The following is a 112,228-nucleotide window of genomic DNA, read 5'->3' as shown; positions in this document are numbered from 1 at the left end:
GCTCTACCTGGAGCGGATGCGCGGTCGTACGTCGGTGCCCGTCGTCAGCTCCATCGGCTCGACCCTGCCGATGCACGCCACCGGCGTCGGCAAGGTGCTGCTCGCGCACGCGCCGGACGCCGTACGGGCGCGCGTCCTCGGCTCGCTCACCCGCGTGACCCGCTACACGGTGACCCGGCCCGGCCTGCTCGACGAGCAGCTCGCCCGGATCCGGCGCGACGGGTACGCCACCACGTACGAGGAGATGACGCTCGGCGCGTGCTCGGTCGCGGTCCCCGTACGCCGGGGCGACGAGGTCGTGGCAGCGATCGGCATCGTCGTCGCGAACCTCAAGCGCGACCGCTCCCGCCTCGTCACCGCCCTCGAGGTCGCCGCCCAGGGCATCAGCCGCCAGCTCTGACCCGCTTGGGGTTTGCCACGCCAGCGTGGCAAGTTCCTGTTGGCGCGGCGTGCTTGCCGCGCCAACCACGGTTTCCCACGCTGGCGTGGCAAACCCCGCGCGGGCTCCCACGCTGGCGTGGCAAACCGCGGGCGGGCGGGCGCGGGGGCGGGGGTTCCGCCCAGCGGAAGGGGTGAGTTCGCCGTGTGGCGCCGGACACGGTCCAATGAACGCCATGAGCACCGACACCCTCCGTACCGAGGTCGCCATCATCGGCGCCGGACCCGCCGGCCTCCTCCTCTCCCACCTGCTGGCCGCGCAGGGCGTCGAGTCGGTGGTGCTGGAGACGCGCACCCGCGACTACGTCGCCGCGCGCATCCGCGCGGGGATCCTCGAGCAGAGCAGCGTCGACCTGCTGACCGAGGCCGGGCTCGGAGAGCGGCTGGCGCGCGAGGGCGACCAGCACCGCGGGATCTACCTGCAGTTCCCGCACGAGCGCCACCACCTCGACTTCGTGGACCTGATCGGCCGCAGCGTGTGGGTGTACGGCCAGACGGAGGTGACCGCGGACCTCGTCGCCGCCCGCGACGCCGACGACCAGCAGTTCTTCTACTCGATCTCCGATACCGCGCTGCACGACGTCGACACCGACCGCCCGTACGTCACCTTCACCGACGCCGAGGGCGCACCGCGCCGCGTCGAGGCCGTCGCGGTCGCCGGGTGCGACGGCTCCTTCGGCCCGAGCCGCGGTGCGATCCCGGGCGGAAGCACCTGGGAGAAGACCTACCCGTACGCGTGGTTCGGCATCCTCGCCGACGTCGCGCCGTCGACCGACGAGCTGATCTACGCGTGGCACCCGAACGGGTTCGCGCTGCACTCGATGCGCTCGGAGTCCGTGAGCCGTCTCTACCTCCAGGTCGAGCCCGGCACCGACCCGGCCTCGTGGTCCGACGACCAGATCTGGGACGAGCTGGCGACGCGTCTCGGCCACGGTCAGGACGGCTGGACGCTCACGCCCGGCCCGGTCACGGACAAGAGCGTGCTGCCGATGCGCTCGTACGTGCACGCGCCGATGCAGCACGGCAGGCTGTTCCTCGCCGGCGACGCCGCCCACATCGTCCCGCCGACGGGCGCGAAGGGCCTCAACCTCGCGATCGCCGACGTGGCGCTGCTCGCACCGGCGCTCACCGACCTCGTCCGCAAGAAGGACGCACGCCTCGCCGACGCGTACTCGCAGACCGCGCTGCGGCGGGTCTGGCGGTGCACGCACTTCTCGTGGTGGATGACGACGATGCTGCACCGCAGCGGCGACCCGTTCGACGAGCAGCTCCAGCTGTCGCAGCTGCGCTGGGTGACCTCGTCGGAGGCCGGCGCGACGGGCCTCGCGGAGAACTACGCAGGCATGCCGTTCGCGTAGCCGCGGCCCGGCGTACGGGTCACGCCTGCGCGGCGTCGGCCGGGGTGTCGCCCTCGAGGAAGCGCGGCCCCGGCCCGAGCCGCGACGCCCGGTCGCCGGGGTTGTAGAGCCCGCACCGCTGGAGCGAGAGGCACCCGCAGCCGATGCACGAGTCGAGCTCGTCGCGCAGGCGTTCGAGCTCGGCGATCCGGGCGTCCAGGCGCGGACGCCACGCGCGCGAGAGCCGGCTCCAGTCCTTCTTCGTCGGCGTACGCCCGTCCGGGAGCGTGGCGAGCGCCTCCCGGATCTCGTCGAGCGTGAGCCCGATGCGCGACGCCGTCCGGACGAACGCCACGCGGCGCAGCGTGCTGCGGAGGTAGCGGCGCTGGTTGCCAGCGGTGCGCTCGGACGTGATGAGCCCGAGCGACTCGTAGTAGCGCAGCCCCGAGGCGGCCACCCCGCTACGCTCCGCGAGCTCGCCGATCGTCAGGTGGGTCTCGGGCGTCACCGTGCCTCCTGGACGTGCGGTTCGACACTTGATCTCAAGTCAACTTGAACTTGCACGATACCGGCATGGCCACGACGACCGTCCCTCCACCCGTTCTCGACCTGCTGTCTCGCGTCACCGGTGACGAGAAGCACGACCCCAGCTCCCACTCGACGCTCGACGTCGTCTGGGTGCTGTACGACCGAGTGCTCGACGTCGCCCCCGACCGTGTCGACGACCCCGCCCGCGACCGCTTCCTGCTCTCCAAGGGACACGGCCCGGCCTCCACGTACGCCGTGCTGGCGGCCAAGGGATTCTTCCCCGCCGCGTGGCTCGACGACGTCGCGGCGTGGGACTCGCGCCTCGGCCACCACCCCGACCGCACCCTCGTGCCGGGCATCGAGATCGGCAGCGGGTCGCTCGGCCACGGCCTGCCCCTCGCCGTCGGGAACGCGCTCGGGCTGCGCCTCCAGGACAACCCCGCGCGCGTCGTCGTCCTCGTCGGCGACGCCGAGCTCGACGAGGGCAGCAACGCCGAGGCGATCGCCGTCGCCGGGCGGTTCGGACTGGCGAACCTCACCTGCGTCGTCGTGGACAACCGCTCGGACAACCTCGGCTGGCCCGGTGGGATCGCCGCCCGCTTCGCCGTCGAGGGCTGGGCCACCGCGGACGTCGACGGGCACGACCACGCGGCGCTGCGTACCGCCCTGCGCCGCAGCGACCCCGACCGGCCCTCGGTCGTCGTCGCGCACACGACCGACGAGTTCGGCCGCCCGCACCAGTCAGACCTGGGACACACCACCACCGCGACCGCGAAGGGAACCGCTGCATGACTCGCCAGACGATGCGCGAGCGCTTCTACGCCGACGTCGGGCCGCTGCTCGACGCCGAGCCCCGTACGGCGCTGGTCCTGGCCGTGATCGGCTCCGGAAGCCTCGGCGACGTGTCCGCACGCCACCCGGAGCGCGTCATCGACGTCGGGATCCGCGAACAGGCCATGGTCGGCGTCGCCGGCGGACTCGCCCTCACCGGCCTCCGGCCGATCGTCCACACCTACGCCCCGTTCCTCGTGGAGCGCGCGTACGAGCAGATCAAGCTCGACCTCGGGCACCAGGACGTCGGCGCCGTCCTCGTCAGCACCGGCGCGTCGTACGACGCCAGCACTGCCGGCCGTACGCACCAGGCGCCCGCGGACGTCGCGCTCGTCTCGGCGCTGCCGGGCTGGACGGTGCACGTCCCCGGCCACGCGGACGAGCTCACGCGCATGCTCCGCCGGGCGGCCGGCACCGACGACCGCGTCTACATCCGGATGTCGGCCCTGCAGAACACCCGCGCACACCCTGCGGACGGCCTGCTGCACCTCGTCCGTGGCGGCGCGCACGTACGCCCGCTGGTCCTCGCGGTCGGCCCGCTGCTCGACACCGTCCTCGAAGCGACGCGTGACCTGCCCGTACGCGTGGCGTACACGTCGACCCCGCACCCGCTCGACACCGCCGGCCTGCGGACCCTCGCCGGCCCGGCCCCCGTCCTCGCCGTCGTGGAGCCGTACCTCGAGGGGACGAGCGCGGCCGCCGTGGCCGCCGCGCTCTCCGACCGCGCCAGCCGCGTCGCGTACGTGGGCGTGCCGCGCGACGTCGAACTGCGGCGCTACGGCTCGCCCAAGGACCACGCGGCAGCCCACGGGCTTGACGCCATGGGGATCCGCGCACGAGCCAAGGAGCTGATCGGATGACCGCCGTGGCGAGGGTCGCGCTCGACACTCCTGACGTGCCGTGCCGCGTGCTCGGGCCCGACCTGTGGTTCGCGGAGCACACCGACGAGATCGAGCAAGCGAAGGCGCTGTGCCTGGAGTGCCCGATCCGCGACCTGTGCCTCACGGCGGCGATCGAGCGCCGTGAGCCGTGGGGCGTGTGGGGTGGCGAGGTGTTCGTGAAGGGCACCCCCGTCGCCGCGAAGCGTGGACGCGGACGCCCCCGGGTGCGCAAGGTCGCACCCCGCGAGGACTGCGAGGACTGCGAACCCGAGCCGTGCGTGGCGTGACCGCCGCTGCGCTTTCCGTTGGGCCCACTGGAAAGTGCACGCCCCACCGGAAACGTCCGGTGGGGCCAGCACGCTGCGGTGGGGCCTGCGGCGCGAGACGCGACCCGCAGGCTAGACCGCCCTCAGACCAGGATGGAGGCGGGCGCGAGTCCGGCCTCGACCATCTTGCGGTTCATCGCGTCGCGCATCGCCTCGACCGCCGAGAGAGGGCGGAGCATGACGGTGAGCTCGTCCACGAGACCGTCCTCGCCGAGGTGAAGCATGTCGATGCCGTGCACCGCCTTGCCGTCGACCGTCGCACGGAAGACGAGGATCTCGGCCGGCACGTCGTCGCCCTCGTCGGCACGCGACCCAGCACCGTCGAGCTCGCCCACGTACCGGAAGTCCTCGAAGACGACCATCACGAGCGAGAGCACCTGCTTGACCACGTCGCGACCCTGGAACGGCGAGAACTTCACCGGGCTGTGGAACGTGACGTCGCTCGCGAGCACGGCGTCGAAGGCGTCGACGTCACGCGCCTCGACCGCCAGCCCGGAACCCTTCGGCGGCGTTCGCCATCGCGACCCTCCTGCATAGTCAACAAAGTGAGTATTTAGGACGGTACGCCGCAGGCCGCCGCGTCCGCAAGGGCCCGCGGCGTCAGTCGTCGGTGTTGAAGAACGCGCGGTGCGCCGCCAGCAGGTCGACCTCGGGCCGCGCCGCCACGAACTGCTCCACGCGGTCCAGCACGTCGATGACGTGACCGTTGTCGCCGGCGACGACCGCCACGCCGACGGCAGCGCGCCGGTAGAGGTCCTGCTCCCCGGTCTCGGCGACCGCGACGTCGAACGTACGCCGCAGGTCGGCGACCAGCGGGCGTACGAAGGCGCGCTTCTCCTTCAGGGTGTGGACGTCACCGAGGAGCAGGTCGAACTCGATCGTGCCGACCCACATGCTCAGGCGTCGTCGGACAGGCTCGAGTCCAAGACGTTGCGGGCGTCCGGGGTCTCGTCCTCACCCTCGGGGTTGACCACGATGACGGTCGCCTTCGCGTGCCGGACGACCTGCTCGCTGACCGAGCCGAGCACCAGGCCCTTGAACCCGCCGAGACCGCGACGACCCACCACCACGGTCGACGCCTTCTCGGAGGCCTCGATGAGGCGCGGCGCAGGCTTGCCGTGGACGGCGCACGTGCGCACCTCCACACCGGAGAAGTCGGCGAGGAGCGGAGCGATGTCCTCCTCGAGGCGCTCGACCACGGCCGCCGCGAAGTCCTCGAGGGGCGGCATGTAGCCGGGCTCCCACGTCTTCGGGCGCGGGGCCGTCGTGAGGACCCACGCGCGGACCACGGTCACGGGCTGGCCCGTGAGCTTGCCGTACTCGAGGGCCCAGCGCACCGCCTGGTCGGAGAAGTCGGATCCGTCGTGGCCGACGAGGATCCCGCCGTCGAAGTCGATCTCCTTGGTGGTCATGCCTCAAAATACCTCGCGGCGCTCCAGGTCGGTCAGTCGGACTCCCGGCGCCACCTCGCGCTCTGCGACCCGGACGAACCCGTGACGGGCGTACAGCGCGAGCGCCGGCGCGTTCGCGCTCCCCGTCGAGACGATCGTGCGGGTCGTCGGCTCCCACGCCGCCAACGACTCGAGCAGCAGCGAGGCGACACCGCGGCGGTGTGCAGCGGGGTCGACCACGAGACGGAACACGTCGACGGTGCCGTCCTCGAGCACGTCCCACGACACGACCCCGACCAGCCGCCCGCCCGCGTACGCGCCGAGGAACGACTCCTTGCTCGCCCGCAGCTCGTCGAGCGTCTCGTGGAGCATCGGCAGGTCGGGGAAGCCGATGAGCTCGGCCTCGATCGCGTACGCGGCCCGCTGCACGGTGAGCACCTCTCGCGCTGCGTCCTCGTCGGCCACCTCCACCGGCATGATCTCGAGATCGTCCACGCCGACCACCGTAGAGGCGGCGTCCCACGATCGTCGCCACCTCGTGTCGAAAACCGGCCTCCTCGCCCGACGTACAGGTGAGAGCATCGGGCGATCGAGCCCGGTCCCGACACAGGAGGCACACGTGCGATACCTGATGACCAGCAAGACCGACGCCGCGACGTTCGAGGCCGGCATCCCGCCGGCACCGGAGGTCTTCGAGCGGATGGGCGCGTTCATGGCGGAGGCGGCGCAAGCCGGAGCCCTCCTCCAGGCCGAGGGCCTGCTGCCCACCCGCTTCGCCGCACGCGTGGTCTCGCGCGCGGGTGAGGTCACCGTCACCGACGGCCCGTTCGCGGAGGCGAAGGAGATCGTCGGCGGGTTCGCCCTCATCCAGGCTCGCTCGATGGAGGAAGCCAAGGGCTGGGCGCGCAAGTTCGCCGACGCCGCCGGCGGCGACATCAGCGTCGAGATCCGCCAGATCGCCGACGACGGCGGTGACACCCCCTGAGTCCGAGCCCGGAGGTCGCCGAGGTCGAGGCGGTCTGGAGGCTGGAGGCGGCCAAGCTCGTCGCGTCCGCCGCCCGGATCACCCACGACCTCGGCGTCGCCGAGGACCTCGCCCAGGACGCACTCGTCGCCGCCCTCGAGCAGTGGCCGCTGTCCGGGGTTCCGCGGCGTCCTGGGGCCTGGCTCATGACGGTCGTCCGCCGCCGCGCGATCGACCACGTACGACGAGAGATCACACGGCGCTCGGCGCTCGCCGAGGTCGCGCAGCTCAGCGCGAGCCGGGAAGCCGCCGCCGCGGACCTGGACGACCTCGTGGACGCCCCGATCGAGGACAGCCTGCTGCGTCTCGTCTTCGTGTGCTGCCACCCGGTCCTCGGCCCGGACGCCCGGGTCGCCCTCACGCTCCGCCTGCTCGGCGGACTCACGACGCACGAGATCGCCCGCGCGTTCCTCGTCGCCGACGCGACGATCGGCCAGCGGGTCTCGCGCGCCAAGCGGACGCTGTCGGAGTCGGGCGTGCCGTTCGAGGTCCCCGACGCCGCGCAGCGCGCCGACCGGCTCGCGTCGGTGCTCGAGGTCGTCTACCTGATCTTCAACGAGGGGTACGCGGCGACCGCCGGCGACGACTGGATGCGGCCGGCACTCCTCGAGGAGGCGCTGCGGCTCGGCCGGATGCTCGCGACCCTCGCCCCCGACGAGGCCGAGGTCCACGGCCTGGTCGCGCTGATGGAGATCCAGGCGTCTCGCCAGCGTGCCCGTACCGACGCCGACGGCAACCCCGTGCTGCTGCTCGCCCAGGACCGCCGCCGGTGGGACCGGCTGCTGATCCGGCGCGGACTCGAGGCACTGGAGCGCGCCCAGCGCCTCGGCGGCGGCGTCTTCACGCTGCAGGCCGCCATCGCCGCCTGCCACGCCCGTGCCATGACGCCGGAGGAGACAGACTGGGAGGGGATGGCCCGCCTGTACGCCGAGCTGGCGGCCGTCGCGCCCTCGCCCGTCGTCGAGGTCAACCGTGCCGTCGCGGTCAGCCACGCGTACGGGGCCGAGGCAGGGCTCCGCGTGCTCGAGCCGTTGTGCGCCGACGCGCGCCTGGCGTCGTACCACCTCCTGCCGAGCGTCCGTGGCGAGCTGCTGGCGACTGCCGGACGGTACGAGGAAGCGCGCGCCGAGCTCGAACGTGCCGCCTCGCTCACCGAGAACGCGTCGGACCGCGCCGTGCTCGCAGCCAAGATCCGCGACCTCCCTGCCTGACGGCGCCGCGCCCGACGCTCACCGCCGTGGCACGCCGGCCCGCTCCTGCGCGGCGGCCGCGAGCTCGAGCAGCGCCCGCCGGTCGTGCGCGTTGCCGGCCAGCGCTGCCGCGGCCTCGAACTCCGCAGCCGCCTCGGCGTCGCGCCCCAGGCGCACCAGCAGGTCCGCCCGCACGCTCGGCAGGAGGTGGTACGACGCCAGGCGCGGGTCGCGGCGCAGCGGCTCGAGGACCGTCAGGCCCTCGGCAGCCCCGTACGCCCGGCTGACGGCGACGGCACGGTTGAGCTCGACCACGGGCGAGGGGTTGAGCGCGGCCAGGGCGTCGTACAGGGCGACGATCCGCTCCCAGTCGGTCTCCTGCGGCGTCGTGGCACGGGCGTGGCAGGCCGCGATGGCGGCCTGCAGCGTGTACGGACCGAGGGGACGTCGCAGCGCCACCGCGCGGTTGAGCGCCCCGAGCCCGTGGCGGATCAGGGTGCGGTCCCAGCGCGAGCGGTCCTGGTCGTCGAGGAGGACCGGCGCGCCGTGACGGTCGGTCCGCGCCGCGAAGCGCGACGCCTGGATCTCCATCAGCGCGACCAGCCCGTACGGCTCGGGCTCGCGCGGCAGGAGCGCGGCGAGGACCCGCCCCAGCCGCATCGCCTCTCCGCACAGGTCGTCGCGGATGAGCCGGTCGCCCGAGCTGGCGGAGTAGCCCTCGTTGAAGATCAGGTAGACGACCTCGAGCACCGCGGCGAGACGTGCGGGGAGCTCGTCGGCCGGCGGCACCTCGAACGGGACCTGCGCCTCGGAGAGCGTGCGCTTCGCCCGGGAGATCCGCTGACCGACGGTCGCCGACGACGCCAGGAAGGCGCGCGCGATCTCGTCGGTCGACAACCCGCCGAGCATCCGCAGGGTCAACGCGACCTGCGCGTCACGCGTGAGCACCGGGTGGCAGGCGACGAACAGGAGCCGGAGCACGTCGTCACCGACGGGGTCCTCGACGACGGCCTCCGGGTCCGGCGTGGCGGCGCGGCGCTGTGCCTCGAGCTCCGGTGCGAGGACCGCGTACTTCTCCCGCCCTCGCTTCTCGCGCCGCACCTTGTCGACGGCGAGGTTGCGGGCGACCTTCGTCAGCCAGGCGCCGGGGTTGTCGGGGACGCCGTCGCGCGGCCACTTCTCGAGCGCGACGACCAGCGCGTCCTGAGCGAGGTCCTCGGCGTACCCGACGTCGTGGACGACGCGGACGAGCCCGGCGACCACGCGCGCCGACTCCATCCTCCAGATCGCGTCGATCGTGCGACCGACGTCGCCGGGCATCCGCGTCTCCAGTCGGCGGTGGCTCAGGACCCGCGCTGCTGCTGGAGCTGCTCGCGGATCCGGTCCTCCTGCTCCTTCACCTCGGGCGTGTACTCCGCGCCGAAGTCCTCCGCCTCGAAGATCGGCCGCAGCTCGACCTGACCGGGCTCGCTGGGGTCGTGCGGGATCCGCTTCGCCCACTCGACGGCCTCCTCGAAGGACTTGACCTCCCAGATCCAGTAGCCGGCGAGCAGCTCCTTGCTCTCGGTGAACGGCCCGTCGACGACGCGAGGCTCACCGCCGCCGAACACGATCCGAGCGCCCTCGTTGCTGTTCTTCAGCCCGTCGCCGTCGAGCATGATGCCCGCCTTGACGAGCTCTTCGTTGTACGTGCCCATCGCCGCGAGCATCTCGGTGGTGGGCATCTGACCCAGCGTCTCCCACTCCGGCGTGGACTGCATCAAGACCATGACTCGCATGTCGTTCTCCCTGTTCGGTGTCGACGTCCCGACCCTAGTGTCGAAACGTCTCTCACCCGTACGCCGAACGAGCGCTGCGCTTTTCGACAGCGCGGACGAAACTTTCCGCGTGGGCCTCAGGCGGGTCCGGAGGCGAGCGCCTCCAGCTGGTCGGCGAGCTCGACCGGACGGCTCAGCGCCACCAGGTGACCACCCGGCATCTCGTACGGCGTGAGGCCGAGTCGCTCCTGCGCGACGCGACGCTGGAACGCGATCGGGAAGATCCGGTCGTCGGTCCCGGCGAGCACCACCGTCGGCACGTCCGGCCAGCGCTCCGCCGGCCAGGGCTCGGCGAACGAGCGGTCCGACGGCTCTCGGTCCTCGCCCTCGAGGAGCATCGCGGTCAGGTCGTCGGGGACGTCGTGGAAGAAGTCGCGCTGCACGTCGAACCCCTCCCACCCGGCCTCGCGCCGCGCCGCGGAGCTGCCGGTCGCTCCCCACCACTGGCCGGGAGTCTCACCTGGCGACGGGATCATCGGGTTGAGCAGGACCAGCTGGGCCACGGGGATGCGTGCGCACACGAGCGGGCCGATGAACGCGCCCATGGACTGCGCGACGACGACCGGCGGTTCGGCGGGTGTACCGGGTGCCTTCGCTGCCTGCAGCACGACTTCGACGTGGTCCTCGATGCCCGTCGCCTCGTCGTGCTGCGGGATGTCGACGGGGATGGCCGTGTGGCCTCGGCGCTCGAGCTCAGGCACGAGCCGGGACCAGTAGCCGGGGTGCCCGCCGGCGCCGGGGATGAGCAGAAAGGTCGTCATGGAGCGCGGACCGGTCGCGGCGGCGGAACTCATCGCTCCCGCCCGCGGGGAAGCGGCGTCAGGGGAGCGTGAGCGCCGTCTGGATGCCGCCGGGGTCGCAGTGCTCGCCGTTCGGGTAGGTGACCGCCGGCGTCACGCGGGTGTCGGCGCGGTGGGCCTCGGTGCCGTCGCGCCGGAGGACGACGGCGTTCAGCTCGACCTCCTGGGCCGGGAGCGTCTCGACCGCGACGAAGCCGCGCATCGTGCCGTCCGGCGTCGCGCGGGCGCTGCAGACCGCGTCGGCGTCGTCGCCGTCGCACCCCTCGTCGACCGCCTCCTGCCCGGGCTGCAGCGAGGACTCCGCGACTACGCAGTCCCCGCCCCAGCAGACGTGGAGACGGACGGCGGTCGCCTCGGCTGCCAACGGCGGCTCGACCGTCACCGTGACGCCCGGGGACGAGCCGATCATCGTGCAGGCCCGTGCCGCCCCCTCGTCCACCGCCGAGCCACAGCCGACCAGGAGCGCGAGCGGCGCGGCGGCCCACGCCGTACGGAGTCGCGTCATGGCGGCAGAGTAGCGGTGAGCCACGTCTGCCGGTCGTGAGCGACGGTCGTCGTGGCTCACCTGTGGCGGACGTGGCTCACCGGGTGGTCGTACGTCAGCGCAGCAGCTCGACGATGCCGCGGTCGGCGACGCCGTCGGCGATGCGGGCGAGGTGGTACGCCTGGTTGCCGAGCGTGCGGTCGAGGACCGTCAGCCGTGCGGCGTAGTGGCTGATCGAGTACTCCGCCGTCACGCCGATGCCACCGTGGAGCTGGATCGACTCCTGGCTGATGTGGCGCCCCGTACGACCCAGCTCGGCCTGCAGGCGCGACGCGACCAGCGCGTCAGGCCCCTTCTCGGCCAGCGACATCGTCGCCCACATCGAGATCGAGCGGGCGAGCTCGAGCGAGGTGTACATGTCGGCCGCCCGGAACGTGAGCGCCTGGAACTTCGACAGCGTCACGCCGAACTGCTTGCGTGTCTTGAGGTAGCCGACGGTGGTCTCGACGGAGACCTCCATCGCCCCGATCGCCTCGGCGCCGTACGCGGTCTGCAGCCGGACGAACGCGGACGCCAGCGCGTCCTCGCCGCCCTCGCCCAGCGGGGTCGCCGCAGCGCCGGACAGCACGATGCGGGCCGCGTACGAGTCGTCGGGCGTCGCGTACGTGGTGCGCGTGACGCCTGCGGCGTTCGCGTCGACGACGAACAGCCGCGTCGCGTCGCCGTCCTTGGCGCTCACGATCAGCACGTCCGCGGCGCCACCGTGGCGTACGGGCTCCTTGACGCCGTCGAGCGTCCACGCGTCCCCGGCCGCCGTCGCGGTGACCCCGTACGCAGCGGTGCCGTGCGGCGCACGCGGCTCGGCGTGCGCGACGACGGCGACGAGCTCGCCCGCGGCGATCTTCGGCAAGAGCTCCTGCTTCTGCTGCTCCGTGCCGGCGTCGGCGATCAGCTGCCCGGCACCGACGACGACGTCGATGAACGGCTCCGGCGCCAGCACGCGACCGATCTCCTGCGCGACGATCCCGACCTCGACCGCGCTCGCGCCCGCGCCGTCGTACGCCTCGTCGAACGGGAGGCCCAGCAGCCCCATCTCGGCGAGCTTGCCCCAGACCTCACGGTCCCAGCCGGGCTCGTTGGCGGTGACCTTCTCGCGGTTGCCGGCGGCCTGGCCGAGGATGCCCCGGACCGCGTCGCGCAGCGCGACCTGCTCGGTGTCGTAGGTGAAATCCATGTCAGTCCCTCACAGTCCCAGGATCGTGCCGGCGATGATCTGGCGCTGGACCTCGTTGGACCCGCCGTAGATCGACACCTTGCGGAGGTTCAGGTAGGTCGGCACCGAGTGGCCCGCCCACATCGGCACGTCGGAGTCGTCACCGGCGCCCGCGGCGAGGACGTCCCCGCCCGCGACGTCGACGGCGAGCTCGGAGACCGCCTGCTGCAGCTGCGAGCCGGTCAGCTTGAGAATCGACGAGACCGGGTCCGGCTTGCCGTTCTTCGAGGCTCCGGCAACCCGCAGCGCCGTCAGCTCCAGCGACAGGAGCTGGTTCTCGAGCGACGCGAACCTCGCCGCCACCGCCGGGTCGTCGATCGGGCGGGTGCCGTCGGCCAGCGGCGCCGACGCGTGCTCCTTGAGCACCTGGAGGCGCAGCTTGGTGCTGCCGGTCGCGCCGATGCCGTCGCGCTCGTTGCCGAGGAGGAACTTCGCGTAGTCCCAGCCCCGGTTCTCCTCGCCGACGAGCTGGTCGGCAGGCACGCGGACGTTGTCGAAGAAGACCTCGTTGACCTCGTACCCGCCGTCGATGAGCTTGATCGGGCGGACGGTCACTCCCGGCGTGGACATCTCGAAGAGCAGGAACGAGATGCCCTGCTGCTTCTTCGGCGCCTCCGGGTTGGTCCGGACCAGGCAGAAGATCCAGTCGGCGTGCTGACCGAGGGTCGTCCACGTCTTCTGGCCGTTGACGACCCACTCGTCACCGTCGCGGACCGCCGTCGTGCGCAGGGACGCAAGGTCGGACCCGGCGTCGGGCTCGGAGAAGCCCTGGCACCACCAGATGTCCAGGTTGGCCGTCGCCGGGAGGAACCGCTCCTTCTGCTCCTGCGAGCCGAACGTCGCGATGACCGGCCCGACCATGCCGGCGTTGAACGGCAGCGGCGCGGGGACACCAGCGGTCTGCATCTCGTCGAGCCAGATGTGGCGCTGCAGCGGCGTCCAGCCCTTGCCGCCCCACTCCACGGGCCAGTTCGGGACGGCGTAGCCGCCGGCGTTCAGCGCCTGCTGCGAGGCGACGATCTGCTCCTTCGTGAGCTCCTCGCCGTTGCGGACGGCGTCACGGATCTCCTGAGGGACCTTGGTGGTGAAGAACTCCCGCAGCTCCTGCTGGAGCTGCGCGTCCTCCGCTGACAGCGCGAGCCTCATGTTCGCTCCCTGATGCGTACGACGTGGTGGGCGGTTGCGGGCTCACTCTAGGTAAGCGACCGCTTAGAACCCTACCCGGGGGTAGGACGCTCAGCCTAGGCGAGAGCACGGCGCTGGCGCCGGGCTTGCGAGGCAGTCGCGAGCTCCTCGAGGAGGTCGGCGGTGACGTCCCAGCCGATGCACGCGTCGGTGACGCTCTGCCCGTACGTGAGGCCGCTCGGGGCGGGGGACTGCTTGCCCGGCACGAGGAAGCTCTCCAGCATCACGCCGCCGATCCCGGCATCACCGGCAGCCACGTCGTGGGCGATCTCGCGCACCACGGCAGCCTGACGGACGTGGTCCTTGCCGGAGTTGCCGTGGCTCGCGTCGACGACCAGGCGCTGCGGCATCCCCGCCTTCTCGAGCAGCGCCAGGGCCGCCCGGCGCGAGTCCGCCCCGTAGTTGGGGCCGCTGTGGCCTCCGCGCAGGATCACGTGGCAGTCGGGGTTGCCGCTCGTGGAGACCGCACAGGCACGTCCCTCGTCGTCGATCCCGAAGAACGTCTGCTCCGCCTCGGCCGCGCGGCACCCGTCGATCGCGGCCTGGACCGAGCCGTCCGTCGCGTTCTTGAACCCGACGGGCATCGACAGGCCGGACACCATCTGCCGGTGCACCTGGCTCTCCGGCGTACGGGCTCCGATGGCACCCCACGACACCGCGTCGGCGAGGTACTGCGGGCTCGTGGGCTCCAGCAGCTCCGTCCCCGCAGGCAGGCCTGTCGCGAGGACGTCGAGGAGCACCGTGCGGGCGAGCCGCAGACCGCGGCGTACGTCGTACGTCTCGTCCATGCCGGGGTCGTTGATGAGGCCCTTCCAGCCGATCGTGGTCCGCGGCTTCTCGAAGTAGACCCGCATCACGATCTCGAGCTCGTCGGCGTACGCCTCCCGGAGCGGGGCGAGGCGGTGCGCGTAGTCGAGGGCCGCGCTCGGGTCGTGGATGGAGCAAGGACCGACGAGGACGAGGAGCCGGTCGTCGCGCCCGGCCATGATCGCCGCCGCGGCCTCACGGGCGCGGGTCACCAGGGCCGCAGCGGACGCGCTCAGCGGACGGGACGCGACGACCTCACGCGGCGGCTCGAGCGGCTCGAGCGTGCGCACTCGCAGGTCGCTGGTCGTACGGACGGCGGGGGTGGTGCTCGGAGACATCTGGCGCTTCCTCTCGGCGGCGCCGCTTTCCTTGCCGGCACCGCCACGAATGACGAAAGGCACGGACCGAGTGGTCCGTGCCTGTGCTGGCTAGCTGTGCGGGTGGGTGCTGGGGACTCAGCCGTGGGCACCGACCGCTGGCTTCACCAGCACGTCGTGCCCATAAAATCGCCCGCTCAACATGGGGACGAGGCTAGCACGCAGCCCGCGGCCGCAAGATCTCCGGGGCATCGGGCTCAGCTGCTCGGGGCATTGGGAAACCCCAGCCGCTGCTGACGGGGGATACAGCAACGACCGGGGCCTGACCATGAGCCTAAGCCATCCTGAACAGTCGTACAAGTGGCGACTTCGTGACCTGGGTCACGAGATGCTCACAATGCGGGTTTTCTCCCTCAGCGGACAGTGATCTGGCGGTTTGCGAGACCGTTCCGCGCCCCGCGCTGCTCGGTGGTCAAAGGCGTCGAATCGGCCAGCGCCTCCTTGAGTCGGCCTTCAAACGCTGCGGCCGGACCCTCGAGCTCGACCGCCGGGGTCGGCTCCTCCATGTCCCACACGGGGACGAGGAGGCCGTGCGCACGGAACGAGCCGATGAGCCGGACGTGCTCGCCGAGCCGGTCCTCGCCGGCGGCCCGCAGCCGTGCCAGCGCGGTCAGGAGCGCGTCCTCCTCGTACGGCATCACCCAGCGGAGGAACTGGCGCTCGCCCAGCTGCGTCCAGTACGCCGCGTCGACCTCCTCCAGCCGCACGGTCGGCGAGACGATCTCGTTCGCCTGCTCGATCGCTGCCGCGACGTCACCGGTCGGGTCGTCGATGCCGGCGGTCCAGAAGTCGAACCCCTCCTGGACGTCGACCGCGATCTCGGAGTCGGGGTCGATGACGTCCTGGAGACGCTCGCCCACGCCCGGGTCGGTGAGGACGATCTCGGTGCCCGCCGGGATCTCCAGGCCCTGCTGGATGACGGCGGCCAGGTCACGGCTCACGTCACCGAAGTTGTGCTGGACCTGCAGGCCCACCCAGATCTCACCGTCGGGTCGCACCAGCCCCGCGGACGCGGACGGCAGGAGAGTGACGAAGCGGACGCTCCGGTCGGTGTCGAGCTCCTTGCGAAGCCCGAGGGTCGCGGTCGCCGCCGGGACGAACTCGCGCAGCGCGACGAGGTCGCACTCACCCGGAAGTCCTTCGAACGTCCGGGCGCGGAACGGCATCCGCTCGACCTTCTCCGGCTTCACCCGGCGGCGGGAACGCTTGCCCATGCTTGTACTCCTGAGATCGGTGAGAGTGACCGCGCGGTCACTGACGCTCGGACGGACCCTGCTGCGGGTACGGCGGCTGGCCGGGGTGCCCGTACTGCTGGCCCGGACCCTGCGGCGGCTGCCCGTACGGGGGCTGCTGGCCCGGCTGGCCGTACGGAGGCTGCTGCGGCTGCTGGCCGGGCTGGCCGGGCTGGCCGTACGAAGGCTGCTGCGGGTGGCCGTACGGGGGCTGCTGCGGCTGCTGCCCCGGCTGGCCGTACTGCGGGCGCGGGAACTGCTGCGTCGGCTCCGGCTGGCCGTACTGCTGCGGGCGGGGCTGCTGCTGCGGCTGCTGCGGCGGCTGGCCGTACGCCGGGTTGGGCTCCGGGCGGCGCTGCGCGGACGGTCCCGAGTCGCGGGTCGCGAGCAGCGCGAGCACACCGAGGACGAAGCCGAGGGCGACGACCACCATGCCGATGCCGACCACGAGGTAGCCGAGGACGGCCGTGTCCACGTCGTCGACGTCCTCGACGCCGACCGTGAGGAACGCGCCGACGCCAGCCGCGACGGCGCCGAGCACGGCGAGGCCGAGGCCGGCCCAGCCGAGTCCGGTGCGACCGCGACCCTGCGCGATCGCGAGGATCCACAGGACGAACGCGACCACGAGGACGGCGACGGCGACGCCGGCCAGGATGGTGTTGAGCGAGTCGCTGTTCTCGGCGGCGCTGCGGCTCACCAAGGACGGGTCGTCCGCGAGGTCGGCGAAGATCCCGCGGCGGGACGTGAGGGCGTACACGCCGTACCCGAGCGCCGCCAGGGCGCCGAGCACGAGGCCGACCACGGCGACCTTGCCCCACGGCGAGGGCTGCTCGACGTCACGCCCGCTCGAGGTGGGCGGCGCGTGCGGCGTCGACCAGTGCGGCTGCTGCTGCGTGTACGGGCGGCCGTACGGGTCCTGCGGGCCTTGCGACATGGTGTCCCTCCTCGGACCGGTGAGCCACGTGCGACCGGCCGTGCCAAGCCTAGCCAACACGGGACCCTCCGAGCCCTGGCCCCGGCGCACGCGGCCGCTCGCGTCGCCCCGGCTTGCCGGCCCCTGGGAGGATGTCCCGCATGGACGACATCAGCATCCCGACCGTCGAGGTCTCCGGCGTACCCGATCCCGTGCCCGCAGAGCTGGTCGTGCTCGACGTGCGCGAGGACGACGAGTGGGCCGCCGGCCACATCGACGGAGCGCTGCACATCCCGCTCGGTCAGCTCGCCGAGCGCGCCGACGAGGTGCCGGCGGACGGTCAGGTGCTGGTCTACTGCCACGCCGGGGGCCGCTCCGCGCGCGCGACCGCGTTCCTCCAGCAGCGCGGGGTCGACGCCGTCAACCTCGCCGGCGGTGTCATCTCCTGGCACCAGGCCGGCCGTCCGCTGGTCTGAGCCGACTCAGCGCAGCAGCTTCGACATCCGGCGGTCGGCCAGCGGTTTGCCGCCGGTCTGGCACGTGGGGCAGTACTGCAGCGACGAGTCCGCGAACGAGACCTCGCGGATCGTGTCGCCGCAGACGTCGCACTTCTCGCCGGTACGGGCGTGCACGCGCATGCCCGACTTCTTCTCCTTCTTGAGCTCCGCTGCGGCCAGCCCGTCGGAGCGTGCGATCGCGTCGCGCAGCGTGCTGCCGATCGCCTCGTACAGCGCCGTCAGGTCCTCCTCCGAGGCCGCGACCGTGCTCGCGGGCTTGAACGGCGACATCTTCGCGACGTGGAGGATCTCGTCCGAGTACGCGTTGCCGATGCCGGCGATCTGCGACTGGTCGCGCAGCACGCCCTTGATCTGGGCGCGTCCGGCTGCCGTGAGGATGTCGCGCAGCGCGTCGCGTGTGAACGCCTCGTCGAGCGGTTCCGGACCCAGGCGCGCGATGCCGGGCACCTCGGCGGGGTCGCGTACGAGGTAGACGGCGAGGCCCTTCTTGGTGCCCGCCTCGGTGAGGTCGAAGCCCGAGCCGTCATCGAGCACGATGCGGAACGCGAGCGGGTTCTTGCCGCCCCCGGGGCGCGGGGGCGCCTTCGGCTGCTCGTCCTTCCAGCGCAGCCAGCCGGCCCGGGCGAGGTGGATGATCAGGTGGAGCCCGCCGGCTTCGATGTCGAGGAACTTGCCGCGGCGCGTCACGCCGTCGACCAGAAGTCCCGACAGCGCGCTGACGGGCGGGTCGTACGTCTTGAGGGCGCTGATCGCCGCCGGGTAGGCAGCCGCGATCGCGCGGGGTTCACCCTCGGTGACCCCCAGGCGTCGTGACAGGTCGTCCACCAGCGCGGCGACCTCGGGCAGCTCCGGCACGTGCCCAGTGTGCCGCCTCGTCCCCGATTTGGGCAGTACGCCACCGAATCCGGCCGCAAATCGGGGGAGAACTGCCCAAGTCGGGGACGGGAGGGTACGCGAAGGGGCCCGGTCCGCTGGTCGCGTGGCCGGGCCCCTTCGCGGTGCGTCTTACTTGACGGCGCTCTTGAGCTTGCTGCCCGCGGTGACCTTGACGCCGTAGCCGGCGGGGATCTCCAGGGTCTCGCCGGTCGCGGGGTTGCGGCCGGTGCGCGCGGCGCGCTCGACACGCTCAACGGTCAGCAGGCCCGGGATCTGGACCTTCTCACCCTTGCCCACGGCGTCGATGAGCGTGTCGCCGAAGGCGCTGAGGACCGCATCGGCGTCGGCCTTGGTGGTGCCGGCAGTCTCGGCGACAGCGGCTACGAGTTCAGTACGGTTCACGGGATTCCTCCGACGTGCGTGTGGTCAGTTGTCTTGTGACGCACACCAGCATAGGAAGAAATGCCCGAGATCCCCGGATTTCCAGCGCCCCACGCCGGTGTGGTGCGTGTCGACAGTAGCCCACCGCCATGTCCGTTTCAGCGCCACGTGGCCGGAAGCGGAGTGTCGAGGACCCTCGGGAGGGCGGCGAGATACTCGTCGCGCGGCCACTCCTCGACCCCCAGCGACGCCAGGTGCGGGGTCTGCCACTGGGTGTCGACCAGCCTCTGCGCGCCGTACTCGTCGGACAGCACCCCGACCAGGCCGACCAGGGCCGCCTTCGAGGCGTCGCGTTCCCGGTGAAACATGCTCTCACCTGCGAAGAGTCCGCCGATCGCGACGCCGTACAGACCACCGACGAGGACCCCGTCGGCGTTGCGGGCCTCGACCGAGTGCGCCCAGCCCAGCCGGTGCAGACGGCTGTACGCGAGCCCGATCTGGCTGTCGATCCAGGCCCCGTCCCGAGCCGGGTCGGCGCAGGCCGCGACGACCTCGTCGAAAGCCGTGTCGATCGTGATCGTGAACCTCTTGGCGGACTTGCGCAACGAACGCGTCACACGCAGCCGGTCCAGGCGCAGGACGCCGCGCCGCAGCGGTGACCACCACCCCATCGGGCCTCCCGGCTCGACCGGCATCGGGAAGAGCCCGGTGGCGTAGGCCGCGACGAGCGTCTCCGGGGCGAGGTCGGCGCCGACACCCACGAAGTCGTCGTCAGGCCACGAGTCCTGGTCGAACTCCCAGCGGTTGGGTCCGAGAGGCTTCGGCGTCACGGCTCGACTCTAGTCAGCCTTGTGGGGGTCTCACCTACGATGGGCGCAACGTCGAGGAGGCCCCGTGGGGATCGCAAAGAGCACCGCAAAGTTCGTCGCACCGCGCGTCGCCATGTCGGCGGGCCCGAAGGTGACGGCGGGCTACGTCCGGGTGCTGCTCGACCGGGCGATCGACGGCGTCGGGCCCTTCAAGCCGGTACGAGTCGCGTGCGACGCCCGTCTCGCGCTCGCCGGAGGCCGCGTCGAGGACGCCATCGGAGAGGTCGTCGGCATCCATGTCCGGTACGCGAGCGCGCAGGGGTTCTTGACGAACCTCGGCGGCGTGGCCTCGATGGTGGTGACGATCCCCGCCAACGTGGCCGGGCTCGCGCTGCTCCAGTGCCACCTCGTCGCCGCGATCGCCTACCTGCGCGGGTACGACCTCGACGACCCGCGCGTCCGCAACGCCGTGATGGCCACGCTGCTCGGCAAGGACGAGGTCGCGAAGGCGATCAAGGACGGGCGCCTGCCGACCACGCCGATGGGCCTGGCGACTTCCCCGGTCCACGACCCGGCGCTCGACGAGCGGATCGCGCGGGAGGTCACGAGCGCGCTGTTCGGGCGGGTCAGCGGCAAGCAGGGGGCGAGCGTTTTCCTGCGCAAGGTGCCGATCCTCGGTGGAGGCGTCGGCGCGGTCGCCGACGCCCGTCACACGGCGCAGCTCGCCGCGTACGCCCGCAAGGAGCTGCGCGACCGGCGCCTTCCGCCCCAGCGCTGAACCCACCAGCGCTGAACCCACCGGCGCTGACGACCCGCTGAACGTACGAGAAGGGCGCCCCGACCATCCGGTCGGGGCGCCCTCGTCGTTCAGGTGGCTGCCAGATCTCAGGCGAGATCGAAGCGGTCGGCCTCCATGACCTTGACCCACGCGGCGACGAAGTCGCTCACGAACTTGCCCTTGGCGTCGTCGCTGGCGTAGACCTCGGCGAGGGCGCGCAGCTCCGAGTTCGAGCCGAAGACCAAGTCGACACGGCTGCCGGTCCAGGTCTGGCCGTTCGCGGTCGTGCCGGTGAACGTCTGGCCCGCCTCGTCAGGCGTCCACGTGGTGCCGAGCTCGAGCAGGTTGACGAAGAAGTCGTTCGTCAGCGTGCCCGGGTTGGCCGTGAGGATGCCGAGCGACGACCCGTCGTAGTTGGCCCCGATCGTCCGCAGACCACCGACGAGGACGGTCATCTCCGGCGCGCTGAGGCCGAGGAGGTTCGCCTTGTCGATGAGCAGGTACTCGGCGGGGAGGCGGGTGGCCTTGCCGAGGTAGTTGCGGAACCCGTCGGCCTTCGGCTCGAGGTAGGCGAACGACTCGACGTCCGTGTCCTCCTCCGAGGCGTCGACGCGACCCGGCGTGAACGGCACCGTCACGTCGTGCCCGGCGGCCTGCGCCGCCAGCTCGACACCGACACCGCCGGCGAGCACGATGACGTCGGCCAGCGAGACCTGCTTGCCGCCGGTCTGCGCCTCGTTGAACGCCGACTGGACGCCCTCGAGCGTACGGAGCACGCCCGCGAGCTCGTCGGGGTTGTTGACCTCCCAGCCGGCCTGCGGCTGGAGACGGATGCGCGCGCCGTTGGCGCCACCGCGCTTGTCGCTGGAGCGGAACGACGACGCGGACGCCCACGCGGTCGTGACCAGCTGCGAGACCGTCAGGCCGGTGGCCTTGATCTGCTCCTTGAGCGCCGCGACGTCGGCCTCGTCGATCTGCTCGTACGTGGCCTCGGGCAGCGGGTCTTGCCAGAGCAGCTTCTCGCTCGGGACCTCAGGACCGAGGTAGCGCACGACCGGACCCATGTCGCGGTGCGTGAGCTTGAACCACGCGCGGGCGAACGCGTCGGCGAAGGCCGCCTGGTCGTCCTTGAAGCGGCGCGAGATCTTCTCGTAGATCGGGTCGAAGCGCAGCGCCAGGTCGGACGTCAGCATGCGCGGCTCGCGACGCTTCGACGGGTCGTGGGCCAGCGGCACCATGTCGGCGCCGGCACCGTCCTTGGGACGCCACTGCTTCGCACCGGCCGGGGACTCCATGAGCTCCCAGTCGTAGGCGAAGAGGATGTGGAAGAACTCGTTGTCCCAGCGGACCGGGTGGTAGGTCCAGGTGACCTCCAGGCCGGAGCTGATGACGTCGTCGCCCTTGCCGGTGCCGTAGCCCTGCTTCCAGCCGAAGCCCTGCTCCTCGAGGGGGGCGGCCTCGGGCTCGGGGCCGACGAGGTCCGCCGAGGCGGCACCGTGCGTCTTGCCGAACGTGTGACCGCCGGCGATGAGCGCCACGGTCTCCTCGTCGTTCATCGCCATCCGGCCGAACGTCTCGCGGATGTCGCGCGCGGACGCCAGCGGGTCGGGGTTGCCCTCCGGGCCTTCGGGGTTGACGTAGATGAGACCCATCTGGACCGCGGCGAGCGGGTCCTCGAGGTCGCGGTCACCGGTGTAGCGCGGCGCGCCACCCTCGTCACCACCGAGCCACTCGGTCTCGGGGCCCCAGTAGACGTCCTCGTCGGGCTCCCACACGTCCTCGCGACCACCGGCGAAGCCGAAGGTCTTGAAGCCCATCGTCTCCAGCGCCACGTTGCCAGCGAGGATCATGAGGTCGGCCCACGAGATGCTCTGGCCGTACTTCTTCTTGACCGGCCACAGCAGACGACGGGCCTTGTCGAGGTTGACGTTGTCCGGCCAGCTGTTGAGCGGGGCGAAGCGCTGCTGCCCTGCACCGGCGCCGCCGCGGCCGTCGCTGACGCGGTACGTGCCCGCGCTGTGCCACGCCATGCGGATGATGAACGGGCCGTAGTTGCCGAAGTCGGCCGGCCACCAGTCCTGCGAGGTCGTCAGGACCTGGGCGATGTCCTGCTTGACGGCCGCGAGGTCGAGCGACTTGAAGGCCTCGGCGTAGTCGAACTCCTCGCCGAGCGGGTTGGCGACGGCGGGGTTCTTCGCGAGGATCTTGAGGTTGAGCTGGTTCGGCCACCAGGCGCGGTTACCGCTGCCACCCTGGGTGGGGTGCGTGGTCTTGCCGTGAGCCACGGGGCAGCCGCCGGCGGGCGACTCCTCGTTGACCTCACCGATCACGGCGTCATGGTTGTCAGACATGTGTTCCTTTCCAGGGTGGTACGGGCTGGGAGGGCTGATCAGGGGTCTAGGCCGGGGTGCAGGCCGGGCAGGTCCCCCAGTAGAGGACTTCGGCCTCGTCGATGACGAAGCCGTTGTCGTCGGAGGCGTGGAGGCAGGGCGCCTCGCCGACGGCGCAGTCCACGTCGGCGATGGCTCCGCAGGAGCGGCAGACGACGTGGTGGTGGTTGTCACCGACACGCGCCTCGTACCGGGCCACCGAGCCGGTCGGCTGGATGCGGCGGACGAGCCCGTGGTCGGTGAGCGTGTGCAGCGAGTCGTAGACCGCCTGGTGGGAGACCGACGGCAGCTCGTCGCGCACGGCAGCGATCACGGTGTCGGTGTCGGCGTGCGGGTGGGTGTGCACCGCCTCGAGGACGGCGATCCGGGGGCGGGTCACGCGCAGCGAGGACGCACGCAGCATCTGCTCGGCATCGGGCGTGGGTTCCATGTCTCCAGTGTGACGGCGTTTCTTGAATGAGTCAAGAAAAGGGCTCGGTGACGAACGACTCGGGGTGACCCCCGGCCTGTGCTGCCATGGACGAGGCCGAGAACTGACGAACAAGGGGGTACGTCATGACGAGACGACTCGTACGCATCGGCGCGGTGACCGCAGGCGCGGTCCTCGCGGTCGGCATGGTCCCGGGCACGGCGCACGCCGCCTCGGCGGTCGTGAAGGACCCGCGGGGCGACGCTCCGCGCGTCGCCGACATCACCCAGCTGAAGGTGAAGAACGGGACCGCACGCGTGTCCGGGGTGCTCACGATCCCGCACGGCGACAAGAAGAGGCTCGCGTCCACGGACCTCATTATCAAGACGCGGGACAGCGGCCGGTGGAAGTACATCGTGGCCGTCAAGCGCAACAGCGCGGGCAAGGTCACCGACAAGATCCTCGGGTGGCAGCGCGGTGACGACCCGAGCTCGTTCACGGTGCTGCCGTGCACGGGCATCAAGACCTCGTGGAAGGGGAAGAAGACCACGATCTCCGTCCCTGTCCGCTGCCTGACGAAGACCACAGGCAAGCGGGTCAAGGCGAAGGCCGCGATCCTCGCTCGGGTCGGGCCGGGTCACGACTTCTACGACGAGGTCACGCGCTTCAGCCGCTACGTCAAGCGCGGCTGAGCGACGCGCGCAGATCGGCGACCGCCGCCTCGATCTCGGGCTCGAGGGGGCGGTCGCTGAGCGCGTCCAGCGTGACAGCGGCGGCTGCGCCGTCGCCCGTCCGCAGCTGGAGCTCCGCCAGGTACGCGAGCGCCTGGTCACGGTCACCGCTCGGACCCGCGTCGTCACGGGCGAGCGCGCCGGCGAGGATCTTCGCCGCCTGCGCCGGGTCGCCGTGCGAGTCGGCGAGGACGACCGCGTTCGCGTACGCCGTGGCGAGGCGGCTCTCGTCAGCGGGGGCGGGATCCGGCTCGGCCTTCGCGACACGCATGAACCTGACCCAGTTGCCGCCGGGGTCGATCAGGCTGAAGCCGGAGAGGCCGCCAGCGTTCTTGCGGCGGCGCGGCCGGGTGATGCGCGGGATGCCGGTCAGCGGCAGCCTGCCGTGACGCGCGCGCAGGCCGACGGCGAGCGCCTCGAACCACGGCTCTGTGTCCTCCACGAGCACGACGCACGAGCCGTACGAGTCCGCCGGGTCGAACCCGGGCATGCCGAAGTAGTGGAGCTCCAGCCCGTCACGCTCGACCGCGACGTACGGGTTGGGTCGGGTCTGGCGGTAGGTCGTCGTGAAGCCGAGCGCTTCGTAGAAGTCCGTGATGTCGTCGATCGAGGAGCAGGGCAGCAGCGGGAGCGTGCGGACGGCCATCCCGGCAGCGTAGGCGCTCAGCCGGCCGTGAGCGCCCGTACGACCGCAGACGGCGACGGACATCCCAGCTGCTCGGCCATCCACACGCTGGTCTGCGCCAACGCGGGCAGGTCGACACCGTGCGCGATGCCGAGCCCGTCGAGCATCCACACGAGGTCCTCGGTCGCGAGGTTGCCGGTCGCGGACTTCGCGTACGGGCAGCCGCCGAGGCCGCCGGCGGACGCGTCGAAGGTCGTGACCCCGTGCCGCAGCGCCGCGTACGTGTTGGCGAGCGCCTGCCCGTACGTGTCGTGGAAGTGCATCGCGAGGCGGTCGACACCCACGCCGGCCTCCCCGAAGGCGTCGAGCAGTGCCTCGACGTGGTGCGCGGTGCCGACGCCGATCGTGTCCCCGAGCGACAGCTCGTACGCGCCCATGCCGAGCAGCCGCTCTCCGGCCGTGACGACGCGGTCGAGCGCGACCTCGCCCTCCCAGGGGTCTCCGAAGCACATCGAGAGGTACGCCCGCACCTTCACACCGGCGTCGAGCGCGCGGCGTACGACCGGCTCGAACATCGCGAACTGGTCCTCGTACGTGCTGTTGAGGTTCTTGCTCGCGAACGTCTCGGTGGCGCTGCCGAAGATCGCGACGTGGGTGACGCCCGCTTCGAGCGCGCGGTCGAGGCCGCGTTCGTTGGGGACGAGGACGGGGTACGGCGTGGGGCCGTGCAGGTCGAGCGCGGCCACGAGATCGGCGGCGTCGGCCAGCTGCGGGACCCACTTCGGATGCACGAAGCTGGTCGCCTCGACCACCGGGAGACCCGCCACGGTGAGCCGCTGCACGAACTCCCGCTTGGTCGCGAGCGGGATCACGCCCGACTCGTTTTGGAGACCGTCGCGCGCGCCGACCTCGTAGATCGTCACCCGCTCCGGAAGGCTAGGGTCGTGGTGGACGGCAGGCAGGCTCATGCGTCGACCTCCATCGAGAACAGCAGCGCGCCCAGGGCGACCTGGTCACCGGCGCGGACGCCGACGTGGGCGACGGCACCCGCGTACGGGGCCTTGAGCGCGATCTCCATCTTCATCGCCTCCACGACGCCGAGGACCTGACCTTCCTCCACCGTCTCACCTTCCTTCACGGAGACGGAGAGGACCGTGCCCGGCATGGGAGAGACGACGTCCGCGTCACCGGCACCTTCTGCCACGCGGTCGCGTGCCGGGTCGGGGTGGCGGAACCGCCACGCCTGTCCCTCGTGCGCCACGGTCACGCCGGTGTGGTCGACCGACGCGAGGTCGGCCAGGGGCGCCTCGTACGACCCCGCGGGCAGCGCCCGCTCGACCGCGACGCCGTCGGCATCCACCAGCGACACCAGCACCGGCGCCGCGTCGCCCGCCGAGCGCCAGCCGTCGGCAGCGCCGAACGGGTCATCGCCCGGGGCGACGCGAGCGCGCGCCCACGCGCGGGCCGCGGTGTCGACGGCGGCGCCGGGGACCTCCGGACGCGTCGTCAGCTCGCCGGCCGCGGGCGAGTCGAGCCACGCGGTGTGGATCGCCGCGTCCCCGAACGCGTCGGATGCGACGAGGCGCCGCAGGAAGCCGGTGTTCGTCGTGATGCCGAAGACGGCGGTGCGGTCCAGCGCGTCGACGAGCGCGGCGCGGGCCGTGTCCCGGTCGGGCGCGTGCGCGATCACCTTGCCGAGCATCGGGTCGTACGAGGTGGTCACCTCCGCGCCGGACTCGAGCGCCGCGTCGACGCGGACGTGGTCGGGCCACACGACCTGAGTGGCACGACCCGCTTGCGGCAGGAACCCCGCGTACGGGTCCTCGGCGTAGACGCGGGCCTCGATGGCGTGACCGGTCGCCGTCACGTCGGCCTGAGCCAGGGGCAGCGGCAACCCCTGTGCGATCTGGAGCTGGAGCGCGACGAGGTCGAGCCCGGTGATCGCCTCGGTGACGGGGTGCTCGACCTGAAGGCGCGTGTTCATCTCGAGGAACGCGACCTCGGTGTCGTCCGCGCCGTGCACGAGGAACTCGACCGTGCCCGCGTTGACGTAGCCGACCTCGCTCGCGAGCGCGACGGCCGCGCCGGTCAGACGGGCGCGGGTGGCGTCGGAGATCGTCGGCGCCGGCGCCTCCTCGAGGACCTTCTGGTGGCGACGCTGCGCCGAGCAGTCGCGTTCGAACAGGTGCAAGACGGTGCCGTGCTCGTCGCCGATCACCTGCACCTCGACGTGACGCCCGCGCTCGACGTACTCCTCGACGAGGAGGGTGTCGTCGCCGAACGCGCTCGCCGCCTCGCGTCGGGCCGCCGCGAGCGCGTCGGTCAGGTCGGCTGCGTCACGCACGACGCGCATGCCCTTGCCACCGCCGCCGGCGGCGGCCTTGACGAGGACCGGGTACGCGTCGGCGGGCACCGCGTCCGGCTCGTACCGACGCGTGACGGGCACCCCGGCACGCTCGGCGACCTCGCGGGCACGGTCCTTGCGGCCCATCAGGTCGATGACGTCGGGGCTCGGCCCGATCCAGACGAGCCCGGCGTCGACGACCGCGCGGGCGGCGTCGGCGCGCTCGGACAGGAACCCGTACCCCGGGTGGACCGCCTGGGCGCCGCTGCGTCGCGCCGCGTCGATGACGGCGTCCACGTCGAGGTACGACGAGATGCGCTCGGCGTGGTCGGCGAGGCGCACGTGCGGCGCGGTGGCGTCGAGGTCGGAATGGACCGCGACAGCGCGCAGGCCGGCGGCCTGCACCGCACGGACGACACGGACCGCGATCTCGCCGCGGTTGGCGACGAGGACGGACGTGAATCGGGAAGCGCCCACCTGGCTGGTCGAGTAGCCCGAAGCACCCACCTGGCTGGTCGAGTAGCCCGAAGCACCCACCTGGCTGGTCGAGTAGCCCGGAGCGCTAGCGGAGGGCGTATCGAGACCCGGGTCTCGATACGCCTCGCCTAGCGGCTCGGCTACTCGACCAGCGGAGGAGCGCGGCTCGGCTACTCGACCAGCGGAGGAGCGCGGCTCGGCTACTCGACCAGCGGGGGGATTCGGATCAGTCATCGCGCTCACATCCGGAAGACGCCGTAGTGGGGTTCGGGGATCGGCGCGTGCGACGACGCCTGCAGCGCCATGCCGAGCACACGCCGGGTGTCGGCGGGGTCGATGATGCCGTCGTCCCACAGCCGCGCGGTCGAGTAGTACGCCGAGCCCTGCTCTTCGTACTGGGCCCGGATCGGCGCCTTGAACGCCTCTTCCTCCTCGGCCGAGTCGAATCCGCGCACGGTCGCGAGCACCGACGCCGCCTGCTCGCCGCCCATCACCGAGATCTTGGCGTTGGGCCACATCCACAGGAAGCGAGGGTCGTACGCGCGCCCGGACATGCCGTAGTTGCCCGCACCGAACGACCCGCCGATGACGACGGTGAACCGCGGCACGACCGACGATGCGACCGCGGTGACGAGCTTGGCGCCGTCCTTGGCGATACCGCCGTTCTCGTACTCGCGTCCGACCATGAAGCCGGTGATGTTCTGCAGGAACACCAAGGGGATGCCGCGCTGGTTGGCGAGCTCGATGAAGTGCGCGCCCTTGAGCGACGACTCCGAGAAGAGGATGCCGTTGTTGGCCACGATCGCGACCGGGTAGCCCCAGATGCGGGCGAACGCGCACACGAGCGTCTCGCCGTACAGCGGCTTGAACTCGTGGAACGACGAGCCGTCCACCACCCGGCGGATCACCTCGCGGACGTCGTACGGGGTGCGCGAGTCGGTCGGGACGACGTCGTACAGGCTCTGCGGGTCCTCCAGCGGCTCCACGACCTCGGCGCGCTCGAGGCTCGGCGGGGTGCGGCGCTCGAAGGTCGCGACGATGCTGCGCAGGATCGCCAGCGCGTGCGCGTCGTCGTCGGCGAGGTGGTCGACGACGCCGGACCTTCGCGCGTGGACCTCGCCGCCGCCGAGCTCCTCGGCGGTGACGACCTCACCCGTGGCCGCCTTCACGAGCGGAGGACCACCGAGGAAGATCGTGCCCTGGTCGCGGACGATGACGGTTTCGTCGCTCATCGCCGGCACGTAGGCGCCGCCGGCCGTGCACGATCCCATCACGGCCGCGATCTGCGGGATGCCCTGCGCCGACATCTGCGCCTGGTTGTAGAAGATGCGGCCGAAGTGCTCGCGGTCGGGGAACACCTCGTCCTGCATCGGCAGGAACGCGCCGCCGGAGTCCACGAGGTAGAGGCACGGAAGGCGGTTCTCCTGCGCGATGGTCTGGGCGCGCAGGTGCTTCTTGACCGTCAGCGGGTAGTACGTGCCGCCCTTGACGGTCGCGTCGTTCGCCACGACCACGCACTCGCGTCCCGATACGCGCCCGATGCCGGCGACCACGCCGGCGCTCGGGACCGCGTACGGGTCACCGTCGGCCCCGTACATCCCGTACGCCGCGAGCGGCGCGATCTCGAGGAACGGCGAGCCGGGGTCGAGGAGCCGGTCGACGCGGTCGCGGACGAAGAGCTTGCCGCGCTTCTCGTGCTTCTCGCGAGCGCGCGCGGACCCGCCGGTCCGCACGACGGCGAGGCGCTCGCGGAGCTCGGCGACGAGTTCACGCATGCCGGTGGGGTGCATGGGGAGATGTTAACGGTTGTTAACCCCCGCCACCAAGAGCGTCAGTCGTGCGCGTCGAACTGCACCGAGACCCAGTGGTCCGACGACGGCCACGCCGGGACGGTCAGCGCGTGCGTCCGCGTGCCGTCTCGCGGCTCCACGCGCAGCCGCAGCCCTCGCGCGCTCGGCGTCGAACCGCCCGCCTTCATGACGTAGTCGACGCCGGTGATGAAGGGCACCGCCGCGAACTCGGCGATCGGCTGGCCGAGCACGCTCACGCCGTCAGCGCCCTTGTCGCCCACGGCGAGGCCGATCGCCCGCTTCGTGCGTGGGGCGATGCCGTCGAGCACCGAGACGCCGTCGATGGTAAGGGTGTCGTTGCGCCCCGCCTGGTCGCTCCACCACTCCTTGTTGCGGCTGATCGTGAGGTTGGTGTGCCGTGGCGAGGACGTCATGATGCTCCGGACGATCCCGCCCGGCTGGTCGGTGAGAAGACGGACGAACCGGTCGGACCGCGTGAACGGCTCGGTGTAGAAGTGGTGCGTGATCTCGCCGCGCGTGAGCTCGAGCTCGTAGCGGGTCTGGGGCGTCGCACGGAACGGGCCGAAGGCTCCGTCGGTCACCGCGAACGTGGCGACGGGCCGCCCGAGACGGGCGCCGGTGGCCGGGTTCAGCCGAAAGACGCGCAGCGTGCCGTCGACGACCGGCAGGTTGCTCACGAAGAAGTGCACGCGTCCGGACACCTCACGCGGGCCGCGCTCCGGCTCGACCTCGACGGTCGTGGGCTCGCGACCGTTGAAGAACCGGAACATCGCACGGAAGCTCTCCACGGAGGTGACCGCCTCGGTGTGTCCCTGCTCGCCGAGGTCGACGTTCGTGGCACCGGTGATCTCGCGGGTGACTCCGGGGTAGCGCCACGGCTCGGCCCACAACGCCAGGGTGTCGACGCCTCCCGGCGGGGACGACGCCGTCACGCCGTCGACGTTGACGTAGTGCGCCACCCGAGCCGCACGAGCCGGGGAGCTGACGAGGTACTGCTGCGAGACGTACGTGCCGAGGGAGTGGCCGACGAGGTCGACCCTGTCGGCGCCGGTCCGCTCCAGGAGCGCCGCGACCGCAGTGTCGATCCGCTCGTGCACCTGGACGAGCGAGTTGCTCTGGAACTGCGTGTCGTACTCGACCGCCTCGATGTCAGCGACGTCGTACCCGTTGCTCGCGAACCGCAGCGCCGGCGTCTGGAACTGGCTGGCCGACCCCGCTGACCCGTGCACGAAGACGATCGGTCGAGGATCGGGTTGCCGCCCACCTGAGCCCCGATCGGCGGCGGCCGGCGCCGTGAGCGTGCCGAGGACGAGGAAGAGGGCGGCGACAACGACGCTGAGTGCTCGCTTCACGAGGGCTCCTGACTCGTACGGTCGAGAGTGCGATGTGATCCACGACGCTAAGCGAGCGCTTACTCAGCGGTCAAGGACGCACGTCGATCAGCGTCTTCGCCACCGCGGTCCTCTCCTCGAGGCCGCGGTGGGCGTCGGCCAACCGCTCGAGCGGGTACCGCTGCCGGATCACCGGCGACCAGAACCCCTCGCGCAGCAGCTCCAGGGCATGGCCCATCAATGCGCGCACCTGGTTGTCCGGGAGCTGGACGCCGGTGATGCCGTCGACCTCCAGCCCCCGTCGGCGGACCTCATCCGGGTCGGGCTGCAAGAACCCGCCCGCCGCCCCGTACGCGACGAGCCGCCCGCCGTCGGCGAGCACCGTGAACGCCTCCTGTCCTGGCGTCCCACCGGCACCCTCCAGCAGCACGGTCGGCCGCCGCCCCCCGAACGCGGCGAGGGCTTTCTCCGTCCATCCCGGCTCCGAGTAGTCGACGGCCTCGGCTCCGAGCTCACGGACGAGCGCGAGCTTGCGCTCCCCGCGAGCCGCCCCCACCACCGACGCCCCGCGCGCGAGCGCCGCCTGCACGAGCAGCGCCCCCGCACCACCCGCAGCGGCGTTGATGAGCACGCGGTCGCCTCGATCCACCCGGGTGACGTCGAGCAGACGGATCGACGTGACGCCGTCACGTGACAGCGCGGCCGCCTCGCCGTCGTCGAGGTCCGCGTCGAGCGGTACGACGAGCGCGACCGACGCCACCGCGTGCTCGGCGGACGCGCCCGCGGTCCCCGTACGGGCCAGCACACGCTGCCCGATCCACGCCTCGGCCACGCCGTCGCCGACCGCGCGCACCGTCCCGACGACGGCACCGCCGGGGACGTACGGCACCGACATCCCCCACTGCTGACCTCCGCCTCCGCGCAGCAGCGTGTCGAGGAAGATCACGTCCGCCACCGCCACCTCGATCCCGACCTCACCGGGACCAGGCGAGGGAACCGGGAGGTCGACGACCTCCAGCACCTCGGGGCCGCCGTACCCGCTGACCTGCACTGCGCGCATCGGATCTCCTTCGTCGGACGGAATGCTGCGAGTCTCGACGCTCAAGTCGACTTGAGGTCAAGCGCGATCCGCGGAGTCTCCTCGACGCGTGTACGGTCGTCGCCGTGGCAGAGCATCCTGCCCCCGAAGTCCTGGCACGAGACCGCGCAGTCGCGGCGCTCGCCGTCCTCAGCGGCGCCACGGACGCGATCAGCTTCCTCGCTCTCGGCAGCGCGTTCACCTCGGTGATGACCGGCAACCTCGTGCTCGTCGGCGTAGCGGCCGGCTCACGCGACGCCACCGCGCTCGGCGTGGTGGCGACCGCCCTGGTGGCGTACGTCGTGGGCGTCGCCGTCGGCGCCAGGGTGGCCGGTCGCCCTCACCCGGGGGACAACGTCTGGCCGGCGCGCATCAACGTGGCACTCGGGCTCGAGCTCGTCCTCCTCGCCGTGTACGCCGTCGGCTGGTGGGCGCTGGACAGCGAGCCCCGGCAGGTGTGGGTCCTGCCGCTGCTGGCGCTCAGCGCAACGGCCCTGGGGATCCAGGCGAGCGCGATCCTGCGGTTCGGCGTCAGCGGCATGTCCTCGACGTACCTCACAGGAACGCTCACGACCTTGGTCGCCAAGGTCGCCGCCGACCTGCACCCTCGGGGCATCTCGCGGTCCGCCCGCATCCTCGCCGCCCTCGTCGTCGGCGCCACCGCAGGTGCGGCGCTCGTCAGCTTCGCGCGGCCGGTGGTGCCCGCGTTCCAGCTGGTCCTCCTGCTCGCCGTCCTCGTGACCGGCCGACACCTCAGCCACAGACCGAGAGGTGGACGACGCTAGAGCCAGCCGCGCTGCTTCGCCGCCACCCCGAGCTGCAGCCGGGTCTCGACCCCGGCGCGCTCCATGAGGCGGCTCATCCGACGCTGGACCGTCCGCGCCGACAGCCCGAGCTGGTTGGAGACCTTGTGATCCGTCAGGCCGGCGTTGAGCAGACGGAGGATGCGCGCGTCGGTCTCCTCGAGGTCGTCCGGGGACGACGGCGAGCTCTGGAGGAGCGGGGTGCCGTGGGACCAGAGCCCTTCGAAGAGAGCGATGAGGCTGTCGAGGATGCCGCTGCGGTGGACGATCAGCGCACCGCCGGAGAGGTCGTCAGGCGACGCCATGACCGGGACCATCGCCACCTCGGAGTCCACGACGAGCAGCCGCGACGGGAGCGACGGCGCCAGGCGGACGTCGATGCCCTGGCCGTCGTGGAACTCCGTGAGCATGTTGGGCCGGTCGAGGACCCCGCGCTCGGCGAGGACCCGGAAGCGGACCCCGCGCTCGACGCCGCGGCGCTCCTCGGCGAAGTCGTACTCCGCCGTCGTGAGCTTGGTCGTACGCACGGTGAGCCTGACCTCGCGCCGGGCGGCTCGCAGGAGCTGGGCCACGCGCTGCATCCCCGCCTGGCGGCCGGGGACGAGGTCGACGAGGTCGGAGGCCGTACGTTCGTCGCCCGCCTTGCGGTAGAGCTCGTTGAGGCGTTCGAGCTCGATCTCGGCGCGGCGCAGCCAGCGCTGGCGCTCCACGATGAGGGAGCCGATCGCGACGCTCGGGGGCGAGGCGGTGAAGTGCTCGTGGTCGCCGCTGACGTGCCGGCCGACGAGTCCTCGCTGCTCGAGCGACTCGAGGTAGGCAGTCACGTCGTCGACGTCCACGTCGAGGGTCGAGGCGAGCTCCGACGGGGTCGCGCTCGCCGACTCGACGAGGACCCGGTACAGGTCGTACTCGTCGGGGGCAAGGCCGAGGATCTCGAGCACGCGTCCCCTCCTTGTCTGTCCGGGCGCTTGGCGGATCTTTCCACGCCGCACGCGGGGGCAGGGAGTGGTTTGCGCGAATTCCTCCTGTTCCGCGCTCTCCGCGGCCCGAAGGGTGTCGTATTGGCGACACGGCAGCATTATGCCATTCCCATCTCGGTGAATTCGTGGCAGATTTCTTCCTGTAGCACCCCGATCTCCTCCGCGCGGCCCCCGTGACGCGGAGGAGAACCGTTCGTGAGCGGACCCGAGACCGCTCACGGGCACCAGCGGCCGGCGGCACCCCCGCCGGCCGCTTTTTCTCTGCCCCCGGACTTCGCCGTCGCCCCTCCCGTCCTGCGCGCCTGCGGCGACCTAGCATGACTGCGTGGTCACGACTCGCCAGGAGCAGATCCTCCGCACCGCCGCCTCGCTCTTCGCCGAGCGCGGCTTCCACGGAGTCTCGGTCCACGACATCGGTGCCGCGTGCGGGATCTCGGGTCCGGCGCTCTACCGCCACTTCGCCGGCAAGGACGCGATCCTGTCCGACATGCTGGTCGGGATCAGCCAGACCCTGCAGAGCGGAGGCCGCGCACGGCTGGCCTCGGCAGGCGACCCCAAGGCCGCCCTCGACTCGCTCGTCGCGTTCCACATCGACTTCGCGCTCACCAACCCGGCGCTGATCGTGGTGCAGGAGCGGGAGTGGACCAACCTCGACACCGCCAGCCGTGCGACGGTGCGCGCGCTGCAGCTCGACTACGTCGACGCCTGGGTCGAGGTCCTGCGCGCCCTGCGACCCGAGCTGGACCAGCGCACGGCCCGCGCCGCTGTCCAGGCCACCTTCGGGCTCCTCAACTCCACGCCGCACAGTGCGCGCATCTCCGAGGACGCGATGGCCGAGCTCCTCACGCAGATGGCCCGGCGCGCACTCCTCGGATGAGCGACGTGTGAGCCGTGGCACGATCGGCTCCATGACCGACGCACCTCTGCTCCGCACCATCGCCGGGACCAGCCCCGACCTCGACCCCACCTCGTACGTCGCTCCCACCGCCGTGCTGACCGGCGCCGTGACCCTCGGTCCGCAGGCGAGCGTCTGGTACGGCGCGGTGCTGCGCGCCGACAACGCCCCGATCACCATCGGCGAGCGCAGCAACGTCCAAGACGGCTGCGTGTTCCACGTCGACACCGACAAGCCGCTGACGCTGGGCAGCGGTGTCTCCGTCGGCCACCGCGCAGTGCTCCACGGGTGCACCGTCGAGGACGACGCCCTCATCGGGATGGGCGCCGTCGTGCTCAACGGCGCGCGGATCGGCGCGGGTTCGATGGTCGCCGCAGGGGCGGTCGTGCTCGAGGGTGCCGACATCCCGCCGGGCTCGCTGGTCGCCGGGGTCCCCGGCAAGGTCCGCCGCGAGCTCAGCGCCGAGGAGCGCGAAGGTCTCACCCGCAACGCCCGCAACTACCTCGCACTCTCCGACCTCCACCGCGACGCGCAGTAACGCACCCGTCCCCGATTCGGGCAGTTCGCCACGCTTTCGGCAACGCGAAAGGTGGACAAGTGCCCGAATCGGGGACGGGGCGGGTGGCGCGCTACGGCAGCAGGGTGCCGTTCGGTGCGAAGGCGGGCTTCAGCTTCTTGAGCTGGGTCTTGTTCACCTCCGCCGCAGGTCCGCCGTACACCGCGTTGTAGAGCAGGTTGAACGACGAGCGCGGCAGCGAGCGGAACGTGATCTCCGACCCGTACGTCACCACCTTGCCCTTGCCGATGTCGAACGAGACCACGTTCGCCTCGCCCGCGACGTGCTCCTCACCCTTGAGGTAGCCGCTGGCCAGCACGTCCGACTCCGGGTACGTCGACACGACGTCGGCCTTCTTGCCGGTCGGCGTCCAGGCCTGCGTGTTGTAGAGCCACACCGGCCACTCGTCCGGCATGCCCCACGCGACCATGTCGGAGCTGTCGAACTCGTGGTTGAGCAGGCTGCCGCCGGTGGCGAACACGTTCCGGTCGGTCGGCAGCGCCGGCTCGATCGGCAGGTCGAGCAGGTCCTTCGCCGTGGCGACCGAGCTGCCGATCGCCAGCAGCGTGCCGCCCTGCCGGACGAACTGGCGGAGCTTCTTCCAGCCCTTCTCACCCACGCCGTACGCCCATGCGAACTCCTCGTCGTACCGGTTCTGGTCGAGCCCGTCGACGATCCGCGCCGTCGAGATGCCCTGCGGCAGCACGATCGTGTCGTAGACGTCGATGAGCCGGCCGCTCTGGAAGTCCTGCGCCCCGACGACCTCGTAGTTGACCTTGTACTGGTCCATCAGCCACATGTCCCAACCGCCGGGCATGTTGTTCGCCCCGCGCAGCAGGCCGACCCGCGTACGCGGCTTGAGCTGGATGCCCTCGACCTTCGGCGCGGACGCCGTCGCGGCGACCGGGATGCCGACCTTCTTCGTCGCCGTCGCGAGCACCGAGCGCGCCTGCGGCGTCGCCGGGATCACGTACGTGCCCGCCGGGTAGGTCGTGCCGCCGTCCTTGAACTCCTTGCCGGCGCGGAACGTGGTGATGTTCGACTTCTGCAGCGCGGCGACGACCTGGATCGTGCCGTACGACTCCGGCCGCACCAGGTACGCCCCTGCGGCACCCGGCGCTGCCGGCATCGTCACCGATGGCACCTCGACCGACTCGACGCGCTCGAGCGAGGCGTCGAACTCCTCCTTGACCTCGTCGACCGCGACGCCCATCTGGAGCGGCAGACTCGTGGTCGCCTCGGCGTACGGGAGGTCGTCGGTGGGGTAGGAGTCCTTGCCGAGCACCTGGTCGACCCAGTTGCCGCGCGGCTGCTTGGTCTTGATCACGTACGACCCCGCGGCGTACTGCTTGCCTGCCGCGGTGAACGGCGCGGCTGCCCGGTCGATCTCGACCTGCGTCCACTCCAGCCGCTCGAGCATCTCGTACGTCGCGTACGGGTCGCGCTGGTCGGCCTCGACGACGTACGCCTCGACGCCCGACTTCACGCCGTCCTCCATGTACTCCGCGGGGACGGACCACAGGTTGTCGTACAGCAGCTTCTCGCCGTTCTGTGCGACGTACTCCATGCCCGCGTACGTGGCCGTGTTGGCGTACTCGACGATGTCCTTGAGCGTCCAGGTGTCCTTCTCGTACGGCTCGATCAGTGCCTGGGTCGGCACCTGCGGGCCGAGCGGCTTACCGTCGCTCGACTTCTGCGGGTACGCGAGGTCGACGACCGACGCGATCTCGGTGAGGAACGCACCGGTGCCGGTGAACGGGAAGAACCCGACGGGCTGCTCCAGGGTCCAGAAGATGTGGTAGTCCTGCGTGCCCACGCCGGACTTGCCCTCGGCGGCGAGCTGACGCATCGCGTGCTGCCCGATCGCCGAGCTGGAGGCGTTCATGTTCGGCGGCACGTTCGCGCTGGTCACGCCTCCGTACGGCGGGACGAAGAGACGCTCACCGGAGTTGCCCTGCTGGTGCATGATGTGCGTCATCACCGGGCGGAACTTCTTCTCCAGCTCGAGCCGGTACTGCGCCTCGACCTGCGTGAACATCGTCCAGTCACGGTTGTCGTCGTGCCCGGTGTACTTGTGGTAGAGGTCCGGGTACGTCCGCGCGAGGTTCGTGCCCGCCGTGCGGTTGAAGTGGTCGACGACGAGGTGCTGGCCGTCGGGGTTCTGCGACGGGACGAGCATGATCACCGCGTTGTTGAGGACCTCGTCGGTGAAGGCGGAGTCCTCGGTCGCGAGGCGGTGGACGATGTCGTTGATCGCCTGGCCGTTGCCGACCTCGGTGGAATGGATCGTCGCCTCGAGGTGGTAGATCGGGACGCTCTCGCGCGCGAGCGCCTTCGCCTCGGCCTGCGAGGTGTTGCGCGGGTCGGAGAGCTTCTGGTTCATCTCGACGATCTCGTCGAGGCGCTCGAGGTTCTTCGGCGCGCTGATGAAGACCGTCGCGTACTCGTTGCCCATCGTCGTCTCGCCGACCGTCTCGTAGTCGACGCGGTCGGACTTCTTGGCGATGTCCTTCATGTAGTCGAGGACGTCGGGGTAGGCGGCGAGCTTCCCCTCCGTCCCCATCTCGAACCCGAAGAACTCCTCCGGGGTGGGGATGCCGTCGACAGCGGCCGGCAGGTTGACCCGGTACGGCGCCTCCGCGGTGGCGGAGGAGGCGACCAGGCTTGTCCCGAGCAAGGCGACCGACGCCGTGACCACGGCGGCGGACAGCATTCGTCTGTGTGCCATGTGATGCCCTTCCACGAGGTCCCGCCGCGGGTGCGCGGCGAGGTTGCCTCACGTTAAGGACCATTCACGGGCGTCGGACCGTCTCGCTTGTTCCGGATTGTGCGGACTTGCCGGTAGCCGTGGCCGCATCCGGACAGTGGGGTGGCGGCGCGTCTGCGGCGCCGCTAAGAATTCGTCATGGGGGGAGAGCCCGGTCGCACCAGCACGTCGATGCCTGCCGCGCGGCTCGCCGCCGGCGTGGCCGAACCGTCCGCCCGAGGGATCGCCGACCACGTCGCCCGCCTCATCCGGCAGGGGACGCTCCGTGACGGCACCCGGCTCCCCACGGTCCGCGCCACGGCCGCCGCGCTGCACGTCGGCGCCACCACCGTCGCCACCGCGTGGGCCCTGCTGCGCCACGAGCGGCTCGTCCGCTCCGACGGCCGCAACGGCACCTTCGTCCACGACCTCAGCCTTCCCTCGAACGAGCGGCCTGACCCGTACGACGTTCACGACCGTCCGGTGCGGATCGACCTCGCGACCTCGGCGTACGACGTCGACCTCGTCCCGGACCCTGGCCCTCACCTGGCGGCAGCAGCCGAGCGTCTGGCCTGGCGGCACTCGGAGAGCAGCGACGTCGACGACGACCTCGCGCGGGTCGCGTACGGCTCGTGGCCGTTCGTGCCGGACGGGCTGGCGGTCGCGTGGGGCTTCGCCGACGCGTTGGCCCAGCTCGCCGCGCTCGTCGTGCACCCCGGCGACCGCGTCGTCGTGGAGGAGGCGTGCTCGCCCGAGACGCGCGCCGTCCTCTCCGCAGTGCGCGCCCAGGTGCTGCACGTCGCCTGCGACAGCGCCGGGATGGTGCCGGACGCGCTCGCCTCAGCCCTCGCCGCGCGGCCGGTCATGGTCGTGCTGCAGCCCCGGCTGGCCGACCCGCTGGCGCATCGCGTGACCGAGGACCGCGCCCACGCGCTCGCCTCCGTGCTCGCCGAACGGGAGGTGCTCGTGGTCGAGGAGGACAGCGCGGCCGGGCTCGCCACCGAGACGGCCGCGTCGGTCGGTAGGTGGCTGCCGGAGCAGACCGTGCTGGTCCGCGGGTACCAGCGCTCGCACGGCCCGACGGTGCGGATGGCCCTCGTCGGGGGCGCCTCGGCGGTCGTCGAGCGGCTCCGAGCCCGGCAGAACATCACCGGCTCGTTCCCGCCTGCGATGGCGCAGCGGACGCTGGCGCTGATGCTGGGCGACCCGGTCGTGCAGGCGATGGTCGCGCAGGCGCGCTGGCGGTACGCGCGCCGTTGGCACACGCTCGCCCGCGCGCTGCGGCGCCGCGGCCTCGCCGTTCCAGGCGTCGACGGGCTGGCGATGTGGGTGCGGGTGCCCGATGCGCACGTGACCGTACGACGCCTCGCGCGCGCCGGCATCCGGGCGAGGACCGGGACCGACGTCGCCGGACCGACCGTGGGGCCCCGTCATGTCCGGCTCGCGACCGCCGGCCTCCGCGCGGACCACGCGAGCGTCGCCTGGCTCGTCGCCGCGGACGTCACGCACGCCGTGGGGTGAGCGATCGTGTGGATTCGGTGTCACCTGGTGGCACGGAATTCACACGCTGCGTCGAACGGGACCGGGTCGCGACCGGTGAGCGTGCGGACCTCGGCCGACACCGCGTCCCAGCGACGCTCGCGGATGGACGCGAACATCGACGCGTAAGCATAGGTCCACCACGGCGACTCGCCGCTGCGTGCCGTCTGCGCGACGAACGTCGGCTCGTCCACGTCGGCGTAGGAGACCGGGGTGTCCCACGCCCGTCCGGCGACCGCGGCGACGTCGTGCATCGAGAGCGCGGCCGGTCCGGTGACCTCGTGGGCGCGTCCCGTCGGCTCCGCGCGCGCCAGTACGGCGAGGCACCGGGCGACGTCCGCACGCGACACCAGCGAGACGCGTGCGTCGCTGGCCGGCAACCGCAGCTCGCCGGTCGCTCGTGCGGCATCGAGGAACCCGGCGAAGAACTCCGCGAAGAGCGACGCGCGGACGACCGACACGGCGCACCCCGTACGGGAGAGCTGTGCTTCGAGGACCCCGTTGGTGTAGGCGTAGCAGAACGGCGACGCGAGGTCGGTGTCCAGACCGGACAGGGCGACCACGTGGCCGACACCCGTCTGCTCGACAGCGCTCACGAGGTGCGCGTGATGCGTCAGGACCCGCGCCGCCTCGCCGTCGCTCGTGACGAGGACGAGCGTGTCGATCCCCGTCAGCGCGGCGCGCAACGAGGCCGGGTCGTCGTAGTCCGCGGGCACCGGCCCACGCCGTGACAGCCCCACCACCTCGTCCCCGCCGGCTGCGGTGAGCAGCGAGACGACCTGGCCGCCGACGTTCCCGGACGCACCCGTGACCGCGATCCTCATCGTGCGCGGACGGACCGCTCCGCCTCCTGGCGGGCGACCTGGCGGCGTCCGGTGAGCAGGTAGCCGAGGAAGCCGATCACGAGGGCAGCGACGACGCCGAGGTTCGCGAGGGCCCACTCGCCCTTGCGGCCGCCGAGACCGAGCGGCTCGAGGAGGTAGCCCAGCCAGCCGAGCCAGTCGGGTGCGTTCCACGCCTTCGTCACCATGCCCCACCCGACGAACACCGCGAGCGCGAACCACGCCACCGTCGCCACGTTCCACGCGCCGTAGCGCCCGCGCGGGTCGTACAGGTCGAGCGCCGCATAGTCGCGACGGCGCAGCGCGAGGTCGGCGACGAAGATGCCGGCCCACGCGGCGATGGGCACCGCGAGCGTGATGAGGAACGCCTGGAACGGGCCGAAGAAGTCGTCGGCGAACCACAGGAAGTAGATCGCGCCGACCACCATGATCACGCCGTCGATCGCGGCGGCCACCCAGCGCGGCGTCTTCAGGCCGAGCGTGAGCAGCGCCAGACCCGAGGAGTAGATGTCGAGCACCGCCCCGCCCACGAGACCGGCGAGCGCCACCAGGAAGAACGGGACGAGGTACCACGTCGGCAGCAGCGTCACGAGCGTGCCGATCGGGTCGGCGTTGAGCGCGGCGAACAGCGCCGGGTCCGACCCGGCGAGCAGCAGGCCGTACAGGACGAGGAAGACCGGCGCGATGGCGCCGCCGACCGTGGTCCAGAAGACGACGCCGCCCGCCGGCGCCGTACGGGGGAGGTAGCGCGAGTAGTCCGCGCCGGAGTTGACCCAGCTGATGCCGAAGCCCGCCGTCGCGAACACGGCGAGGCCGATGACCGCGGCCGCACCGCCCGACGGCAGCGACGTCACCGCGTCCCAGTCGACGTGGTCGATCGTGAGCGCGACATAACCGACGGTGAGCACCGCCGTGGCGATCGTGATCCACCGCTGCAGCCGCATGATCGTGTCGAACCCGAGGATGCCCGCGACGATCACCACCACCGCCGTCAGCGCGAACCCGAGGATGCGCGCCCCGTCGCCACCGCCCCCTCCGAGCTCGGTGATCACCGTCGCGCTCGCCAGCGCCGCGAGCGCGACGAGGACCGTCTCCCACCCGACGAGCAGCACGTACGACACCGCGGCCGGCAGCGCGTTGCCGCGGATCCCGAAAGCGGCCCGCGACAGCACCATCGTCGGCGCGGAGCCCCGCTTGCCGGCGATCGAGACGATGCCGACCAGCAGGAACGAGAGCACCGTGCCGAGGAGCCCGGCGACCAGCGCCTGCCAGAACGAGACGCCGAAGTCGAGGAAGTACGCGCCGTACGCGACGCCGAAGACCGAGATGTTGGACGCGCACCACGGCCAGAAGAGCGACCGGGGCGTGCCCTTGCGCTCGGACTCGTCGATCACGTTGATCCCGTTCGCCTCGATGGCGCTCGTGGGGGCGCTGACCGGACCGGCGCCCGGGAGCGGCTCGCGGCGGGGCGGGGGTGGCTGCATCGTCATCGGACTTCCTCCGGGAGGGCTGGCTCGGGCGCGAGAAGGGTTGCCGCGAGAACGCCGTGGATCGTGCTCCCGAGCCCGGTCGCGGCCTGTGCGGCGGCAGCAACGACGCTCTCGGGGTCGGTGACGGCGAGGCGGTTCCCGTCGTCGTCGAGCTCGTTGGTCGTCACCACGGAGAGGCCGAGCACCTCCATCCCGGCCGAGCGCGCCGCGATCGCCTCCAAGACGGACGACATGCCGACGACGTGGGCGCCGAGTGCGCGCAGCGCCCTCAGCTCCGCGGTGGTCTGGTACTCCGGGCCGCGCAGCATCGCGTACGTGCCCTCGACGAGCGCGATGTCCCTGCTGCGCGCGACCGCCCGCAACCGTGCGGACCAGCAGTCGGTGAGGTCGACGAAGGTGCCACCGGTCACCGGCGACGCCGCCGCGAGGTCGAGGTGGTCGGCGACGAGGACCCCGGTCCCGGTCGGCCACTGGGGCCAGAGGGAACCGTTGGCGTTGGTGAGGACGCAGGTGCGGGCGCCCGCCGCGGCAGCCGTACGGACACCGTGGACGACCGCGCGGGCACCGTGCCCCTCGTACAGGTGGGTCCTGCCGCTGATCACCAGGACGCGGGCCGTCGCACCGTGGTCGGTGCGCAACGGGACGGAGGCGATCCGGCCGGCGTGGCCGGGCGCGACGGGGTCGAGGAAGCCAGGGACGTCCGCACTCGGGACGACCCACGTCGGCTCGCCGATCGCCGGCTGCGCACCAGCCCATCCGGACCCGAGGACGACGACCGCGTGGTGCACGGGCACATCGCTGGCCGTGGCGATCCAGCGCGCGGCCGTCCGTGCCGCATCCTCGTGCATGAAGGCATCCTGGCACGCCGAGGGTCCGTCTGGGGAGGGCAAAAGACCGACCACGGTACCCACGAAGATCTTCTTCAAAACCCTCCGAGATCAACAGCACTTTCGGTCTAGACGCACCCCCTCAAGCCTTCTATGTTGAGGGTTCGGTGCGCCTCGTTCCTCGCCGCAACTACATCTGCGCCTCTGGGGGCGATGCGGACCCGCCGGGCCGATCGGCCCGGGTCCCATCCGTTGCAGAAGGGGAGAAGTCTTGAGACGTCTCAGCACGGCACTCATCACCTTGGGTGTCGCGGCCTCGTTCGGGGCCGTCTACGCCGCACCAGGGTCCGCACAACCCGCACCACCCGTCACCACCGCCGACCGTGCCGCCAAGGCCCACGAGCTCCCCAACCCGCTCGAGGACAAGCGACGCGCACTTCGCGAGGAGGCCCTCACCTCCGTCGTCAACGGCGAGGCGAAGCCCGTCACGAGGAACGGCTCCGAGGTCGTCAAGGTCGGCTCGTCGTACGCGCCGGCCGACGCCGCTGCCCAGGCCACCAAGCGCGGACGCAAGGCGTTCGAGGCACGCGGCGGCAAGAAGGCGCAGAAGCAGGACCAGTACGTCGAGCTCGCGCAGGAGCGCGCCGACAAGGTCTTCGTGATCCTCGCCGAGTTCGGCGACCAGCGTCACCCGGACTACCCCGACGACGGCTGGGACGACTTCGATCCGAACGCGGTCGAGCCCCAGCGCTTCGACGGCCCGCAGGTCAACCAGATCCCCGAGCCCGACCGTACGAAGGACAACTCGACGGTCTGGCAGGCGGACTACAACCGCGAGCACTACGAGGACATCTACTTCGGCACCGGCAAGGGCGTCGAGTCCGTCAAGACGTACTACGAGGCGCAGTCGTCAGGCCGCTACACCATCGACGGCACCGTCTCGGACTGGGTGAAGGTGCCCTACAACCAGGCCCGCTACGGCCGTGAGGACGCCACCACCTGGGACCTCATCCGCGACGCGCTCACCGCCTGGGTGGCCGACCAGAAGGAAGCCGGCCAGACCGACGAGCAGATCGCCAAGACGCTGCAGACGTACGACGAGTACGACCGCTACGACTACGACGGCGACGGCAACTTCAACGAGCCGGACGGCTACATCGACCACTTCCAGATCGTGCACGCCGGCGGTGACGAGGCCGACGGCGATCCGCTGTACGGCAGCGACGCCATCTGGTCGCACCGCTGGTACGCCTTCATCACCGACGCCGGGCTCACCGGCCCCCAGCAGAACCCGCTCGGCGGCACCGAGATCGGCGACTCCGGGGTGTGGGTCGGCGACTACACGATCCAGCCGGAGAACGGCGGGCTCTCGGTGTTCGTCCACGAGTACGGCCACGACCTCGGCCTGCCGGACGCGTACGACACGACCAGCAAGGGCGACAACTCCAACGAGTACTGGACCCTGATGGCGCAGAGCCGCCTCAACGGCAAGGGCGAGCCGCTCGGTACGCGACCGGGTGACCTCGGCGCGTGGGAGAAGCTGCAGCTGGGCTGGCTCGACTACGAGGCCGTCTCGTACAAGCAGTCCAAGAAGTTGGAGCTCGGTCCGCAGGAGTGGAACTCCGACAAGGCCCAGGGCGCGGTCGTCGTGCTGCCGAAGAAGCCGGTCGAGCACGACAACGGAGCACCGGCGTCGGGTGACTACCAGTTCTACTCCGGCTCCGGCGACGACCTGGCCAACGCGATGACGACCGAGCTCGACCTCACGGGCAAGACGTCGGCTTCGCTGACCGCGCAGGCGCGCTACTCGATCGAGGAGGGGTACGACTACGCGTACTTCCAGGTCTCGACCGACGGCGGCGCGACCTGGAAGGCGCTGGCCGGCACGATCGACGGCGAGGACTACGGTCAGGACACCTCGGGCACGCCGGCGATCGACGGCGACCACCCGGAGTGGGGCGACCTCGCGATCCCGCTCGACGCGTACGCGGGCCAGAAGATCCTCTTCCGTGCGTACTACAAGACCGATGGCGGGCTCGCGATGCCCGGCCTGTTCCTCGACGACGTCACGGTGACCGCCGACGGCGCCACCGTCCTGTCCGACGGCGCCGAGGACGGCGGCGCGGCGTGGACGTTCAACGGGTTCAGCATCGTCGCGGCGACCACGGCCAGGGACTACGACAACTATTACGTCATGGGCCACCGGTCGTACGTCGGCTACGACAAGTACCTCCAGACCGGGCCGTACAACTTCGGGTTCATGAACACGAAGCCGGACTGGGTGGAGCACTACCGTTACGGCCAGGGCCTGCTCATCTCGTACTGGGACACGTCGGTGCGTGACAACAACACCACCGACCACCCCGGTCAGGGACGCAACCTGCCGATCGACGCCCACCCGGAGCCGATCATCAACATCGCGACCGGGGCGCCGTGGCGTGCACGCATCCAGGTGTACGACGCGCCGTTCGGGCTCATCAAGGCCGACTCGATGACGCTGCACACGAACGGCAAGCCCAGCTACATCCGGGCGCAGCCGGCGCAGCCGACCTTCAACGACACCAAGAAATACTGGTACGAGGAGCTGCCGAACCACGGTGTCAAGCTCCCGGCCGTCGGCGTGAAGGTCAAGGTGCTGCAGCAGAAGGGCACCTCGATGAAGATCAAGATCAACTGATCTGATCGCGTACGAGGCGGGTCCCCGGGTTTCGTACCCGGGGACCCGCTCTCGTTCCCGCCCCCTCCGCTGCGGTTTGCCACGCCAGCGTGGGCAGCTCCGGTTGGCGGGGCATGCTTGCCGCGCCAACCACGGTTTCCCACGCTGGCGTGGCAAACCGCAAGGGAGGCGGGCGCCGCGGGGGTCAGCGGTCGGCGTCGCGGAGGGTGAACCAGGAGACGACGGCGGCGCCGAGGGCGATGACGATCGCCACGGACGTCGTGGTCTGGATGGCGTGGTCGAACGCGAGGTGCGCCGACGACACGAGCCAGTGGGCGACCTGCTCCGGGATCTGCCCCGCGAGGTCCATCGCGCCACCGAGGGTCTGGCCGGCGGCCTCGCGCTGCGCCTCGGTCCCTGCCAGCGGCGGCACGGCGACCTGGGCGCGGTACGTCGCGGTGAGGATGCCGCCCAGCACGGCGGTGCCGAGCACGGCACCGATCTCGTACGCCGTCTCCGACAGCGCGGACGCGGCGCCCGCTTTCTCGGCCGGCACGCTCGAGACCACGACGTCGTTGGTCAACGTCTCGGCGAAGCCGATGCCGATCCCGAGGACGAGGAACGCGACCGCGATCGACCACGCCGTCGGGACCTCCCCGACGAATGCGGCGATCGCATAGCCCGCCGCCGAGAGCGCGAAGCTCGCGCTCACCACAGCCCGCACGCCGAAGATCGGCACGAGCCGGACCGCCGTGAGCCCGGCGACGATCGTGCCGAGCAGGCCTGGGATGAGGACGAGCGCGGCGTCGAGCGGGTCGAGGCCGACGACGAGCTGCAGGAACTGCGCACCGAAGTAGAGGAAACCCGTCAGGCCCATCAGGCTCAGCAGGTTCGCGACGAGTGCTCCGGAGAACACGCGGTTCGAGAAGAGCCGGACGTCGACCAGCGGGGTCGGACGCCGCAGCTGACGGCGCACGAACGCCACGAGGCTGACGACGCCGATCACGACGGCCGACGTCACGGCACTCGTGAGTCCGTGCTCGGCGTACGACTTGATGGCGTACACGATCGGCAGCATCGTCGTCATCGACAAGACGATGCTGACGACGTCGATCGGACCCGGGTTCGGGTCGCGCGACTCGGGCACGAGCCACAGCGCGAGCGGGACGAGGAGCGCCACGACCGGCAGGTTGATCAAGAAGACCGACCCCCAGGTGAAGTGCTCGAGGAGCCAGCCGCCGATGATCGGGCCGAAGGCGGCACCTGCCGAGAACCCGGCAGCCCAGACCGCGATCGCGAGCCGACGCTGCTGGCGGTCGACGAAGATGTTGCGCAGCAGCGAGAGCGTGGACGGCATCAGCGTCGCTCCGAAGACGCCGAGCAGGGCGCGCGCGACGATCAGGTGGGAGATGTCGGTCGACTGTGCGGCCGCGTACGAGACGGCCGCGAAACCGACGGCGCCGATGACGAGCAGGCGTCGCCGACCGAGCCGGTCACCCAGCGATCCCATCGCCACGAGCAGGCCGGCGAGCATGAGCGCGTAGATGTCGACGACCCACAGCAGCGCGGTGCCGGACGGGTGCAGCGACGAGCTGATGTCGGGCAGCGCGAAGCTGAGCACCGTGTTGTCCATGCTGACCATGAGGACGGGGAGCATGAGGACACCCAGCGCCGCCCACTGACGCCAGCCGGCGCGTGCAGGGGTCGGTGCCACCTGGAGTGGCGTGGTGCGGGTGCTCATCTCTGTTCCCTCGAGGTCTCGATGCGTACGTCGGGTTAACCGTCCAGCCGGTACAGAGTATTCCCGTCCGGACGGTGCAGACAAACGAATTCGGGGTGTTCTGCGCCACCCGTGCGGCCGGGCCACGACGTCATACGTTCTGCGGGTGCCGACCCGCGGAACGCATGACGTCACGACGGCTAGGGTGTGACGCATGTCCGTACGCTCCGATGGCGCTGCGACGCGCGACCGCATCCTCGACGCCTTCGAGATGCTCCTGGTGGAGGGGGGCGGCAAGATCGCGACGCTCGATGCCGTCGCCGCGCGGGCCGAGGTGTCGAAGGGCGGGCTGCTCTACCACTTCCCCAGCAAGGACGCGATGGTCGACGCCATGCTCGACCGCCTCAAGGAGCAGGGCCGCGACGACGTCGTCAAGATGAAGGACGCGCCGCAGGGACCGGTCCGCTACTACCTCGAGACCTCGGTCGACACCGGCTCGGCCTTCGACCGCGGTCTCATCGCCACCTCACGCGTCGCGCAGGACGACGTACGGGCCCGCGAGACGCTCGCGGAGCTGCGCAACGGCTGGTTCGCGGTGCTCGCCGAGCACTACGGCGACGACGCGCTCGCCCGTACGGTGCAGCTGATCGGCGACGGGCTCTACTTCGACGACACCACCGGGCTGGCCCATCCGCGGTCCCTCGACCACGTACGCGACGTGCTGGACCGCCTCGACGCGCTGTGACCCGCCGGACCTCGGTTCAGCGGCGACCGAGGAGGAAGTAGGCGATCGGGCCGACGGGCTGGACGAAGCAGCCGGCGACCCAGGCGGCCTTCGACCCCCGCACCCGCTCGGCGGGCCGGCGCGCCAGGCTCACGAGCGCGGCCGTCGTGAGGACGACCTCGGCCGCTCCGAGCGCGACGACGGCACGCTGCTGAGTGGAGGACAGGTCGGACCACTGCTTCTTCGCCATGCCCTGACCGTACCCACTCACGGCATCCAGACCGACTCGCCCACCCGCAGATCCCCAGCGCCCCGGGTGAGGACCGCGACCTGCTCGCGCAAGGAGTCGACCGCGTCCGGCCACGCCGCGACGTCGAGGCGTACGGTCTGCGCCCCGTACGCGACGCCGGTCACCTCCACCCCACGCGAACGCAGCTCGTTCTCGACCTTGCCCGCGTCGGTGTGGCCGACTTCGACGGAGACCAGGACGCGACGCTCGCGGCGGACCACCCCCGCGGCATCGAGGGCGGCCGCCGTCGTCTCGGAGTAGGCGCGGACGAGGCCGCCGGCGCCCAGCAGCGTGCCGCCGAACCAGCGCGTGACCACGGCGACCACGTCGCGGACCTCGCGGCGGACGAGCACCTCGAGCATCGGTGCACCGGCCGTTCCGCTCGGCTCTCCGTCGTCGTTGCTGCGCTGGAGCGCCCCGTCGGCGCCGATCACGAACGCTGAGCAGTGGTGGCGCGCGTCGAAGAAGTCCCGCCGCGCCTGCGCCACGTACGCCCGCGCCTCCTCTTCGGAGTCGACCCTGCGGACCCAGCCGAGAAAGCGCGACCCTTTGATCTCGATCGTCGCGTCACCGTCGCCCGCCGGCACGAGGTAGTGGTCGCGCCCCACACGTACCCCCTTCGACGCTGTCCGAATTGTCAATTGTCGCCATGTGCTGGTTGCTGAAACGTCACCCTTTGGGGCAGCGTTCGACATTGCCGGTCGCTAGGGTCGGCGAATCACGACACTCCCGAGGAGACCCCTCATGCGCCCCAGTCACCGTACTCTCTTGCGGCGATCCACCCTTTTCGCCGCCACCGCCGCGCTCGTCTCGGCGCCGCTGTCCGTCGCCCCCACCGCCTCGGCGGCGCCCGAGGACGAGGTGAAGCTGACCTTCCTCGGCATCAACGACTTCCACGGCCGGATCGACGCCAACACCGTGAAGTTCGCCGGCACGGTCGAGCAGCTGCGCGCCGCGGGCGGGGAGGACAGCACCGTCTTCGTCGCTGCGGGCGACAACATCGGCGGCTCGCTCTTCGCCTCCGCCGTCGACGACGACAACCCCACGATCGACGTCCTCAAGGCGCTGCAGCTCGACAACTCCGCCGTCGGCAACCACGAGTTCGACCAGGGCTTCGCCGACCTCACCGACCGCGTGATCCCGCGGATGGGCGAGAACCGCTTCGGCCAGCCGGTCTTCCTGGGCGCGAACGTGTACGACAAGGGCACCGAGGATCCCGTCCTCCCCGAGTACGCCGAGTACACCGTCAAGGGTGTCGACGTGGCCATCATCGGCGTCGTGACAGAGGAGACCCGGGCGCTCGTCAGCGCCGCCGGGATCGCCGACATCGACTTCGGCGACCCGGTCGAGGCCGTTAACCGGGTGGCGGGCGAGCTCAAGGACGGCAATGAGGCCAACGGTGAGGCCGACCTCGTGATCGCGAGCTACCACGAGGGCGCCCCGCTCTCCGACACCGCCGCCACGCTCCAGCAGCAGGTCGCGGCCAGCCCGGTCTTCGCGCACATGGTCAACGACACCGCCGCAGCGGTCGACGCGATCTTCACCGGCCACACCCACCAGCGCTACGCGTACGACGCGCCGATCCCCGGCGAGACGGGCACCCGTCCGCTGGTGCAGTCCGGCAACTACGGCGAGGGCGTCGCGAAGGTCGAGATCACGTACGACACCGCGACCGACGAGGTCGTCGCCACCACGCGTGCGGTCGTCGCGCGTACGACGGCCAGCGACACCGACCTGGTCAACACGTACCCGCGGGTCGCCGAGGTGAAGACGATCGTCGACGCTGCGCTCGAGAACGCCGCTGAGGTCGGCAACCAGCCCGTCGCGACGATCGCCGACGACATCACGACCGCGCTCGTCGGCGGCACGTACGAGAACGGCGTCTACACGCACCCGACGCCGGCGGCGACCGGCGTACGCGACGACCGCGGCTCTGAGTCCACCCTCGGCAACCTCGTTGCCAACGCGCTGCGCGAGAGCCTCGACGACGCCCAGGGCGGCAACGCCGAGATCGGCGTGGCCAACCCCGGCGGTCTGCGCGCCGAGCTCCTCTACGCCGGTGACACCAGCACCAACCCGGCGAACACCGACGGCGTCGTGACGTTCGCCGAGGCCAACAGCGTGCTCCCGTTCGCCAACAACCTCTCGTCCGTCACGCTGACGGGCGCGCAGTTCGTCACACTGCTCGAGCAGCAGTGGCAGCGCGACGCCGACGGCGGGGTCCCGTCGCGGGCGTACCTCCAGCTCGGCCTGTCGGACAACGTCTCGTACACCTACCACGAGGTCGACGACCCGTCCGTCCCCGCCGACCCGCAGGGCAACCCGCGCAAGAAGGGCGTCATCGACTCGGTGACGATCAACGGCGAGCCGATCGACCTCGACAAGGACTACCGGATCGGGACGTTCAGCTTCCTCGTCACCGGCCAGGACAACTTCCACGTCCTCGCGGACGGGACGGCGCCGAAGGACTCCGGGCTCCTCGACCGTGACGCCTGGATCTCGTACCTGGAGGAGAAGTCGCCCGTCGAGCCGTCGTTCGCGCGCCGCTCGGTCCGGCTCGCGGGCGCCGCTCCCTCCGGCCTCGTCCCGGGCGCGGCCGGCAGCGTCACGCTGCAGAAGCTCGACCTCACGTCGCTCGACAGCCCGCAGAACACCAAGGTGACGGCCACGCTGGACGGCTCGCCGCTCGGTGACTTCGACGTCACGAACGGGACGACGACGGTCACCTTCAAGGCGCCCGGCGCCCCCGGGACGTACGACCTCGTCGTGACCGCGGAGCCCACGAACACCGTCGTCCACATCCCGGTCACGGTGGTCAAGGCGTCGTCGTCGGTCAAGGCCGTCGTGCGCGGCGCCGACTACGGCAAGGCCGCAGCGGTGCAGGTCACCGTCACCCCGCCGACGGCCACCGGCACGGTGACCGTCAAGGCGGGGACCAAGGTGCTCGGCACCGGGACGGTCCGGAACGGGAAGGTCACCGTCCCGATCAAGAAGAAGGCGCTCGCCCCGGGACGGCACACGCTGAGCGTCGCGTACTCCGGTGACGCGAAGGTCGCCGCCTCGAGCACGACCGTCGCGCTCACCGTGGCCAAGTCGGCGTCCGCGGTGAAGGCGAAGAAGAAGACGCAGACGATCCGGGCCAAGAAGACCAAGGCCAAGATCGCCGTCACGGTGAACACCCCGGCCGGAGTCCCGGCGAACGGCAAGGTCACCGTGACGTACAAGGGCAAGAAGGTCGGCACCGCCACGGCCCGCAACGGCAAGGCCACCGTCACGCTGAAGAAGTTCACGAGCAAGGGCAAGAAGAAGCTGCGCGTCACGTACGCGGGCTCGTCCACCGTGAAGGGCGGCAGCACCTCGCTGACCGTCACCGTCAAGAAGCGCCGCTGAGCCGCTTCGGCCCGGGCACACGCTCCCTCGTGTGCCCGGGCCGTTCTCTTCCACCCACCGATCCAGGAGGATCAAGGTGTCTCTCTCCGTACGACGCGGCTCACGCGTCACGTCGCTCCTCGCGGCAGGCGCCCTCGCGGCCGGCGGCCTGGCTGCCTTCGCCGCACCCGCCAGCGCCGCACCCGCCGACCACCTCGTGATCAACGAGGCGTACCTCAACGGCGGCAGCGCCGGCGCGACCTACCTCAACAAGTTCGTCGAGCTCCACAACCCGACCGACGAGGAGATCGACGTCGACGGGTGGACGGTGCAGTACCGCTCGTACTCGTCCACCAGCGGCTTCACCGGCAAGATCGCCCTCTCGGGGACCATCCCGCCCGGCGGCCACTACCTGGTGAGCGGCAACGCGAACGCGACCAACGGCGCGCCGCTGCCGACCCCCGACGTGGCGTCCACGATCGCCTTCTCCGGCAACGCCAACGGCGGCACGCTCGCGCTCTCGTCGTCCGACGCCACCCTCACCGGCGACGGTGCCACGGTGCTCGCGAACCCGGCCGTCGTCGACGTGCTCGGGTACGGCGTGTCCAACACGTACGAGACCGCGCCCAAGGCCAGCGGCTACTCGGTCACCTCGTCGCTCAACCGTACGGACGGTGAGGACACCGACGACAACAGCGCCGACTTCACGGCGGCCGCGCCAACTCCGACGGCGTGCGGCGAAGCCTGTGTGCCCGCCCCGAACCCGGTCGTCGAGCGGACGATCGCCGAGATCCAGGGGACCGGTGCCGCCAGTCCGTACGAGGGGGACACCGTCATCACGCAGGGCGTCGTCACCGCGGCGTACCCGACCGGTGGCTTCAACGGTTTCTACCTCCAGACCGCGGGCAGCGGCGGTGCGAACGACGCCACACCCGGCGCCTCGGACGGACTCTTCGTCTTCGGCAGCGCCGCCGTCGCCAAGGTCGCTCAGGGCGACCACGTGAAGATCACCGGCCCCGTCGTCGAGTTCAACGGGCTCACGCAGATCACGCCGTCGGCTGCTGACGTCGAGGTGCTCGCCGAGCCTGCCGAGGCCGTCAAGTCGTCGGCGTTGGCGCTGCCGCTCGGGGACGCTGACCGCGAGGCGCTGGAGGGCATGCTCGTCACGCCGACCGGCTCTTTCACGGTGACGAACAACTACACGACGAACACCTTCGCCGAGATCGGCCTCGCCGCCGGCGACTCGCCGCTGTACGTCCCGACCGAGGTCGCCGCACCCGGCGCGGAGTCGCAGGCGGTGAAGGCGGCGAACGCGACCAAGCGGATCACCCTGGACGACGGCTCCTCGACCAACTACACGGGCGGCGGTCGGTTCACCCCGATGCCGTGGATCGACGCCGACACCACGATCCGGGTCGGAGCGAAGGCGACCTTCACGAAGGACGTCGTGCTCGACTACCGCAACAACGCCTGGAAGCTCCAGCCGACGGCACAGCTGACGGCGGACGACGCCAACGACGTTCTCCCCGCCACGTTCAGCGGAGCCGAGCGTCCCGCCTCGCCACCGCAGGTCGGCGGTGACGTGAAGCTGGCGGCGTTCAACGTCCTCAACTACTTCACGACGACGGGCGAGGACTACAAGGCGGCCACCGGCATCGAGTGCGTCTACTTCCTCGACCGCGACGGCCTGCCGACGACGGTCGACGAGTGCCCCGGGAACGCCGGCCCGCGGGGTGCGGCCGACGACGCGAGCTTCGCCCGGCAGCAGGCCAAGATCGTCACCGCCATCAACACCCTCGACGCCGACGTCGTGTCGCTGGAGGAGATCGAGAACTCCGCGAAGTACTACGGCCAGGAGCGCGACACCGCGCTCGCCGCGCTGACCGAGGCGCTCAACGCCGACGCCGGTGCAGGGACCTGGGCGTACGTCCCGTCGCCGGCCACGCTGCCGCCGCTGGACGAGCAGGACTTCATCCGTACGGCGTTCATCTACAAGCCGTCGGTCGTCGAGACCGTCGGTGAGTCGACGGTGCTCGTGGGCGATCCTGCGTTCGCCGACGCCCGTGAGCCGCTCGCGCAGGCCTTCCAGCCGGTGGCCGGCACGGAGGCCGACCGCTTCGTCGCGATCGTCAACCACTTCAAGTCGAAGCGCTCCGGCACACCCGATCCCGACCAGGGTGCCGGCAACGCCGAGCGGGTCCAGCAGGCCCAGTCGCTCGTCGCCTTCGCCGACGAGGTCAAGGCTGCGGCCGGGACCGAGAAGGTCTACCTCACGGGCGACCTCAACGCGTACTCGAAGGAGGACCCGATCACGGTCCTGCGCGAGGCCGGCTACGTCGATCTCGAGGAGGAGTACAAGACGGCGGAGACGTACCAGTTCGAGGGTGAGATCGGCTCGCTCGACCACGTGTTCGCGTCGCCGGCCGCGGCGCCGGACATCACGGGCATGGGCGTCTGGTCGATCAACGCGATGGAGCCGATCGCGTACGAGTACAGCCGCTACCACGCCAACGCGACGGACTTCTACGACGAGAGCCCGTTCCGCTCGAGCGACCACGACCCGGCACTCGTCGGGATCGCGCTGGAGGAGCAGCTCACGCCGACAACGGTCAGCGCGGTCGCGACGCCAGGTGTGTCGCCGCTGTTCGGTCCGCTCGTCGCAGCCCAGGTCAAGCCGCGCGCCACGGGGACGGTCGACGTCCTCAGGGGTGACACCGTTCTCGCGAGCCAGCGCCTCGTCCTCGGGGTGACGCTCGTCGCGCTGCCGGTGAAGGCGCTCCCGCCGGGGACGCACGAGCTGACGGTCCGCTACTCCGGCGACGCCACCCACGCGGCGTCGCAGGCCACCGTGACGGTGCGCGTCTTCGGACGCTGACCCCCGCCGCGCCCGCCCCGTGCCCCGCCCCGTACCTCGTGCGGTTTGCCACGCCAGCGTGGGAAACCCTGGTTGGCGCGGCAACCACGGCCCGTCCCCGAGGGTTTGCCGCGCCAGCGTGGCAAACCCTCGGGGGCGGGACACGGGGCGGGACACGGGGCGGGCGCAGCGGCTGGGCGAGCATCGGGAGCGGTCCCGTGGCTGACTAGGGGCATGGGACCGCTCCGGATCCAGGGCAAGCGCGCGTACGACCCGCCGTCGGACGACGACGGCGTACGGGTCCTTGTCGACCGCCTGTGGCCACGCGGGGTCCGCAAGGACGCGCTCGCCCTGGACTCGTGGGACAAGGACGTCGCTCCGAGCACCGACCTCCGCAACGCACTGCACCACGAGGGCCTGCCGTACGAGGAGTTCGTCCGCCGCTACCGGTCAGAGCTCGAGACACCGTCCGGACGGGACGCGCTCGCCGCCCTTCGCGCACGCGGCGACGGCGCTGTCCTGACCCTCGTCACGGCCACGAAGCCGATCGAGCGCAGCGCCGTACCGGTCCTGGTCGAGATGCTCCCTGAAAGTCCTCAGGGTCATCCCTGAGATCGGCTCAAGCGGCGGCAGGATCGGCCTGCGCTGACGTTAACCTTGTCGGACTATGCGCAAGATGACGACAGACCTGCTCACGTGGGTCGCGCAGCGGACGGTCCTGCGGTCGCAGAAGGACGGCATCGATCTCTCGAAGCTGACCTTCGTCCCGAACCGCTGGCTGATGCCCCTGCGACGCGAGGGGCTGGACCCCGTCCCCGCCTTGGCGAGGGCCCGTGCGGAGGCCCCCGTGAAGCGCCTCGCGAGCCTGTTCGGCATGAACATCTGGCTCGTCACAGGCTACGCCGAGGCGCAGGCGGTGCTGGCCGACCGCACGTCGTACAGCAACGACATCCGCCCGCTCGTCGGCGAGGTCGGCGCCGCCGACGGCGACATCGGTGGTCTCGGCTTCACCGACCCGCCCGAGCACACGCGCCTGCGCAAGCTCCTCACGCCCGAGTTCACGATGCGGCGGCTCGCCCGCCTCACGCCGAAGATCGACGAGATCATCGAGCGCCAGCTCGAGGTGATGGAGGCGAAGGGCCCCGAGGTCGACCTGATGGCCGACTTCGCGTTCGCGGTGCCGTTCCTCGTCATCTGCGAGCTGCTCGGCCTGCCCGACGAATCTCGCGAGGAGTTCTTCGCCCTCGGCTCGGCCCGCTTCGACGTCTCCGGCGGGGGTGCCGCCAGCTTCGGCGCGATCTCGGAGTCGCGCACCTTCCTCATGAACGCCACCAAGGCGCAGCGCGACGCCCCCGGTGACGGCCTGATCGGCAAGATCATCGAGGAGGTCGGCGACGAGATCTCCGACTACGACCTCGGCGGCCTCGCCGACGGCGCATTCACCGGCGGCCACGAGACGACCGCGAGCACGATCGCCCTCGGGGCGATGGTGCTGATGAACGATCATGAGACGCGTCGCCGCCTCATCACCGACGACACGTTCGTCGACCCGGTCGTGGAGGAGATGCTGCGCTACCTCACGGTCGTGCAGGTCGCGTTCCCGCGGTTCGCCAAGGTCGACCACCAGCTGTTCGGTCAGCAGATCGCGAAGGGCGACGTCGTCGTCTGCTCCCTGTCGGGCGCCAACCGCGACCACCGCACCAGCGGCCCCGACCTCGAGCACTTCAACCCGCACCGCGACTGGCCCGTCTCCCACATCACCTTCGGCTACGGCTTCCACCGCTGCGTCGGCGCCGAGCTGGCGCGCATGGAGCTGCGCGCCGCGTACCCGCGCCTCTTCCGCCGCTTCCCCGACATGACGCTCGCCGTCGACCCGAGCGAGCTCGCGTTCCGCCAGCGCTCGATCGTGTACGGGGTCGACGCCATGCCGGTACGCCTGTACGGCTGAGCGCACCGAAACCAGCAGCACAACGCCCCACGGCCCTGGTCGCAGCGTGGGGCGTTGGCGCCTGTGGCCCTTAGGCGAGCTGGTTGACCGCCTTGCGGAACAGGAACGCGCTGATCAGCCAGAAGACGCCGATCACGAGCGCGTAGATCCCGATGAGGACGAGAAGGGTCGCGGCACCGATGCCCGGGTTGGCGATCAGCAGGATGCCGAAGAGCAGCGACGCGATGCCGGCGGCGAGAAGCCATCCCCATCCGCTGCCGGGCACCTGGCGCAGCTGGAGGGACCCCGACACCTCGAGCACGCCGATCATCAGCGACCAGAACGCGATCACGAGGACGAGGGCGAACACGGTGATCTCCGGCTCGCGGAAGGCGATGACGCCGGCGGCGATGCCGAGGACACCTTCGAGCAGCAACCATCCCCACGCCCGCCCGCCACCGGTGACGATGCTGACCAGCGCCATGACGCCGTCGGCGAGCGCCCAGATGCCGAAGACGATGACGATCGCCTTGGCCGTGGTCTCGGGATAGACGAGAGCGAGGATGCCGAACGCGATCGCGATGACACCGCGGAGGACCACGATCCACCAGGCAGACCTCGTGGCTGACGTGATGGTCCCGGCAAGATCGGTCATGGCGCCCCCTCGTTCGTCCTGTTCCGCACACTAAGGGTGCTTGTGCGCCCGGTGTGCGAGGACACGCGGGCGCGCGTCAAGGCAGGCGTACGCGGATGAACGCCGGACGGTAGAGGAACGGGTTGGCCTCGACCTTGCCGACGTCGGTGTTGTTGCGGCTGTACGAGACGACGACCGTTCCCGCCTTGGGGAGGATCGCGGGATGGGCGAGCGGCATGTAGCGGAGCTGGCCCGTGACCGCGTTGGACGGGATCCGCGCGACCGTGGACGCCCGCGTGAACGGGCCCGTCGGCGCGGGCGCCTTCCAGATCACGAGGTCCTGCCCGAGGAACTCGTCCTGCTTGCTCACCGCGTACCAGGACCCGTCCTGCTCGAACACGCTGAGCGTCTGGGACACGCCGCCCTGGGCGGGGATCAGCTCGACCGCCCGGTCGGCGCTGCGGCTCCACTCCGACCCGTCCCAGTAGCGCCACATGGACTGGTCTCGCAGGTGGTCGATGTGCACGCGCGCCACCCGCAGCGAGTAGCCGAAGACGCCCTCGACCTCGGGGTTGGCGGTGCCGTACAGATAGACCCACTCGTCCGAGACCGCCACGGCCGCGCCCCACGTGGGCCGCTTGCGGCTCGGGTCGTCGCGGCCGAGGTCCTTCACCTCGACGAGCTGCGGGACACCGCCCGGCTCGACGTGGAACACGGCGATCGCGGGACCGAGGTTCTCGAAGTCCGTGCTCGCGACGCCGCCGCTGCTGCGCACCCGTTGCACCCCGACACCGACCACGTCGACGCCGTTGCGGTGGACGCGCCCGATCGACATGGGCCAGTAGCCGACCCCGTCCGAGCGGTCCGGGATCAGCGCGCCGCGGTCCTCCGGGAGGACCGTCTGCGCACAGCCGTCGGAGATGAGCAGCATCGAGTTGCGGACAAAGCGTTGACCCTCGAAGTCGGGCGCGCGCAGCGTGTCACCCATCACCCAGATCCGGCGTCCGTCCTCGAGCTCGAGGTCGGCGCCCACGTCGGCGCCCTGGAGCGCCGGTCCTCCGCGGGTCGTGTCGACGATGCTCTGCAGGTCGGCGAGCGTACGGAGCCGGGGGATCGTCACGCAGGGCGACGCGGTCGACGTCATCGGCTCCTGGGTCGCGGGGGACGCGTCGCCGCGCGGGTCGTCCTCGTCGGCGCCGGCGAGCGGCCCACGGACCAGGAAGACGGCGACCACCGCGACGCACACCCCGACGACACCGACGGCCGCGGCGATCCACCACCGCCGACGGCGCAGGGGCGGCTCCGCCGTCTCGCCGCGGTCGGGCACGTCGCTCTCGTCCATGTCGACCCCGAGACTAGTGCGGCACCTCCACGGACCCCAGACCTTGCACCGAGTCGTGACTGCCTCTCGTCGTCTGTGAGAGCCTGAGGCCATGGTGACCGGCTCGACGGGAGGTACGGCGCGGCGCGGCCGCCCCGGGTACGACCAGGAGACGGTGCTCCGCCGTGCGGTCGACCTGTTCAACCGTCAGGGCTACGACGCGACCAGCGTCGGCGACCTCGCCCGTGAGCTCGGCCTGACCAAGTCGGCGATCTACCACCACGTCCCCAGCAAGGAGCACCTCCTGGCCCTCGCGCTGGACGAGGCGCTCGACGGACTCGAAGCTGTGATCGGTGAGGCCGTTCAGGAACGTCCCGGCACGAGCGCGTACGACCGCCTGCGGGCGGCGGTACAGCAGAGCGTCGAGGTGCTCGTCGCTCACCTGCCGTCGGTGACGCTGCTGCTGCGCGTGCACGGCAACAGCGAGGTGGAGCAGCGCGCGCTGGCGCGGCGGCGCGCGATCGACGAGCGGCTCAGCGGACTCGTCGAGGACGCCGTGGCCGAAGGCGCCCTGCGTGCCGACATCGACCCGGACCTCATCAGCCGCCTGCTCTTCGGCATGGTCAACTCGCTGGTCGAGTGGTACCGCCCCGGCGGCCCCGTCGACACCGCCGTGCTCGCCGACGCCGTGGCGACGCTGGCCTTCGACGGGCTGGCGCTCAGGGAGCGCTGAGCGACCCGACGCTGCGGCTGCGACCACGGAACTCCGCGATCGTCGTCGCGTCGGACCGGCGGCGTACGGTCACGTCGTACACGCCCGAGCGCCCGCTCCGTGCTCGCTCGACCGCCTCCGCGACGAGGGTGTCGCCTCGGTGTGCCGGCGCCAGGAAGGTGATGTCGAACCCGGCGGCGACGGTCACCTCCCCGTAGCCGTTGCAGGCGAGCGCGAACGTGCTGTCGGCGAGCGCGGCCACCAGGCCGCCGTGACAGAGCCCGTGCCCGTTCACCATGTCGTCACGCACGACCATCGACACCCTGGCCTCGCCGGGCGCGACGTGCTCGCAGTCCATCCCGAGCGCCTTGCTGGCCGCGTCGGCCGCCCACATGGCGGCGGGTCCGTCAGCGCTCATGCGTCGAAGTCCACGGTGAGGCGCTCGCTGACGGGGTACGACTGGCACGTGAGGACGAACCCGCGGGCGAGCTCGTCCTCGGTCAACGCGTAGTTGCGTCGCAGGTCCACCTCGCCCTCGCTCACGTGTGCGCGGCAGGTCCCGCAGACGCCGCCCTTGCAGGCGAACGGCAGGTCCGCGCGGCCGCGCTGCGCAGAGTCGAGGATCGGCTCGTCCCGCAGCATCGGCGTGGTCGTGCTCCGTCCGTCGAGGACGACGGTCACGTCGCTCGTCACCCCGTCGAGCGCGGGATCGACGTGGCGGACCTCCGGCGGCGGTTCGTCGACGTAGAACAGCTCGACGTGGACCCGCTCGTCAGGCACGCCGAGCTCGGAGAGGACCGTGCGCGCCTCGCTGAGCATCCCGAAGGGCCCGCACAGCCAGACGTGGTCGACGTCGGCGACCGGGACGAGGACGGTGAGCAGCCGGCGGAGCCGGTCGGCGTCGAGGCGTCCGGAGAAGAGCTCGACGTCGCGCGGCTCGCGCGACAGCACGTGCACGAGGTCGAAGCGCGGGCCGTAGCGGTTCTTCAGGTCGGCGAGCTCCTCGGCGAACATCACGCTCGCGGCCGTCCGGTTGCCGTACAGGAGCGTGACCTCGGCGGCCGGGTGGGTGAGGACCGTGCTCGCGATCGACAGCATCGGTGTGATGCCGGAGCCGGCGGCGATGCAGAGATGGCGGCCGCCCTCGTCGGGGTCGGCACGGAAGCTTCCGGTCGGAGGCAGCACCTCGACGCGCGTCCCCGGCACCACCTCGTCGGCGAGCCACCGGGAGAACAGCCCGTCGGGGATCGTGCGCACCCCGATGCGCAGCGGGGAACCGACCGGTGCGCAGATCGAGTACGACCGACGATGCTCCTGCCCGTCGACGACCCGCCGCAGGGTCACGGACTGACCCGCGGCGAACGCGTACTCCTCGCGCAGGTCGTCGGGGACGTCGAAGGTCACCGCCACGGCGTCGTCGGTCAGCCGCTCGACCGCGGCGACGGTCAGCGCGTGGAACGACGCCGACCGGCGCGTGCGGGACTCGGGCGAGGCGAGCGTCATCAGATCTCCTTGACGTGCTCGAACGGCTCGAGGCAGGTCGCGCACCGGTAGAGCGCCGTGCACGGCGTCGGCCCGAACTCCGACGTCACCGCCACCTCGGACGAGTGGCACCGCGGGCACCGCACGTCGCGGCGGGTGGGCGTGAGTGCCAGGGTCACGGGCCCGTCCCGTCGCGGGGCCGGCCCGGGCGCCGACAGGCCGTGCGCGGCGAGCGCCCGTCGACCGCGCGCAGAGATCCAGTCGCTCGACCACGCGGGAGCCAGCACCACCTCGACCCGGACGTCGTCGAACCCTTCCTCGTCGAGCACGCGGACGAGGTCGTCGCGCATCGCCGCCACCGCCGGGCAACCGGAGTACGTGGGGGTGATCGTCACGACCACGCTGTCCCCGTCGTCCGCGACGTCGCGGAGCACCCCGAGGTCGTCGAGGGTGAGCATCGGCATCTCCGGGTCGGTGACCGCGGCCGCCACCTCGTACGGGGTTCGCACCGTCACCACCTCCCCAGAGGATGGGCGCGCGCGACGCTCTGCATCTCCTCGAGAAGGTCCGTCAGCGCGTCGGTGTGGTGCCCGTCGCGACCACGGGGGGCCGGTACGGCCTCGCGCGGCGGGACGTCGAGGTCGCCGGCGTCCCACACCTGGCGGAGCACCGCATCGACCTCGTCGTCCACGGCTGCCGGGTCGACACCAGCCCCCGCCTGCGCGACCCGTTCCTCGACCGGGTGGGTCGCGCCGAGCTCGGCACGCCACCGCCACACGCGCTCGCGCGCCGCCTGGACGCGTCGTCGTGACTCCTCGGTGCCGCGCGCGAGCGTGACGACCCAACGACCGGCGTAGTCGCGGTGGTAGGCGAGCTCCTTGACCGCCTTCGCCGCGACCGCCGCCAGCACGGGGTCGGAGCCGGCGCGCAGGCGCTCCATGACGGCAAGCCGCCACGACGCCACCAGGAGGAGCCGGACGACGGCGTCGGCGAAGTCCTCGTCGCAACGCTCGACCAGGCCGACGTTGCGGAACTCACCGGCGTCGCGGAAGAACGCGTACGCGTCCTCGGCCGGCACCGGCGACCCGTCCGGGACGCCAGGGACGCTCTCGGGGTCGATGGTCGCCGCCCGCGCGTAGAGCAGGCGCGCCTGGCCGAGCAGGTCCAGCGCCACGTTCGCGAGCGCCACGTCCTCCTCGAGGTCGGGCGCGTTGCTGCACCACTCGGAGAGGCGGTGGGACAGCACGAGCGCGTCGTCGGCGAGCATCACGGCGTACGCCGCCAGGTCGCGCGGGTCGACGCCCTCCGGCACGCGCGTGTCGCCGAGCGTCGCGAGCGGGTCCTCGAACCCGGTCCCGAACGCCCAGTGCGAGGCGTCGCCGCCGTAGAGGCCCTCGTACGGGTTGTCGGTCGTGTCGGTCACGTCGCGGTCCTCACATGTGCGGGACGTCGTCGGGGATCTCGTAGAACGTCGGGTGCCGGTAGACCTTGTCCCCGCTGGGCGCGAAGAGCGGGTCCTTCTCGTCCGGGCTCGAAGCGGTGATCGCGTCGGACCGGACGACCCAGATGCTCACGCCCTCGTTCCGGCGCGTGTAGACGTCGCGGGCGTGCCGCAACGCCATCGCGTCGTCGGCCGCGTGCAGCGAGCCGACGTGGACGTGGTTGAGCCCGCGCTTGCCGCGGACGAACACCTCGTAGAGCGGCCACTCGGCCTTCACGTCGGTCATCGGTCACCGCCGCCCGCCGCGTACGCGGTCGCTGCCTCGCGGACCCACGCACCGTCGTCGTGCGCGCGGCGGCGATGCGCCATCCGCTGGGCGTTGCACGGGCCGTCGCCGCTGATGACGGCGGTCAGCTCGTCCCAGTCGGGCTCGCCGAAGTCGTAGTGCCCGCGCTCCTCGTTCCACGCGAGCGCGGGGTCGGGCAGCGTGACACCGAGCGCGTCGGCCTGAGGGACGGTCATGTCGACGAACTTCTGCCGCAGCTCGTCGTTGGTGTCGCGCTTGATGCCCCACGCCATCGACTGCGCGGTGTTCGGCGACTGCGCGTCCGGCGGCCCGAACATCATCAGCGACGGCCACCAGAACCGGTCGACGGACTCCTGGACCATCGCACGCTGCTCGTCGGTGCCGCCCATCATCGTCATCAGCAGCTCGTAGCCCTGGCGCTGGTGGAACGACTCCTCTTTGCAGATCCGGATCATCGCCCGCCCGTACGGCCCGTACGAGGTGCGGCACAGCGGCACCTGGTTGCAGATCGCCGCGCCGTCGACGAGCCAGCCGATGGTGCCGACGTCGGCGTACGAGGGGGTGGGGTAGTTGAAGATCGAGGAGTACTTCTGCTTGCCCGCGAGCAGCAGCTCGGTCAGCTGCTGGCGCGAGACGCCCAGGGTCTCGCAGGCGGAGTAGAGGTAGAGCCCGTGGCCGGCCTCGTCCTGCACCTTCGCGAGCAGGATCGCCTTGCGCCGCAGTGACGGCGCCCGCGTGATCCACGCGCCCTCGGGCTGCATCCCGATGATCTCGGAGTGGGCGTGCTGGGCGATCTGGCGGACGAGCGTCTTGCGGTAGCGCTCGGGCATCCAGTCACGCGGCTCGATGCGGTCGTGGCGCGCGAGCGTCTGCTCGAAGTCCGCGAGGAGCTCGGTCTCCTGCGCCGTCGCAGTCATGGCGTCCTCCAGGGATTTACTGACCGATCGTTCTGTAATACTGTGACACGGGTCATCGCCCACGCGCAACGACACCTGGGGGCCCCGTGAGCACACTGCTGGAGAGCTACGTCGCCGGACGCTGGCACGCCGCCCCGGACGAGGGGAGGCCGCTCCTCGACGCGACCACAGGAGACGAGGTGGCCCGCGTCTCGAGCAACGGGCTGGACGTCCCCGCGATGGTCGCGTACGCACGCGAGGTCGGTGGTCCGGCGCTCCGCTCGCTGACCTTCCACGAGCGCGCCGGCCTCCTCAAGGCGCTGGCCAAGCACCTCGGCGCCGAGAAGGACCTGCTGTACGACCTGTCGGCGCGGGCGGGGGCGACCCGGCGTGACGCCGCGATCGACGTCGACGGCGGCATCGGCACGCTCTTCTCCTACGCGAGCAAGGGCACCCGCGAGCTGCCGAACGACACGATCGTCCTCGACGGCCCGCCCGAGCCGCTCGGCAAGGGCGGGACCTTCGTCGGGCAGCACCTCTTCACGTCCCGCCCGGGTGTCGCGGTGCAGATCAACGCCTTCAACTTCCCGGCGTGGGGGATGCTCGAGAAGCTCGCCCCGGCGTTCCTCGCCGGGCTCCCGACGGTCGTGAAGCCCGCCAGCCCGACCGCGTACGTGGCCGAGGCGCTCGTACGGCAGATCATCGAGTCGGGGCTCCTCCCCGAGGGCGCGCTCCAGCTCGTCTGCGGCGACGCCGGCACCCTTCTGTACGAGCTCGGGCCGCAGGACTCGGTCGCGTTCACCGGCTCGGCCCACACCGCGAACGTGCTGCGCGACCATCCGTCGATCGCGACCGGCGGCGTCCGGCTCAACGTCGAGGCCGACTCGCTGAACTGCTCGATCCTCGGTCCGGACGTCACCGAGGACGCCCCCGAGCTCGACCTCTTCGTCAAGGGCGTCGTGACCGAGATGACGGCGAAGGCCGGCCAGAAGTGCACCGCCATCCGGCGGGTCCTCGTCCCGGAGCCGATGGCCGCGACCGTCGTCGAGGCCCTGCGGGAGCGCCTCTCTCGCGTGAGCGTCGGCGACCCCACCGACCCCGACGTACGGATGGGACCGCTGGTGAGCCTCGCCCAGCGCGACGAGGTCCGCAAGGCGGTGGAGGCGCTGCGCAGCACCGCGGACGTCGTCTTCGGCGACCCGGACCACCCCGAGGTCACCGGTGCGGACGCCGAGCGCGGCGCCTTCCTGGGGCCGGTGCTCCTGCACGCCCGTCGCGGCGCGACCGAGCCGCACGACGTCGAGCCGTTCGGGCCGGTCAGCACGGTCCTCACCTACGACGACCTCGACGACGCCGTCGCGCTGGCCGCCCGTGGACGCGGCAGCCTCGCGGGCTCGATCGTCACGCACGACCCCGACGTCGCCCGTACGCTCACGCTCGGGCTCGCGCCGTGGCACGGACGCCTGCTCGTGCTCGACCGGGACGACGCCGGCGAGTCCACCGGCCACGGCTCGCCGCTGCCCGTCCTCGTCCACGGCGGCCCCGGCCGCGCCGGCGGCGGCGAGGAGCTCGGCGGCGTCCGCGCCGTGCTGCACCACATGCAGCGCACGGCGGTGCAGGCGTCGCCGGACATGCTCACCGCGATCACCGGGCGGTGGACGACAGGGGCCGCCCGACGCGACGACGGCACCCACCCCTTCCGCAAGAGCCTCGCGGACCTGCACATCGGCGACACGATCGCCTCCGAGCCCCGAACGGTCACCCGCGAGGACATCGACCGCTTCGCCGCGCTGACCGGCGACACCTTCTACGCCCACACCGACGAGGAGGCGGCAGCCGCGAACCCGCTCTTCGGCGGCATCGTCGCGCACGGCTACCTGGTGGTCTCGCTCGCCGCAGGGCTCTTCGTCGATCCGGACCCCGGACCGGTCCTCGCGAACTTCGGTGTCGACAACCTGCGGTTCCTCACGCCGGTCAAGGCCGACGACGCCATCGCCGTGACGCTGACGGTCAAGCAGGTCACGCCGCGCGCGAACGCCGACTACGGCGAGGTCCGTTGGGACGCCGTCGTCACGAACGCGGAGGGCGCACCGGTCGCCACGTACGACGTCCTCACGCTCGTCGCGAAGTCCTGGGACGCCTGACGGAATCTGCCCGACCCTCGACGCGGCACCCATGCGTGTGCGAGAGTGCTCCGACTTGTGAAACACCGTTCCGTTTCGGAACGCCGTGCTCAAAGGAGCAGCGTCATGCGTACCCCCGCTCGCACGACCGTGACTGCGCTGGCGTTCGCCACCGCCGCCGCCGTCACCACCGCCGCCGGCCCCGCCTCTGCGGACGTCGGCGACTTCACCCGGACCGTCATCGCCGAGGACGCCGTCGGCCCCGCCTTCACCGCGGTGGGCGACCTCGTCGGCGACGCGCGCCCCGAGCTGGTCTCGACCCGCTACGGCAAGCTCACGATGCAGGGCCCCTCGGCCCTGCCCGAGCCGGGCAGCGTGACGCTGTACGAGAACGCGGGCCGCAAGCGCGGCGGAGGGGTCGACCGCTGGACCACGACGCCCGTCGTCGAGCCGTCGGACGGCATCATCTTCCCGAGCGAGCCGACGCTGGCCGACGTGGACCGGGACGGCGACACCGACATCATCCAGCCGGCCGGCTACTTCTGGGACTCGGGGATGGGCTTCAGCCGGGGCTCGCTGACCTGGTGGGAGAACCGCGACAACCCCCGCAGCGTGCGCGAGCTGCTCGCGCTCACGACGTGCCCACGGACCTCTCGCGGCGTCGCCCAGCTCAAGAAGTGTCTCGCCGAGCTGCGTGAGTGGAAGCGCCACGACGTCATCACCGACAGCCCGTTCTCCTACCACGACCTCCAGTTCGTCGACTTCGACGGCGACGGCCGCAAGGACATCGTCACCGTGGGCGAGCAGGGCTTCAACCCGTCGGACACCACCGACGACGTCGTCGAGCTCCAGTTCCTCAAGGGCGACGGGAAGGGTGGGTTCGCGCCCCCGGTCGCACTCGCGGACGGTGGCGGCAGCAGCCCGGTCGTGACCGACGTGGACGGTGACGGCGACCTCGACATCGCCTCGGCTCAGTACTTCGGGGTCAGCCCGGTCGTGGTCGGACCGCCCACCGGCGAGGCCTCGTTCGTGTGGTTCGAGCGCGTCGGCACCGCCGCAGACGGCGTGACGGCCTCCGACTTCGAGAAGCACGAGATCAGCCGCGGCCAGGGCCCGTCGTTCAGCCTCCACCGTGTCGACAACCTCTTCGGTGACGGCGAGGACCGCTGGGTCGGCGTCAACCACACCAACACCACCGCAGGCAACCCGGGTCCGCCGGTGTTCCTGCGCGCCGAGCCCGACGTGTTCCTCCTGACCCCGGGCGCCGACCCGCGCGCGCCGTGGTCGGTCGCCCCCCTCGCCTCGACGGTCGACCCCGGTGCCGAGTTCACCGCGAGCCCGCGCCCCGGACAGGCGGCTCCCGGCAAGACCGGCTTCGGTGACATCGACGGCGACGGCGATCTCGACCTCGCCGTCTCCGGCGACGGCGCCTTCCGCCTCTACTGGATCGAGCAGACCGCCCCCGGAGTCTTCGCCCAGCACGTGCTGCCGGAGTCGGAGGGCTGGGGACAGGCCGGCGGCGCGAAGATCGCCGACCTCGACCACGACGGGAACAGCGACCTCGTGTTCTCCAGCTTCGAGATCAACAAGGTCGGGATCTGGAGCCACACCCGCTGATCCGACGCGGCCACACCTGCGGGCCGGGGCACCGATGAGTTCGGTGTCCCGGCCCGGTCGATCCAGGGACCCCGAGGAGACCCATGGATCTGCAGCACCACGTCGCCCGAGCCGTCACCCCGTACGCCGAGGCCTCAGCGCCGCCGGGCCTCGCCTGGGTGGTCGCCCGAGGTGGCGAGGTCGCCGTCGGCGCCCACGGGACGTACGGACCCGACGACCCCACACCCGTACGGCCCGACACCCCGTTCCGGCTCTCGTCGGTGACCAAGCCGGTCGTCGCCGCAGCCGCGCTGTCGCTCCTCGACGACGGGACACTCACGCTGGACGCCCCCGTCGAGCGCTGGCTCCCCGAGCTCGCCCACCGGCGCGTCCTGCGCGACCCGGCGGGCCCGCTCGACGACACCGTCCCCGCGGCGCGCCCGCTTACGGTCGCCGACGTCCTCGAGCTGCGGCTGGGGATCGGGCTCGACTTCACCGGCCCCTTCCCCGGACCGGTGCTCTCGGCGCTCGCCGAGGCGGGGCTGCAGGCCGGACCGCCCGCCCCGCAGGTCAACCCCGACCCCGACACCTGGATGCGTGCCGTCGGCGCCGTCCCGCTCTCGTACCAGCCCGGCGAGCGCTGGCTCTACCACACGGGCAGCGAGGTCCTCGGCGTCCTGATCGCCCGGGCCGCCGGCGCACCGCTGCCGCAGGTGCTCGCGGACCGCGTGCTCGAACCGCTGGGTATGGCGAGCACCGGGTTCGGCGCTCCCGCCGACGTGGCAGGACGGCTCGGCCCGCACTGGCTCCCGTACGACGGCGGTCCGCTGCGCCCGTACGACCCGGCGGACGGCCAGTGGTCGCGGCCCCCCGCCTTCCCCAACGCCGGCGACGGCCTGGTCTCGACCGTCGAGGACCTCGCCGCGTTCGGTCGGATGCTCCGCGCAGGTGGCCTCGCCGCCGACGGGACCCGTGTGCTGTCGCGGGAGGTCCTCGCCGAGGCGACCCGCCCCCGCGTCGCTCGGATCGATGAGGACGGCCGGTCGGGCTGGGGGCTCGGGTTCGGGGTGGCGACGGCCGACCACTCTGACGGTCGACGGGCGGGCTCGTACGGGTGGGACGGCGGGACGGGCTCAACCCTGTGGATCGACCCCGTCACCGACGTCGTCGCCGTGATGCTCACCAACCAGATGTGGGCCTCGCCCGAGCCGACGGCGGTGTTCGAGGCGTTCTGGCGCGCAGCGTGGGCGTGATCAGCCCTCACGCACCGCGATGACCACCTTGCCGAGGACGTCGCCGTCCACGAGCCTGCGCATGGCGTCCGGGAAGGCGTCGAGCGGGTAGGTCGCGTCGAGCACGGGCCGGATGTCGCCCCGGGCGGCGAGGTCGGCCACCGTGGCGAGGTCGTCGGTCTTCGTCGTCGAGACGAGCGACGTCAGCCGCTGGCCGACGAACGGCGACCACAGGAGCGCCTGGAGCTGTCGCTCCATCCCACCGAGCCAGCGACCGCCACCCTCACCGCCGGCGAGGACCAGCGTCCCGCGCGGGGTCAGCAGCCGCCGCAGCTGGGCGAGCGGACGCAGCCCGCCGATGTCGACCACGACGTCGAACCGACCCTCGAGCCCCGACAGGTCGTCACGCGTGTAGTCGAGGACGGGGTCGGCGCCCAGCGCGCGGACGCCCGCGACCTTCTCCGTCCGGCAGACACCGGCCACCTCGGCGCCGAACGCCCGCGCCACCTGGACCACGTACGTCCCGACACCGCCGGACGCCCCGATCACGAGGACGCGGTCTCCCTGCGCCACGCGGCCCTTGTCACGCACCGCCTGGAGCGCCGTCACTGCCGAGACCGGTAGCGCGGCCGCCTCGACGAACGACAGCGCCTCGGGCTTGGGCACGAGGTTCTTCACCTTCGCGCGGGCCCGCTCGGCGTACGTCGCGACGCCCGACCCGAGCACGGCGTCTCCGACGGCGAAGCGGGTCACGCCCTCGCCGACCGCGGTCACGACGCCCGCCACCTCGATCCCGAGGGGCCACCGAGGCCGACGAACACCGAAGGCGACCCGCCCGACGAGGGGCCGGCCCGTCATGAGGTGCCACGCCCCTCGCTCCAGACCTGAGGCGTGGACGTCGAGCACGACCTCGCCCTTGCCCGGCACCGGGTCGGGGACGTCGCGCAGCTGCAGCCGGTCGGCGTCGCCGTACTCGTCGTGGACGATTGCCTTCACATGACTCACAACCTTACGTCGTAAGGGGGACGTGAGGACGATAGCCTTACGCAGTAAGGTCATGCAAGCCCCGTTGCAGGGAGATCCCGTGGCGCGACGTCCGCCCCTGACACGCGAGGTCGTCCTCAGGACGGCCGTCGCCCTCGCCGACGAGTCCGGCGCGACCTCGCTCACGATGCGCGCGCTGGCCCGCGAGCTCGGCATCGAGGCGATGTCGCTGTACCACCACGTCGCGAACAAGGACGCCCTCCTCGACGGGATGGTCGACCTGGTCTTCGCCGAGATCGACCTTCCCGTCGCCGGCCGGGACTGGCGTACGGAGATCCGTCGACGCTGCCTCTCGGCCCGCGAGGTGCTCCTTCGCCACCCTTGGGCGGTCGGGTTCGTCGAGTCGCGTTCGTCGCCGGGCCCCGCGACGCTGCGCCACCACGAGGCGGTCCTCGCCTGCCTGCGCGAGGGAGGGCTCTCGGTCGTCCTCGCCGCGCACGCGTTCGCGCTGCTCGACGCGCAGCTCTTCGGACAGGTCCTCCAGGAGACCAGCCTGCCCTTCACCGAGTCCGAGGGTGCGGCCGAGGTCGCGGAGAGCGTCCTCCGAGAGACCGCCCCGACCGAGCTCCCGTACCTCACCGAGATCGCCGTCGAGCACGTGATGAAGCCCGGGTACGACTTCGGCGACGAGTACGCGTACGGTCTCGACCTCATCCTCGACGGGCTCGAGCAGCGGCGTCGCGCCGAGGAGGCGTGAGCCGAACGGTGGATACGGTCGCCAGATGGCCTCCCGCATCTCGCACACGACCTTCGACGCCCACGACGCCTACGCCCAGTCCGAGTGGTGGAAGAAGGTGCTGGTCGGCTACACCGACGTCGAGGGTGACCCGAACGAGCCCGGGCACGAGGAGTGCATGATCGTCCCCCCGGCCGACGGCACCGCCGGCGCCGCGGGCCCGTTGCTGTTCATCGAGGTGCCTGAGGGCAAGACCCTCAAGAACCGCATCCACCTCGACCTCCGCCCCACCGACCGCTCGCGCGAAGAGGAGGTGGAGCGCGTCATCGAGCTCGGCGCCACCGTGCTCGACGACCGGCGGACGCCTGACGGGCGCGGCTGGGTCGTGCTCGCCGACCCGGAGGGCAACGAGTTCTGCATCCTGCGCAGCGACGCCGAGCTCGCCGCTCAGGACGGCTGAGTCAGACCGGCGACCACTTCACGGTCGCCTGGAGCACCGCCTCGTCGAGCGCCTCGGTCCGGAGGTGGGTCACCTCCTGGTACGCAGGATCGGAGACCATCGTCAGGAACGCCTCGCGCGACGGGTAGCGGACCAGCACCACGGCGTCCCACGCCTGGCCGTCCTCGGCCACGAGCGCCGTCGACCCGTTGCCGGCGAAGACCACCTCTGCGCCGTACTTCGGGAGGAAGGTCTGCTCCAGCGCGGCCGCGTACTCCGCGTAGCGCTCGCGGCCTCCCTCGGCGAACCGGAGAAGGTTGAGCATGACGACGGGACCACCTGGGTCCTCGGCGAGGTAGCGCTTCAGATCGGCACCGCGGGGGTCAACAGCCATGCGCGGCAGCATGGCAGGTCAGCGCGGCGCGCGGAACCCCGCTGCCTTCGCGGCCGCGGCCGACGCGAAGCACTCCTCGGGGACGGTCACGGCGTACGAGCGGCTGCCCGGCTCGTGGAAGATGCGGTCGCCGCCGTCCTCGGGGACGTTGCCCTTGACCGGCGCGTCCGCCGGGCAGTCCTTGCCCGTCGGCTTCGCCGACTTGCCCGACCCCCCGGTCGCGGGCGCGGCGCCCTTGGCGAACCCGGCCGCGTACGCCCAGGTCGACTCAGGGAGGGGCTTCAGGTCGGCCGGTGCCCCGAGGACACGCGTGCACCCGTCGAGGATGCGCGCGATCGCGGACTTCATCGGAGCCGTGACGCGCAGCGCGTATGCGTGGGCGACGCGGGTGAACCGGATGACGTACGTGCAGCGGTACGGCTTGCTCGGCGGAAGCCACCCGTCCGGACCCGAGTCGGACTTGCTGGAGTTGGTCGGCCCGTCGACGGCGAGCAGGTTGAGCGGGTCGTTGGCGAAGGCGACCCGCTTACCGACCGGCCACTGCTGGGCACCGAGCTGCCAGCTCAGCGACAGCGGCACGACATGGTCGATCTGCACGGCTGCCGCGTCCTCCTTGCGGAAGGTGAGCGACCTGCCGGTGTACGGGTCGTCGAGGGTCCCGGCGACGACCACGCACTTGTTGCGCTTCTCGACGTCACGCAGGTCGCGCGCGAGGACGTTGTCGCGCGTGCCGCACCCCGAGCGCGTCACGTCGGCCCACGCCTGGCCGTACTGGCCCACCCGGTCGTACCCGGTCTTCGGGGCGCGTCCGGCGACCTTGAGACCGTCGAGCATCGACCGCGCCTTGGCGACCTGGTCCTTGACGGCGGCGGGCGGCGCAGGCGTCTCGCCCGCCGCCTGCGCGGGCTGCTCGCCCTCGAGCGGGCCGCACGCCGACACGGCGAGGAGCGAGGCGGACACGGCTAGGACGAGTCGTCGTGCGCGGAGAGTCACCCGACGGTTCTACCGGTCGCCACCGACACCGCCCACCCCGGGTCGGGCAGCGCTACCGTCGACACCATGAGCAGCGACTGGCACGATCCCGACGCGGTCTCCTTGATGCTCGACGACCTGCAGACGTGGGCCGTCGTCGGGCTCTCCGGCGACACCTCGCGCACCGCGTACCGGATCGCCGAGGCCCTCCAGGCGCGCGGCAAGAAGATCGTCCCCATCCACCCCGACGCACCCGTCGTGCTCGGTGAGCAGGGGTACGCCACGCTGTCCGAGGTGCCGTTCCCGATCGACGTCGTCGACGTGTTCCGGCGCTCGGAGGCGGCCGGTCCGTTCGCGGACGAGGCCGTCGCGATCGGGGCGAAGGCCGTGTGGTTCCAGCTCGGCGTGATCGACGAGGACGCGTTCGCGCGCACGCGTGCGGCGGGAGTCGCGATGGTGATGGACACGTGCCCGATGATCGAGTGGGCGAAGCGGGCGTCGTGACGCCCAAGGCCACCGGCCCGCTCGTCGTGCCTGCGGGCCCGGGGATCCCCGGCGGCCTGGTGGTGCCCGAGAGCGAGCTCGAGGAGCGGTTCTCGCGCTCGCCCGGGCCTGGTGGTCAGTCGGTGAACACCACCGACAGCCGCGTCGAGCTCGTGTTCGACCTCGAGGCGTCGGAGGTCCTCACGGCACGCCAGCGCGAGCGGGTCGTCGCGGCCCTCGGCACGACCCGGTTGAGCGTGACGGCGTCCGAGCACCGCTCCCAGCTGCGCAACCGTGCGGCTGCTCGCGAGCGCCTCGCCGACCGTCTCCGGACAGCGCTCGCCCCTCCGCCGCGTCCACGGGTGGCGACGAAGCCGACCCGCGGGTCGCAGCGCCGCCGGGTCGAGGCCAAACGACGGCGTTCGGAGACGAAGGCCGGTCGAGGGCGGGTCCGCGACACCGATTGAGTCCGTTGCGGGCCTAGGCTCGTGGCATGACCGAGGACACCACCGATCCCGACCGCTGGTCCGACGAGGCCAAGGACGCCTTCGTCCGCGCCGCCGACGCCCTGAGCTCCGCGCTCCGCACCCACGCCGTCGCGGTCGCCGCCGCGGGTTCCGACGCCGACGTCGCGACCATCGAGGCCGCCAAGCATGCGCTCACCGACGCGCTCGAGGCGTACGACGAGGCGCAGTACGACTACAGCGGCACGTTCCCGCCGTTCGCCATCATCGAGGAGGACGACGACGAGGACGGCGGCCACGACCACGACCACGACCACGGCGCCGACGCGATCGCCGACCAGGACGTGTCGGGCGTGACGATCCTCCAGCGCATGGACTACCGGGTCACCGACCCGCACGCCGTGGTCGCCGCCGGCAAGGTCGCCCAGCAGCTGTCCGACGGCGAGATCGAGGGACCGATCACCGGCCTCGGCGAGGCCCTCTACGCGCTCGCGCACAGCAACGGCCTCGGCGGCTGGAACCGCCTCGCCGAGACCAGCGGCATCGAGCCCGTCGCGCACGTGGCGCTGGCGGTGGCCAACGAGGGCCTGCTGCCCAGCGACCCCGACGCGTGGCCGGACGACTCGCTCAGCGTTGAGGAGGGTGAGCTCCTCTTCCAGGAGGGCGCCACCTGGGTCGACGACTGACCTCCCTCCCCTCCGCGTCGGGCAGGGATTGAAAGTTAATGGCCTTAGCCGTAAGGTTAGGGATATGAGCATTCAGTTCCTGACCCGTCCCGAGGGCCGCATCGCCTACACCGACACCGGCACCGGCCCGCTCGTCGTCCTCGTTCCGGGAATGGGCGACCTCCGCGCGACGTACGACCGGCTCGCACCGTCCCTCGCCGAGGCCGGCTACCGCGTGGTCGTCACCGACCTGCGCGGCCACGGCGACTCCGACACGGGCTTCACGTCGTACGGCGACGCGGCGACGGCCTCGGACCTCGTCGCTCTGGTCGAACACCTCGACGCCGGCCCTGCCGTCGTCGTCGGGAGCTCGATGGGCGGGTCCGCCGCCGTGATCGCGTCCGCCGACCGGCCTGACCTCGTGCGCGGCACCGCACTCCTCGCCGGGTTCCTTCGCGACCCGCTCTCCCCGGCGATGGGGGCGGTCGCCCGCACCGCGTACCGGGTCCTCTTCGCCCGCCCGTGGGGCGCAGCGGTGTGGGCCTGGTACGTCCGCACCCAGCTGAGCAAGGGGCGTCCGACACCCGGCCTCGACGCCCGCATCGCGCCGCTGCGCGGCGCGCTCTCCGACCCCGCGCACCTGCGCGCGTTCCGTCGGCTGACCCTCGCGCTCGACCACCGCGAGGTCGACCAGCGTCTCGCCGACGTCCGTACGCCCGTGCTCGCGCTCTACGGAGACAAGGACCCCGACTTCTCCGACGCGCACGACGAGCTCGCGTTCGCCCGCGATGCCGTCAGCGCGGAGGGTGAGGTCCTCACCGACGTCGGGCACTACCCGCACCTCCAGGCGCACGACGAGGTGCTCGCCGCGCTCCTGCCGTTCCTCGCGGCGACGACGGCCCCGCTGGGCGACGACGTTGCCTAGGGTCGGGCTCAACCGCGAGCGGGTCGTGGACGTCGCGCTCGACGTGGTCGACGTCGGCGGCCGCACGGGCTTCGGCGACCTCACTCTCGCCGCGGTCGCCTCGGCCGCGGGGGTCTCGACCCCCAGCCTCTACAAGCACGTGGCCTCGCTCGCGTCGCTGCGCCGCGACATCGCCGTACGCGCGGTGGAGGAGCTCGTCCGCGCGACGGCGCGCGCGACCGTCGGCCGCTCCGGACCTGACGCGATCCGCGCGCTCGGTCACGCGATCCGCGACTACGCCCGTGCGCACCCGGGACGCTACGCGGCGACGCAGGTGGCGGCCGACCCCGACGATCCCGAGGACGCCCCGCTGGCGGCCGCCGGTGCCGACGCCGTCGCGGTCCTCGGGGCGGTGGTCGCCGGCGCAGGCGTGCCGCAGGACAGGCTCGTCGACGCCGTCCGCATCCTGCGCTCGGCAGTCCACGGGTTCGTCACCCTGGAGCTCGACCTCGGGTTCCGGCTCCCCGACGACCTCGACACGAGCTTCGACGCCCTGCTCGACGTGGTCGTCGCCGGGCTCGTCACCCTCGAGCCGGGCGACTAGGGTCCGCCAGCAGCTCGGCCATGTGCACGGAGGGACGGTCGCGCAGGTCGGCGACCTGCGTCCGGCACGAGAACCCGTCCGCGAGCACGATCGCGTCGGGCGCCGCGTCCAACGCCGGGAGCAGGTTCTGCTCGGCGACCGCGACCGACACCTCGTAGTGCCCGCGCTCCACGCCGAAGTTGCCGGCCAGCCCGCAGCACCCCGCGAGCGTCGTCACCGTCGCGCCGGTCCGGGCGAGGAGCGCCTTGTCCGCCTCCCAGCCGAGCACGGCGTGGTGGTGGCAGTGCGGCTGCGCGACGACCGTGGTGCCGGACAGGTCCGGCGGGGTCCACCCCTCGGCGGTCGCGAGCAGCTCAGCGACGGTCTTCGTGGCACCCGCGACCAGACGGGCGTCGTCGTTGTCGAGGAGCTCGACGGCGTCGCTGCGCAGGACCGCGGTGCACGACGGCTCGATCCCCACCACCGGCACGCCCGCGCGTACGGCCTCGGCCAGGTCGGCGACCGTACGGCCGAGGATGCGGCGCGCCGCGTCGAGCTGCCCGGTCGTGATCCAGGTCAGCCCGCAGCACAGCTGCGACGAGGGCAGCGTGGGCTCGAAGCCGGCGTCGCGCAGGAGGCGGACGGTCGCCTGCGCCACCTCGGGGGAGAAGGAGTTGGAGAAGCTGTCGACGAAGAGCATCACCGGCCGGCCGCCGGAGGGTTCCTCGACGACCTCCGACGACCACCAGCGGCGGAAGGTGGTCCGCGCGAAGGCGGGGACGGAGCGCCGCCCGTCGACGCCGGCGAGGAAGAGCGCGAGACGACCGACGCCGGGCAGGCGCATCATCAGGTTCGCCAGGCGCGGCATCCGCCCCGCCAGCCGGCTCCACATCGGCAGCCGTCCGAGCGTGTAGTGCGAGCGCGGACGCAGCCGCCGCCGGAACCGCTGGTGCAGCGCCTCCGCCTTGTACGTCGCCATGTCGATGCCCGTCGGGCAGTCCGACGCGCACCCCTTGCACGCCAGGCACAGGTCGAGCGAGTCCGCGACCGCCGGCGCCCGCCAGTCGAGCGCACCCCGTACGACGTCCTGCAGCACCCGCGCGCGACCGCGCGTGCTGTCCTTCTCCTCCCGCGTCGCGAGGTACGACGGGCACATCACGCCCCCGGCCGCGGAGTTGTCGGCACGGCACTTGCCGACGCCGGTGCAGCGGTGCACCGCCTGCGCGAGGTCGCCGTGGTCGGTCTCGTACGCGAAGGCGAGCTGCTTGCGGTACGGAGCGACGCCGGCCACGCGGACGTCGGCGTCGAACGGGTCGGGGTCGACGAGGACCCCAGGGTTGAGCACGTTGTCCGGGTCGAAGGCGTGCTTGATCTCGGCGAAGAATGCGATGGCGTCGGGGGAGTACATCGTCGGCAGCAGCTCGCTGCGTGCGCGACCGTCCCCGTGCTCGCCGGAGAGCGACCCGCCGTACTCCGCGACGAGCCCCGCGGCAGCCGTCAGGAACCCGCGCAGACGCACCAGCCCGTCCGCCTCGTCGAGCGGGTAGTCGAGCCGCACGTGCATGCAGCCGTCGGCGAAGTGCCCGTACGGGGCGGACGTCAGACCGTGCTCGGCGACGAGCTCCTCAAAGCGCGCGAGGTAGGAGCCGAGCATCTCCGGCGGGACCGCCGCGTCCTCCCAGCCGGGCCACGCGGGCTTGCCCGAGGGCGCACGACCGGCCAGACCCGCACCGTCCTCACGGATGCGCCAGAGTCGGCCGGCGGTCGCGGGGTCGTCGACCAGCAGGGACTCGAGCCCGAGGCCGGCAGCGGCGAGCGCGCGGGCGCGGTCGAGCACCTCCGTACGGTCGTCGCCGGCGATCTCCACGAACAACCACGCGGCGCCGCGCGGGAGCGGCGGGATCGCGGCGTCGCCACGGCGGGCGCGCAGCACGTCGACGAGACGCTGGTCCATGCCCTCGCAGGCGGTCGGGCCGAACGTCTTGACCGTCGGCGCCGCCTCGCCGGCCTTCACGATGTCGTCGAACCCGATCGCGACGAGCACCCGGTGCGCGGGGTCGGTCACGAGGTGGACCGTCGCCTCGGTGAGGAGGCCGAGCGTCCCCTCCGAGCCCACGAGCATCTGCGTGAGGTCGAACCGCTCGGGCAGCAGGTGCTGGACGGCGTAGCCGCTGACCTGGCGTCCGAACCGGTCGAACTCGGTCCGCGCGGTCGAGAGGTGGCGTCCCGCGGCGGCGCGCAGGTCGGTCAGCAAGCGCTCGGGGCCGCGGGCGAACGCCGCGCCCGCCTCGTCGTACCCGGTCACGAGCGTCTCGCCGGAGGCCAGGAGGTGGGTCGTGCCACGGACGTTGTCCGACGTACGGCCGTAGCCGAGCGCGCGGTTGCCGCACGCGTTGTTGCCGATCATCCCGCCGATGGTGCAGCGCGGGTGCGTCGAGGGATCGGGGCCGAAGCGCAGACCGTGCGGCAGCACCGCCTTCTGGAGGACGGCGTGGACGGTGCCCGGCTCGACCACCGCGGTGCGCGCGTCGGGGTCGACGGCGAGGACGCGGTTCATGTGGCGGCTGAAGTCGAGGACGACACCGCGCCCGATGGCGTTGCCGGCGATCGACGTCCCGGCTCCGCGCGCGGTCAGCGGGACACCCAGTCCCCGCGCGACCTCCAGCGTCGTCGCGACGTCGGCCGCGTCACGCGGGCGTACGACCGCCAGCGGTGGGATGCGGTAGAGCGAGGCGTCGGAAGAGTACATCGCCTTCGTGCCGTCGTCGTCGTGCACCTCGAGGCCGGCCCGGCGGAGGGCGGCCGTGGTGTCCCGCGTGTCAGTCACCGTCACGAGTAACATGTTACGCGTGACCTCCTTGACCGACACCGTGGTGGCGCACGTCCGCGACGGGATCCGGCGCCGGCAGTACGTGCCGGGGGAGATCTACTCCGTCTACCGCCTCTCGGACGCCCTCGGTGTCTCGCGCAGCCCCGTGCGCGAGGCGATGCTGCGCCTGTCGGAGGCGGGCCTGGTCGAGATCGCCCGCAACCGGGGGTTCCGGGTGGTGCTGCCACAGGCGCGCGACGTCGCCGAGATCTTCGCCGTCCGGCTCGCTCTCGAGCCCGCCGCCGCCAGGCGCTGCGGCGAGAGGGGCGTCGACCTCGCCGAGCCGTACGCCGTGCTGGTCGCGGCCGAGGACCGTGCCGACGAACCGGCGTTCTGGGAGGCCGACCAGGCGCTTCACGACGCGATCCTGCGCGGCGCCGGCAACGCGCGGGCCGCGAGCATCGTGGCCTCGCTGCGCGCCACCACCGCCCTCCTCGGCCCCCCGACCTCGCACGCCGGGCGGTCGCTGCGCGAGATCCGCCTCGAGCACGCGCCGATCGTCGAGGCGCTCGCGCGTCACGACGGCCCCGCCGCCGAGGAGGCCATGCGCACCCACCTCGTACGGACCGGACGCCTGCTGGTCGCCCAGGTCGCCGGGCCCGAGACCGCACCGGCCGACGTCGACACCCTCTGGGACGACGTGGTCGGCTCGCGTTCCCTCTAGCGAAACGCCGTCACTATCATATATGTTCGCTAGCCATGAAGACCGCGGTCATCACCGGCAGCAGCAGGGGTATCGGGTTCGGCCTGGCGAAGGAGCTGCGGTCTCGCGGCTTCGACGTCGTGGTCAGCGGGCGGGGCGAGTCGTCGGTCACCGACGCCGCCAAACGCCTCGAGGAGTCGACGGACTCCGGGAAGGTCGTCCCGGTCGCCTGTGACGTCGCCGACCCCGCCGCCGTGCAGCGCCTGTGGGACGTCGCCGCCACCGAGCTCGGGTCGGTCGACCTCTGGATCAACAACGCCGGCGTCGCGCGCACGGTGCACCCCGTCGTCGACCTCCGTCCCGAGTGGATCGTCGAGATGGTCACCTCGAACATGGTCGGCACCATCCTCGGCAGCCGCGTGGCCGTCCGCGGGATGACGAGCCAGGGTCACGGCCAGCTCGTGAACATCCTCGGCGGCGGGTCCGACGGCAAGATCCGTCCCGGCATGACGGTCTACGGCTCCACCAAGCGCGGCCTGCGGGCGTTCACCGACGCGCTGGTCCGCGAGACCTCCGGCGGCCCCGTCCGCATCGCGTCGGTCAGCCCTGGCGTCGTCGTCACCGACGGCATGATCCGCGAGGCGCACGAGCTGGGGCCCGAGGGCTTCGCACGGGTCCGCAAGGCGATGAACATCCTCGCCGACCCCGTCGACGACGCCGTGCCGCCGATCGTCGACATGATCCTCGCCAACCCCAAGCACGGCGCCACGCTCAAGCGCGTCGGGAGCTTCGAGCTCGGGATGCGGTTCGCCAAGGGCGGCAAGGGCCGCGACGTCTTCGCCGGCACCGGGGTCTGAGCACGTCCCGAAGCGGCCGATCTGGTCAAGAATCGACGCAGGTCATTACTATTGACCGTATGGATTCTTTGACCGAAAGGATCGTGGACGTCCTCCGCGACGTCGACCTCGTCGTCGACCTCCCCGACGGAACCGACGCCGACCACCCCGATCTTGTCGTCCGAATTCCCACCTCCCACGGTGAGTCCGAGCTCTGGATCGACGTCAAGGACCGCTCGACCCCCATCGGGCTGGCGGAGATTCACAGCTGGGAGACGGAGGTTCCACGTCCCTACGTCCTCGCCGTTCCCTATGTATCGCCCGAGCAGGGCCGGCGATATCGGGCCGCAGGAATCCAGTACGTGGACAGCGGAGGAAACGCGTATCTCTCGCAACCCGGCTACTACCTGCACGTGGAGGGTCGACGGCCGACCGTCCACGGACGCCCCCGCCGCCGGGGCAAACGGCCGTCAACCAACGCCGCTGGGCTGCGGGTCGTCTTCGTGCTGCTCGTGTCGCCCCGGACCGCGGCGATGCCGTACGAGCGGATCGCGACGCTGGCTCAGGTCTCCAAGGGTTCGGCGACGAACGCGATGGACGATCTCCGCGATCTCGGGTTCCTCGTCGGCGACCGCTCGGATCGTCGCATCGTGGATGTCGCCCGACTGCGGCGATCGTGGGTCGACAACTTCGCCCGTGACCTCCTGCCCCGACTTGAGCAGACTGAGGTCGCCGGCCCAGACCCGTCGTGGTGGGCGACCTCGCCCTTGGCGCCACGCGACGGTGTGGTCGGAGGGGGCACGGCACTCGCGCATCTCGGTGCCCCACTGCGTCCGGAACGCACGGTGGTCTACGGCGAGCCGCCGTGGCGTGAGGCGCGGAGAGTCGGGCGACTGAGCCGGGACGGGGCACCCAACGTCATCCTTCGAGAGCGGTTCTGGTCACCTGAGCTCCGGCCGGACGACCGGTTCGTGCCCTCGCTCCTCGCCTATGCCGACGGGCTCGCAAGCGACGACCCACGCGAGGTCGAGGTGGCACGAGCCGCCTTCTCCCAGGACGTGAACGACGATGTCCACCATGGATGACCCAGCGGACGTCCTCCCGGTCTCCATCCTCGACGAGCTGTGTGCGCACGTGACCGGGTTCGCATTGATCGGCTCTTTCGCTCGCGACTACTGGGTGCACGGGGTGGCCGGACTAGCCCCCGGTGCTCTGACGTTGGACGTCGACATCACGATCCTCGTCGGCTCGATGGAGGAGTACAGGAGCGGGTGAGAACCCTTGACGGGCCCCGGGGGACGGGTCTGGCGTTCTCGGTCCACGGACATACGGTCGACGTGCTCCCGTACGGCGACGTCGCCGTGGACGGCATCATCGAGCCCGCTCCTGGCGTCACCCTGGACGTCACCGGGGTGGCAGAGTCCGTCGAGAACGCAGTGAAAGTACCGATCGGCACGGGCAACATTCTCATCCCCACCCTCGCCTCGATGATCGGGCTCAAGGTCATCGCGTGGGCGTACCGACGCGCGACCACCCTGAAGGACGCGCGCGATCTCGGGCCCCTCCTGGACGCCACCCACCACGGCCCCTTCGCCGACGCACTGTGGGGGGACGACGAATCATGCGAGAGATGGGAGTACGACGACGTTCTCGTCGGCCCGTACCGCGCCGGTCGTGAGCTCCGCAGCACGTGGCGCGAGGACTCTCTCCGCTCTCTCCTCGAGACACTGGATTTCGACACGCTGGACGAGCTTGCCGCACGAATCGCGCGAGAGTCGCGCAGTCGGACCGAGGTTCGGCGCGAGCAGCTCGCCGCGCTGCTGCACGGCGTGCGGGGCACCTGACGTGCGCACCCCGTCCAGCAAGAAGGCTCCCGGTCGGAGATCCGACCGGGAGCCTTCGCTTGTGCGCGAGGGGGGATTTGAACCCCCACGTCCTTGCGGACACTGGCACCTGAAGCCAGCGCGTCTGCCATTCCGCCACTCGCGCGATTGCGTGGTGAGTCTAACAGCCACCCCCAGCCGGCCAGGCGAGCGGGTGGCCCACCGACGCGCGTACGCCGTGAGGGACGCGGGGTGTTCGCCGGGCCCGATACGATCAAGTGGACGCGCGGGGCTCTTCTCCGAGAGAGTACGCGTGTCTGTCACGAGGCCCCGAACGACCGGACAGGAGGAGGTCGCAGCGATGGGAGTGCTCCAGCGCTTCGAGCAGCGTCTCGAAGACGCCGTCTCCGGTGCGTTCGCGCGCGTGTTCCAGAGCGCCGTCCAGCCGGTCGAGATCGCCGCCGCCCTGCAGCGCGAGCTCGACAACGGAGCGCAGATCTTGTCCCGTGACCGCGTCCTCGTCCCCAACGACTTCACGGTCGAGCTGGCCCAGACCGACTTCGAGCGGCTCGCGCCGTACGGGGGCACGCTCTCGGGCGAGCTGTCGGAGCTGGTCCACGAGCACGTCGCGGAGCAGCACTACACGCTCGCGGGCCCGCTCAAGCTCGAGTTCGTCCACCAGCCCGACCTCACGACCGGCCGCTTCCGCATCCGCTCACGCGCCTCCGCGGCGGTGACCCCGGCCGCCGGCGTCCGCATGACCGACACAGCTGTCGCCAAGGCGCCCGTCGTGCTCGAGGTCAACGGCGTCCGCCACCCCGTCGAGCCCCCGGGCGTCGTCATCGGACGCGGCACCGACGCCCAGCTGCGCATCAACGACCCCGGCGTCTCGCGCAAGCACGCGCAGGTCCGGGTCTTCCTGGAGGGCAACAGCGTCCGCGTCGCGATCGAGGACCTCGGCTCCACCAACGGCATCGTCGTCGACGGCCGCCGCGTGACCCACGCGGTGCTCTCCGACGGGTCGCGGGTGCAGCTCGGCAACACGCTCGTCGTCGTCCGCAACCCTCACGCACGTCCCGGACCGCCGGTCGGCCCGACCGGGCCCGTCCCGCCGTCCGCGGGGCCGCCTGCCGGCCCCCCGCCTGGGTCCGCCTCACCGCCGCCGGGCCAGGGCCGCCCCGGCGCGTACGGTGGCCCCTCGCAGTCCCCGCCCGCCCCTCACGCCGGCCCGCAAGGTGGTCGCTGGTGACCGAGCTGACCCTCACCCTCATCAAGCTCGGCTTCCTCGCGGTGCTCTGGCTGTTCGTGCTCTCGGCGGTGTCCGTGATCCGTTCGGACATCTTCGGCGCCAAGGTCGAGTCGCCGCGCGCCCCGAAGGCGCCCAAGCAGCGCGCGCCCAAGCCACCGAAGGGTCGCAAGCCCAAGCGGGGCATGCCGTCGACCTTGGTCGTCACCGACGGTCCCAACGCGGGCCAGCTGGTGCCCGTGACGGGAGCCGACATCCTCCTCGGGCGTGGGACGGATGCCGCCATCCGGCTCGACGACGACTACGTGTCCACCCGGCACGCCCGCTTCTCCACCAACGGCGAGCAGTGGTACGTCGAGGACCTCGGATCCACCAACGGCACCTATCTCGGCAGCCAGCGCGTGACCACCCCCGTCCCGGTCGACCTCGGGGTGCCCGTCCGTCTGGGCAAGACCGTGGTCGAGCTCCGGAAGTAGGCGACGCCTGTGTCCTCGCACCAGCACCGTCTCGGCTACACGTACGTCGCGCTCTCCGACGTCGGCCGCCGTCGTTCCTCCAACCAGGACTCGGGCTACGCGAGCCCTCACCTCCTGGTCATCGCCGACGGCATGGGCGGTGCGGCCGCGGGCGACCTCGCGTCGTCCGAGGTCATGCACGTGGTGCGCAGGCTCGACGGGCCGCCGCCGGGGGACGTGATCGAGGCGCTCGCGGGAGCCGTGCACCGCGCCAACGACCGCCTCGCCGAGGTGATCGAGGACGACCCCAGCGTCGAGGGCATGGGCACGACCCTCACCGCCCTTCTGTGGAACGGCACGACCTTCGGGCTCGCACACATCGGTGACTCCCGCGCGTACCTCATGCGCGACGGCCAGCTCCACCAGATCACCAAGGACCACACGCTCGTCCAGAGCCTCGTCGACGAGGGCCGCCTCACCCGCGAGGGCGCCCGCACCCACCCGAACCGGTCCCTGATCCTGCGCGTGCTCCTCGGTCGCGACGAGTCCGAGCCGGACCTCACGCTCATCGAGCCGCGGATCGGAGACCGCTTCCTGCTGTGCAGCGACGGTCTGTCCGACATGGTCGACGACGCCGCGATCGGGGAGGTCCTCCGTACGGCACCGAACGTCGACGTCGCGGCGGTCGACCTCGTGCAGCGCGCGCTCGCCGGCGGTGGCGCGGACAACGTGACCGTGATCCTCTGCGAGATGGTCGACGTCGACGCGCCCGCCGACCCGACGCTCGCCAGCGCCGACCGGCAGCCGATGCTCGTCGGTGCGGCCTCGGAGCAGGCTCGCCCCGGGGGCGGGACGACCACGACCTCCACGAGCCTCGACGCGATCCCGCTCGCGACGGACGACGGGTCGGACAACGGCGAGCGCGGCGCGGTCACGCGCGACGTCGACCCCGAGGCCCTGCGCTACGCCCCGCGTGCCCCCCGTCGCCACATCTGGCTGCGGCGACTCGTCGTCGTCGCCCTCGTGGTCGGCCTCCTCGCCGTCGCCGCCAAGCTCGCCTGGGACTGGACCCAGCGCCAGTACTACGTCGGCACCGAGGACGGCGTCGTCGTGATCTACCGCGGCATCCAGGCGGACCTCCCGCTCATCGATGTGGACAGCGTCGAGGAGGTCACCGATGTCCGCGTCGACGCGCTCCCGACCTTCCGCGCCAACCAGGTCAAGAAGGGCATCGCCTCCACCTCGCTGACCGACGCGCGCGACACCGTCACCACGCTGCGCGAGATCGCCGCGCTGTGCGCGGACCCCGCGCAGGCCAACCTGCCCGGCAACGAGTGCGGTGGTGCCGAGTGAGCAGCCCTGCCACCACACCTGCGGTCGTCCACCGCAAGCGCCGAGGCGCCGAGGCGCTCCTCATCGCGCTCGCGCTCGCGATCGTCATCTTCGCCTTCTGCGCCGTCGGTCTCGGGGCGCGCGGCGAGGTCCCGGGGTTCGTCGCCGGTCTCGCGGTGCTGCTCGTCGTGATCGCCGTCGCCACGCACCTCGTCGTCCGCTTCGTGGCGCCGTACGCCGACCCGGTCCTCGTGCCGCTGGTCGTGGCCCTCAACGGGCTCGGCATCGCGATGATCTACCGCCTGGACCTCGCACGCCTGGACAGCCTCGGCGAGGAGGCGAAGCAGTTCGCCGGCCGCCAGGTCATGTGGACGGCCCTCGGCCTCCTCCTGTTCGTGGCGGTGCTGCTGGTCGTCCGCGACCACCGCAAGCTGCAGGCGTACACGTACACGTTCGGGCTCGCCGCACTCGTGCTCCTGATCCTGCCGCTGCTGCCGGTGGTCGGTCGCCAGATCAACGGCGCACGCATCTGGATCAACATCGGCGGCATGAGCCTCCAGCCGGGCGAGTTCGCAAAGATCTGCCTGGCGATCTTCTTCGCCGGCTACCTCGTCGTGAAGCGTGACGCCCTCGCCCTCGCCGGCCGCCGCTTCATGGGCATCGACTTCCCGCGCGGCCGCGACCTCGGCCCGATCCTGGCGGCCTGGCTGGTGAGCCTCGGCGTCTTGATCTTCCAGCGCGACCTCGGCTCGTCGCTGCTGTTCTTCGGCCTGTTCGTCGTGATGCTCTACGTCGCCACCGAGCGTCCCGGGTGGCTCGTCGTCGGCACCTCGCTCTTCCTCGGCGGCGCGCTCTTCGCCGCGACCACGTTCAGCCACGTCCAGAGCCGTGTCGACGCCTGGCTCAGCCCGTTCCCCGTCACCGACGGCACGTTCCAGCTCACCCAAGGCCTGTACGGCATGGCGTGGGGCGGCCTGCTCGGGCGCGGGCTCGGCGAGGGCAATCCGTACCTGACGCCGTTCGCCTACTCCGACTTCATCTTCGCCTCGTTCGCCGAAGAACTCGGTCTCGCCGGCTCCATGGCGATCCTGCTCATGTACGGGCTCATCGTCGAGCGCGGGCTGCGCATCGCCCTGCTCTGCCGAGACGCCTTCGGCAAGCTCCTCGCGACCGGCCTCGCCGTGTCGTTCGCGCTCCAGGTCTTCGTCGTCGTCGGGGGCATCACCCGGATCATCCCGCTGACGGGCCTCACGACGCCGTTCATGTCGTACGGCGGCTCGTCGATCCTCGCCAACTGGGCGATCATCGCGCTCCTGCTGCGCATCAGCGACCAGAGCCGGCGCCCGCCGCCGGAGGCCGCGCCGATGCAGATGGACGACGCGACGCAGGTGGTGAAGCTGTGAACCGCCCCATCCGCGTGATGTCCATCGTCTGCCTGGTGCTGTTCACCGCCCTGCTCATCGGCGTGAACTACATCCAGTTCGTCGACGCCGACACGCTGAACGCCAAGAACGGCAACCGCCGCGTCATCGACGAGGAGTTCGCGCGCGAGCGCGGCCCGATCCTCGTCGGCGACCGTCCGATCGCCGAGAGCGTGCCCGTCGACGACCAGTGGAAGTTCCAGCGGCGCTACCCCGAGGCCAAGCTGTACGCCGACATCACCGGCTACTTCAGCTACACGTACGGCCGCAGCGGCCTCGAGCAGTCGCAGAACGACATCCTGTCGGGCAGCGACAACCGCCTGTTCGTCAACCGCGTCGTCGACCTCATCGGGTCCAACCAGCCCCGTGGCGGCAGCGTCTCGGTGACGATCAACCGCCGCGCCCAGCGCGCGGCCGCCGAGGGGATCGACAACCTCCCCGGCGACGCCAAGGGCGCCGTGGTCGCGCTGGACCCCAGCACGGGCGCGATCCTGGCGATGACCGGCAGCCCCACGTACAACCCCAACCTCCTCGCGAGCCACAACCTCGACGAGGTCGCGAAGGCCTGGAAGCGGCTCAACGCCGACAAGGACAAGCCGATGCTCAACCGGAGCACGCAGCAGATCCTCCCGCCGGGGTCGACGTTCAAGATCATCACGGCCGCCGCGGCGATGGAGAAGCTCAACCTCGGCCCGGACAGCCAGGTCAAGGGTGGCCGTGGCCTGACCGCCCCCGGGTTCGGGTCGTACGTGCTGCGCAACCAGGGCGGTGGCAACTGCGGCGGCAACCGCATCACGCTGACGCAGGCGCTCGAGGTCTCCTGCAACGTCACCTTCGGCGACCTCGCCATGAAGGTCGGCCAGGAAGACATGGCACGCCAGGCGGACGCGTTCGGCTTCGGCGCCCGCGACCTCGACCAGCTCCCCATGAACCCGAGCCAGTTCACCTCCGACCCCGATGTGGAGCTGGAGGCGCCGCAGCTCGCCCAGAGCGGCATCGGCCAGTACGAGGTGGCCGCGACGCCGCTCCAGATGGCGATGGCCACCGGGGCGATCGCCAACGGCGGCGCCCTCATGAAGCCCTACCTCGTCTCGACCGTCCGCTCGCCGGACCTCAAGACGATCGAGACCGCGAAGCCGGAGAAGATCCGCGACGCGATCTCGGGAAGCACCGCGGCAGGCCTGTCCCAGATGCTCGTCGACGTCGTCGAGAACGGCACCGGCGGCTCTGCCGCGATCCCCGGGGTCGAGGTCGGAGGCAAGACCGGCACCGCCCAGTCGACCGCCGACCGGCCCCCGTACGCGTGGTTCGTGTCGTTCGCGCCCGCCGACGACCCCAAGGTTGCGGTCGCCGTCGTCGTCGAGTCCTCCAGCACCGGCCGCGACGACATCTCGGGTGGCCGCCTGGCAGGTCCGATCGCCCGGTCCGTGATGCAGGCGGTGCTCGACAGATGAGCGCCGATGCTCGGGACTTCACCGCCGGGCCGCTATTTTTGAGCAGTTGCCTTGAAGGAAGCAGGAGACGATGACCGAAACGCCCACCGGCCCAGGTCAGGGCTACGCAGGGCCGCCGGGTGCGTACGGCCGCCTCGGCGACCGCTACGAGATCGGCGGCGTGCTGGGCAGTGGTGGCATGGCCGAGGTCCGCATCGGACGTGACCTCCGCCTGGGCCGCACGGTCGCCATCAAGCGGCTGCGCACCGACCTGGCCAGCGACCCCACGTTCCTCGCCCGCTTCCGTCGCGAGGCGCAGTCCGCGGCCGCCCTCAACCACCCCTCGATCGTCGCCGTCTACGACACCGGCGAGGCCACCGGGCCCGACGGCCACACGGTGCCGTTCATCGTCATGGAGTACGTCGAGGGCCGCACGCTGCGCGACCTGCTGCGCGAGATGGAGCGTGAGGGTCGCAAGATCCTCCCCGAGCGGACGCTCGAGATCACCGCGGACATCCTCGCGGCACTCGACTACAGCCACCGCGCCGGGATCATCCACCGTGACATCAAGCCCGCCAACGTCATGCTGACGCCGTCGGGCCAGGTCAAGGTGATGGACTTCGGCATCGCACGAGCCGTCGCCGACTCGTCGTCAGCCATGACGCAGACCGCGGCCGTCGTCGGCACCGCGCAGTACCTCTCGCCCGAGCAGGCTCGCGGCGAGACCGTCGACGCGCGCAGCGACATCTACTCCACCGGCTGCCTGCTGTACGAGCTGCTCACGGGGCGTCCGCCGTTCCAGGGCGACAGCCCGGTCTCGGTGGCCTACCAGCACGTCCGTGAGGTCGCCCCGCCGCCGTCCACGTTCAACCCCGAGGTCAGCCCGGCCGTCGACCGCGTCGTCGCGACCGCGCTGGCCAAGCGCACCGACGAGCGTTACCAGAGCGCCGCCGCGATGCGAGCCGACATCGAGCGCGTCCTTGCGGGTCAGCCGACCGCCGCCGCGGCCGCGCCGACCGCCCAGTACGCCCCGGTCCCGCCGGCGCCTGCCACCGAGGCGCTGCCGCCGGCCAACCTCCCGCCCGCGAGGGACGAGGAGGAGGGCCGGAGCAAGCGCTGGATCTGGGTCGTCTCCGCCCTCGCCGCCCTCCTCGTCATCGGTCTGGCCGCGTGGGGCATCCCGAAGCTGATGGGGGAGGACGAGCCGCCGGTCGACCTGGTGACTGTCCCCGACGTCTCCGGTAAGACCCAGGAGGCCGCCGAGCGCGAGCTCACGGGCGAGGCGTACGGGTTCAAGACCACCGTCAGCACGCAGCCCAGCTCCGACGTGGACGAAGGTGACGTCATCGCGACCAACCCTGCCGCGGAGCAGGAGGTCGAGAAGGGCAGCGAGGTCGAGATCATCGTCAGCGCGGGTCCTGAGCGGGTCGAGGTGCCGTACCTCGTCGGCAAGCGCCTCAAGGAGGCTCGAGCGGAGCTCGAGGCGCTGGGCCTGAAGTCCGAGGTGGTCCAGCAGGAGAGCGACTCGCCCAAGAACGAGGTCCTCAAGACCGACCCCGTCCCGGGTCAGGAGGTCGATCCCGGCACGTCGGTCACGCTGACCGTCTCCAAGGGCAAGACCGAGGTCCCGAACGTCGTCGGCAAGATGCGCGACGAGGCCGAGAAGCTGTTGCGCGACGCCGGGTTCGAGGTCCGGGTCTTCGAGACCGACTCCGACCAGCCGGCCGGCACCGTCCTCGAGCAGATCCCAGGCTCGGGCGACCAGGCGGACCCCGGGACGCAGATCGTCCTGACCGTCTCGCGTGGTCCCCAGACTCCCGACCCGGGCGGCCCCGGCGGCCCGGGCAGCCCGCCGACCGACGGTGACCCTGACGATCCGATGTTCCCCAACGGTGAGGACGGCTAGCGCTTCCTCCCGCTCATGAGGCCCCGAGTCCTTCTGGACTCGGGGCCTCGTGCGTTTCCGGCAGCCCTCTCGGGATCTCCACGCCTGTGGACGAAGGTGGGGACAGCTGTGTGGATCACGCAGGTCAGCGCACACAAGCCCGTTTTCCCCAGCATGTAGACGACGGATTCCTCCCGATACCTCCTCGTTTGACTACCCGCTCGGGACACGAAAAACCCCGGGTTCCGACGAACCCGGGGTTTCTTCCTCCACAGGGGTTTTCCCCAGTGTGGAGAACTACATCCGTGTAGTTAGCGCGCGGCGACGCTCACTCCCACTTCATCGCGAAGCCGAACGCGGCCACGATGAAGCCCATGCCGACGACGAGGTTCCAGCTGCCGAAGTCCTTCATCAGGGGGATCTCGTTGCCGGCGGTGTAGAACGCGACGATCCAGATCAGGCCGATCACGGCGCAGACGATCATCGCCGGTGCGGCCCAGCGGTTGCCGATCTTCACCGGCTTGACGGGCGTACGACGATCCGGTGCGGCGGCCTCCGCCGCGGCCTCACGCTTGGCAGGATTGCCCGACCGTGCAGCGGACTTGTTGGACTCGGCTTCGGACACGAGGACACCTCAGAGAGACAGGCGCCCCGGGGTCGGGGCGGCATCGGGCAGTTGGTTCTGTCGGCTAGCGTAGTCGGCGCACCGCGACGGAGAGAAGGAGAGCGTCGTGACCGACCAGGACGAGGGGCCCGCCAAGGCGCGGACACCGCTCTCGTGGCGTGTCGCCGTTCCCGTGACGACGGCGCTCGCGGGCGTCCTCTTCGTGACGAGCGCGATCAGCTCCGAGGGCGACGACCTGCGTCAGGAGACGACCGACCTGCCCACCCTCGTGGAGCAGCGTCGCGAGAAGGTCGCCGCGCAGCAGCAGGTCGTCGACGACCTCAGTGCGCAGATCGCCTCCCTCACCGACGAGGTCGACAACGCCGAGGTGGCGAAGGCCCGCAAGGAGACCCGCGCACTGCGGGCACCCGCCGGGTTCACCGAGGTGAGCGGGCCCGGCCTGCGGATCGTCCTCGAGGACGCACCCCGCGAGGTCGACGAGCCGGGTCTGGACCCCAACCTGCTGGTCGTGCACCAGCAGGACATCCAGGCGTTCGTCAACGCCCTCTGGGAGGGCGGCGCCACCGCGGTCACTCTCCAGGGCCAGCGGCTCATCTCGACGACGGGCATCAAGTGCGTCGGCAACACCGTGATCCTCAACGGCGTGCCGTACTCACCGCCGTACGTCATCGAGGGCGTGGGACCCGTCGACGACCTGTACGCGGGGCTTGCCCGCTCAGGGGCGGTGCAGACCTACCGCGACTACGCGGAGCGCTACCAGCTCGGGCTCGCGATCACGGCGAAGGACGAGGTCGTCGCGCCGGCGTTCTCCGGGTCGGTCGACCTGCAGCACGCTGAGGTGCTCGGTTGACCCTCAGCTGAGCTGCATCGTCCGGAGCACCGTCCCCGCGATGATGGCGGCCCAGAGCGCGCCGAACGTCGCGTACTGGATCAGCGTGCGGTGCGCACGAGGGGCGTAGGCGAAGACCATGCCGAGCACCAGACCGGTGAGGAAGCCGCCCAGGTGGCCCTGCCAGCTGATGTTGGGGAAGACGAACGTGATCGCCACGTTGATCGCGACCAGCGCGAGGAGCCCGCGCACGTCCTGACCCTGCTTGAACATCACCGCCAGCGCCATAGCGAAGAGCCCGAAGACCGCTCCGGAGGCCCCCAGCGTCAGCGAGTACGGACCGCTGAGGAAGTAGACGAAGACCGAGGCCCCGACGGCGGAGGTCAGGTAGGCGGCCAGGAAGCGCCACGTGCCGAGGTAGCGCTCGAGGACGGGACCGAAGAGGTAGAGCGCGTACATGTTGAACGCGATGTGCCAGATGCCGTCGTGCAGGAAGGCGCTGGTGATCATCCGCCAGTACGCGCCGTCGGCGACGCCGGTGTAGACGGTGCCGCCCAGCTCGAGCGGGGCCGAGGAGGGGAGGAGCGCACCCCACAGGACGAGCTCGCTGCGGCCGGTCCCCCCGGTGGCGTACGTGAGAAGGAAGGCGACGACGTTGAGGCCGATCAGGCTCAACGTCACGACGCCGGGCCTGCCCGGGACCAGGCCACCCCCGGCCGTACGGGCCTGACGCACCTGGGACTGCCCCTCGCGCAGGCACTGCGGGCACTGGTAGCCGACCGCGGCGTCGCGCATGCAGTCAGGGCAGATCGGCCGACCGCACCGCTGGCACGAGATGTAGGTCTCGCGCTCGGGGTGGAGGTAGCAGCGGGGCGGCACCGGCTGAGGTGCCGCCCCGGCGTCGTACGGGGAGTGGGTCATCGACGGCGGGTCAGGCCTCGTCGAAGACGACCGACTCGATGACGACGGGCTCCGAAGGACGGTCGAGCCGACCCGTCGGCGTGCTGCCGATGGCGTCCACGACCGCCTTGCTCGCATCGTCGACGACCTCACCGAAGATCGTGTGCCGACGGTTGAGGTGCGGCGTGGGCACGGTCGTGATGAAGAACTGCGAGCCGTTGGTGTTGGCGCCGGCGTTCGCCATCGCGAGGAGGTACGGGCGGTCGAACTGCAGCTCGGGGTGGAACTCGTCCTCGAACTCGTAGCCCGGGCCACCGGTGCCGTTGCCCTTGGGGTCACCGCCCTGGATCATGAACTGGTCGATGACGCGGTGGAAGATCGTCCCGTCGTAGAGGGGATCGTTGCGCTCGGCCCCGGTCTCGGGGTCCTTCCAGGTCTTGGTGCCCTTCGCCAGCCCGACGAAGTTCTCCACGGTCTTGGGAGCGTGGTTCGGGAAGAGCCGGAGGGTGATGTCGCCACGGTTGGTCTTGAGCGTGACGGTCGACTGGTCAGCCACGGTTGCCTCTCGTTCGGGTGTCTCTGCGTTCCATCCTCCCACGCAGCACCACACCGCGACGCGCAGTGGTGCACGCCTCACGTGTGAGCGCCGCGGTCGCGGGCACCGGCACAGTGACCACAGCGTCGGTACGGTGTGGACAAAGAGAACGCTGACCATGGGAAAGGGCTCACCATGTTGCTGCGCAAGAAGAAGTCAAAGAGCGAGGTGCTCGCCGAGCGCGCGAGTGAGATCTGGGAGAGCGCGTCCCAGTCGGTCGCCGATGCCGCTGGTTCGGTCGCGGGCACGGTCGGACCTCGCCTCGACGACGCGCGTGTGGCGGCGGCCCCCGTCCTTGCCGATGCTCAGGAGCGTGCCGTCGTGGCGACGGAGCTGTCGCGGCGGAAGGCGAAGAAGGCCAAGAAGCGTGCTGCTGCGCTCGCGGCCGTCGCGGCGACCGCCGCAGCGGCAAAGGCCGAGGAGCACGCCCACGACGACGAGCAGCCGAAGAAGAAGAAGAAGACGCACCGTCTGCGCAAGCTCGTCCTCGTCGCCGCCATCGGTGGTGCGATCGCGTTCGCGGTCAAGAAGCTGACGTCGGCCCCGTCAGGAGGCAGCTACACCCCGCCGCCTCCGCCGCCGGAGCCGGTGCGGCCCACGGGCCCGGCCACGGTGCCTGCTTCGCCCGCGGCGGCCCAGCCGCCAGAGGGTCAGGACGCGGACGCGCTCGCAGGTGCTGACGTCGACCCGCGCGACGACCAGCGTCCGGGGTCGGACAAGATCTGAGGGTGACCGTCACCCTCACGTACGAGCCGAGCGGCGCCGCGATCCTCACGTTCGCGGCGCCGCCGCTCAATCTCTACTCCCTCGAGCTGCACGACGCCTTCGAGGAGGCGCTCGACACGCTGGCGTCAGAACCACCCCGAGCGCTGCTGATCCGGGCCGAGGGCAAGGTCGTCTCCGGCGGTGTCGATGTCGCGCTCTTCGACGCGCAGACCTCCGCTGCCGACGGCAAGGCATTGTTCGACCGCATGCTCGCCCTCCCGCTGCGCATCGCCGCCCTCGACTACCCGGTCGTGTTCGCCGCGCACGCCCTCTGCCTGACGTGGGCGCTGGAGGTCGCGCTCGCGTGCGACATCATCGTGGCGTCGGACCGCGCGAAGTTCGGTCTCGTGGAGAAGGTCGTCGGCCTGACGCCGACCATGGGCGGCACGCAGCGCCTCGCGGCACGTGCCGGGATCGGCCGCGCGAAGGAGTTCGTGATGACCGGCGAGCTGTACGACGCCCCGACCCTCGAGCGGTGGGGTGTCGTCAACCGTGTGCACCCTGCCGACGCGCTGGATGCGGCGGTGACGGCGCTGGTGGACTCGCTCGCCTCCGGACCGACGCGTGCGCACGCGGCCACGAAGGAGGTGCTCCGCGCGGTGGAGCGCGGCGGCGTCGCCGCGGCGGACGCCGAGATCACCGCGATCGCGGCAGCGCTCTACGAGACCGAGGACATGCGGACGGCGATCCGGTCGTTCCTGACCGACGGTCCCGGCAAGGCGTCGTACGTCGGTCGCTGAGGACCTCGCCGCCCAGCCACGCCTACTTGGCGGCGGCCGCCTCGGCCTCGGCCTCGTACGTGGCCCACAGCTCACGGGTGTGCTGGGTGGCGCGGTGCTCGGCCCAGAACGACACGAACGGGATCGTCGCGAGCACCATCGTCGCGACGGTGAAGCCGACCGTCCAGCCGGCCTGCCGCGAGAGCACGGCCGTGATCACCAGCAGCACCATGTAGAAGACGCCGTGGATCGGCGAGATCGAGGCCGTGAACTCGCCGATGTCGTGCCACGTCGTGCCCTCGGGGACGACCATCTTGATGATCCAGCCGCCGACGACGGCGATCACGAAGAAGCTGACGACGAGGGCGAGGACGCGGTAGGCGGCGAGTGTCTTGGGCACGTCTTCGAGGGTACCTTCGGCGGTCAACGCCCCGAGCGGGACGTGTCGTCCACCGGCTGACGCTCGCGCTCGCGCCTGCGGGCCCGCACGGCCTCCTCTGCGGCGCGCTTGGCGGCGGGCACCCGTGGGGTCCTCGTCCCGGCGGACTCGCGGCGGATGTCCTGGCACATCCGCCACCACATGAAGAGGGCGAACGCGCCGAAGATCCACCACTCGATCGCGTAGAAGAGGTTGCGGATGCCGGCGGTCGAGTCGCTCGTCGGCTCGGGCACCGTCGCGGGCTCCAGGCCGGCGGCGTCGGCGGGCTCCTGGGCCGTCACCACGCCGTAGCCGCCGTACAGGTCGTACGGCATCTCGTTGACCAGCCGCGGGATGCGGATGCCGTCGAGGGTCCGGGTCTCGGGGTCGAAGCCGGACCCGCGCGGGTCACCGGCCTGCAGGACGGCCTCGACCGTCACCTCGCCCTCCGGCGTCGGGGGGAGCTCGCCAGCGTCGGGCGACCACCCGCGGACCACGAGCAGCGCCGGCGGACGCGCACCGGACCCGCCCTCGGCGCCGTCGACGACGACCGGGGCGACCAGCCAGTAGCCGGTCCGACCGTCGTGCTCCCGACCCTCGATCCAGACCTGCTCGCCGGTCTCGCCGTAGGTCCCGCGTACGGAGACGCGCTGGTAGTCGGCCGTCGTCGTGTACGGGTCGTCGGGGCCGAGCACGTCCTGCAGCGGGACGGCCTCGGCGGACGTGTGGTTGGCCGTCGCCTCGTCGCGCCGGTCGTCGTAGACCCCGATCTGCCACATCCCCATGAACGTCGTGAAGGCGACGGCCACCACGACGAGGACGTGGAGTCCCCAGAGGCGTGGTGACAGCCACCCCACGGCGGGGCGGGTGGCAGCGGACCCGGAGGTCATGCCAACGGTGCCAGCGACGGGTAGAGCGGGAAGCGGTCGGTGAGCACGGCGACGCGCTTGCGCAGCGCCTCGATGTCGGCGACCTCGGGCTTCAGCGCCTCGGCCAGGATGTCGGCGACCTCGCGGAACTCCTCCGCACCGAACCCGCGCGTGGCGAGCGCGGGCGTGCCGAGGCGGACGCCGGAGGTCACCATCGGCGGGCGGGGGTCGAACGGGACGGCGTTGCGGTTCACCGTGATGCCGACCTCGTGGAGACGGTCCTCCGCCTGCTGGCCGTCGAGCGTGGAGTGGCGCAGGTCGACGAGGACGAGGTGTACGTCGGTGCCGCCGGTCAGCACGCTGACCCCGGCTTCACGCATGTCGTCGGCGTTGAGGCGCTCGGCCACGATCTGCGCGCCCTCGATGGTGCGCTCCTGGCGCTCCTTGAACTCCGGCTGCGCGGCCATCTTGAACGCGACGGCCTTGGCGGCGATCACGTGCTCGAGCGGGCCACCCTGCTGACCGGGGAAGACGGCCGAGCGGATCTTCTTGCCGACCTCCTCGTCGTTGGTGAGGATGACGCCGCCGCGCGGCCCGCCCAGCGTCTTATGGGTCGTCGAGGTGACGACGTGGGCGTGCGGCACCGGGCTCGGGTGGAGGCCCGCGGCGACCAGGCCGGCGAAGTGGGCCATGTCGACCATGAGCTTGGCACCGACCTCGTCGGCGATCGCGCGGAACTCGGCGAAGTCGAGCTGGCGCGGGTAGGCCGACCAGCCGGCGATGATGAGCTGCGGACGGTGCTCCTGCGCGAGGCGGCGCACCTCGTCCATGTCGACCCGGTGCGACGTCTCGTCCACGTGGTACGCGACAACGTTGTAGAGCTTGCCGGAGAAGTTGAGCCGCATGCCGTGCGTGAGGTGGCCGCCGTGCGCGAGGTCGAGGCCGAGGATCGTGTCACCGGGCTTGATGAGCGCGTGCATCGCGGCCGCGTTGGCCTGGGCGCCGGAGTGCGGCTGGACGTTGACGTACTGCGCGTCGAAGAGCGCCTTCAGCCGGTCGATGGCGAGGTTCTCGGTGATGTCGACGAACTCGCAACCGCCGTAGTAGCGCTTGCCCGGGTAGCCCTCGGCGTACTTGTTGGTCATGACGCTGCCCTGTGCCTGGAGCGCAGCGAGGGGAGCGAAGTTCTCCGAGGCGATCATCTCGAGGGTGTCGCGCTGGCGCCCGAGCTCGGCGTCGATCGCCGCGGCGACCTCGGGATCGAACTCGGCGAGAGTCTGGTTCAGCGGAGAGTTCGGGGTGGTGGTCATCGAGCGGACTCCTCGGCGCGGCGACGGGCTGGGGGCGGTCGTCGCCCCGGTCAAGCGTAACCGGCGGGGCCAGACCGAGATCGTGCGCGTGGCCACGCCCGGGGGACGAAGCGGTTGGTAACAGTCGCATGAAGGTTGCGGAGCGCGCCTAGGTGCTGACCGGGACCCAGGAGTAGCGTGCCCAGCGGCTGTCCGCCATCCGGACAACCTCCCTGACGAGGCCGTGGACGACGGAGATCCTCCGGTGCGGCCGCTGCGAAACGAGGAGAACGACGTGAAGAAGCTGAGAGCAGCAGCCGCTCTCGCGGGCGCCACGGCTCTTGCCCTGGGTGCATCGGCATGCGGCGCCGGCAACAACAGCGACGACGAGGGCTCCGGCTCGGGAGACAGCCTGGTCGTCGGGACCACCGACAAGGTCGTCTCGATCGACCCCGCCGCGTCGTACGACAACGGCTCGCTGATGGTCCAGACGCAGGTCTACCAGTACCTGCTGAACTTCCCCGAGGGCGAGACCGAGCCCCAGCCCGACGCGGCGGAGAAGTGCGAGTTCGACACGCCGACGACCTACACCTGCACCATGAAGGAGGGGCTGAAGTTCGCCAACGGCAACCCGCTCACGGCGCAGTCGGTCGCGCACTCCTTCCAGCGCATCGTCGACATCGAGGACCCGAACGGCCCGGCCTCGCTCCTGGTCAACATGGCCAGCGTCGAGGCGAAGGACGACAAGACGGTCGTCTTCACCCTCAAGACGCCGAACGACCAGACGTTCCCGCAGGTCCTCGTGACCTCGGCCGGCCCGATCGTCGACGAGAAGACGTACCCGGCCGACAAGGCGCTGACCGATGAGGAGGCCGTCGAGGCGCAGGGCTTCTCCGGCCCGTTCACGATCGGCAAGTACCAGAAGGGCCAGCTCGCGGAGTTCAAGGCGAACGACGACTACGACGGCGCGTACGACGACGCCAAGGTCGGCTCGGTCACGCTGAAGACCTACACCGACAGCAACAACCTCAAGCTCGACATCGAGAAGAAGAACATCGACGTCGCGTGGCGCTCGCTCACCCCGACCGACATCGAGAGCCTCGAGGGCACCGACGGCGTCACCGTCCACAAGGGCGCCGGCGGCGAGCTGCGCTACATCGTGTTCAACCTCAAGACGATGCCGGGCGACAACGACGCGCAGAAGCTGGCGATCCGCAAGGCCGTGGCCTCGTCGATCGACCGCGACGCGATCTCGGAGCAGGTCTACAAGGGCACGTACGTCCCGGCGTACTCGCCGATCCCCGAGGGTCTCCCCGGCGCCACCGAGGCGTTCAAGGAGGTCTACGGCGACAAGCCGGACAAGGCCGCCGCGCAGAAGTTCCTCAGCGACGCGGGCGTGAAGACGCCGGTCACGATCAACCTCCAGTACAACCCTGACCACTACGGCGGCAGCTCGGACCAGGAGTACAACGAGGTCAAGCGCCAGCTCGAGGACACGGGTCTCTTCAAGGTCGACCTCCAGTCGGCCGAGTGGACGACCTACAACGAGGAGCGGGTGAACGACGCGTACCCCGTCTACCAGCTCGGCTGGTTCCCGGACTTCCCGGACGCGGACAACTACGTGACGCCGTTCTTCGACAAGGGCAACTTCATCGGGAACCACTACGAGAACCCGGAGATGACCGCCCTTCTCGCGGCCGAGCGCACCGAGCCCGACAAGGCCAAGCGTGAGGAGCTCCTCGGCCAGGTCCAGCAGCTCGCCGCCGAGGAGATCTCGACGCTGCCGCTGCTGACCGGAGCGCAGGTCGCCGTCGCGACCGACGACGTGAAGGGCGTGGAGAACACCCTCGACGCGGCGTTCAAGTTCCGGCTGACGTCGCTGTCGAAGTGACCGGACCCGCGGTCTGAGCACCACCGACTGAGCAGGGGGCGGGTCCCGGTCGTGACCGGGTCTCGCCCCCGCTCGTCTCTCTCGCACCACCACAGACACTCTTGGAAGGTTGAGCCTGATGGCGACGACCGAGCTCCTCACCGGGTCCGAGCAGCCGGAGGCGCCCAGCGCCCCGCGCCGGTCCGGAGGCATGAGCCCGCTGACCCGCTACCTCCTCGTCCGGGTCGCCCTGGTGATCCCGATGATGTGGATCCTCGTGACGTTCGTGTTCTTCTTGATGCGGGTGATCGGTGATCCGATCAGTGCCGCGCAGGGCGGACGGCTGACGCCCGAGCAGATCGCGGAGCGCAAGGCGGCCGCGGGTCTCGACGCCCCGCTCCTCCAGCAGTACTGGGACTACCTCACCGGCATCCTGCGCGGAGACTTCGGCACGGCGATGACCGACGGGCGCCCGATCTCCGACGTCCTCGTCGTCAACGGCGCCGCCACTCTCGAGCTGGCGTTCTGGGCGCTGCTCGTGGCGTTCTCGCTCGGCATCCCGCTCGGCCGCCTCGCAGCGCGGCACCGCGACGCCTGGCCGGACGCCGTCCTGCGCATCTTCTCGATCCTCGTCTACGCGGCCCCGGTGTTCTTCGTGGGCCTGCTGCTCAAGCTGGCGTTCGTGCCGCTGGGGCTGCCCGTCGCCGGGCGCGCGAGCACGTCCGTCGAGCTGGCGCTGCAAGACGTCGAGCCGCAGACGCACATCATGATCATCGACGCGATCCTGTGGGGCGACCCCGCGTACGTGTGGGACGTGCTCAAGCACGCGATCCTCCCTGCGATCGCGCTCGGACTCCTCACCGGCGGTGTCTTCCTGCGGCTGGTCCGGGTCAACCTGATCCAGACGCTGCGCACCGACTACGTCACGGCGACCCGGGCCCGCGGCATCGCCGAGCGGCGCGTGGTCCGCAAGCACGCGTACCGCAACGCTCTCGTGCCGGTCGTCACCGTCATGGGCCTTCAGGTGGCGCTGCTGCTCGGTGGCGCCGTCCTCACCGAGACCACGTTCGAGTGGCAGGGTCTCGGCTACACCCTCGCCGACTACCTGGTGAAGCGGGACTTCATCGCCGTCCAGGGCATCGTCACCGTCATCGCGCTCGTCGTCGCGGTCTCCAGCCTGCTGATCGACGTCATCGTCGCGTTCGTCGACCCCCGTGTGCGGTTCTGAGGAGGCCCTGATGTTCTCTCTGCTCAAGTCCACCCGCGGTCTCCAGCGCGGCATGCTCGTCGCCGGCATGGTGCTGGTCGCGGTCTTCCTGATCCTCGCCGTCTTCGCCCCGTGGCTCGCGCCGTACGGGTTCAACGAGACCCGCGTCGACGGCGTGCCGTTCGGCACGCAGCAGCCCCCGTCGGCCGAGCACTGGTGGGGGACCACGGTCGGCGGCCAGGACGTGCTGTCCCGCGTGATCTACGGTGCGCGCACGGCCGTCGTGGTGATCGTGCTCGCCGTGCTCTTCTCGCTCGTGATCGGCGTCCCGCTCGGCCTGCTGTCCGGCTTCCTCGCCGGTCCGGTCGACCGGATGCTCGTCCTCGTGATGGACGCGCTGTACGCCTTCCCGTCGCTGCTGCTCGCGATCGTCGTCGCGATCGTGGTGGGCGGCGGTTCGTCCGGGGTCGTCGGCGGCGTCCTCGCGGCGGCGATCGCGCTCACGGTCGTGTTCATCCCGCAGTACTTCCGCGTCGTCCGCAACGCCACGCTCGCCGTCAAGGTCGAGCCGTACGTCGACGCCGCGCGCGTCGTCGGGACGCGGACGCCGCGCATCCTGTTCCGCCACATCCTCGCCAACGTCCGCCAGTCGGTGCCGGTCATCGCGACGCTCAACGCCTCCGAGGCGATCCTGACGCTCGCCGCGCTCGGGTTCCTCGGGTTCGGGATCGAGCCGTCGTCGGCGGCCGAGTGGGGTTACGACCTCAACAAGGCGATGTCCGACGCGACCAACGGCATCTGGTGGACCGGCGTCTTCCCCGGCATGGCGATCGTGCTCATGGTGATGGGCGTGACGCTGGTGGGCGAGAGCCTCAACGACGTCCTCAACCCGCTCCTCAAGGCGCGCGGCGCAGACACCACCACCTCCGACGAGGAGGAGATCAGCGCCGAGTACGCCGAGGCCGTCGCCTCCGAGGGTCTCGACGAGGACGTCGCCGAGGAGGCCGCCGCCGTCGACGCCGACGTACGCCGCGTGGCGACGCTCAGTCTCACCGACCTGGCCGTCACGTTCCAGACCAGCGGCTCTTCGGTCCGAGCCGTCAAGGGCGTCAGCTTCGACGTGGCGCCGGGCGAGGTCGTCGCGGTCGTCGGTGAGTCCGGCTCCGGGAAGTCCGTGACGTCGCGGGCGGTGATGGGCCTGCTGCCCGACACCGCGAACGTGTCGGGGTCGGCGCTGCTGCGCACGGGCGGCGACGAGTCGCGCGAGCTGATCGGGATGCCCGAGCGCCGCCTGCGCTTCGTCCGCGGTGACGAGGTGTCGATGATCTTCCAGGAGCCGGGGACGGCGCTGGACCCCGTCTACACCGTGGGGTGGCAGATCGTGGAGATGCTGCGCACGCACCGAGACATCTCGAAGAAGGACGCGCGCCGCCGTGCCGTGGAGCTCCTCGAGCTGGTCGGGCTGCCGGATCCGGAGCGGCGCGTCGACTTCTACCCGCACCAGCTGTCGGGCGGGCAGAAGCAGCGCGTGATGATCGCGATGGCGATCGCGCTGGAGCCCGACGTCATCGTCGCCGACGAGCCGACGACCGCCCTCGACGTGACGGTCCAGGCGGCGATCATCGAGCTGCTGCTGGACCTGCGCGACCGGCTCGGCACGGCGATCGTGCTCATCACCCACAACATGGGCGTCGTCGCGGACGTGGCGGACCGCGCCGTCGTGATGTACCGCGGCGAGATCGTGGAGCAGGCGCCGGTGGAGCGGTTGTTCCGTGCGCCTCGGCATCCGTACACCCGACGGCTCCTCGAGGCCGTCCCCCACCTCGGCCAGGGCGCGGGAGCGCCGGCGGTGGCAGACGACGCACCTCCGGTGCTCACGCTGCAGGGGGTCACCGTCGAGTTCGCCGGCCGTCTCGGTCAGCCGTCGTTCCGGGCGGTCGACGATGTGGACCTCCTGATCCGGCGGGGCGAGGTTCTCGGCCTGGTGGGGGAGTCCGGCAGCGGCAAGTCGACCCTCGGTCGTGTCGCCGTCGGCCTCCAGAAGACGACCGAGGGCACCGTCCTCATCGGTGACCAGGACATCACCACCCTGTCGGACCGCCGCCTCCGGTCGCACCGGGGTCGGTTCGGCTTCGTCTTCCAGGACCCGGCTGCCTCACTGAACCCGCACATGACGATCAGCGAGTGCGTCGCCGAGCCCCTGAAGGTCCAGAGCGACCTGTCGGCGGCCGACCAGCGCGCCAAGGTCGCGACGCTCCTGGACCGTGTGCAGCTGCCCTCGGCGTACGCGGGACGCTACCCGCACGAGCTGTCGGGCGGACAGCGCCAGCGGGTCAGTCTCGCCCGGGCGCTCGCGCTCGACCCCGACCTGCTCATCGCGGACGAGCCCACGTCCGCGCTCGACGTGTCGGTGCAGGCCAAGGTCCTCGAGCTCTTCGCCGAGCTCCAGCGGGAGCTGCAGTTCGCGTGCCTGTTCATCACGCACGACCTCGCCGTCGTCGACGCCCTGGCGAACCGGGTCGCGGTGATGCGGCACGGGCGGATCGTCGAGGAGGGCACCCGCGACGAGGTGCTGCGCGCCCCGCAGGCGGAGTACACCCGCCAGCTCATCGCCGCGGTCCCGGTCCCGGACCCTGCCGAGCAGCGCCGTCGGCGCGAGGCACGAGGAGCGCTCCTCGCCGACGCGGAGTAGAGCCGGGAGGTCGACCCGCAGGGGGACGGGTCGGCCTCCCTCTACGCTCGGGTGATGAGCACGTACCAGCGCTTCGTCGCCCTTGGCGACAGCACGACCGAGGGGATCGGCGACACCCCGTACGCCGACGGCAGCCCGCGCGGGTGGGCCGACCGGTTCGCCGCGCTTCTCGCCGAGCGCTCGCCGGACGCCACGTACGCGAACCTGGCCGTGCGCGGCAAGGTCACGCATGAGGTCCACGAGGAGCAGCTGGCGCCCGCGCTCGCGCTCGAGCCGGACTTGGTCAGCATCCTCGTCGCGATGAACGACCTGATCCGGCCGCGCTTCAGCGCCGACGCCGTCGTCGGTCACGTCGACGCCATGGTGGGAGCGCTGCGCCGGCAGGGCGCGACCGTGCTCCTGATGACGTTCCCCGACCTCTCCGGCGTCTCGCCGGTCGGCCACCTCGTACGCGGGCGGGTGAGCGCGCTCAACCGTGGCTTCCGGGCGGTCGGGGCCCGTCACGGGGCGCGTGTGCTCGACATCGCGACGGTGCCGTCCGCCGGCGATCCCCGGGTGTGGGCCGACGACCGGTTGCACCTCAACCCTGAGGGGCATGCGCTCCTCGCCCGCGCGATGGCGGCGACGGCGGGGCTCGCAGGCGTCGACGAGTCGTGGCGCGACGCGCTGCCTCCGCGTCCTCTCCGCGGGCGTCGCGAACGCTTGGCGACGGAGGCCGCGTGGTACGGCACCCACGTCGGACCGTGGCTCGGACGACGGATCACCGGCCGCTCGTCGGGCGACGGGCGTGGGGCCAAGCGACCCGAGCTGGGCCCCTTCGCGCGAGAGGACTAGCCCGCGGCGAGGATGCCGCGCGCCAGCTCGCTCGCGCGCGCGAAGGCGTCGTCGACGACGTGCATGCCGACCGTCACGAGGGCGCCTTCGTGCACGAGCATCAGGCTCCGCGCGGTGTCGAGCGGCGAGGCGGCGCCCGCGTCGGCGGCGATCTGGGTGAACAGGTCGAGCATCCACTGCTTCTGGCCGCGGATCACCGCGTACGCCGGGTGGTCGGGATCGCTGATCTCGGCGTGCGCGTTGATCACGGAGCAGCCCTTGCCGCCTCGCTCGTCGGCCCATCGGGCGGAGGCGTCGAACACCGCCTGCAGGCGGTCGGCGGGCGCGGGGCCGGCGGCGTCGAGCATCGGCGCGAGGAAGCCGCGCCACCGGCGGTCCCGGTCGGTGAGGTACGCGGCGACCAGCCGGTCCTTCGACCCGAAGCGGTCGTAGAGCGTCTTCTTGGTCACGCCCGCGCTCCGGGCGATCGTGTCGACCCCGACGGCGTGGATCCCGTGCGCGTAGAACAGCGCGTCGGCGGCGTCCAGCACCGCGCGCGCCTTGGGCGTCCACTCGACCGTCTCGTCCACCCCTCGACTATACAGTTCGGTATAGTCGGGTCGGATGGCTATACCGATCGGTCTACCTCGACGTTCGACCGTCGTCACCGTCGTGTGGGGAGCGGTGTTCGTGGTCTGCTGGTCGTCCGGCTTCATCGGCGCGAAGCTTGGCGCCTCGGACGCCCCTGCGACCACCGTGCTCCTGTGGCGCTTCCTCCCGCTGGCCGTGCTGCTCGCCCCGCTGCTCCTGCGGCAAGGCCGGCGCGATGCGCACCCGGTGGGGTGGGGCCGCCAGGTGCTGATCGGTGCGCTGTCGCAGTCCGGCTACCTGCTGGCGGTGTACGCCGCCGTGGCGCTCGGGGTGAGCACGGGGACGACCGCACTGATCGACGGCATGCAGCCCTTGGTGATCGCTGCGCTCGTCGGCCCGCTCCTCGGGATGGTCGTGACCACGCGGCAGTGGCTGGGGATGGGCGTCGGCCTCGTAGGCGTCCTCGTCGTCATCCTCGCCGACGCCTCCGCCCCGATCACCGACGCGCCGGCCTGGGCGTACGCCGTGCCGTTCGCGGGGATGCTGTCGCTCGTCGCGGCGACCGTCCTCGACCGCCGTACGACCGACCGACCCACTCCGCTGACCGCGCTGGCCGTCCACTGCGTCACCAGCGCCGCCGTCTTCGCCGCGCTCGCGGTGGGCACCGGGACGGCGGCTCCGCCGGCGTCTGCGCAGTTCTGGCTGGCGACCGCCTGGCTCGTCGTCCTGCCGACCTTCGGCGGGTACGGCCTCTACTGGTACCTGCTCGCGCGTACCGACGTCACCGCCGGCAACGCGCTCCTCTTCCTGGTCCCCCCGGTCACCACGGTGTGGGGAGCGGTCATGTTCGGCGAACCGTTCACGGTCCTGACCGGCCTCGGCCTCGGTCTGGCGCTCGCCGCTACCTGGGTGGTGACCCGCGAACGGGACCGGTAACGGAAAGAACCTTGCATCGTCATGTGGTGGAGCTGAGGGGACTCGAACCCCTAACCCCCTGCTTGCAAAGCAGGTGCGCTACCAATTGCGCCACAGCCCCGCAGACCGCGGGCGTGGGACGCCCGGGAGCTGGTCAGACCTTGTCCGTGGCCTCGGCCCAGAGCTGCTGCTCGTTGCGGCCGGCCTTCTTCTTCTTGTTGACCACCGCGAAGAGACCTGCTGCGGCGATGGCTGCGATCACGAGCTTCTTCATCCGACTCTCCTCAGGGTGGGGTACGTGGGCCTAACAGGACTTGAACCTGTGACCTCTTCCTTATCAGGGAAGCGCTCTAACCAAGCTGAGCTATAGGCCCCTTCTCACCGAACCGGTGAGCCGACGGAGACTTTACCTGGTGCCTGGCGGCCATCCCAAACCGGGGTAGGCCACCAGGCCCTGCAGGCTCAGTCGTCCTCGGCGAGCGTGACCTCGAACCCGCCGAGCAGCTGCGCGGCGAGGTTGTAGAGGAACGCGCCCACGGTCGCGAGCGCGGTGATCAGGATGACGTCGATCGCCGCGATCACGATGGTCAGGCCGATGATCCGGCCGAACCCGACGTACTCGCTGATGTCGAAAGCGTTCGCGTTGTCGTTCAGCACGGTCGCGACGCTCTGGTTGATCGCGTCCCAGACGCCGGCTGCGCCGAGCACCGCCCACACCAGGACGACGGCCACGACCGAGACGATGCCGATGGCGATCGCCAGGGCGAACGACATCTTCATGACCGACCACGGATCGACCCGGTAGACGCGCAGGCGGGCCCGCCGCGTGGCCGACGTGGCCGGCTTCTTGGCCTCGTCCTTGGGCGCCTCCTCGTACGGCTTCGGACGACGCTTGCGCGGGCGCGCCTCGGTGTCGACCGGGGCGACGGCGGGCTGGCGCTTCGTCTCGGACGCACGCGCCTCGGCCTCGGCGATCGCACCGGCCGTCGGCACCGGGGCCTTCGGACTGGGCGACCCGCTCGGGGCCGGCTTGGTGGCCGGCTTCGTGACGGGCGGCGGCGTCGTCTTCGCTGCCGGTCGGGTCGTCGCGTCGCTCGTCGGCGAGGCCGTCGGCTTCGTGACGGGCGCAGCCGACTTGCCGGCGGCCGACGTCGGGGCGGAGGTCGAGTCCTTCGCCGCAGGCGTCACCGCAGGCTTGGCCGACGGACTGGTCGGCGTTGTGGTCGGCGTCGAGGGCTTTGCCGCAGGGGCGTCCTTCGCCGGTGCGGTCGGCTGCTGCCGCCCCGCTCCCATCGGAGGTGCCGCAGGTGCCGCGGGCGGCGCAGGGGACTGTGCAGGTCCGGCCGGCCTGCTCTGCGGGTTCGGCGCAGCGGGCTGACCGTTGGCGGCCTGCCGGTCACGTGGGGCCGGCGCGCCGGGACGGCTGGGCGGCGTCGCGGCAGGACGCTGCGAGCCGCCGAGCGGCTGCTGCCCCGAGCGTGCAGGCGGCTCACCGGAAGGCGTCGACTGCGCCCCGGACTGGGGGCGGGGGGAGGTCTCCGACGGCTTCGCGCTCGTCTGCCCCCCGTTCAGGCTCCCCGGAGTCGGCTGGGCAGGTCGCCGCGTGCCGCCGTTGACGGCACTTGTGTCGGGCGCACTCTGCCTCGGCCGCTGCGGAGCCGCGGGGTTCGGCTTGCGGTCCGTCATTCTTCCTCCTGGGCGTCGGGGGGTGTGGTCTCAGGCGCCGTTGCCTCGACCGTCTCCTCGGCGTCGGACTCGTCGACTGTATCCAACAGTGTGGAGTTCTCCTCGTTGCGCGCAAGGGCGACCACTTCGTCGTCCCCCCTCACACCGACGAACTTCACGCCCATGGTGTCACGTCCGGTCTGAGTCACGTCAGCGACTCGGGACCGGGTGACCTGGCCGCTGGCCTTGATCGCGATGATCTCGTCGTCGTCGTCGACCACGAGCGCCCCGACCAGCGTCCCGCGCTCGTCCTGGAGCTTCATCGCCTTGATGCCGAGGCCCCCGCGACCCTGCACACGGTACTGAGCGACCGCGGTCTTCTTGGCGTAGCCACCGTTGGTGGCGGTGAAGACGAACTGGTCTTCCTCGTCGGCGTCGCTGCGGATCACCGACATCGAGAGGAGCTCGTCGGCGTCGCGGAACTTCATGCCGGTGACGCCCGAGGTCGCCCGCCCCATCGGCCGCAGGGTCTCGTCGTCCGCGGTGAAGCGGATCGACTGCGCACGGCGGGAGAACAGCACGAGGTCGTCGTCGGGGCTGACCAGCTCCGCGCCCACGAGCTCGTCGTCGGGATCGCGGAAGTTGATCGCGATGACACCCGCCTGCCGAGGGCTGTTGTAGTCGGCGAGCCGCGTCTTCTTGACCAGGCCGTGCTTCGTCGCCAGCACGAGGTAGGGCGACTGGTAGTAGTCGCGGATCGCCAGCACCTGCGCGATCTGCTCGTCGGGCTGGAACTGCAGCAGTCCGGCCACGTGCCCGCCCTTCGCGTCACGCCCCGCCTCGGGAAGGTTGTAGGCCTTCTCGCGGTAGACCCGGCCGGCGGTGGTGAAGAAGAGGATCCACTGGTGGGTCGTCGTGGAGAAGAGGTGGTCCACCACGTCGTCCCCGCGCAGGGTGGCCCCTCGCACGCCCTTGCCGCCTCGACGCTGGACGCGGTAGAGGTCGGTCTTGGTGCGCTTGACGTACCCGCCGCGGGTGATCGTCACGACCACGTCCTCGTCGGGGATCAGGTCCTCCATCGACAGGTCGCCGTCGGCGGGGATGATGCGCGTACGACGGTCGTCACCGAACTTGTCGACGATCGCAGTGAGCTCCTCGGCGACGATCCTGCGCTGGCGCGTGACGTTGGCGAGGATGTCCTTGTAGTCGGCGATCTCGGCCTCGATCTCGGCGAGCTCGTCGATGATCTTCTGGCGCTCGAGGGCCGCCAGGCGCCGCAGCTGCATCTCGAGGATGGCGCGGGCCTGGATCTCGTCGATCTCGAGCAGCCCGATCAGGCCGTCGCGGGCCTCCTCGACGGTCTGGCTCCTTCGGATGAGGGCGATGACCTCGTCCAGCATGTCCAGCGCCTTGACGAGCCCGCGCAGGATGTGCGCGCGCTCCTCGGCCTTGCGGAGCCGGTACTCGGTCCGGCGCCTGATGACCTCGACCTGGTGCTCGACCCAGTTGCTCACGAACTGGTCGAGCGTGAGGGTGCGCGGCACCTCGTCGACGAGGGCGAGCATGTTGGCCGAGAAGTTGGTCTGGAGCTCGGTGTGCTTGTAGAGGTTGTTGAGGACGACCCGTGCGATGGCGTCGCGCTTGAGCTCGACCACGAGGCGACGTCCCACGCGCGAGCTGGACTCGTCGCGCACGTCGGAGATGCCCTGGACGCGGCCGGAGTTGACCAGATCGGCGATCTTCTGGAGAAGGTTGTCCGGGTTGACCTGGTACGGGAGCTCCTTGACGACGAGCTGGATCCGCCCCTTGCTGTCTTCCTCGATCTCGACGACCGCGCGCATCGTGACCGAGCCGCGGCCGGTGCGGTAGACGTCCTCGATCCCCTTCGTCCCCACGATCAGCCCGTGGGTGGGGAAGTCGGGACCCTTGATCCGCTCCATGAGCGCCTCGAGCAGCTCCTCGCGGGAGGCGTCAGGGTGCTCCAGCGACCAGATGGCGCCGTCGGCGACCTCGCGGAGGTTGTGCGGCGGGATGTTCGTCGCCATCCCGACCGCGATGCCGGCCGAGCCGTTGACGAGGAGGTTCGGGATGCGCGCCGGCAGCACCGTCGGCTCGAGCGAACGACCGTCGTAGTTCGGCGTGAAGTCGACGGTCTCCTCTTCGATGTCGCGGACCATCTCCATCGCGATCGGCGCCATCCGGCACTCGGTGTACCGCATCGCGGCGGCGTCGTCGTTGCCGGGCGAGCCGAAGTTGCCCTGGCCGTCGACCATCGGGTAGCGCAGCACCCAGGTCTGGGCGAGACGTACGAGGGTGTCGTAGATCGCCGTGTCACCGTGCGGGTGGTACTGACCCATCACGTCACCGACGACGCGGGAGCACTTGCTGTAGCCGCGGTCGGGCCGGTAGCCACCGTCGTACATCGCGTACAGGACGCGGCGGTGGACCGGCTTGAGGCCGTCGCGCACATCGGGCAGGGCGCGCGCGACGATGACGCTCATCGCGTAGTCGATGTACGACCGCTGCATCTCGGTCTGCAGCTCGACGCGCTCGATCCGCTCCGGTGGAGTGGGGGTCTCGGTCACGAAAGGATTCCTTCGTACGGGTCAGTCGGTGGATTCACGTGAAACAACGGGTGCCGTCCGTCAGATGTCCAGGAAACGGACGTCCTTGGCGTTGCGCTGGATGAACGCGCGCCGCTGCTCGACGTCCTCGCCCATCAGCACGGTGAAGATCTCGTCAGCGTTGGCCGCGTCGTCGAGGGTGACCTGGCGCAGGATGCGCTGCGCCGGATCCATCGTGGTCTCCCACAGCTCGTGGTCGTTCATCTCACCGAGACCCTTGTAGCGCTGCACCGGCGCCTCCTTGGGCAGGCGTCGACCGGCCTCCTTGCCGGCCTCGAGCAGCACGTCGCGCTCACGGTCGGAGTACGCGAGCTCGGCCGGCGCGTTGCTCCACTTGATCTTGAACAGCGGCGGCTGCGCGAGATAGACGTAGCCACCGTCGATGAGCGGCTTCATGAAGCGGAAGAGCAGGGTGAGGAGGAGCGTCGAGATGTGCTGACCGTCGACGTCGGCGTCGGCCATCAGGACGATCTTGTGGTAGCGCAGCTTGTCGATGTCGAAGTCGTCGGTGACACCGGTGCCGAGGGCGGAGATGATCGCCTGGACCTCGGCGTTCTGGAGGATCTTGTCGATCCGCGCCTTCTCGACGTTGAGGATCTTGCCGCGCAGCGGGAGGATCGCCTGGATCCGCGGGTCGCGACCGCCCTTGGCGGAGCCACCGGCGGAGTTGCCCTCGACGATGAAGAGCTCGCACTCCTCCGGGTTGCGCGAAGAGCAGTCGGCGAGCTTGCCCGGCAGGCCCGCGCCGCCCAGGAGGCTCTTGCGGTTGCGGGCGAGGTCGCGCGCCTTGCGCGCTGCCATCCGTGCGGCGGCGGCGTCGATGCTCTTGCGGACGATCAGCTTGCCCTCGGCAGGGTTCTGCTCGAACCACGCACCGAGGTGGTCGTTGGTGACGGTCTGGACGTACGACCGCGCCTCGGTGTTGCCGAGCTTCGTCTTGGTCTGGCCCTCGAACTGCGGCTCGGAGAGCTTCACCGAGATGATCGCGGTGAGCCCCTCACGGATGTCGTCGCCGGAGAGCCGGTCTTCCTTCTTCTTGATGAGGCCCTGGTCCTCGGCGAACTTGTTGACCGTGTACGTCAGCGCCGACCGGAACCCCTCCTCGTGCGTGCCGCCCTCGTGGGTGTTGATGGTGTTGGCGAACGTGTGGACCGACTCGGAGAAGGACACGTTCCACTGCATCGCCAGCTCGAGGCTGAGACCGGCGTCCGGGTTCTCGGACTCGAACGCGATGACCTCGCGGTTGAGCGGGGCCCGGTTGCCCGTGTTGATGTGGTGGACGTAGTCGATGAGGCCGTTCTCGTACTTGAAGCGGCGCTCCATCGCCCCCTCGTCCTTGCCGCCGGTCGCACTGTCGGCAGCCGAGATGTCGTGGGCCGCCTCCGCGCTCTGGAGGGCCTCGGCGACGTCACCGGCCGACTCGCGCTCGTCGCGCACGTTGATCTGGAGGCCCTTGTTCAGGAACGCCATCTCGCGGAAGCGCGTCGCCAGCGTCTCGAACGAGTAGGTCGTCGTCTCGAAGATCTCGTCGCTGGCGTAGAACGTGATCGTCGTCCCGGTCTCGTCGGTCTCCTCACCCTGCTCGAGCGGGCCGTCGGGCACACCGTACGTGAACGACTGCCGCCAGACGAAGCCCTCGCGGCGGACCTCGGCGTACAGCTTGGTCGAGAGCGCGTTGACCACCGAGACGCCGACGCCGTGCAGACCGCCGGACACCTTGTAGCCACCGCCGCCGAACTTGCCGCCCGCGTGGAGAGAGGTGAGGACCAGCGTCAACGTCGGGATCTTCTCGACGGGGTGGTCCTTGACCGGGATGCCTCGACCGTTGTCGACGACCTTGATGCCACCGTCGGCGAGGAGCGTGACCTCGATGGTGTCGCAGAAGCCGGCGAGCGCCTCGTCGACGGAGTTGTCGACGACCTCGTAGACCAGGTGGTGGAGTCCGCGCTCCCCGGTGGAGCCGATGTACATGCCGGGGCGCTTGCGGACGGCATCGAGGCCTTCGAGAACCTGGATGTCTCCGGCGTCGTACGACGCCGAGGAGTCTGTCGGGCGGGTCTGTGGAGTGGGGATCGACTCGCTCACAGGTGGGTGGCCTCCATCGTCTCGAGAACTCAGGTCGCGAACTCGCAGGCGTCCCGACCTGCGTGGTCGCCGGGTGGCGAGAACAGACGGGACACAACCGGTCCAGTGTACCCGGCAGAGCGCGTCAGACGAGCCAGAGCGCGTCCGCGAGCGGGCCGCGGGGACGCTGCGACCCCTCTGAGAGGCCTCAGGTGCCCTCTGTGAGGGATCGGGACCCCATCGATGATGCCCCGTATGGGCGGCGACCCCCCTCGAACGCCTGTACGGGGCCTGCGTGCGCCCGACCTCCGGAGACGGTGTCGAACCTCGTTGCGCGATGAGGCAAGGTTGGGGGCATGGCATCTCCGACGGTCGCTCGCGCACCGTCCGCGGGACAGAAGCACTACCGCGGACGGACCCTCGCGTCCGCCTTCGGCCTCTTCGTGGTCTCCTTCGGCGCGCTGGTGCTCATGGTGTCGTACCTCCTCGACAACCCGCGCGGGCAACGGCTCGACCAGCAGGCGATGGAGGCGGTGTACGCGCGGCGGGACACGCTCGACCAGCTCCTGTCCGCCCTCGGCTACCTCTCGATCGGGACGATGGGCCTGACCATGATCGTGCTGCTGGCGATGGCGGCGCTCCGGCAGCGGTTCGCCGCCGCCGTTGCCGCGGTGATCGTGGTCCTGGGCGCGAACGTCACCACCCAGCTGCTCAAGCGGGTCATCCTCGACCGTCCGGACCACGGGTACGGCTGGCACGTCAACAGCCTCCCCAGCGGTCACACCACCGCCGCGATCTCGCTGGTGATCGCCGCCCTCCTCGTCGCTCCTGCCGCGCTGCGAGGGCTCGGCTGCCTGCTGGGCTCGGCCGCGGTCGTCCTCACCGGCGTCTCCACTGTCGTGGCTGGCTGGCACCGCCCGTCAGACGTGGTCGCTGCGCTCGCCGTGGGGCTGCTCTGGGGCGCAGGTGCGGTGTTCGTCCTCGCGCTGCGTCGCGCGGGCCCGCCGACCGGGAGCTTCATGGGCTCCCTGGGCTGGTCCCTGCTCGGCGGCGCGGCGGGCGGCGTCTTCCTCGTCCTCGTCGGCGTCCGCCCGTACGGCGGGTGGGACGGCGTCGGCCCGGCCGCGGTCGTCATGGTCATCATCGGCCTCGCCGTCGCGCTCGTCGTGACGGTCTTCGACCGGATCTCGTCGGTCTTCGCGCGCTGAGGCGCCCTCACCCGTACGTGTCGCGGGGTCCGCGGCCCTTGACGCGCAGCGAGCCCTTCGCCCAGCTCGGGCCCTGCGGGCCGCGCACGTTGATCCGCGTGACCGTCCCGTCGCCGAGGCGCTCGTTGAGCTTGCCGACGACGTTGGGGGCGAGCATCCGCAGCTGTGTCGCCCACGCCGTGGAGTCGGCCCGCACCCAGAGCTGGCCGTCGGCGTAACGGTCAGGTCGGCAGTGCTCAGCGATCTCCGCGCCGACGATCTCGGCCCACCGCCCGAACAGCCCGTGCACGGCCACCTCGGTGTCCCACCCGTGCTCGGTGACCAGACGGTCGAGCGTCGCCTCGAGGGTCTGGGGGTCACGGTCGTCCGGGTGCGCACCGCTCGCCCCGGGAACGGTCGGGCGGCGACGGCGCGGGCGCGACTTCTTCGACCGGGGAGCGGCGGCGGGCCCGACCGAGCGGTACGCACGCGCGATGCTCCGGGCGAGCTCGAGCCCGTCGCTCTGGTGCTCCTGCTCGGGCGTGGGCGGGTCGGCCGGCTGTTCGGGGTCGTCAGCCATCGGCACTCTCCTTCTCCCACACGACCTCGCCTGCCGCCACGTCGTAGCGCCGCCCCCGGAGTCCTTCGGGGACGTCCTCGGCGACCGCAGCGGTCACCAAGACCTGCTCCGCGTCGGCGACCCGCTCGGCCAGGTGCGTGCGACGGTCGCGGTCGAGCTCGGCGAAGACGTCGTCGAGGATCAGGATCGGGTCGTCGCCGTCGGCGCGCAAGAGGTCGTACGACGCGAGGCGCAACGCGAGCGCGAAGGACCACGACTCGCCGTGGCTCGCGTACCCTTTGGCCGGCATCGCCCCGAGCGACAGGACGACGTCGTCGCGGTGCGGACCGACGAGGCTGATCCCTCGCTCGAGCTCGTCGCGTCGCCGGCGGCTCATCTCTTCGACCATCGCCTCCCGCAGCACCTCACGGTCGCGGCTGTCGGGGAGCGTGAAGGACGGCTTGTACGTGGCCGCGGCCTCCGTGCGCTCGGCGGCCGCGGACGCCGCGACCGCGCGGTACGCCTCGGCGAGGTACGGGCCGAGCGCGTCGAGGAGCGCCAGCCGGGCCGCGAGCAGCTCGCCGCCGAACGCCGCGAGCTGGCCGTCCCACACCCCGAGCGTGTCGAGGTTCGCTCCGCGTCCGGCGTGCCGTGCCGTCTTGAGCAACGAGTTGCGCTGCCGCAACGCCCGCTCGTAGTCCGCACGGACCCCGGCGAACCGCGGCGACCGCAGGACGAGGAGAGCGTCGAGGAAGTGACGGCGGTCGCTCGGATCGCCCTTGACCAGCGTGAGGTCCTCGGGCGAGAACACCACCGACCGGAGCCATCCGAGGAGGTCGCGGGGCCGGGGGAGGGGACCGCGGTTCACCCGTGCGCGGTTGGAGCGCCCCGGCGTGATCTCGATCTCGAGCAGCGCGGAGCGGTCGTCGCGTACGACGTTGGCGCGCACGACGGCCCGCTCGGCGCCGATCCTGACCAGCGGTGCGTCGCTGGCGACGCGGTGCGAGCCGAGGGTAGCGAGGTAGTCGATCGCCTCGACGAGGTTGGTCTTGCCCTGCCCGTTGGCCCCGATGAACGCGGACGCGCCGGGCTCGAGGTCGAGCTCGAGCTCA

Annotated in this window: 110 protein-coding genes and 3 tRNA genes (2 of these 113 cut by a window edge); 52 read left to right on the top strand and 61 right to left on the bottom strand. The window is 71.2% G+C overall.

Annotation, left to right across the window (positions count from 1 at the left end; all coding sequences use genetic code 11):
• Together NYZ95_RS11790 and NYZ95_RS11785 are read left to right on the top strand one after the other, a co-directional pair.
• On the top strand, window positions 1-400 hold the 3' portion of the coding sequence (locus NYZ95_RS11790; RefSeq protein WP_262851466.1) for an IclR family transcriptional regulator. 344 nt of this gene lie to the left of the window's left edge; only the last 400 of its 744 coding nucleotides appear in the window; the start codon falls outside the window, past its left edge; it ends in the stop codon at window positions 398-400.
• A gap of 214 nt (window positions 401-614) precedes the next feature.
• On the top strand, window positions 615-1,796 hold the full coding sequence (locus tag NYZ95_RS11785; protein ID WP_262851465.1) for a 4-hydroxybenzoate 3-monooxygenase: 1,182 nt from the start codon (window positions 615-617) through the stop codon (window positions 1,794-1,796).
• 19 nt (window positions 1,797-1,815) lie between these two features.
• Here NYZ95_RS11785 and soxR read toward each other — a convergent pair whose 3' ends face one another.
• Window positions 1,816-2,283, bottom strand: a complete 468-nt coding sequence (gene soxR / locus NYZ95_RS11780; RefSeq protein WP_262851464.1) for a redox-sensitive transcriptional activator SoxR — start codon at window positions 2,281-2,283, stop codon at window positions 1,816-1,818.
• A gap of 65 nt (window positions 2,284-2,348) precedes the next feature.
• Here soxR and NYZ95_RS11775 point away from each other — a divergent pair, with 65 nt between their 5' ends.
• The 3 genes from NYZ95_RS11775 to NYZ95_RS11765 are packed head-to-tail and all read left to right on the top strand — an operon-like array spanning window position 2,349 to window position 4,302.
• The gene (locus NYZ95_RS11775) at window positions 2,349-3,095 is read left to right on the top strand and encodes a thiamine pyrophosphate-binding protein (protein ID WP_262851463.1); all 747 of its coding nucleotides are present in this window, start codon (window positions 2,349-2,351) and stop codon (window positions 3,093-3,095) included.
• A complete protein-coding gene (locus tag NYZ95_RS11770; protein WP_262851462.1) occupies window positions 3,092-3,994 on the top strand; it encodes a transketolase family protein in 903 nt (300 codons plus the stop codon). Before NYZ95_RS11775 ends, NYZ95_RS11770 begins: the two co-directional genes overlap by 4 nt.
• Window positions 3,991-4,302, top strand: a complete 312-nt coding sequence (locus NYZ95_RS11765; RefSeq protein WP_262851460.1) for a WhiB family transcriptional regulator — start codon at window positions 3,991-3,993, stop codon at window positions 4,300-4,302. The genes NYZ95_RS11770 and NYZ95_RS11765 overlap by 4 nt, the downstream gene beginning before the upstream one ends.
• Before the next feature lie 122 nt (window positions 4,303-4,424).
• Here the strand turns inward: NYZ95_RS11765 and NYZ95_RS11760 are convergent, their stop codons facing one another.
• The 4 genes from NYZ95_RS11760 to NYZ95_RS11745 form a co-directional block, all read right to left on the bottom strand.
• Entirely contained in the window at window positions 4,425-4,832 is a 408-nt protein-coding gene (locus tag NYZ95_RS11760) for a nuclear transport factor 2 family protein (RefSeq protein WP_262851559.1), read from the bottom strand.
• A 109-nt stretch (window positions 4,833-4,941) separates the two neighbouring features.
• Window positions 4,942-5,235: a DUF503 domain-containing protein gene (locus tag NYZ95_RS11755; RefSeq protein WP_262851459.1), complete on the bottom strand. Its 294-nt coding sequence runs from the start codon at window positions 5,233-5,235 to the stop codon at window positions 4,942-4,944.
• A 2-nt stretch (window positions 5,236-5,237) separates the two neighbouring features.
• Entirely contained in the window at window positions 5,238-5,753 is a 516-nt protein-coding gene (locus NYZ95_RS11750) for a universal stress protein (protein WP_262851458.1), read from the bottom strand.
• A 3-nt stretch (window positions 5,754-5,756) separates the two neighbouring features.
• Window positions 5,757-6,227 carry a GNAT family N-acetyltransferase gene (locus tag NYZ95_RS11745; protein ID WP_262851457.1) on the bottom strand — a complete coding sequence of 157 codons (471 nt, stop codon included), beginning with the start codon at window positions 6,225-6,227 and terminating at the stop codon, window positions 5,757-5,759.
• 124 nt (window positions 6,228-6,351) lie between these two features.
• Here NYZ95_RS11745 and NYZ95_RS11740 point away from each other — a divergent pair, with 124 nt between their 5' ends.
• Together NYZ95_RS11740 and NYZ95_RS11735 are read left to right on the top strand one after the other, a co-directional pair.
• Window positions 6,352-6,717: a YciI family protein gene (locus NYZ95_RS11740; RefSeq protein ID WP_262851456.1), complete on the top strand. Its 366-nt coding sequence runs from the start codon at window positions 6,352-6,354 to the stop codon at window positions 6,715-6,717.
• Window positions 6,714-7,967: an RNA polymerase sigma factor gene (locus NYZ95_RS11735; protein WP_262851557.1), complete on the top strand. Its 1,254-nt coding sequence runs from the start codon at window positions 6,714-6,716 to the stop codon at window positions 7,965-7,967. Before NYZ95_RS11740 ends, NYZ95_RS11735 begins: the two co-directional genes overlap by 4 nt.
• A gap of 18 nt (window positions 7,968-7,985) precedes the next feature.
• Here the strand turns inward: NYZ95_RS11735 and NYZ95_RS11730 are convergent, their stop codons facing one another.
• The 9 genes from NYZ95_RS11730 to NYZ95_RS11690 all read right to left on the bottom strand — a co-directional run bounded on the left by NYZ95_RS11730 (window position 7,986) and on the right by NYZ95_RS11690 (window position 16,855).
• Window positions 7,986-9,266, bottom strand: a complete 1,281-nt coding sequence (locus NYZ95_RS11730; RefSeq protein WP_262851455.1) for an RNA polymerase sigma factor — start codon at window positions 9,264-9,266, stop codon at window positions 7,986-7,988.
• Window positions 9,267-9,289: 23 nt separating this feature from the next.
• Window positions 9,290-9,724 carry a YciI family protein gene (locus NYZ95_RS11725; protein WP_262851454.1) on the bottom strand — a complete coding sequence of 145 codons (435 nt, stop codon included), beginning with the start codon at window positions 9,722-9,724 and terminating at the stop codon, window positions 9,290-9,292.
• 116 nt (window positions 9,725-9,840) lie between these two features.
• Window positions 9,841-10,524, bottom strand: a complete 684-nt coding sequence (locus NYZ95_RS11720; protein ID WP_262851453.1) for an alpha/beta fold hydrolase — start codon at window positions 10,522-10,524, stop codon at window positions 9,841-9,843.
• A 58-nt stretch (window positions 10,525-10,582) separates the two neighbouring features.
• Window positions 10,583-11,068, bottom strand: a complete 486-nt coding sequence (locus tag NYZ95_RS11715) for a hypothetical protein (protein WP_262851452.1) — start codon at window positions 11,066-11,068, stop codon at window positions 10,583-10,585.
• Window positions 11,069-11,162: 94 nt separating this feature from the next.
• Complete coding sequence (locus tag NYZ95_RS11710; RefSeq protein ID WP_262851451.1) at window positions 11,163-12,281, bottom strand: acyl-CoA dehydrogenase family protein; 1,119 nt, start codon at window positions 12,279-12,281, stop codon at window positions 11,163-11,165.
• A 9-nt stretch (window positions 12,282-12,290) separates the two neighbouring features.
• Window positions 12,291-13,466 (bottom strand): acyl-CoA dehydrogenase family protein, encoded by a 1,176-nt coding sequence (locus tag NYZ95_RS11705; protein ID WP_262851450.1) that lies wholly within the window; start codon window positions 13,464-13,466, stop codon window positions 12,291-12,293.
• Window positions 13,467-13,561: 95 nt separating this feature from the next.
• The gene (locus tag NYZ95_RS11700) at window positions 13,562-14,650 is read right to left on the bottom strand and encodes a 3-deoxy-7-phosphoheptulonate synthase (protein ID WP_262851449.1); all 1,089 of its coding nucleotides are present in this window, start codon (window positions 14,648-14,650) and stop codon (window positions 13,562-13,564) included.
• A 392-nt stretch (window positions 14,651-15,042) separates the two neighbouring features.
• Window positions 15,043-15,903, bottom strand: a complete 861-nt coding sequence (locus tag NYZ95_RS11695; RefSeq protein WP_262851448.1) for a DUF5926 family protein — start codon at window positions 15,901-15,903, stop codon at window positions 15,043-15,045.
• Window positions 15,904-15,940: 37 nt separating this feature from the next.
• Complete coding sequence (locus tag NYZ95_RS11690) at window positions 15,941-16,855, bottom strand: hypothetical protein (protein ID WP_262851447.1); 915 nt, start codon at window positions 16,853-16,855, stop codon at window positions 15,941-15,943.
• A gap of 140 nt (window positions 16,856-16,995) precedes the next feature.
• On the opposite strand from NYZ95_RS11690, the gene NYZ95_RS11685 reads away from it, so the two are divergent.
• Window positions 16,996-17,310, top strand: a complete 315-nt coding sequence (locus NYZ95_RS11685; RefSeq protein ID WP_262851446.1) for a rhodanese-like domain-containing protein — start codon at window positions 16,996-16,998, stop codon at window positions 17,308-17,310.
• A 6-nt stretch (window positions 17,311-17,316) separates the two neighbouring features.
• On the opposite strand, the gene NYZ95_RS11680 is transcribed toward NYZ95_RS11685, so the two are convergent.
• The 3 genes from NYZ95_RS11680 to aat form a co-directional block, all read right to left on the bottom strand.
• Window positions 17,317-18,207, bottom strand: coding sequence for a DNA-formamidopyrimidine glycosylase family protein (locus NYZ95_RS11680; RefSeq protein WP_262851444.1), 891 nt, complete (start codon window positions 18,205-18,207; stop codon window positions 17,317-17,319).
• 150 nt (window positions 18,208-18,357) lie between these two features.
• A complete protein-coding gene (locus NYZ95_RS11675; protein ID WP_262851443.1) occupies window positions 18,358-18,630 on the bottom strand; it encodes an HU family DNA-binding protein in 273 nt (90 codons plus the stop codon).
• Window positions 18,631-18,767: 137 nt separating this feature from the next.
• Complete coding sequence (gene aat, locus NYZ95_RS11670; RefSeq protein ID WP_262851442.1) at window positions 18,768-19,439, bottom strand: leucyl/phenylalanyl-tRNA--protein transferase; 672 nt, start codon at window positions 19,437-19,439, stop codon at window positions 18,768-18,770.
• Between the two features lie 64 nt (window positions 19,440-19,503).
• Here aat and NYZ95_RS11665 point away from each other — a divergent pair, with 64 nt between their 5' ends.
• Entirely contained in the window at window positions 19,504-20,196 is a 693-nt protein-coding gene (locus NYZ95_RS11665; RefSeq protein WP_262851441.1) for an EcsC family protein, read from the top strand.
• Between the two features lie 107 nt (window positions 20,197-20,303).
• Here the strand turns inward: NYZ95_RS11665 and katG are convergent, their stop codons facing one another.
• Together katG and NYZ95_RS11655 are read right to left on the bottom strand one after the other, a co-directional pair.
• The gene (gene katG / locus NYZ95_RS11660) at window positions 20,304-22,547 is read right to left on the bottom strand and encodes a catalase/peroxidase HPI (protein ID WP_262851440.1); all 2,244 of its coding nucleotides are present in this window, start codon (window positions 22,545-22,547) and stop codon (window positions 20,304-20,306) included.
• Window positions 22,548-22,593: 46 nt separating this feature from the next.
• Window positions 22,594-23,016: a Fur family transcriptional regulator gene (locus tag NYZ95_RS11655; RefSeq protein ID WP_262851439.1), complete on the bottom strand. Its 423-nt coding sequence runs from the start codon at window positions 23,014-23,016 to the stop codon at window positions 22,594-22,596.
• 125 nt (window positions 23,017-23,141) lie between these two features.
• Here NYZ95_RS11655 and NYZ95_RS11650 point away from each other — a divergent pair, with 125 nt between their 5' ends.
• Complete coding sequence (locus tag NYZ95_RS11650; RefSeq protein WP_262851438.1) at window positions 23,142-23,687, top strand: hypothetical protein; 546 nt, start codon at window positions 23,142-23,144, stop codon at window positions 23,685-23,687.
• On the opposite strand, the gene NYZ95_RS11645 is transcribed toward NYZ95_RS11650, so the two are convergent.
• From NYZ95_RS11645 to NYZ95_RS11620, 6 genes are all read right to left on the bottom strand, one after another.
• Window positions 23,674-24,372: a DUF8817 family protein gene (locus tag NYZ95_RS11645; RefSeq protein ID WP_262851437.1), complete on the bottom strand. Its 699-nt coding sequence runs from the start codon at window positions 24,370-24,372 to the stop codon at window positions 23,674-23,676. The genes NYZ95_RS11650 and NYZ95_RS11645 overlap by 14 nt on opposite strands.
• A gap of 17 nt (window positions 24,373-24,389) precedes the next feature.
• Complete coding sequence (locus NYZ95_RS11640) at window positions 24,390-25,319, bottom strand: hydroxymethylglutaryl-CoA lyase (protein ID WP_262851436.1); 930 nt, start codon at window positions 25,317-25,319, stop codon at window positions 24,390-24,392.
• The gene (locus NYZ95_RS11635) at window positions 25,316-27,172 is read right to left on the bottom strand and encodes an ATP-binding protein (protein ID WP_262851435.1); all 1,857 of its coding nucleotides are present in this window, start codon (window positions 27,170-27,172) and stop codon (window positions 25,316-25,318) included. The genes NYZ95_RS11640 and NYZ95_RS11635 overlap by 4 nt, the downstream gene beginning before the upstream one ends.
• A 239-nt stretch (window positions 27,173-27,411) precedes the next feature.
• Window positions 27,412-28,962 (bottom strand): acyl-CoA carboxylase subunit beta, encoded by a 1,551-nt coding sequence (locus tag NYZ95_RS11630; protein WP_279307593.1) that lies wholly within the window; start codon window positions 28,960-28,962, stop codon window positions 27,412-27,414.
• A gap of 41 nt (window positions 28,963-29,003) precedes the next feature.
• Window positions 29,004-30,335: an alpha/beta fold hydrolase gene (locus NYZ95_RS20435; RefSeq protein WP_262851434.1), complete on the bottom strand. Its 1,332-nt coding sequence runs from the start codon at window positions 30,333-30,335 to the stop codon at window positions 29,004-29,006.
• 70 nt (window positions 30,336-30,405) lie between these two features.
• Window positions 30,406-31,374 carry a zinc-binding dehydrogenase gene (locus NYZ95_RS11620; RefSeq protein ID WP_262851433.1) on the bottom strand — a complete coding sequence of 323 codons (969 nt, stop codon included), beginning with the start codon at window positions 31,372-31,374 and terminating at the stop codon, window positions 30,406-30,408.
• A 104-nt stretch (window positions 31,375-31,478) separates the two neighbouring features.
• On the opposite strand from NYZ95_RS11620, the gene NYZ95_RS11615 reads away from it, so the two are divergent.
• A complete protein-coding gene (locus tag NYZ95_RS11615; protein ID WP_262851432.1) occupies window positions 31,479-32,177 on the top strand; it encodes a DUF1275 family protein in 699 nt (232 codons plus the stop codon).
• Here the strand turns inward: NYZ95_RS11615 and NYZ95_RS11610 are convergent.
• Window positions 32,174-33,136 (bottom strand): helix-turn-helix transcriptional regulator, encoded by a 963-nt coding sequence (locus NYZ95_RS11610; protein WP_262851431.1) that lies wholly within the window; start codon window positions 33,134-33,136, stop codon window positions 32,174-32,176. The genes NYZ95_RS11615 and NYZ95_RS11610 overlap by 4 nt on opposite strands.
• 364 nt (window positions 33,137-33,500) lie before the next feature.
• On the opposite strand from NYZ95_RS11610, the gene NYZ95_RS11605 reads away from it, so the two are divergent.
• Both NYZ95_RS11605 and NYZ95_RS11600 read left to right on the top strand, forming a co-directional pair.
• Window positions 33,501-34,052 (top strand): SACE_7040 family transcriptional regulator, encoded by a 552-nt coding sequence (locus tag NYZ95_RS11605; RefSeq protein ID WP_262851430.1) that lies wholly within the window; start codon window positions 33,501-33,503, stop codon window positions 34,050-34,052.
• Window positions 34,053-34,083: 31 nt separating this feature from the next.
• The gene (locus NYZ95_RS11600) at window positions 34,084-34,608 is read left to right on the top strand and encodes a gamma carbonic anhydrase family protein (RefSeq protein ID WP_262851429.1); all 525 of its coding nucleotides are present in this window, start codon (window positions 34,084-34,086) and stop codon (window positions 34,606-34,608) included.
• Window positions 34,609-34,699: 91 nt separating this feature from the next.
• Here the strand turns inward: NYZ95_RS11600 and NYZ95_RS11595 are convergent, their stop codons facing one another.
• Complete coding sequence (locus tag NYZ95_RS11595) at window positions 34,700-37,354, bottom strand: M14 family zinc carboxypeptidase (protein ID WP_262851428.1); 2,655 nt, start codon at window positions 37,352-37,354, stop codon at window positions 34,700-34,702.
• A gap of 177 nt (window positions 37,355-37,531) precedes the next feature.
• Between NYZ95_RS11595 and NYZ95_RS11590 the strand changes: the two genes are divergently transcribed.
• A complete protein-coding gene (locus NYZ95_RS11590; RefSeq protein ID WP_262851427.1) occupies window positions 37,532-38,893 on the top strand; it encodes a GntR family transcriptional regulator in 1,362 nt (453 codons plus the stop codon).
• A gap of 20 nt (window positions 38,894-38,913) precedes the next feature.
• Here NYZ95_RS11590 and NYZ95_RS11585 read toward each other — a convergent pair whose 3' ends face one another.
• Genes NYZ95_RS11585 through NYZ95_RS11575 form a run of 3 tightly spaced genes read right to left on the bottom strand, consistent with a single transcriptional unit; the run spans window position 38,914 to window position 42,091 of the window.
• The gene (locus tag NYZ95_RS11585; protein WP_262851426.1) at window positions 38,914-39,735 is read right to left on the bottom strand and encodes an NmrA family NAD(P)-binding protein; all 822 of its coding nucleotides are present in this window, start codon (window positions 39,733-39,735) and stop codon (window positions 38,914-38,916) included.
• Window positions 39,732-41,243, bottom strand: coding sequence for a purine-cytosine permease family protein (locus NYZ95_RS11580; protein WP_262851425.1), 1,512 nt, complete (start codon window positions 41,241-41,243; stop codon window positions 39,732-39,734). Before NYZ95_RS11580 ends, NYZ95_RS11585 begins: the two co-directional genes overlap by 4 nt.
• On the bottom strand, window positions 41,240-42,091 hold the full coding sequence (locus tag NYZ95_RS11575) for a purine-nucleoside phosphorylase (RefSeq protein ID WP_262851424.1): 852 nt from the start codon (window positions 42,089-42,091) through the stop codon (window positions 41,240-41,242). The genes NYZ95_RS11580 and NYZ95_RS11575 overlap by 4 nt, the downstream gene beginning before the upstream one ends.
• Before the next feature lie 250 nt (window positions 42,092-42,341).
• On the opposite strand from NYZ95_RS11575, the gene NYZ95_RS11570 reads away from it, so the two are divergent.
• Window positions 42,342-44,747 (top strand): immune inhibitor A domain-containing protein, encoded by a 2,406-nt coding sequence (locus tag NYZ95_RS11570; protein WP_262851423.1) that lies wholly within the window; start codon window positions 42,342-42,344, stop codon window positions 44,745-44,747.
• A 184-nt stretch (window positions 44,748-44,931) separates the two neighbouring features.
• Here NYZ95_RS11570 and NYZ95_RS11565 read toward each other — a convergent pair whose 3' ends face one another.
• A complete protein-coding gene (locus NYZ95_RS11565) occupies window positions 44,932-46,467 on the bottom strand; it encodes an MFS transporter (protein ID WP_262851422.1) in 1,536 nt (511 codons plus the stop codon).
• Between the two features lie 193 nt (window positions 46,468-46,660).
• Here NYZ95_RS11565 and NYZ95_RS11560 point away from each other — a divergent pair, with 193 nt between their 5' ends.
• Window positions 46,661-47,191, top strand: a complete 531-nt coding sequence (locus NYZ95_RS11560) for a TetR/AcrR family transcriptional regulator (RefSeq protein ID WP_262851421.1) — start codon at window positions 46,661-46,663, stop codon at window positions 47,189-47,191.
• Window positions 47,192-47,207: 16 nt separating this feature from the next.
• On the opposite strand, the gene NYZ95_RS11555 is transcribed toward NYZ95_RS11560, so the two are convergent.
• Both NYZ95_RS11555 and NYZ95_RS11550 read right to left on the bottom strand, forming a co-directional pair.
• Window positions 47,208-47,420, bottom strand: coding sequence for a PLD nuclease N-terminal domain-containing protein (locus tag NYZ95_RS11555; RefSeq protein ID WP_262851420.1), 213 nt, complete (start codon window positions 47,418-47,420; stop codon window positions 47,208-47,210).
• A gap of 17 nt (window positions 47,421-47,437) precedes the next feature.
• A complete protein-coding gene (locus tag NYZ95_RS11550) occupies window positions 47,438-48,067 on the bottom strand; it encodes a YigZ family protein (RefSeq protein WP_262851419.1) in 630 nt (209 codons plus the stop codon).
• A gap of 160 nt (window positions 48,068-48,227) precedes the next feature.
• Here NYZ95_RS11550 and NYZ95_RS11545 point away from each other — a divergent pair, with 160 nt between their 5' ends.
• From NYZ95_RS11545 to NYZ95_RS11530, 4 genes are all read left to right on the top strand, one after another.
• Entirely contained in the window at window positions 48,228-50,849 is a 2,622-nt protein-coding gene (locus tag NYZ95_RS11545) for a 5'-nucleotidase C-terminal domain-containing protein (RefSeq protein WP_262851418.1), read from the top strand.
• 76 nt (window positions 50,850-50,925) lie between these two features.
• Window positions 50,926-53,703 (top strand): ExeM/NucH family extracellular endonuclease, encoded by a 2,778-nt coding sequence (locus NYZ95_RS11540; RefSeq protein ID WP_262851417.1) that lies wholly within the window; start codon window positions 50,926-50,928, stop codon window positions 53,701-53,703.
• Between the two features lie 213 nt (window positions 53,704-53,916).
• Window positions 53,917-54,294 carry a DUF488 domain-containing protein gene (locus NYZ95_RS11535; protein ID WP_262851416.1) on the top strand — a complete coding sequence of 126 codons (378 nt, stop codon included), beginning with the start codon at window positions 53,917-53,919 and terminating at the stop codon, window positions 54,292-54,294.
• A 64-nt stretch (window positions 54,295-54,358) separates the two neighbouring features.
• Window positions 54,359-55,630 (top strand): cytochrome P450, encoded by a 1,272-nt coding sequence (locus tag NYZ95_RS11530; RefSeq protein WP_262851415.1) that lies wholly within the window; start codon window positions 54,359-54,361, stop codon window positions 55,628-55,630.
• Between the two features lie 70 nt (window positions 55,631-55,700).
• On the opposite strand, the gene NYZ95_RS11525 is transcribed toward NYZ95_RS11530, so the two are convergent.
• A complete protein-coding gene (locus NYZ95_RS11525) occupies window positions 55,701-56,264 on the bottom strand; it encodes an HdeD family acid-resistance protein (RefSeq protein ID WP_262851414.1) in 564 nt (187 codons plus the stop codon).
• A 76-nt stretch (window positions 56,265-56,340) separates the two neighbouring features.
• The gene (locus NYZ95_RS11520; protein ID WP_262851413.1) at window positions 56,341-57,585 is read right to left on the bottom strand and encodes a DUF5005 domain-containing protein; all 1,245 of its coding nucleotides are present in this window, start codon (window positions 57,583-57,585) and stop codon (window positions 56,341-56,343) included.
• Window positions 57,586-57,676: 91 nt separating this feature from the next.
• Between NYZ95_RS11520 and NYZ95_RS11515 the strand changes: the two genes are divergently transcribed.
• Complete coding sequence (locus NYZ95_RS11515) at window positions 57,677-58,297, top strand: TetR/AcrR family transcriptional regulator (protein ID WP_262851412.1); 621 nt, start codon at window positions 57,677-57,679, stop codon at window positions 58,295-58,297.
• Here NYZ95_RS11515 and paaI read toward each other — a convergent pair.
• The 6 genes from paaI to paaA are packed head-to-tail and all read right to left on the bottom strand — an operon-like array spanning window position 58,284 to window position 62,423.
• Window positions 58,284-58,694, bottom strand: a complete 411-nt coding sequence (gene paaI / locus NYZ95_RS11510; RefSeq protein WP_262851411.1) for a hydroxyphenylacetyl-CoA thioesterase PaaI — start codon at window positions 58,692-58,694, stop codon at window positions 58,284-58,286. The two genes, NYZ95_RS11515 and paaI, sit on opposite strands and share 14 nt — an antisense overlap.
• Complete coding sequence (gene paaE / locus NYZ95_RS11505) at window positions 58,691-59,779, bottom strand: 1,2-phenylacetyl-CoA epoxidase subunit PaaE (RefSeq protein ID WP_262851410.1); 1,089 nt, start codon at window positions 59,777-59,779, stop codon at window positions 58,691-58,693. The genes paaI and paaE overlap by 4 nt, the downstream gene beginning before the upstream one ends.
• A complete protein-coding gene (paaD, locus tag NYZ95_RS11500; protein WP_262851409.1) occupies window positions 59,779-60,267 on the bottom strand; it encodes a 1,2-phenylacetyl-CoA epoxidase subunit PaaD in 489 nt (162 codons plus the stop codon). The genes paaE and paaD overlap by 1 nt, the downstream gene beginning before the upstream one ends.
• A 2-nt stretch (window positions 60,268-60,269) precedes the next feature.
• Window positions 60,270-61,181 (bottom strand): 1,2-phenylacetyl-CoA epoxidase subunit PaaC, encoded by a 912-nt coding sequence (paaC, locus tag NYZ95_RS11495; RefSeq protein WP_262851408.1) that lies wholly within the window; start codon window positions 61,179-61,181, stop codon window positions 60,270-60,272.
• Window positions 61,182-61,191: 10 nt separating this feature from the next.
• The gene (gene paaB / locus NYZ95_RS11490; protein WP_262851407.1) at window positions 61,192-61,485 is read right to left on the bottom strand and encodes a 1,2-phenylacetyl-CoA epoxidase subunit PaaB; all 294 of its coding nucleotides are present in this window, start codon (window positions 61,483-61,485) and stop codon (window positions 61,192-61,194) included.
• Window positions 61,482-62,423: a 1,2-phenylacetyl-CoA epoxidase subunit PaaA gene (paaA, locus tag NYZ95_RS11485; RefSeq protein WP_262851406.1), complete on the bottom strand. Its 942-nt coding sequence runs from the start codon at window positions 62,421-62,423 to the stop codon at window positions 61,482-61,484. The genes paaB and paaA overlap by 4 nt, the downstream gene beginning before the upstream one ends.
• Before the next feature lie 86 nt (window positions 62,424-62,509).
• Here paaA and paaZ point away from each other — a divergent pair, with 86 nt between their 5' ends.
• From paaZ to NYZ95_RS11470, 3 genes are all read left to right on the top strand, one after another.
• On the top strand, window positions 62,510-64,546 hold the full coding sequence (gene paaZ, locus NYZ95_RS11480; protein WP_262851405.1) for a phenylacetic acid degradation bifunctional protein PaaZ: 2,037 nt from the start codon (window positions 62,510-62,512) through the stop codon (window positions 64,544-64,546).
• A 105-nt stretch (window positions 64,547-64,651) separates the two neighbouring features.
• Window positions 64,652-66,142: an FG-GAP repeat domain-containing protein gene (locus NYZ95_RS11475; RefSeq protein WP_262851404.1), complete on the top strand. Its 1,491-nt coding sequence runs from the start codon at window positions 64,652-64,654 to the stop codon at window positions 66,140-66,142.
• An 83-nt stretch (window positions 66,143-66,225) separates the two neighbouring features.
• Window positions 66,226-67,374: a serine hydrolase domain-containing protein gene (locus tag NYZ95_RS11470; protein WP_262851403.1), complete on the top strand. Its 1,149-nt coding sequence runs from the start codon at window positions 66,226-66,228 to the stop codon at window positions 67,372-67,374.
• Here the strand turns inward: NYZ95_RS11470 and NYZ95_RS11465 are convergent, their stop codons facing one another.
• The gene (locus NYZ95_RS11465) at window positions 67,375-68,349 is read right to left on the bottom strand and encodes an NAD(P)-dependent alcohol dehydrogenase (RefSeq protein WP_262851402.1); all 975 of its coding nucleotides are present in this window, start codon (window positions 68,347-68,349) and stop codon (window positions 67,375-67,377) included.
• An 88-nt stretch (window positions 68,350-68,437) separates the two neighbouring features.
• Here NYZ95_RS11465 and NYZ95_RS11460 point away from each other — a divergent pair, with 88 nt between their 5' ends.
• Window positions 68,438-69,094 carry a TetR/AcrR family transcriptional regulator C-terminal domain-containing protein gene (locus NYZ95_RS11460; RefSeq protein ID WP_262851401.1) on the top strand — a complete coding sequence of 219 codons (657 nt, stop codon included), beginning with the start codon at window positions 68,438-68,440 and terminating at the stop codon, window positions 69,092-69,094.
• 25 nt (window positions 69,095-69,119) lie between these two features.
• The gene (locus NYZ95_RS11455; RefSeq protein ID WP_262851400.1) at window positions 69,120-69,533 is read left to right on the top strand and encodes a VOC family protein; all 414 of its coding nucleotides are present in this window, start codon (window positions 69,120-69,122) and stop codon (window positions 69,531-69,533) included.
• Between the two features lies 1 nt (window position 69,534).
• Here NYZ95_RS11455 and NYZ95_RS11450 read toward each other — a convergent pair whose 3' ends face one another.
• On the bottom strand, window positions 69,535-69,906 hold the full coding sequence (locus NYZ95_RS11450) for a DUF1330 domain-containing protein (RefSeq protein ID WP_262851399.1): 372 nt from the start codon (window positions 69,904-69,906) through the stop codon (window positions 69,535-69,537).
• A gap of 18 nt (window positions 69,907-69,924) precedes the next feature.
• Window positions 69,925-70,899, bottom strand: coding sequence for an HNH endonuclease family protein (locus tag NYZ95_RS11445; RefSeq protein ID WP_262851398.1), 975 nt, complete (start codon window positions 70,897-70,899; stop codon window positions 69,925-69,927).
• A 66-nt stretch (window positions 70,900-70,965) separates the two neighbouring features.
• Here NYZ95_RS11445 and NYZ95_RS11440 point away from each other — a divergent pair, with 66 nt between their 5' ends.
• From NYZ95_RS11440 to NYZ95_RS11420, 5 genes are all read left to right on the top strand, one after another.
• The gene (locus tag NYZ95_RS11440; protein WP_262851397.1) at window positions 70,966-71,382 is read left to right on the top strand and encodes a CoA-binding protein; all 417 of its coding nucleotides are present in this window, start codon (window positions 70,966-70,968) and stop codon (window positions 71,380-71,382) included.
• 26 nt (window positions 71,383-71,408) lie between these two features.
• Entirely contained in the window at window positions 71,409-71,828 is a 420-nt protein-coding gene (arfB, locus tag NYZ95_RS11435) for an alternative ribosome rescue aminoacyl-tRNA hydrolase ArfB (RefSeq protein WP_262851553.1), read from the top strand.
• A gap of 26 nt (window positions 71,829-71,854) precedes the next feature.
• Window positions 71,855-72,511, top strand: a complete 657-nt coding sequence (locus tag NYZ95_RS11430; protein ID WP_262851396.1) for a hypothetical protein — start codon at window positions 71,855-71,857, stop codon at window positions 72,509-72,511.
• Between the two features lie 64 nt (window positions 72,512-72,575).
• Window positions 72,576-73,415, top strand: coding sequence for an alpha/beta fold hydrolase (locus NYZ95_RS11425; protein WP_262851395.1), 840 nt, complete (start codon window positions 72,576-72,578; stop codon window positions 73,413-73,415).
• Window positions 73,416-73,440: 25 nt separating this feature from the next.
• The gene (locus NYZ95_RS11420) at window positions 73,441-73,998 is read left to right on the top strand and encodes a TetR-like C-terminal domain-containing protein (protein ID WP_262851394.1); all 558 of its coding nucleotides are present in this window, start codon (window positions 73,441-73,443) and stop codon (window positions 73,996-73,998) included.
• Here the strand turns inward: NYZ95_RS11420 and NYZ95_RS11415 are convergent.
• Window positions 73,976-76,819, bottom strand: a complete 2,844-nt coding sequence (locus NYZ95_RS11415) for an FAD-binding and (Fe-S)-binding domain-containing protein (protein WP_262851393.1) — start codon at window positions 76,817-76,819, stop codon at window positions 73,976-73,978. The genes NYZ95_RS11420 and NYZ95_RS11415 overlap by 23 nt on opposite strands.
• A gap of 7 nt (window positions 76,820-76,826) precedes the next feature.
• Between NYZ95_RS11415 and NYZ95_RS11410 the strand changes: the two genes are divergently transcribed.
• Genes NYZ95_RS11410 through NYZ95_RS11390 form a run of 5 tightly spaced genes read left to right on the top strand, consistent with a single transcriptional unit; the run spans window position 76,827 to window position 80,169 of the window.
• Complete coding sequence (locus tag NYZ95_RS11410) at window positions 76,827-77,510, top strand: GntR family transcriptional regulator (protein WP_262851392.1); 684 nt, start codon at window positions 76,827-76,829, stop codon at window positions 77,508-77,510.
• Window positions 77,511-77,545: 35 nt separating this feature from the next.
• A complete protein-coding gene (locus NYZ95_RS11405; RefSeq protein WP_262851391.1) occupies window positions 77,546-78,346 on the top strand; it encodes an SDR family NAD(P)-dependent oxidoreductase in 801 nt (266 codons plus the stop codon).
• Window positions 78,347-78,405: 59 nt separating this feature from the next.
• Window positions 78,406-79,410, top strand: coding sequence for a type IV toxin-antitoxin system AbiEi family antitoxin (locus tag NYZ95_RS11400; RefSeq protein ID WP_262851390.1), 1,005 nt, complete (start codon window positions 78,406-78,408; stop codon window positions 79,408-79,410).
• Window positions 79,403-79,600 (top strand): hypothetical protein, encoded by a 198-nt coding sequence (locus NYZ95_RS11395; protein WP_262851389.1) that lies wholly within the window; start codon window positions 79,403-79,405, stop codon window positions 79,598-79,600. Before NYZ95_RS11400 ends, NYZ95_RS11395 begins: the two co-directional genes overlap by 8 nt.
• Window positions 79,597-80,169 carry a hypothetical protein gene (locus NYZ95_RS11390; RefSeq protein WP_262851388.1) on the top strand — a complete coding sequence of 191 codons (573 nt, stop codon included), beginning with the start codon at window positions 79,597-79,599 and terminating at the stop codon, window positions 80,167-80,169. Before NYZ95_RS11395 ends, NYZ95_RS11390 begins: the two co-directional genes overlap by 4 nt.
• Before the next feature lie 62 nt (window positions 80,170-80,231).
• On the opposite strand, the gene NYZ95_RS11385 is transcribed toward NYZ95_RS11390, so the two are convergent.
• Window positions 80,232-80,314 (bottom strand) — tRNA-Leu (locus tag NYZ95_RS11385).
• Between the two features lie 195 nt (window positions 80,315-80,509).
• Here NYZ95_RS11385 and NYZ95_RS11380 point away from each other — a divergent pair.
• From NYZ95_RS11380 to pknB, 6 genes are all read left to right on the top strand, one after another.
• Window positions 80,510-81,397, top strand: coding sequence for an FHA domain-containing protein (locus NYZ95_RS11380; protein WP_262851387.1), 888 nt, complete (start codon window positions 80,510-80,512; stop codon window positions 81,395-81,397).
• A complete protein-coding gene (locus NYZ95_RS11375; RefSeq protein ID WP_262851386.1) occupies window positions 81,394-81,870 on the top strand; it encodes an FHA domain-containing protein FhaB/FipA in 477 nt (158 codons plus the stop codon). Before NYZ95_RS11380 ends, NYZ95_RS11375 begins: the two co-directional genes overlap by 4 nt.
• Before the next feature lie 9 nt (window positions 81,871-81,879).
• On the top strand, window positions 81,880-83,202 hold the full coding sequence (locus tag NYZ95_RS11370) for a PP2C family protein-serine/threonine phosphatase (protein WP_262851385.1): 1,323 nt from the start codon (window positions 81,880-81,882) through the stop codon (window positions 83,200-83,202).
• Window positions 83,199-84,584: an FtsW/RodA/SpoVE family cell cycle protein gene (locus NYZ95_RS11365; RefSeq protein WP_262851384.1), complete on the top strand. Its 1,386-nt coding sequence runs from the start codon at window positions 83,199-83,201 to the stop codon at window positions 84,582-84,584. The genes NYZ95_RS11370 and NYZ95_RS11365 overlap by 4 nt, the downstream gene beginning before the upstream one ends.
• Window positions 84,581-86,056, top strand: a complete 1,476-nt coding sequence (locus tag NYZ95_RS11360; RefSeq protein WP_262851383.1) for a peptidoglycan D,D-transpeptidase FtsI family protein — start codon at window positions 84,581-84,583, stop codon at window positions 86,054-86,056. The genes NYZ95_RS11365 and NYZ95_RS11360 overlap by 4 nt, the downstream gene beginning before the upstream one ends.
• A 70-nt stretch (window positions 86,057-86,126) precedes the next feature.
• A complete protein-coding gene (gene pknB / locus NYZ95_RS11355; RefSeq protein WP_262851382.1) occupies window positions 86,127-87,941 on the top strand; it encodes a Stk1 family PASTA domain-containing Ser/Thr kinase in 1,815 nt (604 codons plus the stop codon).
• 307 nt (window positions 87,942-88,248) lie between these two features.
• On the opposite strand, the gene NYZ95_RS11350 is transcribed toward pknB, so the two are convergent.
• Entirely contained in the window at window positions 88,249-88,545 is a 297-nt protein-coding gene (locus tag NYZ95_RS11350; protein WP_262851380.1) for a cell division protein CrgA, read from the bottom strand.
• 106 nt (window positions 88,546-88,651) lie between these two features.
• Here NYZ95_RS11350 and NYZ95_RS20430 point away from each other — a divergent pair, with 106 nt between their 5' ends.
• Complete coding sequence (locus NYZ95_RS20430) at window positions 88,652-89,395, top strand: DUF881 domain-containing protein (RefSeq protein WP_262851379.1); 744 nt, start codon at window positions 88,652-88,654, stop codon at window positions 89,393-89,395.
• A gap of 3 nt (window positions 89,396-89,398) precedes the next feature.
• Here the strand turns inward: NYZ95_RS20430 and NYZ95_RS11340 are convergent, their stop codons facing one another.
• Window positions 89,399-90,295 carry a rhomboid family intramembrane serine protease gene (locus tag NYZ95_RS11340; protein ID WP_262851378.1) on the bottom strand — a complete coding sequence of 299 codons (897 nt, stop codon included), beginning with the start codon at window positions 90,293-90,295 and terminating at the stop codon, window positions 89,399-89,401.
• Between the two features lie 10 nt (window positions 90,296-90,305).
• Window positions 90,306-90,830 carry a peptidylprolyl isomerase gene (locus tag NYZ95_RS11335; RefSeq protein WP_262851377.1) on the bottom strand — a complete coding sequence of 175 codons (525 nt, stop codon included), beginning with the start codon at window positions 90,828-90,830 and terminating at the stop codon, window positions 90,306-90,308.
• 174 nt (window positions 90,831-91,004) lie between these two features.
• Between NYZ95_RS11335 and NYZ95_RS11330 the strand changes: the two genes are divergently transcribed.
• Both NYZ95_RS11330 and NYZ95_RS11325 read left to right on the top strand, forming a co-directional pair.
• Window positions 91,005-91,595, top strand: a complete 591-nt coding sequence (locus NYZ95_RS11330; RefSeq protein ID WP_262851376.1) for a hypothetical protein — start codon at window positions 91,005-91,007, stop codon at window positions 91,593-91,595.
• Window positions 91,596-91,597: 2 nt separating this feature from the next.
• Window positions 91,598-92,374, top strand: coding sequence for an enoyl-CoA hydratase/isomerase family protein (locus NYZ95_RS11325; protein ID WP_262851375.1), 777 nt, complete (start codon window positions 91,598-91,600; stop codon window positions 92,372-92,374).
• Window positions 92,375-92,396: 22 nt separating this feature from the next.
• Here the strand turns inward: NYZ95_RS11325 and NYZ95_RS11320 are convergent, their stop codons facing one another.
• From NYZ95_RS11320 to glyA, 3 genes are read right to left on the bottom strand one after another with little or no spacing between them, the layout of a single operon-like run.
• Window positions 92,397-92,753, bottom strand: a complete 357-nt coding sequence (locus tag NYZ95_RS11320) for a DUF3817 domain-containing protein (RefSeq protein ID WP_262851374.1) — start codon at window positions 92,751-92,753, stop codon at window positions 92,397-92,399.
• A gap of 23 nt (window positions 92,754-92,776) precedes the next feature.
• The gene (locus NYZ95_RS11315) at window positions 92,777-93,661 is read right to left on the bottom strand and encodes an SURF1 family protein (protein WP_262851373.1); all 885 of its coding nucleotides are present in this window, start codon (window positions 93,659-93,661) and stop codon (window positions 92,777-92,779) included.
• The gene (gene glyA / locus NYZ95_RS11310) at window positions 93,658-94,950 is read right to left on the bottom strand and encodes a serine hydroxymethyltransferase (RefSeq protein ID WP_262851372.1); all 1,293 of its coding nucleotides are present in this window, start codon (window positions 94,948-94,950) and stop codon (window positions 93,658-93,660) included. Before glyA ends, NYZ95_RS11315 begins: the two co-directional genes overlap by 4 nt.
• 274 nt (window positions 94,951-95,224) lie before the next feature.
• Between glyA and NYZ95_RS11305 the strand changes: the two genes are divergently transcribed.
• The 4 genes from NYZ95_RS11305 (at window position 95,225) to NYZ95_RS11290 (ending at window position 101,532) form a co-directional block, all read left to right on the top strand.
• Window positions 95,225-96,820 (top strand): ABC transporter substrate-binding protein, encoded by a 1,596-nt coding sequence (locus NYZ95_RS11305; protein WP_262851371.1) that lies wholly within the window; start codon window positions 95,225-95,227, stop codon window positions 96,818-96,820.
• A 118-nt stretch (window positions 96,821-96,938) separates the two neighbouring features.
• The gene (locus NYZ95_RS11300; protein WP_262851370.1) at window positions 96,939-98,027 is read left to right on the top strand and encodes an ABC transporter permease; all 1,089 of its coding nucleotides are present in this window, start codon (window positions 96,939-96,941) and stop codon (window positions 98,025-98,027) included.
• Window positions 98,028-98,037: 10 nt separating this feature from the next.
• Window positions 98,038-100,698: an ABC transporter ATP-binding protein/permease gene (locus NYZ95_RS11295; protein WP_262851369.1), complete on the top strand. Its 2,661-nt coding sequence runs from the start codon at window positions 98,038-98,040 to the stop codon at window positions 100,696-100,698.
• Between the two features lie 54 nt (window positions 100,699-100,752).
• On the top strand, window positions 100,753-101,532 hold the full coding sequence (locus NYZ95_RS11290; RefSeq protein WP_262851368.1) for an SGNH/GDSL hydrolase family protein: 780 nt from the start codon (window positions 100,753-100,755) through the stop codon (window positions 101,530-101,532).
• Here NYZ95_RS11290 and NYZ95_RS11285 read toward each other — a convergent pair.
• The gene (locus NYZ95_RS11285; RefSeq protein ID WP_262851367.1) at window positions 101,529-102,101 is read right to left on the bottom strand and encodes a TetR/AcrR family transcriptional regulator; all 573 of its coding nucleotides are present in this window, start codon (window positions 102,099-102,101) and stop codon (window positions 101,529-101,531) included. The genes NYZ95_RS11290 and NYZ95_RS11285 overlap by 4 nt on opposite strands.
• A gap of 34 nt (window positions 102,102-102,135) precedes the next feature.
• Here NYZ95_RS11285 and NYZ95_RS11280 point away from each other — a divergent pair, with 34 nt between their 5' ends.
• The gene (locus NYZ95_RS11280) at window positions 102,136-103,038 is read left to right on the top strand and encodes a DMT family transporter (RefSeq protein ID WP_262851366.1); all 903 of its coding nucleotides are present in this window, start codon (window positions 102,136-102,138) and stop codon (window positions 103,036-103,038) included.
• A 24-nt stretch (window positions 103,039-103,062) separates the two neighbouring features.
• Here NYZ95_RS11280 and NYZ95_RS11275 read toward each other — a convergent pair.
• The 4 genes from NYZ95_RS11275 to NYZ95_RS20425 form a co-directional block, all read right to left on the bottom strand.
• Window positions 103,063-103,138 (bottom strand) — tRNA-Ala (locus NYZ95_RS11275).
• Between the two features lie 33 nt (window positions 103,139-103,171).
• Window positions 103,172-103,291, bottom strand: coding sequence for a DLW-39 family protein (locus tag NYZ95_RS11270; protein WP_262851365.1), 120 nt, complete (start codon window positions 103,289-103,291; stop codon window positions 103,172-103,174).
• 25 nt (window positions 103,292-103,316) lie between these two features.
• A tRNA-Ile gene (locus tag NYZ95_RS11265) sits at window positions 103,317-103,391 on the bottom strand.
• Window positions 103,392-103,479: 88 nt separating this feature from the next.
• Window positions 103,480-104,010: a DUF3566 domain-containing protein gene (locus NYZ95_RS20425; RefSeq protein ID WP_262851364.1), complete on the bottom strand. Its 531-nt coding sequence runs from the start codon at window positions 104,008-104,010 to the stop codon at window positions 103,480-103,482.
• A gap of 40 nt (window positions 104,011-104,050) precedes the next feature.
• Between NYZ95_RS20425 and NYZ95_RS20420 the strand changes: the two genes are divergently transcribed.
• Window positions 104,051-104,395, top strand: coding sequence for a hypothetical protein (locus NYZ95_RS20420; RefSeq protein WP_262851363.1), 345 nt, complete (start codon window positions 104,051-104,053; stop codon window positions 104,393-104,395).
• 304 nt (window positions 104,396-104,699) lie between these two features.
• Here the strand turns inward: NYZ95_RS20420 and gyrA are convergent, their stop codons facing one another.
• Together gyrA and gyrB are read right to left on the bottom strand one after the other, a co-directional pair.
• Window positions 104,700-107,210 (bottom strand): DNA gyrase subunit A, encoded by a 2,511-nt coding sequence (gene gyrA / locus NYZ95_RS11250; RefSeq protein WP_372500471.1) that lies wholly within the window; start codon window positions 107,208-107,210, stop codon window positions 104,700-104,702.
• Window positions 107,211-107,327: 117 nt separating this feature from the next.
• Window positions 107,328-109,391 carry a DNA topoisomerase (ATP-hydrolyzing) subunit B gene (gene gyrB / locus NYZ95_RS11245; protein WP_308212236.1) on the bottom strand — a complete coding sequence of 688 codons (2,064 nt, stop codon included), beginning with the start codon at window positions 109,389-109,391 and terminating at the stop codon, window positions 107,328-107,330.
• 335 nt (window positions 109,392-109,726) lie between these two features.
• Here gyrB and NYZ95_RS11240 point away from each other — a divergent pair, with 335 nt between their 5' ends.
• The gene (locus NYZ95_RS11240; protein WP_262851361.1) at window positions 109,727-110,578 is read left to right on the top strand and encodes a phosphatase PAP2 family protein; all 852 of its coding nucleotides are present in this window, start codon (window positions 109,727-109,729) and stop codon (window positions 110,576-110,578) included.
• 7 nt (window positions 110,579-110,585) lie between these two features.
• Here NYZ95_RS11240 and NYZ95_RS11235 read toward each other — a convergent pair whose 3' ends face one another.
• Together NYZ95_RS11235 and recF are read right to left on the bottom strand one after the other, a co-directional pair.
• Window positions 110,586-111,137 (bottom strand): DciA family protein, encoded by a 552-nt coding sequence (locus NYZ95_RS11235; RefSeq protein WP_262851360.1) that lies wholly within the window; start codon window positions 111,135-111,137, stop codon window positions 110,586-110,588.
• Window positions 111,130-112,228, bottom strand: partial view of a DNA replication/repair protein RecF gene (gene recF, locus NYZ95_RS11230; protein WP_262851359.1) — the 3' portion only. Its footprint extends 44 nt past the window's final position; only the last 1,099 of its 1,143 coding nucleotides appear in the window; its start codon lies off the right edge, out of view — the gene reads right to left on this strand; the stop codon is at window positions 111,130-111,132. The genes NYZ95_RS11235 and recF overlap by 8 nt, the downstream gene beginning before the upstream one ends.

Source organism: Mumia quercus, from assembly GCF_025506335.1.
GTDB lineage: Bacteria > Actinomycetota > Actinomycetes > Propionibacteriales > Nocardioidaceae > Mumia > Mumia quercus.
Note: the sequence above shows the minus strand (reverse complement) of the source record. Positions and strands in the feature narration are given on the sequence as shown.

Bases quoted from the DNA above. Each gene is read 5' to 3' on its own strand.
- paaE (WP_262851410.1), bottom strand. From the start codon at position 59,779: ATGACGCTCGCCTCGCCCGAGTCCCGCACGCGCCGGTCGGCGTCGTTC.
- glyA (WP_262851372.1), bottom strand. From the start codon at position 94,950: ATGACCACCACCCCGAACTCTCCGCTGAACCAGACTCTCGCCGAGTTC.
- NYZ95_RS11425 (WP_262851395.1), top strand. From the start codon at position 72,576: ATGAGCATTCAGTTCCTGACCCGTCCCGAGGGCCGCATCGCCTACACC.
- NYZ95_RS11590 (WP_262851427.1), top strand. From the start codon at position 37,532: ATGGGGGGAGAGCCCGGTCGCACCAGCACGTCGATGCCTGCCGCGCGG.
- paaB (WP_262851407.1), bottom strand. From the start codon at position 61,485: ATGACCGACGTGAAGGCCGAGTGGCCGCTCTACGAGGTGTTCGTCCGC.
- NYZ95_RS11750 (WP_262851458.1), bottom strand. From the start codon at position 5,753: ATGACCACCAAGGAGATCGACTTCGACGGCGGGATCCTCGTCGGCCAC.
- gyrA (WP_372500471.1), bottom strand. From the start codon at position 107,210: ATGCAGCGGTCGTACATCGACTACGCGATGAGCGTCATCGTCGCGCGC.
- paaI (WP_262851411.1), bottom strand. From the start codon at position 58,694: ATGAGCGCTGACGGACCCGCCGCCATGTGGGCGGCCGACGCGGCCAGC.
- NYZ95_RS11430 (WP_262851396.1), top strand. From the start codon at position 71,855: ATGACCGAGGACACCACCGATCCCGACCGCTGGTCCGACGAGGCCAAG.
- NYZ95_RS11240 (WP_262851361.1), top strand. From the start codon at position 109,727: ATGGCATCTCCGACGGTCGCTCGCGCACCGTCCGCGGGACAGAAGCAC.
- NYZ95_RS11405 (WP_262851391.1), top strand. From the start codon at position 77,546: ATGAAGACCGCGGTCATCACCGGCAGCAGCAGGGGTATCGGGTTCGGC.
- NYZ95_RS11400 (WP_262851390.1), top strand. From the start codon at position 78,406: ATGGATTCTTTGACCGAAAGGATCGTGGACGTCCTCCGCGACGTCGAC.
- NYZ95_RS11330 (WP_262851376.1), top strand. From the start codon at position 91,005: ATGTTGCTGCGCAAGAAGAAGTCAAAGAGCGAGGTGCTCGCCGAGCGC.
- NYZ95_RS11415 (WP_262851393.1), bottom strand. From the start codon at position 76,819: ATGTTACTCGTGACGGTGACTGACACGCGGGACACCACGGCCGCCCTC.
- NYZ95_RS11715 (WP_262851452.1), bottom strand. From the start codon at position 11,068: ATGACGCGACTCCGTACGGCGTGGGCCGCCGCGCCGCTCGCGCTCCTG.
- NYZ95_RS11730 (WP_262851455.1), bottom strand. From the start codon at position 9,266: ATGCCCGGCGACGTCGGTCGCACGATCGACGCGATCTGGAGGATGGAG.
- NYZ95_RS11520 (WP_262851413.1), bottom strand. From the start codon at position 57,585: ATGGACGAGAGCGACGTGCCCGACCGCGGCGAGACGGCGGAGCCGCCC.
- NYZ95_RS11440 (WP_262851397.1), top strand. From the start codon at position 70,966: ATGAGCAGCGACTGGCACGATCCCGACGCGGTCTCCTTGATGCTCGAC.
- NYZ95_RS11710 (WP_262851451.1), bottom strand. From the start codon at position 12,281: ATGGATTTCACCTACGACACCGAGCAGGTCGCGCTGCGCGACGCGGTC.
- NYZ95_RS11525 (WP_262851414.1), bottom strand. From the start codon at position 56,264: ATGACCGATCTTGCCGGGACCATCACGTCAGCCACGAGGTCTGCCTGG.
- NYZ95_RS11315 (WP_262851373.1), bottom strand. From the start codon at position 93,661: ATGACCTCCGGGTCCGCTGCCACCCGCCCCGCCGTGGGGTGGCTGTCA.
- NYZ95_RS11645 (WP_262851437.1), bottom strand. From the start codon at position 24,372: ATGGCCGTCCGCACGCTCCCGCTGCTGCCCTGCTCCTCGATCGACGAC.
- NYZ95_RS11560 (WP_262851421.1), top strand. From the start codon at position 46,661: ATGTCCGTACGCTCCGATGGCGCTGCGACGCGCGACCGCATCCTCGAC.
- NYZ95_RS11775 (WP_262851463.1), top strand. From the start codon at position 2,349: ATGGCCACGACGACCGTCCCTCCACCCGTTCTCGACCTGCTGTCTCGC.
- NYZ95_RS11555 (WP_262851420.1), bottom strand. From the start codon at position 47,420: ATGGCGAAGAAGCAGTGGTCCGACCTGTCCTCCACTCAGCAGCGTGCC.
- NYZ95_RS11785 (WP_262851465.1), top strand. From the start codon at position 615: ATGAGCACCGACACCCTCCGTACCGAGGTCGCCATCATCGGCGCCGGA.
- NYZ95_RS11535 (WP_262851416.1), top strand. From the start codon at position 53,917: ATGGGACCGCTCCGGATCCAGGGCAAGCGCGCGTACGACCCGCCGTCG.
- NYZ95_RS11640 (WP_262851436.1), bottom strand. From the start codon at position 25,319: ATGAGCCTGCCTGCCGTCCACCACGACCCTAGCCTTCCGGAGCGGGTG.
- NYZ95_RS11280 (WP_262851366.1), top strand. From the start codon at position 102,136: ATGGCTATACCGATCGGTCTACCTCGACGTTCGACCGTCGTCACCGTC.
- NYZ95_RS11235 (WP_262851360.1), bottom strand. From the start codon at position 111,137: ATGGCTGACGACCCCGAACAGCCGGCCGACCCGCCCACGCCCGAGCAG.
- NYZ95_RS11380 (WP_262851387.1), top strand. From the start codon at position 80,510: ATGGGAGTGCTCCAGCGCTTCGAGCAGCGTCTCGAAGACGCCGTCTCC.
- NYZ95_RS11720 (WP_262851453.1), bottom strand. From the start codon at position 10,524: ATGACGACCTTTCTGCTCATCCCCGGCGCCGGCGGGCACCCCGGCTAC.
- NYZ95_RS11600 (WP_262851429.1), top strand. From the start codon at position 34,084: ATGACCGACGCACCTCTGCTCCGCACCATCGCCGGGACCAGCCCCGAC.
- NYZ95_RS11595 (WP_262851428.1), bottom strand. From the start codon at position 37,354: ATGGCACACAGACGAATGCTGTCCGCCGCCGTGGTCACGGCGTCGGTC.
- NYZ95_RS11565 (WP_262851422.1), bottom strand. From the start codon at position 46,467: ATGAGCACCCGCACCACGCCACTCCAGGTGGCACCGACCCCTGCACGC.
- NYZ95_RS11770 (WP_262851462.1), top strand. From the start codon at position 3,092: ATGACTCGCCAGACGATGCGCGAGCGCTTCTACGCCGACGTCGGGCCG.
- NYZ95_RS11705 (WP_262851450.1), bottom strand. From the start codon at position 13,466: ATGAGGCTCGCGCTGTCAGCGGAGGACGCGCAGCTCCAGCAGGAGCTG.
- paaA (WP_262851406.1), bottom strand. From the start codon at position 62,423: ATGACTGCGACGGCGCAGGAGACCGAGCTCCTCGCGGACTTCGAGCAG.
- NYZ95_RS11450 (WP_262851399.1), bottom strand. From the start codon at position 69,906: ATGGCTGTTGACCCCCGCGGTGCCGATCTGAAGCGCTACCTCGCCGAG.
- pknB (WP_262851382.1), top strand. From the start codon at position 86,127: ATGACCGAAACGCCCACCGGCCCAGGTCAGGGCTACGCAGGGCCGCCG.
- NYZ95_RS11580 (WP_262851425.1), bottom strand. From the start codon at position 41,243: ATGACGATGCAGCCACCCCCGCCCCGCCGCGAGCCGCTCCCGGGCGCC.
- NYZ95_RS11755 (WP_262851459.1), bottom strand. From the start codon at position 5,235: ATGTGGGTCGGCACGATCGAGTTCGACCTGCTCCTCGGTGACGTCCAC.
- NYZ95_RS11575 (WP_262851424.1), bottom strand. From the start codon at position 42,091: ATGCACGAGGATGCGGCACGGACGGCCGCGCGCTGGATCGCCACGGCC.
- NYZ95_RS11290 (WP_262851368.1), top strand. From the start codon at position 100,753: ATGAGCACGTACCAGCGCTTCGTCGCCCTTGGCGACAGCACGACCGAG.
- NYZ95_RS11515 (WP_262851412.1), top strand. From the start codon at position 57,677: ATGGTGACCGGCTCGACGGGAGGTACGGCGCGGCGCGGCCGCCCCGGG.
- NYZ95_RS11685 (WP_262851446.1), top strand. From the start codon at position 16,996: ATGGACGACATCAGCATCCCGACCGTCGAGGTCTCCGGCGTACCCGAT.
- NYZ95_RS11690 (WP_262851447.1), bottom strand. From the start codon at position 16,855: ATGTCGCAAGGCCCGCAGGACCCGTACGGCCGCCCGTACACGCAGCAG.
- NYZ95_RS11620 (WP_262851433.1), bottom strand. From the start codon at position 31,374: ATGCGCGCAGTGCAGGTCAGCGGGTACGGCGGCCCCGAGGTGCTGGAG.
- katG (WP_262851440.1), bottom strand. From the start codon at position 22,547: ATGTCTGACAACCATGACGCCGTGATCGGTGAGGTCAACGAGGAGTCG.
- NYZ95_RS11470 (WP_262851403.1), top strand. From the start codon at position 66,226: ATGGATCTGCAGCACCACGTCGCCCGAGCCGTCACCCCGTACGCCGAG.
- NYZ95_RS11455 (WP_262851400.1), top strand. From the start codon at position 69,120: ATGGCCTCCCGCATCTCGCACACGACCTTCGACGCCCACGACGCCTAC.
- NYZ95_RS11530 (WP_262851415.1), top strand. From the start codon at position 54,359: ATGACGACAGACCTGCTCACGTGGGTCGCGCAGCGGACGGTCCTGCGG.
- NYZ95_RS11700 (WP_262851449.1), bottom strand. From the start codon at position 14,650: ATGTCTCCGAGCACCACCCCCGCCGTCCGTACGACCAGCGACCTGCGA.
- NYZ95_RS11630 (WP_279307593.1), bottom strand. From the start codon at position 28,962: ATGCACCCCACCGGCATGCGTGAACTCGTCGCCGAGCTCCGCGAGCGC.
- NYZ95_RS11655 (WP_262851439.1), bottom strand. From the start codon at position 23,016: ATGGAACCCACGCCCGATGCCGAGCAGATGCTGCGTGCGTCCTCGCTG.
- NYZ95_RS11395 (WP_262851389.1), top strand. From the start codon at position 79,403: ATGGATGACCCAGCGGACGTCCTCCCGGTCTCCATCCTCGACGAGCTG.
- NYZ95_RS11300 (WP_262851370.1), top strand. From the start codon at position 96,939: ATGGCGACGACCGAGCTCCTCACCGGGTCCGAGCAGCCGGAGGCGCCC.
- NYZ95_RS11695 (WP_262851448.1), bottom strand. From the start codon at position 15,903: ATGGGCAAGCGTTCCCGCCGCCGGGTGAAGCCGGAGAAGGTCGAGCGG.
- NYZ95_RS11650 (WP_262851438.1), top strand. From the start codon at position 23,142: ATGACGAGACGACTCGTACGCATCGGCGCGGTGACCGCAGGCGCGGTC.
- NYZ95_RS11475 (WP_262851404.1), top strand. From the start codon at position 64,652: ATGCGTACCCCCGCTCGCACGACCGTGACTGCGCTGGCGTTCGCCACC.
- NYZ95_RS11585 (WP_262851426.1), bottom strand. From the start codon at position 39,735: ATGAGGATCGCGGTCACGGGTGCGTCCGGGAACGTCGGCGGCCAGGTC.
- NYZ95_RS11295 (WP_262851369.1), top strand. From the start codon at position 98,038: ATGTTCTCTCTGCTCAAGTCCACCCGCGGTCTCCAGCGCGGCATGCTC.
- NYZ95_RS11270 (WP_262851365.1), bottom strand. From the start codon at position 103,291: ATGAAGAAGCTCGTGATCGCAGCCATCGCCGCAGCAGGTCTCTTCGCG.
- NYZ95_RS11725 (WP_262851454.1), bottom strand. From the start codon at position 9,724: ATGCGAGTCATGGTCTTGATGCAGTCCACGCCGGAGTGGGAGACGCTG.
- NYZ95_RS11340 (WP_262851378.1), bottom strand. From the start codon at position 90,295: ATGACCCACTCCCCGTACGACGCCGGGGCGGCACCTCAGCCGGTGCCG.
- NYZ95_RS11765 (WP_262851460.1), top strand. From the start codon at position 3,991: ATGACCGCCGTGGCGAGGGTCGCGCTCGACACTCCTGACGTGCCGTGC.